The sequence below is a fragment of the Nonomuraea fuscirosea genome, assembly GCF_035917475.1.
In the GTDB taxonomy this organism is placed as follows: domain Bacteria; phylum Actinomycetota; class Actinomycetes; order Streptosporangiales; family Streptosporangiaceae; genus Nonomuraea; species Nonomuraea fuscirosea.
Genome location: NZ_CP109074.1, coordinates 9677036 through 9788550, shown reverse-complemented (window position 1 = coordinate 9788550; position 111515 = coordinate 9677036). Strand labels below are relative to the sequence as shown.

Annotated in this window: 109 protein-coding genes, 1 tRNA gene and 3 pseudogenes (1 of these 113 cut by a window edge); 50 read left to right on the top strand and 63 right to left on the bottom strand. The window is 69.3% G+C overall.

Annotated features, from left to right (window positions below):
• Positions 1 to 379: the 5' portion of a dTDP-4-dehydrorhamnose 3,5-epimerase family protein gene (locus tag OIE67_RS44825; protein WP_326631997.1), read on the bottom strand. Its footprint begins 209 nt before the window's first position; 379 of the gene's 588 nt are visible here — the first part of the coding sequence; it begins with the start codon at positions 377 to 379; its stop codon lies beyond the left edge, outside the window.
• 59 nt (positions 380 to 438) lie between these two features.
• On the opposite strand from OIE67_RS44825, the gene OIE67_RS44820 reads away from it, so the two are divergent.
• From OIE67_RS44820 to OIE67_RS44780, 9 genes are all read left to right on the top strand, one after another.
• A complete protein-coding gene (locus tag OIE67_RS44820; RefSeq protein ID WP_326645684.1) occupies positions 439 to 1641 on the top strand; it encodes a class I SAM-dependent methyltransferase in 1203 nt (400 codons plus the stop codon).
• Positions 1638 to 2414, top strand: coding sequence for a sugar phosphate nucleotidyltransferase (locus OIE67_RS44815; RefSeq protein ID WP_326631996.1), 777 nt, complete (start codon positions 1638 to 1640; stop codon positions 2412 to 2414). The genes OIE67_RS44820 and OIE67_RS44815 overlap by 4 nt, the downstream gene beginning before the upstream one ends.
• Positions 2411 to 3061, top strand: coding sequence for a PIG-L deacetylase family protein (locus OIE67_RS44810; protein ID WP_326631994.1), 651 nt, complete (start codon positions 2411 to 2413; stop codon positions 3059 to 3061). Before OIE67_RS44815 ends, OIE67_RS44810 begins: the two co-directional genes overlap by 4 nt.
• A 5-nt stretch (positions 3062 to 3066) precedes the next feature.
• The gene (locus OIE67_RS44805; RefSeq protein WP_326631993.1) at positions 3067 to 4086 is read left to right on the top strand and encodes an NAD-dependent epimerase/dehydratase family protein; all 1020 of its coding nucleotides are present in this window, start codon (positions 3067 to 3069) and stop codon (positions 4084 to 4086) included.
• Entirely contained in the window at positions 4083 to 5354 is a 1272-nt protein-coding gene (locus OIE67_RS44800; protein ID WP_326631991.1) for a DUF4910 domain-containing protein, read from the top strand. The genes OIE67_RS44805 and OIE67_RS44800 overlap by 4 nt, the downstream gene beginning before the upstream one ends.
• Entirely contained in the window at positions 5351 to 6316 is a 966-nt protein-coding gene (locus OIE67_RS44795; protein ID WP_326631989.1) for a hypothetical protein, read from the top strand. The genes OIE67_RS44800 and OIE67_RS44795 overlap by 4 nt, the downstream gene beginning before the upstream one ends.
• Positions 6313 to 7761 carry an oligosaccharide flippase family protein gene (locus OIE67_RS44790; protein WP_326631987.1) on the top strand — a complete coding sequence of 483 codons (1449 nt, stop codon included), beginning with the start codon at positions 6313 to 6315 and terminating at the stop codon, positions 7759 to 7761. Before OIE67_RS44795 ends, OIE67_RS44790 begins: the two co-directional genes overlap by 4 nt.
• On the top strand, positions 7748 to 8635 hold the full coding sequence (locus OIE67_RS44785; RefSeq protein ID WP_326631985.1) for a glycosyltransferase family 2 protein: 888 nt from the start codon (positions 7748 to 7750) through the stop codon (positions 8633 to 8635). Before OIE67_RS44790 ends, OIE67_RS44785 begins: the two co-directional genes overlap by 14 nt.
• Positions 8636 to 8743: 108 nt before the next feature.
• Entirely contained in the window at positions 8744 to 9697 is a 954-nt protein-coding gene (locus OIE67_RS44780) for a hypothetical protein (protein ID WP_326631984.1), read from the top strand.
• Here OIE67_RS44780 and OIE67_RS44775 read toward each other — a convergent pair.
• Positions 9676 to 10548, bottom strand: a complete 873-nt coding sequence (locus tag OIE67_RS44775; protein ID WP_106246282.1) for a DUF6492 family protein — start codon at positions 10546 to 10548, stop codon at positions 9676 to 9678. The two genes, OIE67_RS44780 and OIE67_RS44775, sit on opposite strands and share 22 nt — an antisense overlap.
• 263 nt (positions 10549 to 10811) lie before the next feature.
• Between OIE67_RS44775 and OIE67_RS44770 the strand changes: the two genes are divergently transcribed.
• Together OIE67_RS44770 and OIE67_RS44765 are read left to right on the top strand one after the other, a co-directional pair.
• The gene (locus OIE67_RS44770; RefSeq protein ID WP_326631981.1) at positions 10812 to 11837 is read left to right on the top strand and encodes a GumC domain-containing protein; all 1026 of its coding nucleotides are present in this window, start codon (positions 10812 to 10814) and stop codon (positions 11835 to 11837) included.
• A gap of 3 nt (positions 11838 to 11840) precedes the next feature.
• Complete coding sequence (locus OIE67_RS44765; protein WP_326631979.1) at positions 11841 to 13277, top strand: O-antigen ligase family protein; 1437 nt, start codon at positions 11841 to 11843, stop codon at positions 13275 to 13277.
• Here OIE67_RS44765 and OIE67_RS44760 read toward each other — a convergent pair.
• Complete coding sequence (locus tag OIE67_RS44760; RefSeq protein WP_326631977.1) at positions 13226 to 14119, bottom strand: hypothetical protein; 894 nt, start codon at positions 14117 to 14119, stop codon at positions 13226 to 13228. The two genes, OIE67_RS44765 and OIE67_RS44760, sit on opposite strands and share 52 nt — an antisense overlap.
• 9 nt (positions 14120 to 14128) lie before the next feature.
• Positions 14129 to 14677 (bottom strand): dTDP-4-dehydrorhamnose 3,5-epimerase family protein, encoded by a 549-nt coding sequence (locus OIE67_RS44755; RefSeq protein WP_326631975.1) that lies wholly within the window; start codon positions 14675 to 14677, stop codon positions 14129 to 14131.
• Between the two features lie 26 nt (positions 14678 to 14703).
• On the opposite strand from OIE67_RS44755, the gene OIE67_RS44750 reads away from it, so the two are divergent.
• Positions 14704 to 15546, top strand: coding sequence for a glycosyltransferase (locus OIE67_RS44750; protein WP_326631973.1), 843 nt, complete (start codon positions 14704 to 14706; stop codon positions 15544 to 15546).
• A 19-nt stretch (positions 15547 to 15565) separates the two neighbouring features.
• Here OIE67_RS44750 and OIE67_RS44745 read toward each other — a convergent pair whose 3' ends face one another.
• From OIE67_RS44745 to OIE67_RS44700, 11 genes are all read right to left on the bottom strand, one after another.
• Entirely contained in the window at positions 15566 to 16792 is a 1227-nt protein-coding gene (locus OIE67_RS44745; protein WP_326631971.1) for a glycosyltransferase family 4 protein, read from the bottom strand.
• Entirely contained in the window at positions 16782 to 18089 is a 1308-nt protein-coding gene (locus tag OIE67_RS44740) for a nucleotide sugar dehydrogenase (protein ID WP_326631969.1), read from the bottom strand. The genes OIE67_RS44745 and OIE67_RS44740 overlap by 11 nt, the downstream gene beginning before the upstream one ends.
• 90 nt (positions 18090 to 18179) lie before the next feature.
• Positions 18180 to 19184: a GNAT family N-acetyltransferase gene (locus OIE67_RS44735; RefSeq protein WP_326631967.1), complete on the bottom strand. Its 1005-nt coding sequence runs from the start codon at positions 19182 to 19184 to the stop codon at positions 18180 to 18182.
• On the bottom strand, positions 19181 to 20092 hold the full coding sequence (locus tag OIE67_RS44730; protein WP_326631965.1) for a glycosyltransferase family 2 protein: 912 nt from the start codon (positions 20090 to 20092) through the stop codon (positions 19181 to 19183). The genes OIE67_RS44735 and OIE67_RS44730 overlap by 4 nt, the downstream gene beginning before the upstream one ends.
• Positions 20092 to 20751, bottom strand: a complete 660-nt coding sequence (locus OIE67_RS44725) for a polysaccharide deacetylase family protein (RefSeq protein WP_326631963.1) — start codon at positions 20749 to 20751, stop codon at positions 20092 to 20094. The genes OIE67_RS44730 and OIE67_RS44725 overlap by 1 nt, the downstream gene beginning before the upstream one ends.
• A gap of 55 nt (positions 20752 to 20806) precedes the next feature.
• Complete coding sequence (locus OIE67_RS44720; RefSeq protein ID WP_326631961.1) at positions 20807 to 21694, bottom strand: NAD-dependent epimerase/dehydratase family protein; 888 nt, start codon at positions 21692 to 21694, stop codon at positions 20807 to 20809.
• A gap of 18 nt (positions 21695 to 21712) precedes the next feature.
• Positions 21713 to 22687, bottom strand: a complete 975-nt coding sequence (locus OIE67_RS44715; RefSeq protein WP_326631960.1) for a hypothetical protein — start codon at positions 22685 to 22687, stop codon at positions 21713 to 21715.
• A gap of 20 nt (positions 22688 to 22707) precedes the next feature.
• Entirely contained in the window at positions 22708 to 23754 is a 1047-nt protein-coding gene (locus OIE67_RS44710; RefSeq protein WP_326631957.1) for a 2-oxoacid:ferredoxin oxidoreductase subunit beta, read from the bottom strand.
• Complete coding sequence (locus OIE67_RS44705; RefSeq protein ID WP_326631955.1) at positions 23747 to 25591, bottom strand: 2-oxoacid:acceptor oxidoreductase subunit alpha; 1845 nt, start codon at positions 25589 to 25591, stop codon at positions 23747 to 23749. The genes OIE67_RS44710 and OIE67_RS44705 overlap by 8 nt, the downstream gene beginning before the upstream one ends.
• A 124-nt stretch (positions 25592 to 25715) precedes the next feature.
• Positions 25716 to 25805 carry a putative leader peptide gene (locus tag OIE67_RS55675; protein ID WP_311132193.1) on the bottom strand — a complete coding sequence of 30 codons (90 nt, stop codon included), beginning with the start codon at positions 25803 to 25805 and terminating at the stop codon, positions 25716 to 25718.
• Between the two features lie 33 nt (positions 25806 to 25838).
• Positions 25839 to 27323 carry a polysaccharide deacetylase family protein gene (locus tag OIE67_RS44700; protein ID WP_326631953.1) on the bottom strand — a complete coding sequence of 495 codons (1485 nt, stop codon included), beginning with the start codon at positions 27321 to 27323 and terminating at the stop codon, positions 25839 to 25841.
• Positions 27324 to 27429: 106 nt separating this feature from the next.
• Here OIE67_RS44700 and OIE67_RS44695 point away from each other — a divergent pair, with 106 nt between their 5' ends.
• Positions 27430 to 27801, top strand: coding sequence for an NADH-quinone oxidoreductase subunit A (locus OIE67_RS44695; protein ID WP_106246306.1), 372 nt, complete (start codon positions 27430 to 27432; stop codon positions 27799 to 27801).
• A gap of 56 nt (positions 27802 to 27857) precedes the next feature.
• On the opposite strand, the gene OIE67_RS44690 is transcribed toward OIE67_RS44695, so the two are convergent.
• Positions 27858 to 28202, bottom strand: coding sequence for a hypothetical protein (locus OIE67_RS44690; RefSeq protein ID WP_326631949.1), 345 nt, complete (start codon positions 28200 to 28202; stop codon positions 27858 to 27860).
• Between the two features lie 311 nt (positions 28203 to 28513).
• On the opposite strand from OIE67_RS44690, the gene OIE67_RS44685 reads away from it, so the two are divergent.
• The 4 genes from OIE67_RS44685 (at position 28514) to OIE67_RS44670 (ending at position 32044) form a co-directional block, all read left to right on the top strand.
• Positions 28514 to 29059: an NADH-quinone oxidoreductase subunit B gene (locus OIE67_RS44685; protein ID WP_106246453.1), complete on the top strand. Its 546-nt coding sequence runs from the start codon at positions 28514 to 28516 to the stop codon at positions 29057 to 29059.
• Positions 29056 to 29781 carry an NADH-quinone oxidoreductase subunit C gene (locus OIE67_RS44680; RefSeq protein WP_326631946.1) on the top strand — a complete coding sequence of 242 codons (726 nt, stop codon included), beginning with the start codon at positions 29056 to 29058 and terminating at the stop codon, positions 29779 to 29781. The genes OIE67_RS44685 and OIE67_RS44680 overlap by 4 nt, the downstream gene beginning before the upstream one ends.
• Positions 29774 to 30715, top strand: a complete 942-nt coding sequence (gene nuoH, locus OIE67_RS44675) for an NADH-quinone oxidoreductase subunit NuoH (protein WP_326631944.1) — start codon at positions 29774 to 29776, stop codon at positions 30713 to 30715. Before OIE67_RS44680 ends, nuoH begins: the two co-directional genes overlap by 8 nt.
• Before the next feature lie 363 nt (positions 30716 to 31078).
• Complete coding sequence (locus OIE67_RS44670; protein WP_326631943.1) at positions 31079 to 32044, top strand: hypothetical protein; 966 nt, start codon at positions 31079 to 31081, stop codon at positions 32042 to 32044.
• 1178 nt (positions 32045 to 33222) lie between these two features.
• Here the strand turns inward: OIE67_RS44670 and OIE67_RS44665 are convergent.
• Positions 33223 to 34458, bottom strand: coding sequence for a serine/threonine-protein kinase (locus tag OIE67_RS44665; protein WP_326631941.1), 1236 nt, complete (start codon positions 34456 to 34458; stop codon positions 33223 to 33225).
• 185 nt (positions 34459 to 34643) lie between these two features.
• Between OIE67_RS44665 and OIE67_RS44660 the strand changes: the two genes are divergently transcribed.
• From OIE67_RS44660 to htpX, 7 genes and pseudogenes are all read left to right on the top strand, one after another.
• The gene (locus OIE67_RS44660; protein ID WP_326631939.1) at positions 34644 to 35849 is read left to right on the top strand and encodes a NuoI/complex I 23 kDa subunit family protein; all 1206 of its coding nucleotides are present in this window, start codon (positions 34644 to 34646) and stop codon (positions 35847 to 35849) included.
• Entirely contained in the window at positions 35846 to 36514 is a 669-nt protein-coding gene (locus OIE67_RS44655; protein ID WP_326631936.1) for an NADH-quinone oxidoreductase subunit J family protein, read from the top strand. The genes OIE67_RS44660 and OIE67_RS44655 overlap by 4 nt, the downstream gene beginning before the upstream one ends.
• A pseudogene (gene nuoK, locus OIE67_RS44650) lies at positions 36514 to 36816 on the top strand (NADH-quinone oxidoreductase subunit NuoK); the annotation flags it as partial. The gene OIE67_RS44655 and the pseudogene nuoK, both read left to right, overlap by 1 nt.
• Before the next feature lie 323 nt (positions 36817 to 37139).
• Positions 37140 to 39080 carry an NADH-quinone oxidoreductase subunit 5 family protein gene (locus OIE67_RS44645; RefSeq protein WP_326631934.1) on the top strand — a complete coding sequence of 647 codons (1941 nt, stop codon included), beginning with the start codon at positions 37140 to 37142 and terminating at the stop codon, positions 39078 to 39080.
• A 46-nt stretch (positions 39081 to 39126) separates the two neighbouring features.
• Positions 39127 to 40824 carry a complex I subunit 4 family protein gene (locus OIE67_RS44640; RefSeq protein ID WP_326645681.1) on the top strand — a complete coding sequence of 566 codons (1698 nt, stop codon included), beginning with the start codon at positions 39127 to 39129 and terminating at the stop codon, positions 40822 to 40824.
• Complete coding sequence (locus OIE67_RS44635; RefSeq protein WP_326631932.1) at positions 40821 to 42362, top strand: NADH-quinone oxidoreductase subunit N; 1542 nt, start codon at positions 40821 to 40823, stop codon at positions 42360 to 42362. The genes OIE67_RS44640 and OIE67_RS44635 overlap by 4 nt, the downstream gene beginning before the upstream one ends.
• Before the next feature lie 129 nt (positions 42363 to 42491).
• Positions 42492 to 43343: a zinc metalloprotease HtpX gene (gene htpX, locus OIE67_RS44630; protein ID WP_106246322.1), complete on the top strand. Its 852-nt coding sequence runs from the start codon at positions 42492 to 42494 to the stop codon at positions 43341 to 43343.
• Here htpX and OIE67_RS44625 read toward each other — a convergent pair.
• The 3 genes from OIE67_RS44625 to OIE67_RS44615 all read right to left on the bottom strand — a co-directional run bounded on the left by OIE67_RS44625 (position 43331) and on the right by OIE67_RS44615 (position 44580).
• A complete protein-coding gene (locus OIE67_RS44625) occupies positions 43331 to 43744 on the bottom strand; it encodes an NUDIX domain-containing protein (RefSeq protein WP_326631926.1) in 414 nt (137 codons plus the stop codon). The genes htpX and OIE67_RS44625 overlap by 13 nt on opposite strands.
• Entirely contained in the window at positions 43680 to 43826 is a 147-nt protein-coding gene (locus OIE67_RS44620) for an NUDIX hydrolase (protein WP_326645830.1), read from the bottom strand. Before OIE67_RS44620 ends, OIE67_RS44625 begins: the two co-directional genes overlap by 65 nt.
• Positions 43827 to 44079: 253 nt before the next feature.
• Positions 44080 to 44580: a YajQ family cyclic di-GMP-binding protein gene (locus OIE67_RS44615; protein ID WP_326631924.1), complete on the bottom strand. Its 501-nt coding sequence runs from the start codon at positions 44578 to 44580 to the stop codon at positions 44080 to 44082.
• Positions 44581 to 45144: 564 nt separating this feature from the next.
• Between OIE67_RS44615 and OIE67_RS44610 the strand changes: the two genes are divergently transcribed.
• Positions 45145 to 45226 (top strand) — tRNA-Tyr (locus OIE67_RS44610).
• A 698-nt stretch (positions 45227 to 45924) separates the two neighbouring features.
• On the opposite strand, the gene OIE67_RS44605 is transcribed toward OIE67_RS44610, so the two are convergent.
• The 3 genes from OIE67_RS44605 to OIE67_RS44595 all read right to left on the bottom strand — a co-directional run bounded on the left by OIE67_RS44605 (position 45925) and on the right by OIE67_RS44595 (position 49122).
• Positions 45925 to 46467: an SMI1/KNR4 family protein gene (locus OIE67_RS44605; protein WP_326631922.1), complete on the bottom strand. Its 543-nt coding sequence runs from the start codon at positions 46465 to 46467 to the stop codon at positions 45925 to 45927.
• Between the two features lie 468 nt (positions 46468 to 46935).
• Positions 46936 to 47694, bottom strand: a complete 759-nt coding sequence (locus OIE67_RS44600; protein WP_326631921.1) for a neutral zinc metallopeptidase — start codon at positions 47692 to 47694, stop codon at positions 46936 to 46938.
• Between the two features lie 606 nt (positions 47695 to 48300).
• Complete coding sequence (locus OIE67_RS44595) at positions 48301 to 49122, bottom strand: tyrosine-type recombinase/integrase (protein WP_326631919.1); 822 nt, start codon at positions 49120 to 49122, stop codon at positions 48301 to 48303.
• A gap of 11 nt (positions 49123 to 49133) precedes the next feature.
• Here OIE67_RS44595 and OIE67_RS44590 point away from each other — a divergent pair, with 11 nt between their 5' ends.
• Positions 49134 to 49529, top strand: a complete 396-nt coding sequence (locus OIE67_RS44590; protein WP_326631917.1) for a hypothetical protein — start codon at positions 49134 to 49136, stop codon at positions 49527 to 49529.
• A gap of 230 nt (positions 49530 to 49759) precedes the next feature.
• Here the strand turns inward: OIE67_RS44590 and OIE67_RS44585 are convergent, their stop codons facing one another.
• From OIE67_RS44585 to OIE67_RS44570, 4 genes are all read right to left on the bottom strand, one after another.
• Complete coding sequence (locus tag OIE67_RS44585; RefSeq protein WP_326631916.1) at positions 49760 to 51061, bottom strand: DUF2716 domain-containing protein; 1302 nt, start codon at positions 51059 to 51061, stop codon at positions 49760 to 49762.
• Positions 51062 to 51462: 401 nt separating this feature from the next.
• Positions 51463 to 51831: a hypothetical protein gene (locus OIE67_RS44580; protein ID WP_326631915.1), complete on the bottom strand. Its 369-nt coding sequence runs from the start codon at positions 51829 to 51831 to the stop codon at positions 51463 to 51465.
• Between the two features lie 170 nt (positions 51832 to 52001).
• Positions 52002 to 52376, bottom strand: coding sequence for a hypothetical protein (locus tag OIE67_RS44575; protein WP_326631913.1), 375 nt, complete (start codon positions 52374 to 52376; stop codon positions 52002 to 52004).
• Positions 52377 to 52790: 414 nt separating this feature from the next.
• On the bottom strand, positions 52791 to 53192 hold the full coding sequence (locus OIE67_RS44570) for a site-specific integrase (RefSeq protein WP_326631911.1): 402 nt from the start codon (positions 53190 to 53192) through the stop codon (positions 52791 to 52793).
• Positions 53193 to 53452: 260 nt separating this feature from the next.
• Between OIE67_RS44570 and OIE67_RS44565 the strand changes: the two genes are divergently transcribed.
• A protein-coding gene (locus OIE67_RS44565) for an IS3 family transposase (protein ID WP_326631470.1) occupies positions 53453 to 54627 on the top strand; the annotation gives its coding sequence in 2 pieces (ribosomal slippage) (positions 53453 to 53713 and positions 53716 to 54627; 1173 coding nt in all).
• Positions 54628 to 55045: 418 nt separating this feature from the next.
• Here OIE67_RS44565 and OIE67_RS44560 read toward each other — a convergent pair.
• From OIE67_RS44560 to OIE67_RS44550, 3 genes are all read right to left on the bottom strand, one after another.
• Complete coding sequence (locus OIE67_RS44560; RefSeq protein WP_326631909.1) at positions 55046 to 55468, bottom strand: type II toxin-antitoxin system VapC family toxin; 423 nt, start codon at positions 55466 to 55468, stop codon at positions 55046 to 55048.
• A complete protein-coding gene (locus tag OIE67_RS44555; protein ID WP_326631907.1) occupies positions 55465 to 55701 on the bottom strand; it encodes a hypothetical protein in 237 nt (78 codons plus the stop codon). The genes OIE67_RS44560 and OIE67_RS44555 overlap by 4 nt, the downstream gene beginning before the upstream one ends.
• A gap of 690 nt (positions 55702 to 56391) precedes the next feature.
• Entirely contained in the window at positions 56392 to 57285 is an 894-nt protein-coding gene (locus OIE67_RS44550; protein ID WP_326631906.1) for a TIGR03564 family F420-dependent LLM class oxidoreductase, read from the bottom strand.
• A 91-nt stretch (positions 57286 to 57376) separates the two neighbouring features.
• Here OIE67_RS44550 and OIE67_RS44545 point away from each other — a divergent pair, with 91 nt between their 5' ends.
• The gene (locus OIE67_RS44545; RefSeq protein WP_326631904.1) at positions 57377 to 57922 is read left to right on the top strand and encodes a TetR/AcrR family transcriptional regulator; all 546 of its coding nucleotides are present in this window, start codon (positions 57377 to 57379) and stop codon (positions 57920 to 57922) included.
• A gap of 243 nt (positions 57923 to 58165) precedes the next feature.
• On the opposite strand, the gene OIE67_RS44540 is transcribed toward OIE67_RS44545, so the two are convergent.
• The 4 genes from OIE67_RS44540 to OIE67_RS44525 form a co-directional block, all read right to left on the bottom strand.
• Positions 58166 to 58603, bottom strand: a complete 438-nt coding sequence (locus OIE67_RS44540; protein ID WP_326631902.1) for an NUDIX hydrolase — start codon at positions 58601 to 58603, stop codon at positions 58166 to 58168.
• A gap of 888 nt (positions 58604 to 59491) precedes the next feature.
• Positions 59492 to 61552, bottom strand: coding sequence for an alginate lyase family protein (locus OIE67_RS44535; protein WP_326631900.1), 2061 nt, complete (start codon positions 61550 to 61552; stop codon positions 59492 to 59494).
• Positions 61553 to 61717: 165 nt separating this feature from the next.
• Positions 61718 to 62137, bottom strand: coding sequence for a hypothetical protein (locus OIE67_RS44530; protein WP_326631898.1), 420 nt, complete (start codon positions 62135 to 62137; stop codon positions 61718 to 61720).
• A 757-nt stretch (positions 62138 to 62894) separates the two neighbouring features.
• On the bottom strand, positions 62895 to 63344 hold the full coding sequence (locus OIE67_RS44525; RefSeq protein WP_326631896.1) for a hypothetical protein: 450 nt from the start codon (positions 63342 to 63344) through the stop codon (positions 62895 to 62897).
• Between the two features lie 685 nt (positions 63345 to 64029).
• Between OIE67_RS44525 and OIE67_RS44520 the strand changes: the two genes are divergently transcribed.
• On the top strand, positions 64030 to 64593 hold the full coding sequence (locus OIE67_RS44520) for a dihydrofolate reductase family protein (RefSeq protein ID WP_326631894.1): 564 nt from the start codon (positions 64030 to 64032) through the stop codon (positions 64591 to 64593).
• Between the two features lie 174 nt (positions 64594 to 64767).
• Here OIE67_RS44520 and OIE67_RS44515 read toward each other — a convergent pair whose 3' ends face one another.
• From OIE67_RS44515 to OIE67_RS44505, 3 genes are all read right to left on the bottom strand, one after another.
• A complete protein-coding gene (locus OIE67_RS44515) occupies positions 64768 to 65220 on the bottom strand; it encodes a hypothetical protein (protein ID WP_326631892.1) in 453 nt (150 codons plus the stop codon).
• A 520-nt stretch (positions 65221 to 65740) separates the two neighbouring features.
• Positions 65741 to 66133 carry a hypothetical protein gene (locus OIE67_RS44510; RefSeq protein WP_326631890.1) on the bottom strand — a complete coding sequence of 131 codons (393 nt, stop codon included), beginning with the start codon at positions 66131 to 66133 and terminating at the stop codon, positions 65741 to 65743.
• Between the two features lie 140 nt (positions 66134 to 66273).
• Positions 66274 to 66516 (bottom strand): hypothetical protein, encoded by a 243-nt coding sequence (locus OIE67_RS44505; protein ID WP_326631889.1) that lies wholly within the window; start codon positions 66514 to 66516, stop codon positions 66274 to 66276.
• Between the two features lie 51 nt (positions 66517 to 66567).
• On the opposite strand from OIE67_RS44505, the gene OIE67_RS44500 reads away from it, so the two are divergent.
• Positions 66568 to 66939, top strand: coding sequence for an Imm8 family immunity protein (locus OIE67_RS44500; RefSeq protein ID WP_326631887.1), 372 nt, complete (start codon positions 66568 to 66570; stop codon positions 66937 to 66939).
• 39 nt (positions 66940 to 66978) lie between these two features.
• On the opposite strand, the gene OIE67_RS44495 is transcribed toward OIE67_RS44500, so the two are convergent.
• Positions 66979 to 67380: a hypothetical protein gene (locus OIE67_RS44495; protein ID WP_326631886.1), complete on the bottom strand. Its 402-nt coding sequence runs from the start codon at positions 67378 to 67380 to the stop codon at positions 66979 to 66981.
• 202 nt (positions 67381 to 67582) lie between these two features.
• Here OIE67_RS44495 and OIE67_RS44490 point away from each other — a divergent pair, with 202 nt between their 5' ends.
• On the top strand, positions 67583 to 68098 hold the full coding sequence (locus OIE67_RS44490) for a GNAT family N-acetyltransferase (RefSeq protein ID WP_326631883.1): 516 nt from the start codon (positions 67583 to 67585) through the stop codon (positions 68096 to 68098).
• 76 nt (positions 68099 to 68174) lie between these two features.
• Here the strand turns inward: OIE67_RS44490 and OIE67_RS44485 are convergent, their stop codons facing one another.
• Entirely contained in the window at positions 68175 to 69371 is a 1197-nt protein-coding gene (locus tag OIE67_RS44485) for an MFS transporter (RefSeq protein WP_326631882.1), read from the bottom strand.
• Between the two features lie 67 nt (positions 69372 to 69438).
• On the opposite strand from OIE67_RS44485, the gene OIE67_RS44480 reads away from it, so the two are divergent.
• Positions 69439 to 70428 carry an ArsR/SmtB family transcription factor gene (locus tag OIE67_RS44480; protein ID WP_326631880.1) on the top strand — a complete coding sequence of 330 codons (990 nt, stop codon included), beginning with the start codon at positions 69439 to 69441 and terminating at the stop codon, positions 70426 to 70428.
• A gap of 100 nt (positions 70429 to 70528) precedes the next feature.
• On the opposite strand, the gene OIE67_RS44475 is transcribed toward OIE67_RS44480, so the two are convergent.
• A complete protein-coding gene (locus OIE67_RS44475) occupies positions 70529 to 70864 on the bottom strand; it encodes a hypothetical protein (RefSeq protein WP_326631878.1) in 336 nt (111 codons plus the stop codon).
• A gap of 385 nt (positions 70865 to 71249) precedes the next feature.
• On the opposite strand from OIE67_RS44475, the gene OIE67_RS44470 reads away from it, so the two are divergent.
• Positions 71250 to 71546 (top strand): hypothetical protein, encoded by a 297-nt coding sequence (locus OIE67_RS44470; protein ID WP_326631876.1) that lies wholly within the window; start codon positions 71250 to 71252, stop codon positions 71544 to 71546.
• Positions 71547 to 71663: 117 nt separating this feature from the next.
• On the opposite strand, the gene OIE67_RS44465 is transcribed toward OIE67_RS44470, so the two are convergent.
• Positions 71664 to 71864, bottom strand: coding sequence for a hypothetical protein (locus OIE67_RS44465; protein WP_326631873.1), 201 nt, complete (start codon positions 71862 to 71864; stop codon positions 71664 to 71666).
• Between the two features lie 547 nt (positions 71865 to 72411).
• Here OIE67_RS44465 and OIE67_RS44460 point away from each other — a divergent pair.
• Together OIE67_RS44460 and OIE67_RS44455 are read left to right on the top strand one after the other, a co-directional pair.
• Positions 72412 to 72903: a hypothetical protein gene (locus OIE67_RS44460; protein ID WP_326631871.1), complete on the top strand. Its 492-nt coding sequence runs from the start codon at positions 72412 to 72414 to the stop codon at positions 72901 to 72903.
• Positions 72904 to 73027: 124 nt separating this feature from the next.
• Entirely contained in the window at positions 73028 to 73267 is a 240-nt protein-coding gene (locus tag OIE67_RS44455) for a hypothetical protein (RefSeq protein WP_326631868.1), read from the top strand.
• Positions 73268 to 73290: 23 nt separating this feature from the next.
• Here the strand turns inward: OIE67_RS44455 and OIE67_RS44450 are convergent, their stop codons facing one another.
• Positions 73291 to 73773, bottom strand: coding sequence for a MarR family winged helix-turn-helix transcriptional regulator (locus OIE67_RS44450; protein ID WP_326631866.1), 483 nt, complete (start codon positions 73771 to 73773; stop codon positions 73291 to 73293).
• 57 nt (positions 73774 to 73830) lie between these two features.
• Between OIE67_RS44450 and OIE67_RS44445 the strand changes: the two genes are divergently transcribed.
• A complete protein-coding gene (locus tag OIE67_RS44445; protein ID WP_326631864.1) occupies positions 73831 to 74661 on the top strand; it encodes an alpha/beta fold hydrolase in 831 nt (276 codons plus the stop codon).
• Here the strand turns inward: OIE67_RS44445 and OIE67_RS44440 are convergent.
• From OIE67_RS44440 to OIE67_RS44420, 5 genes are read right to left on the bottom strand one after another with little or no spacing between them, the layout of a single operon-like run.
• Positions 74621 to 75625 (bottom strand): ABC transporter ATP-binding protein, encoded by a 1005-nt coding sequence (locus OIE67_RS44440; RefSeq protein WP_326631862.1) that lies wholly within the window; start codon positions 75623 to 75625, stop codon positions 74621 to 74623. The two genes, OIE67_RS44445 and OIE67_RS44440, sit on opposite strands and share 41 nt — an antisense overlap.
• Positions 75625 to 76638, bottom strand: coding sequence for an ABC transporter ATP-binding protein (locus OIE67_RS44435; RefSeq protein WP_326631860.1), 1014 nt, complete (start codon positions 76636 to 76638; stop codon positions 75625 to 75627). Before OIE67_RS44435 ends, OIE67_RS44440 begins: the two co-directional genes overlap by 1 nt.
• Complete coding sequence (locus tag OIE67_RS44430) at positions 76638 to 77555, bottom strand: ABC transporter permease (RefSeq protein WP_326631858.1); 918 nt, start codon at positions 77553 to 77555, stop codon at positions 76638 to 76640. The genes OIE67_RS44435 and OIE67_RS44430 overlap by 1 nt, the downstream gene beginning before the upstream one ends.
• Complete coding sequence (locus OIE67_RS44425; RefSeq protein ID WP_326631856.1) at positions 77555 to 78598, bottom strand: ABC transporter permease; 1044 nt, start codon at positions 78596 to 78598, stop codon at positions 77555 to 77557. Before OIE67_RS44425 ends, OIE67_RS44430 begins: the two co-directional genes overlap by 1 nt.
• Before the next feature lie 7 nt (positions 78599 to 78605).
• The gene (locus OIE67_RS44420; protein ID WP_326631854.1) at positions 78606 to 80195 is read right to left on the bottom strand and encodes an ABC transporter substrate-binding protein; all 1590 of its coding nucleotides are present in this window, start codon (positions 80193 to 80195) and stop codon (positions 78606 to 78608) included.
• Positions 80196 to 80508: 313 nt separating this feature from the next.
• On the opposite strand from OIE67_RS44420, the gene OIE67_RS44415 reads away from it, so the two are divergent.
• Complete coding sequence (locus tag OIE67_RS44415) at positions 80509 to 81507, top strand: LacI family DNA-binding transcriptional regulator (RefSeq protein WP_326631852.1); 999 nt, start codon at positions 80509 to 80511, stop codon at positions 81505 to 81507.
• A 67-nt stretch (positions 81508 to 81574) separates the two neighbouring features.
• On the opposite strand, the gene OIE67_RS44410 is transcribed toward OIE67_RS44415, so the two are convergent.
• The 4 genes from OIE67_RS44410 to OIE67_RS44395 all read right to left on the bottom strand — a co-directional run bounded on the left by OIE67_RS44410 (position 81575) and on the right by OIE67_RS44395 (position 86786).
• Positions 81575 to 82861, bottom strand: a complete 1287-nt coding sequence (locus tag OIE67_RS44410; protein ID WP_326631850.1) for a putative glycoside hydrolase — start codon at positions 82859 to 82861, stop codon at positions 81575 to 81577.
• Between the two features lie 33 nt (positions 82862 to 82894).
• Complete coding sequence (locus OIE67_RS44405; RefSeq protein ID WP_326631848.1) at positions 82895 to 84106, bottom strand: hypothetical protein; 1212 nt, start codon at positions 84104 to 84106, stop codon at positions 82895 to 82897.
• Between the two features lie 155 nt (positions 84107 to 84261).
• Positions 84262 to 85518, bottom strand: coding sequence for a mannitol dehydrogenase family protein (locus tag OIE67_RS44400; protein ID WP_326631846.1), 1257 nt, complete (start codon positions 85516 to 85518; stop codon positions 84262 to 84264).
• On the bottom strand, positions 85515 to 86786 hold the full coding sequence (locus OIE67_RS44395; protein WP_326631844.1) for a Gfo/Idh/MocA family protein: 1272 nt from the start codon (positions 86784 to 86786) through the stop codon (positions 85515 to 85517). Before OIE67_RS44395 ends, OIE67_RS44400 begins: the two co-directional genes overlap by 4 nt.
• A gap of 105 nt (positions 86787 to 86891) precedes the next feature.
• Between OIE67_RS44395 and OIE67_RS44390 the strand changes: the two genes are divergently transcribed.
• The gene (locus tag OIE67_RS44390) at positions 86892 to 87497 is read left to right on the top strand and encodes an SGNH/GDSL hydrolase family protein (protein ID WP_326631842.1); all 606 of its coding nucleotides are present in this window, start codon (positions 86892 to 86894) and stop codon (positions 87495 to 87497) included.
• A 94-nt stretch (positions 87498 to 87591) separates the two neighbouring features.
• On the top strand, positions 87592 to 88581 hold the full coding sequence (locus tag OIE67_RS44385) for a LacI family DNA-binding transcriptional regulator (protein WP_106243700.1): 990 nt from the start codon (positions 87592 to 87594) through the stop codon (positions 88579 to 88581).
• 72 nt (positions 88582 to 88653) lie between these two features.
• Here the strand turns inward: OIE67_RS44385 and OIE67_RS44380 are convergent, their stop codons facing one another.
• Genes OIE67_RS44380 through OIE67_RS44370 form a run of 3 tightly spaced genes read right to left on the bottom strand, consistent with a single transcriptional unit; the run spans position 88654 to position 92191 of the window.
• Positions 88654 to 90144 carry a UxaA family hydrolase gene (locus tag OIE67_RS44380; protein WP_326631839.1) on the bottom strand — a complete coding sequence of 497 codons (1491 nt, stop codon included), beginning with the start codon at positions 90142 to 90144 and terminating at the stop codon, positions 88654 to 88656.
• A complete protein-coding gene (locus OIE67_RS44375) occupies positions 90141 to 91415 on the bottom strand; it encodes an N-acetylglucosamine-6-phosphate deacetylase (RefSeq protein WP_326631837.1) in 1275 nt (424 codons plus the stop codon). Before OIE67_RS44375 ends, OIE67_RS44380 begins: the two co-directional genes overlap by 4 nt.
• On the bottom strand, positions 91412 to 92191 hold the full coding sequence (locus OIE67_RS44370; RefSeq protein WP_326631835.1) for a glucosamine-6-phosphate deaminase: 780 nt from the start codon (positions 92189 to 92191) through the stop codon (positions 91412 to 91414). Before OIE67_RS44370 ends, OIE67_RS44375 begins: the two co-directional genes overlap by 4 nt.
• Before the next feature lie 242 nt (positions 92192 to 92433).
• Here OIE67_RS44370 and OIE67_RS44365 point away from each other — a divergent pair, with 242 nt between their 5' ends.
• Positions 92434 to 93855: an endonuclease/exonuclease/phosphatase family protein gene (locus OIE67_RS44365; RefSeq protein ID WP_326631833.1), complete on the top strand. Its 1422-nt coding sequence runs from the start codon at positions 92434 to 92436 to the stop codon at positions 93853 to 93855.
• Positions 93856 to 93945: 90 nt separating this feature from the next.
• Complete coding sequence (locus tag OIE67_RS44360; protein ID WP_326631831.1) at positions 93946 to 94728, top strand: DUF899 domain-containing protein; 783 nt, start codon at positions 93946 to 93948, stop codon at positions 94726 to 94728.
• A 10-nt stretch (positions 94729 to 94738) separates the two neighbouring features.
• On the opposite strand, the gene OIE67_RS44355 is transcribed toward OIE67_RS44360, so the two are convergent.
• Entirely contained in the window at positions 94739 to 95224 is a 486-nt protein-coding gene (locus OIE67_RS44355; protein ID WP_326631829.1) for a cupin domain-containing protein, read from the bottom strand.
• A gap of 347 nt (positions 95225 to 95571) precedes the next feature.
• Between OIE67_RS44355 and OIE67_RS44350 the strand changes: the two genes are divergently transcribed.
• Positions 95572 to 96021, top strand: coding sequence for an NUDIX domain-containing protein (locus OIE67_RS44350; protein WP_326631828.1), 450 nt, complete (start codon positions 95572 to 95574; stop codon positions 96019 to 96021).
• Positions 96022 to 96368: 347 nt separating this feature from the next.
• Here OIE67_RS44350 and OIE67_RS44345 read toward each other — a convergent pair.
• The 4 genes and pseudogenes from OIE67_RS44345 to OIE67_RS44330 all read right to left on the bottom strand — a co-directional run.
• Positions 96369 to 96560: pseudogene (locus OIE67_RS44345) on the bottom strand (YnfA family protein); the annotation flags it as partial.
• Positions 96561 to 96645: 85 nt separating this feature from the next.
• The gene (locus tag OIE67_RS44340; RefSeq protein ID WP_326631827.1) at positions 96646 to 97587 is read right to left on the bottom strand and encodes a tyrosine-type recombinase/integrase; all 942 of its coding nucleotides are present in this window, start codon (positions 97585 to 97587) and stop codon (positions 96646 to 96648) included.
• A 238-nt stretch (positions 97588 to 97825) separates the two neighbouring features.
• Complete coding sequence (locus OIE67_RS44335; protein ID WP_326631825.1) at positions 97826 to 98824, bottom strand: LLM class flavin-dependent oxidoreductase; 999 nt, start codon at positions 98822 to 98824, stop codon at positions 97826 to 97828.
• An 8-nt stretch (positions 98825 to 98832) separates the two neighbouring features.
• Complete coding sequence (locus OIE67_RS44330; RefSeq protein ID WP_326631823.1) at positions 98833 to 100674, bottom strand: YcaO-like family protein; 1842 nt, start codon at positions 100672 to 100674, stop codon at positions 98833 to 98835.
• A 262-nt stretch (positions 100675 to 100936) separates the two neighbouring features.
• Here OIE67_RS44330 and OIE67_RS44325 point away from each other — a divergent pair, with 262 nt between their 5' ends.
• Positions 100937 to 102106: an MFS transporter gene (locus OIE67_RS44325; protein ID WP_326631821.1), complete on the top strand. Its 1170-nt coding sequence runs from the start codon at positions 100937 to 100939 to the stop codon at positions 102104 to 102106.
• A gap of 65 nt (positions 102107 to 102171) precedes the next feature.
• Complete coding sequence (locus OIE67_RS44320; protein WP_326631820.1) at positions 102172 to 102654, top strand: hypothetical protein; 483 nt, start codon at positions 102172 to 102174, stop codon at positions 102652 to 102654.
• A 3-nt stretch (positions 102655 to 102657) separates the two neighbouring features.
• Here the strand turns inward: OIE67_RS44320 and OIE67_RS44315 are convergent, their stop codons facing one another.
• A complete protein-coding gene (locus OIE67_RS44315) occupies positions 102658 to 103185 on the bottom strand; it encodes a GNAT family N-acetyltransferase (protein ID WP_326631817.1) in 528 nt (175 codons plus the stop codon).
• A 4-nt stretch (positions 103186 to 103189) separates the two neighbouring features.
• Positions 103190 to 103792 carry a superoxide dismutase gene (locus OIE67_RS44310; RefSeq protein WP_326631815.1) on the bottom strand — a complete coding sequence of 201 codons (603 nt, stop codon included), beginning with the start codon at positions 103790 to 103792 and terminating at the stop codon, positions 103190 to 103192.
• A gap of 151 nt (positions 103793 to 103943) precedes the next feature.
• Here OIE67_RS44310 and OIE67_RS44305 point away from each other — a divergent pair, with 151 nt between their 5' ends.
• From OIE67_RS44305 to OIE67_RS44280, 6 genes are read left to right on the top strand one after another with little or no spacing between them, the layout of a single operon-like run.
• Entirely contained in the window at positions 103944 to 104957 is a 1014-nt protein-coding gene (locus tag OIE67_RS44305) for an ABC transporter substrate-binding protein (RefSeq protein WP_326631813.1), read from the top strand.
• Complete coding sequence (locus OIE67_RS44300) at positions 104957 to 106015, top strand: FecCD family ABC transporter permease (RefSeq protein WP_326631811.1); 1059 nt, start codon at positions 104957 to 104959, stop codon at positions 106013 to 106015. Before OIE67_RS44305 ends, OIE67_RS44300 begins: the two co-directional genes overlap by 1 nt.
• Positions 106012 to 106764, top strand: coding sequence for an ABC transporter ATP-binding protein (locus OIE67_RS44295; RefSeq protein ID WP_326631809.1), 753 nt, complete (start codon positions 106012 to 106014; stop codon positions 106762 to 106764). The genes OIE67_RS44300 and OIE67_RS44295 overlap by 4 nt, the downstream gene beginning before the upstream one ends.
• On the top strand, positions 106761 to 108476 hold the full coding sequence (locus OIE67_RS44290) for an ABC transporter ATP-binding protein/permease (protein WP_326631806.1): 1716 nt from the start codon (positions 106761 to 106763) through the stop codon (positions 108474 to 108476). Before OIE67_RS44295 ends, OIE67_RS44290 begins: the two co-directional genes overlap by 4 nt.
• Complete coding sequence (locus tag OIE67_RS44285) at positions 108473 to 110212, top strand: ABC transporter ATP-binding protein (RefSeq protein ID WP_326631805.1); 1740 nt, start codon at positions 108473 to 108475, stop codon at positions 110210 to 110212. Before OIE67_RS44290 ends, OIE67_RS44285 begins: the two co-directional genes overlap by 4 nt.
• Before the next feature lies 1 nt (position 110213).
• Entirely contained in the window at positions 110214 to 110714 is a 501-nt protein-coding gene (locus OIE67_RS44280) for a Fur family transcriptional regulator (RefSeq protein ID WP_326631803.1), read from the top strand.
• 120 nt (positions 110715 to 110834) lie between these two features.
• On the opposite strand, the pseudogene OIE67_RS44275 reads toward OIE67_RS44280, so the two are convergent.
• Positions 110835 to 111059: pseudogene (locus OIE67_RS44275) on the bottom strand (Tn3 family transposase); the annotation flags it as partial.
• A gap of 65 nt (positions 111060 to 111124) precedes the next feature.
• Entirely contained in the window at positions 111125 to 111502 is a 378-nt protein-coding gene (locus OIE67_RS44270; protein ID WP_326631802.1) for a hypothetical protein, read from the bottom strand.
• Between the last annotated feature and the right edge of the window lie 13 nt (positions 111503 to 111515).

Sequence of the window (111515 nt, the reverse complement as noted above, 5' to 3'; positions counted from 1 at the left end):
GGTACGCGACCGTGGCGCTCGGGCTGAGCACCATGAACGCGTGCCCCAGCCCCTCGCCGATGAGCACCGCCGTGCGCGACTCGTCGTCGAGTGTCACGGCCTCCCACCGGCCGAACGTGGGCGAGCCCGCGCGCAGGTCCACGACGACGTCCATGACGCTGCCGGCCAGGCACATCACATATTTCGCCTGTCCCGGCGGCACGTCGGCGAAGTGCACGCCGCGCAGCACGCCCTGGGCGGAGACGGAGCAGTTGACCTGGGCCAGGTCGAACCGCCGGGGCAGGTCGGCGGCGCGGAAGGCCTCGAAGAACGCGCCGCGGGGGTCGGTGTGGACGCGCGGCGTGTGACGCCAGGCGCCATCGATGCCGAGGGGATCCATGGTCCGACAGTAACGAGATCCCCGGCCCCGGCGAAATATCAATCTCTTGGAGCGTGCGAATGATGACTTGCCGGTTATGCGGCTCGGCGGAGCTCGCCAGCGTGGTGGACCTCGGGGCCACACCTCCCTGCGAGCGCATCCTCACCGCCGAGCAGCTGGAAGAGCCAGAGACGACCTATCCGCTGCACCTGCGCGTGTGCACGTCGTGCTGGCTCGCGCAGATCCCGCCGCTGATCACCCCTGAGGACACCTTCACCGACTACGCCTACTTCTCCTCCTACTCCGCCTCCTGGGTCGAGCACGCCCGCGCCTTCGTGGCCGAGCTGGACCCGCGGCCGGACGCGTTCGTGGTGGAGGTGGCCAGCAACGACGGCTACCTGCTGCGGCACGTGGTGGACCGGGGCGTGCGCTGCCTGGGCATCGAACCGTCGGTGAACGTGGGCGAGGCGGCCAGGGAGCGCGGCGTGCCGACGGTGACGGCGTTCCTGACCCCCGAGAGCGCCCGTGCCGTCGTACGGGAGCACGGCACCGCCGATCACGTGGTGGCCAACAACGTCTACGCGCACATCCCCGACGTGATCGGCTTCACCGAGGGCCTGCGCACGCTGGTCGCCGACGACGGCGTGGTCTCGATCGAGGTGCAGCACCTGCTCACGCTGATGCGGCTGAACCAGTACGACACGATCTACCACGAGCACTTCCAGTACTACACGGTCGCCTCCGCCCGGCGCGCCCTGGCCGGCGGCGGGCTGACGCTGGTGGACGTGGAGCTGCTGACCACGCACGGCGGCTCCATCCGGCTGTGGGCCCGGCCCTCGGGCACGCCCTCGCAGCGGGTGGCCGACGTGCTGGCGATGGAGAAGGCGGCGGGGCTGCACGACATCTCGGGCTACATCGACTTCTCCGAGCGGGTGGCCAAGGTCCGGCGGGACCTGCTGACCTTCCTGGTCAACGCGGCCGAGGAGGGCAGCACCGTGGTCGGGTACGGGGCGCCGGGCAAGGGCAACACGCTGCTGAACCACTGCGGGGTTCGGCCCGACCTGCTGGCGTACACGGTGGATCGCAACCCGTACAAGCACGGCAAGTTCACCCCCGGGGCGCGCATCCCGATCTTCCCGCCCGAGCGCATCGCGGCGGACCGGCCCGACTACGTCCTCGTCCTGCCGTGGAACCTGCGGGACGAGCTGATCGAGCAGCTGTCCTTCGTCCGTGACTGGGGCGGCCGGCTGGTCTTCCCCATCCCCACACTGGAGGTCGTGTGAAGGTCGTCCTCTTCTGCGGCGGGTACGGCACGCGCATGCGTACGGGCGGCTCAGGCGACGTGCCGAAGCCGATGCAGCTCGTCGGCCCGAGGCCGCTGATCTGGCATGTCATGCGCTACTACGCGCACTTCGGGCACAAGGAGTTCGTGCTCTGCCTCGGCTACGGCGCCGAGCAGATCAAGAACTTCTTCCTCAGGTACGAGGAGACCGCCAGCAACGACTTCGTCCTGCGCCGCGGCGACGTCGAGCTGCTGGGCAACGACATCTCCGATTGGACGATCTCCTTCATCCACACGGGGGTCGAGTCGTCGATCGGGGAGCGGTTGCGCCGGGTGCGCGAGCACCTGGACGGCGAGGAGATGTTCCTGGCCAACTACGCGGACGTGCTCACGGACGCGCCGCTGCCGGAGATCATCGGCAGGTTCGCCGCGTCGGGGGCGGGTGGCACGCTCATGGCGGTGCCGCCGCCGGGCACCTTCCACTGCGTGGAGGTGGGGGAGAACGGGATGGTCGGTCAGATCACCGCGGTCACCGAAATGCCCTTATGGGTAAACGGCGGATATTTCGTCTTACGTCAGGAAATCTTCGACCACATCCCCGAGAACGGCGACCTGCTCGTGGACGGCTGCAAGGAGCTGGCCAAGCGCGGCCGCCTGATGGCCTACCCGTACCGCGGCTACTGGCGGCCCACCGACACCGTCAACCAGCGCATGGAGCTGGACCGGGCCTACACCCGCGGCGAACGGCCCTGGGCCCTGTGGGAGCGGGCGTGAACCGGCTCTTCCCGGCCGGTCTGCGCCGGATCGCGCTGCTGGCGGCCCACTGCGACGACCTGGCCATCGGCGCGGGCGGCACGCTCCTGGTCATGTGCACCGCGCACCCGGGCATCAAGGTCGACGCGCTCATCCTGTCGGGGGGCGGGACCGTACGCGAGGAGGAGGAACGCACCGCGCTGGCCGCCTTCTGCCCCGGCGCCGACCTGCGCGTCGAGGTGGGCAAACTGCCCGACGGGCGGCTGCCGGCCCACTGGGACGAGGCCAAGGCCGCGGTCGAGGGGCTGCGCCTGCGTACCGAGCCGGACCTGATCCTGGCGCCGCACGCGGGCGACGCGCACCAGGACCACCGGGGGCTGGCCCAGCTCGTCCCCACCGCCTTCCGCGACCACCTCACACTCGGGTACGAGATCGTCAAATGGGACGGCGACCTCGGCCGGCCCAACGCCTACCAGCCGCTCGACCTGGCCCTGGCCGAGCGCAAGGTCAACCTGCTGTGGGAGCACTACCCCTCGCAGCGGCACCGCCCCTGGTTCGACAGGGAGGCCTTCCTCGGGCTGGCCAGAATCCGCGGCATCGAGTGTCACGCACGCCATGCGGAGGCTTTCTACCTGCACAAACTCGCCCTAGATCTAACTGGAGGCTGATCGGCATGCGTGTGTTACTCACGGGACACCAGGGCTATCTCGGCACCGTCATGGCGCCGGTGCTCGCCCGGGCCGGCCACGAGGTGGTGGGCCTCGACTCCGGGCTGTTCGCCGAGTGCGTGCTCGGCCCGCCGCCGGACGACCCGCCGGGTCACCGGATGGACCTGCGCGACGTGCCGGCCGGGCTGCTCGAAGGCTTCGACGCGGTGATCCACCTGGCCGCGCTCTCGAACGACCCGCTGGGCGCGCTCGCGCCCGAGCTCACCTACGACATCAACCACCACGCCTCGGTCCGGCTGGCCAGGCTGGCCCGCGACGCGGGCGTGCGCCGCTTCCTGTACGCCTCCACCTGCTCGGTGTACGGCGCCTCCGGCGGCGACGACCTGCTCGGTGAGGACGCCCCGCTGCGTCCCGTCACCCCGTACGCGGAGTCGAAGGTCCGCGTCGAGGACGAGCTGATCGAGCTGGCCGACGCCGACTTCACCCCGGTGTTCCTGCGCAACGCGACCGCGTTCGGCTTCTCCCCGAGGCTGCGCGCCGACATCGTGCTGAACAACCTCGTCGGCCACGCCCACCTGACCGGGCAGGTCCGCGTGCTGTCGGACGGCACCCCGTGGCGGCCCCTCGTGCACGTGGCCGACATCGCCGACGCCTTCGCCGCCGCGCTCACCGCGCCGCGCGCGGCCGTGCACGCCAGGGCGTTCAACGTGGGCGGCGAGCAGAACAACCTGACCGTCGCCGAGATCGCCGAGCACGTCGTGGAGGCGGTGCCCGGCTCCGAGCTGCTGGTCACCGGTGAGACGGGAGCCGACCCGCGCTCGTACCGGGTCGACTTCTCCCGCATCCGCGCGGCGCTGCCCGAGCTGCACGCCCGCTGGACGGTGAAGGCGGGCGCCGTCGAGCTGGCCGACGCCTACCGGTGCCACGGGCTGACGGTCACGGACTTCCGCCAGCGCTTCACCAGGCTGGCCTGGCTGGCCGACCGCCGCGCGGCCGGCACGGTCTCCGAGGAGCTGCGGACGTGACAGGCGAGGAGATGCACGCCCTGGTGGAGCGGCTCTACCCGCTGTGCCGCTCCATCACGGGCGACGGCGTGCGCGCCACGCTCGACATCGTCGGCGAGCACCTGGAGCTGGAGGTGCACGAGGTGCCCACCGGCACCCAAGTGCTCGACTGGACCGTGCCCAGGGAGTGGAACATCCGCGACGCCTACGTCAAGGACCCGTCCGGGGTCAGGGTGGTGGATTTCCGGCGCTCGAACCTGCACGTCGTGGGCTACAGCGTGCCCGTCTCGGCCGTCATGACGCTGGACGAGCTGCGCCCCCACCTGCACACGCTGCCCGAGCAGCCCGGCCTGGTGCCCTACCGGACCTCGTACTACGCCGAGACGTGGGGGTTCTGCCTGAGCCAGGACACGCTCGACGGGATGGGGCCGGGGCCGTACGAGGTGGTGATCGACTCGACGCTGGCCGACGGGCACCTGACGTACGCCGAGCACGTCGTACGGGGGCGCACCGACGAGGAGGTGCTCATCTCCTGCCACGTCTGCCATCCGTCGCTGGCCAACGACAACCTGGCCGGCATCGCCGTGGCCACCGCGCTCGCGGGCCGGCTGCGCGAGCCCCGCCACACCTACCGGTTCCTGTTCGCCCCCGGCACGATCGGCGCCATCACCTGGCTGGCGCGCAACCGGGAGCGCACCGGGCGCGTCCGGCACGGGCTCACGCTGGCCTGCGCGGGGGACCCGGGCGCGCTGACGTACAAGCGCAGCCGGCGCGGGGACGCGCCGATCGACCGGGTGATGACGGCCGTGCTGCGCGACAGGCCGCACACGGTCGTCGACTTCGCGCCGTACGGGTACGACGAGCGGCAGTTCTGCTCGCCCGGGTTCAACCTGCCCGTCGGCAGCCTGACCAGGACGCCGTACGCGGGCTACCCCGAGTACCACACCTCGGGAGACGACGTGGGCTTCGTCTCGCCGGAGGCCATGGCCGACACCCTGGACGCGCTGTGGGCGGCGGTCCAGGTGCTGGAACGTGACGGCCGCTACCAGAACCTGAGCCCGTACGGGGAGCCGCAGCTGGGCCGGCGCGGCCTGTACGGCTCACTCGGCGGCAGAAGTGACACGAAACAGGCGCAGATGGCGATGTTATGGGTGCTGAACCTGTCCGACGGCGATCACGGCCTGCTGGACATCGCGGAGCGGGCGGGCCTGCCCTTCGGGGCGGTCGCCGAGGCGGCGGGCGCGCTGGAGGGCGCGGGCCTGCTCAAGCGGGTGGGAGAGGGCGGATGAACCTGCGGGTGGGGGACCTCGTCGAGGTGCGGAGCGAGGCGGAGATCCTGGCCACGCTGGACGAGCGGGGCGAGCTGGAGAGCCTGCCGTTCATGCCGGAGATGCTGGCCTTCTGCGGGCGGCGGATGACCGTGCACAAGGTGGCGCACAAGCTCTGCGACACGATCAGCCGCAGCGGCATGCGGCGGATGGAACGCGCCGTGCACCTCACCGGGGCGCGCTGCGACGGCGGCGGCCACGGCGGCTGCCAGACGGCCTGCTCGCTCTACTGGAAGGAGGCCTGGCTCAGACGGGTCGAACCAGACGCTCCCCAGGCCCCGGCCGTGCCCGAGGAGCGGCTGCTGAAGCTGCTGGAGGTCAACACCCGCAAGGGCGAGGACGGCTACGCCTGCCAGGCCACCGAGCTGCTCCGCGCGGCGCCCACCTGCCTGCCCTTCCGCGACCTCGGCCAGTACGTCACGGACGTGCGCACCGGCAACGCGGGCGTGCTCGCGACCGTGCGCACGTTCCTCGTCGGGCTGTTCAACCGCTTCCAGGACGTCAGCAGGAAGCTGCTGCCGCGCCGCCTGTGGATCAGGGGCGGGCTGCGCTGGGGCTTCGTCCAGGGCCGGGCCGGCCGGGTCACCCCGACGGGCAGCCTGGACCTGCGGCCGGGCGAGCTGGTCAGGATCAAGTCGAAGGACGAGATCCTGGACACGCTCAACGACGACCTGCTCAACCGCGGCCTCGGGTTCGAGGAGGAGATGGCCCGCTACTGCGGCAGGACGGCGCGCGTACGCGCCAGGGTCGAGCGCTGCCTGGATGAGAAGACCGGGCGCATGCTGCACATGAAGAGCCCCTGCATCATCCTCGACGACCTGGTCTGCGAGGGCGTCTACAACGCCAACTGCCCGCGCGAGTTCGTCCCGTTCTGGCGGGAGATCTGGCTGGAACGGGTGCCGGCCGGCGGGGAAGCCCCGTGAGCGAAGCCGGCGACATAGGCCGCAAGGCCGGGCGCGGCCTGCGCTGGAGCCTGCTCGGCAACCTGGTGATGCGGGCGGGCTCGTTCACGATGAGCCTGGTGCTGGCCAGGCTGCTGGTGCCCGAGGACTTCGGCGTGTTCGCCATCGCCCTGGCCGCCACCCAGTTCGTCATCTACATCAACGACGCCGGGGTGATCGCGGCGACCGTGCAGTGGCGCGGCCGGCTGGAGGAGGTCGCCCCGACGGCCACCGTGGTCGCCATCGCCTCCAGCCTGACCCTCTACGCCCTGTTCTGGGTGATCGCGCCGTTCTACGCGCGGCTGGCCGGCAGCGAGGACGCCACGTGGGTGATCCGCGTCCTCATGGCCACCAACGTCGTCTACGGGCTGACCGCGGTCCGCAGCGCCACGCTCATGCGCAGGTTCGAGCAGGACAAGCTGGCCTGGGCCAACCTGGCCGGTTTCGTCGTCACCGCCGCCGTCTCCATCACCCTGGCCGCGAACGGCGCCGGGGCCTACAGCTTCGCTTGGGGGCAGCTCAGCGGCGGCGTGCTCACCGGCCTGCTCGTGCTCGTCCTGGCCCGGGTCAAGATCGAGCTCGGCTTCGACCGCGTGCTGGCGGCCCGGCTGCTGCGCTTCGGGCTGCCGCTCTGCGTCAGCCTGGGCCTGGAAGGGCTGCTGCTCAACATGGACGCGGTCATCGTCGGCGACGTGCTCGGACCCGTGCTGCTGGGCTACTACCTGCTCGCGTACAACATCTCCAGCTGGGTGCCCGGCCTCATCGGCACCGCCATCCGTTACGTCGCGCTGCCCAGCTTCGCGCGCCTGGCCGAGGAGGGTGAGGAGTCGACGCGGGAGGGCGTGCGGCAGGCCGTGCCGCTGCTGGCCGGCCTGGTGCTGCCGATCGCCGCGCTGCTGAGCACGCTCGCGCCCGCGGTCGTGGAGTTCCTGTACGGCGCGTCCTGGCTGCCCGCCGCCCAGGCGCTGCGCTTCCTGGCCATGGTGATGGCCGTCCGCATGCTGAGCCTGCTCATCACCGACATCCTCGCGGCGCTCGGCCGGACGAAGGCGACCATGTGGGTGAACCTGTGCTGGGCAGCCGCGCTGCTGCCCGCGCTGCTCATCGGAGCCACGCTCGACGGCATCAGGGGCGCGGCCATGGCGCACGCCGTCATCGCGGTGCTGGTCGCGCTGCCGCTGCTCGCCGTGGCCCTGCGGCGCTCGGGCCTGCCCGTGCGGCTGGTCGCGGCGGGGCTGGCCCGGCCGCTGCTGGGCGCGGCGCTGGCCGGCGGCGTCATGACGGCGCTGGCCACGGTGATCGACGGCGCCTTCTTCGAGCTGTGCGTGGCCGGCGGGGCGGGGCTGCTGCTGTTCGTGCTCGTCGTGGTGCCGCGCGCCGTGCTGAAGCGACTCGTACGCCAAGGGAGGGTCCATGCGCGACTCTGAGCTCGTCTCGATCGCCCTGCCGGTACGCAACGGGGCGGAACGCCTCGAAGGCGTCATCCGCTCGGTGCTGGGCCAGAACCATCCGAGCATCGAGCTGGTCATCTCCGACAACGCCTCCACCGACGCCACCGAGGAGCTCTGCCGCGACCTGGCCGCGGCCGACGAGCGGATCGTCTACCACCGGCACCCGCGCAACGTCGGCCTGCTCGGCAACTTCACCCACGCGGCCAGGATCTCGCGCGGCGCGTACATCCGCTGGATCGGCGACGACGACCGCCTGGAGCCCTCCTGCGTCTCCCGCACCCTGGCCGCCTTCGCCGCCGACGAGCGGCTCGTCCTCGTCACCAACCAGGTGGCCTACACCCGCGCCGGCGGCCAGGTCACCACCATCCCCTACCCGGGCCCCGCACAGGGCGCCGGGCTGGGCTCCGACGACCCGGTCGAGCGGTTCACGGAGATGCTCAGGCTGCTCAACGAGAGCCCGTTCCTCATCGACCCGCTCTACGGGCTGCTGCGGCGCGGGCCCGCGACCGAGATCCCGCGGCGCAACATGCTGCGCGAGGACGAGGTGTACGCGGCCAAGCTGGCGCTGGCCGGGCCGTGGGCGCACGTTCCCGAGGTGCTCTCGCACCGCAACTGGCGGGCGGAACGGATCACCCGGCTGGCCGGCCGGCTCGACGTGCCGTCCTGGCAGTCGCATCTGGCCAACACGCTCCAGTGCCGGGAACTGCTGCGCTGGCTGCGCCAGGCCGAGCTCACCGAGGCGCAGCGCCGCCGGGCCCGTACGGCGGTGTTGCGCATGTTCGCGCGACGGCAGCGGCGCACCATCGCGCACAGGAGCCGCAAGCTTCTCTCCCTTGCCCGTCTCGTGTAACACGTCCGATGAACAGAGCGATTTCCCGTTTGCAGCGGGACAAAATGTGACGGGGGCGGAAAAGTGCGCTTCTGGAGGACCATCCTTGGTCTGGCCCGGAAGAAGGTCGTGGGGCCGCCTGTCGTCATCGCGGCCATCGGGCTCGCCCTGGCCGCCTACTTCCTCATGCCGAGCCGCTACGTCTCCACCGCGTCCATGGTGCTCACCGTGCCCGCCACCGGCGGCACGCTGGAGACCGAGCCGCAGAGCCGGACGGGGCTGACCAACCCGCTGCTGCAGTTCAACGACGCCCTGCGCACGACCGCGGGCATCCTCATCCTGGCCACCAACACGCGCGACGTGTACGCCGAGCTCGGCGCGCCCGAGAACGGGCCCACCGCCGTGGTCATCAACGACGGGCGGACCAACCCCGACCTGCTCGGCATCAGCACCAACGGGCCGTTCGTCTACGTCGAGGTCGAGAGCGACTCTCCCGCCACCGTGCGGGAGGTCATGCGCAAGGCCCAGCTGCGGGTACGGCTGGAGCTGGCCAAACGGCAGACCGCGCTGGACGCGCCGATCAGCACGCACATCGGGATCATGGACGTGATGCCGCCCACCACGCCCAGGGCGTCCATCGGCGACCGGCTGGCCGCCGCGGGCTTCGGCGGCGTGCTCGGCATCGTCGGCGGGCTGGGCCTGGCCTACGCGGTCCAGCGGATCCGCTCCACGCGCCGGGCCGGTGCGGACTCCTCGCCCGCACCCGAGCCCTCGGCGGAATCGACGCAGGCGGAGGCGGAGGAGGCGGAGCAGGGGGTCTGGGCCGAGGTCGTGGCCGAGCAGCCGGTGGCGGACGGCGTTCCTGCGGTCAACGGCTCCAGGTCGCGCCTGCCCATGATGTCCGGCTTCCCGCTGACGGTGGACGAGCTGGCCGAGGAGACCACCGGCCCGATCCAGGTCATCGAGACCGAGCAAGAAAAGGACGAGTCCGAGAAGGACGACGGGCCGGACGACGACGGGCCGGACGACGACGGGCCGGACGACGACGGGCCGAAGGAAGGTCAGCTCGACTCGACGACCTGAGCGCACCGCGCGATGGCGGCCGCCCTGGCCTCCGCCGGCGTGTGCGACTTGGCCGAGATCATCATCCCCACCGCCTCCTGCGGCAGCCGGTCGGCGAAGGCCACCGCCTGCGCCACGTCCCACGGCTCGTGGTTGTAGCTCAGGTGGCAGATCGTGGTGTTGATCGGCGGGTCCGCCTTCAGCACCTCGTCCACGAAGACGCCGTACAGGATGAACTCGGAGACGTGCAGCTGGGAGTTGAACGCGTCGAGCCAGTCGCGTCCGGTCACCTGGGTGATGCGCCGCTGCATGGCCCGGACGATCTCCGGGTCCCAGAAAGTCAGCGCTGTCACGTAGTCGGGCAGCGGCGGGGACGGGGCGGGCGGCAGGCCGAGCAGCTCGCGGGCGACCCGGTGCCAGATGACGTGCCGCTCCATCTCGGCCGTGACGCCGTTCTCCAGCCGGTACAGGCACAGCCGCCCGTCGACGGTGAAGGACTCGGCGCTGGTCGGGCGGACGAGCACGGTGTCGGAGTCGATGATGAGCATGGCGTCGGCGTCGAGCATCCCGGCCGAGGCGATCTTGACCGTCTGCTGCATCACCCAGCCGCGCAGCGGGGGCCAGGGGCGGCGGTAGTTGACGTACAGGTCGGTGCCGGGCAGCCGCAGGTAGCGGCGGGGCAGCAGCTCCGAGCGGACCCACACGTGGCAGCGGGGGCCTTCGAAGCGGGCGAAGGCCGCGCGGTCGCCCGGCGGGACGAAGACGTGGTGGATGGTGTCCTCGGAGGTGAACTCCAGGACGGAACGGTGCAACTCGGCGAACAGCTCGGCGTCCAGGGCGTAGGACGGGGTGATGACCGCCAGCTTGCTCACGGATGACTCCCATCGGGTCCGGTGATCCGGGAGCACCGCTCGATCGCCCCCGGCCCGGCCGCCATGGGCCCGCCCGTGTCGCGCCGCGCGATGAGCACCGCCTTCACTGCCTGCTGGGGCCACTCGGCCGCGCGGCGGTGGCCGGGTGAAAGTTAGCCTCTTGTATCCATATCGGCGGGCGATAGCTGGTGTTACACGGCTTGTGTAACGCTCCACCCTGTTTCGGGCGACATCCATGAGGCGGGACTCGCAGGGGAGGGCGCGTGGATTTCTGGGGGACTGTCCTCGTCCTGGCGCGTCGGTGGTACGTCGCCGTTCCCGCCTTCCTGGCCGCCGTCGGCGCCGCCTTCTACGCCTATTCCACGGTCCCGATCACCTACACCACGACCGCGGTCCTCCTGCTCACCGCGCCGAACAGCGGCGGCACCCTCCCGTCCGACCCCGACCTGCCCCTGCCCCGGGTCAACCCGCTGCTCAACTTCGACCACGGGCTCGAGGTGGCCGCCTCCATCCTGATCAGCGTCATGAGCACGCCGGACATGGTGGCGGAGATGGGGGTCACCAGCGAGGGCCCGACCAAGTACGCGGTGACCAACGGCACCAACAACCTGGAGTCGCTGGCCACGGGGCCGCTGGTGTTCGTGGAGGGGGAGAGCCGGTCGCCGCGGGAGGCCACGGCCATCGTGCACAAGGCCGTCGCGCGGATCAGGCAGGAACTCGACACCCGCCAGCGGCAGGTGCGGGCACCCGCGGGCACGTACATCACGATCAGCGAGGCCGTGCCGCCGACCAGTCCGGCGCCCCAGCAGGGCAGGAAGCTGCGCTCGGCCGCGGCGGCGCTCGGCCTGGGGATGATCGCCTCGCTGTGCGCCGCGTTCGCGGCCGAGAGCCTGGCGGCGCCCCTCGGCGCCCGCTTCGCCCGGCGCCGCCCCCTCCGGGCCCGCCGGCACGACGACGGCGAGACGCCCCAGACCGAGACGCCCCAGACCGAGACACACTCGGCTGAGACGCCCCGGACCGAGACGCCCTCGGCTGAGACGCCCCGGACCGAGACGCCCTCGGCTGAGACGCCCCGGACCGAGACGCCCTCGGCTGAGACGCCCCGGACCGAGACGCCCTCGGCTGAGACGCCCCGGACCGAGACGCCCTCGGCTGAGACGCCCCGGACCGAGACACCCTCGGCTGAGACGCCCCGGACCGAGACACCCTCGGCTGAGACGCCCCGGACCGAGACACCCGAGACGTCCGACATGTCCGAGACCTCCGAGGCCGGGAAGACGGGGGCGTGACCGGTGGCCGCCCCCGCCCACGCCCACGCCCGGGCTCACACGTCCGCGACCACCCGGCTTCCCGGCGCGCCGCCGCTGTCGGGGCGGGCCGACGGGGCAACCGTGGCCGCGGTGTTCGCCGCCGTGCTGCTGATCGTGCCGGCCCGGCTCGTGCTGAAGGGTCTGCCCCTGTCGCTCACCCCGGCCAACGTGGTGAGCCTCGGCGCGGCGGTGCTCTGGTTGTGCGCGCAGCTCACGCTCACGCTGGGGGCGGCCAAGGGACGCAACCCCGTGCGCACGGCCCTGTTCGCCTACTTCACCTCGATGGTGGCCACCTACGGGATGTCCACCTGGGGCTACATGGACTCCGACGAGCTCAACCTGAGCGATCACTCGTTCGTGCTCGTGATCGCGACGGTGGGGCTGGCGCTGACGGTCTGCGACGGCGTGCGCGACCGGCGCAGGCTGGATTTCGTGCTCAGGACCCTGGTCGTCTGCGGGGCGGTCATCTCGGTGATCGCGGCCCTGCAGTTCCTGCTCTCCATCGACCTGACCAGATTCCTTGAGCTGCCGATCCTGCGCTACACCAGTGAGGGCGACTCGTTCGTGCTGGAGCGGGCCGACCTGCGCCGGGTGGCCGCGACGACCGGCCATCCGATCGAGTTCGGCGTGACCTGCGCCATCCTGCTGCCGCTGGCCGCCCACTACGCCACCCGGGCCCGGCTGCGGGCCGAGCCGGCGCTGCGGTGGTGGGTGTGCACGGCGCTGATCGGTCTGGGCCTGATGTTCTCGGTGTCGCGCTCGGCCATGCTGAGCCTGCTCGTCGTGGGCGTGGTGCTGTTCGCCGGCTGGTCCTGGCGGCGGCGGTTGGCCACACTGCTGGTGGCGGCCGGGTTCCTGGTGGTGATCAGGGTGACCGTGCCGGGCCTGCTCGGGGCCATCACGGGGCTGTTCACCGACCTCGGCAACGACGAGAGCATCCAGTACCGGACGCACGACTACGCCGTGGCCGCCCAGCAGATCGGCCAACACTTCTGGCTCGGCCGGGGCCTGGGCACCTGGTACGCCCCCAAGCACCAGATCTTCGACAACCAGTACATCCTGTCCATGGTCGAGACGGGACTGCTCGGCACCGTCACCTTCGCCGCGCTGTTCGTGGTGGCCTGCTACGCGGCGCTGCGGGCCAGGCATCTCAGCACCGACCCCGGCGACCGCGACCTGTGCCTCACCGTCGCCGCCTGCCTGGTCGTGCCGCTGGTGGGCTCGCTCACGTTCGACCTGCTGTCGTTCGCGACCGTGACGGGCCTGGCGTTCGTCCTGGTCGGCTCGGCCGGAGCGCTGCTACGGGCGGCCAGAGCGGATCAGCAGGCCGATCAGCAGGCGGATCAGCAGGCGGGTCGGCAGGCGGGTCAGCTCTCTCCCGCGCAGGCCAGCGGGCCGACGATCGAGGTGATCCGATAGTTCTCGTCGATGGTGACCAGCTCGTTGCCGGACCACTCCGTCCGGCCGCACTCGGAGTCGGCGGGCCCGTACGCCCAGGACTTGTCCACCACCTTGTTGCCGCGCACCACCTGCCGGCCGCGGGCGTTGCGCACCTGGAGGCTGTAGGTGCCGCCCATGATGAGGTTGTCGGTGACGACCACGTCCTCCGACTTCTCGTCCACCAGGAAGATCGGCGCGGTGATGTCCTTGGCCTCGCGCTGGTCGACGGTGTTGTGGTGGAACAGCAGGCCCTTGCCGCCGTTGTAGGACTGGATGCCGTCGGAGTGGTCGCCCGGCCGCGAGCAGAGCTTGACGAAGGAGTCGCGGATCTCCACGTCGTCGCCGGAGACGCGGAAGCCGTCGCTGTGGCCCTGCACCAGGACGCGGGTGGCCCGGTATTTGTCGTAGCCGATCGCGGGCAGCGGCTCGCACTTGGCCGTGGTGCCCACCGTGGAGTCGGTGATCGTGAACCGGAACGACTCGGGCCCGTCGGCGTTGATCACGTCGCCGTCGATGACGCTGTTGGTGATCGTCACGTCGTTCGCGTGGATCAGCAGGTGCCCGGGGATGTGCACGCCGTCCAGCACGGTGCCGTCGGTCCGTACGCGGTAGGCGACGTTCTCCGTGTTCAGCCGGATCTCCTTCAGCTTGACGTCCCGGGGCGCGCCGGTGCAGGCGGGCGTGGGGTGGTCGGGGCAGGACGAGCCGTCCGTCCGGACGATCACGGGGGAGGGCGCCGGGGTGGGTGTCGCGGCGGGGGCCGCGTCGCAGGCGGCCGGGGCCAGCGCCGCGGCGAGGAGCAGGAGATGACGTGCGCGCATGGCCGCCTCTCAGGCGCCGAGCCGGGGCAGCAGCTCGGCCCAGGAGCCCGCGTCGAGGTCGCGCGGGCTGACCTCCGCCGGGGGCAGGGGCCAGGCGATCGCCAGGTCGGGATCGTCGTACCGGACCGCCAGATCCGCGCTCGGATCGTGCTCCCTGTCGATGCGGTAGCAGGTGTCCGCGAAGTCGGTCAGCGCCTGGAAGCCGTGCAGCAGTCCTGGAGGCACGTAGAGGGTCAGGAAGTCCTCGTCGTCCAGGCGCACCGCCATGCTGCGCCCGAACGTGGGCGAGTGCGGCCTGGCGTCCACCAGCACGTCGTGCACCGCGCCCCTCGCGCAGCGCACCAGCTTGCCCTCGCCCCTGCCGGAGCGCCCGTGCAGGCCGCGGATCGTGCCCAGGCGCGACCTGGACTGGCTGTCCTGGATGAACGCGCACGCGTCCAGGCCCGCCGCGGCAGCGGTGGCGGCGTCGAACGTCCTGGTGAACAGGCCGCGGCTGTCGCGGTGCGGCGACGGCCTGAACAGCAGCACCCCGTCGAGCTCGCCCTGCTCCACTTTCATGTCTCGTCCTTCCAGGAGGGGGTCTGATGAAGGCGTCGGTGAGCGTCGTCATTCCGGCGCACAACGAGGAGACGGTCGTCGCGGCGGGGCTCGACGCGCTGCTCGCGGGGACCGCGCCGGGGGAGTTCGACGTCGTGGTGGTGGCCAACGCCTGCTCCGACCGGACGGCGGCGGTGGCGGCGCGGCCCGGCGTGCGGGTGCTGGAGACGCCCGTGCCCGGCAAGGTCAACGCGCTGCGCCTGGGCGACGCCGCGTGCCGGGTCTTCCCCCGGGTCTACCTGGACGCCGACGTACGCCTCGACGCGGCCTCCGTGCGGGCCCTGGCCGAGGCGGCGGACCGGCCGGGCGTGCTGGCCTGCGCGCCCGTCCCCGAGTGGGACCTGAGCGGCACCGGCCCCGTGGTGCGGCGGGTGCACCGGACGCACGACCGGCTCGTCGCGCCGTCGCGGGCGCTGGCCGGCGTGGGCGTGTACGTGCTCAACGAGCGCGGCCACGAGCGCGCGTTCCCCCTGCCCGACGTGATCTCCGACGACGGCTGGGTGGACGGCTGCTTCACCGGCGCCGAGCGCGTCGTGGTCGATGCGGCCCGGTCCCTGGTACGCCCGCCGGGCACGGTCCGCGCCCACCTGCGCCGGCGGATCCGGGTCCGCAGGGGCAACCGTGAGCTGGCCGCGCTGGGCCGGCCGGGCCGCGCGCTGCGGCCGGCCGCGCTCGGCGCGCTGCTGGCCGGTCGCCAGGTCAGCCCGCTGGACGCCGCCTGCTACCTGGCGGTCCTGGCCGCGGACCGGCTGCTGGCCAGACTGCGCGGCGGCGCCACGGGCTGGGGCACCGACGCGGGCAGCCGTCAACAGGACCCCGCGCGTTCGTAGGCGGCCTTGGGGGCGGGCGTCACCGCGGCCCCTCGCGCGGTGCCCCCTCGTGCGGTGCCCCCTCGCGCGGCGCCACGGCGGCCTCGTAGGCGGCCAGCAGCGCGGTCTTCGAGTGCTCCCAGGACAGCGGCCCGGCCACCCGTTCCCGGCCGATCTCGCCCATCCGCCGCCGCTCCTCCGGGTCGTCGAGCAGCCGGGCGATCAGCTTGGCGAACTCCGACTCGTCGTTGGCGGGCGCGTACAGCGCCGCCTCGCCCGCCGACACGCGGGCCTCGCGTAACTCGAAGGAGACGATGGGCTTGGACATGGCCATGTACTCCATGACCTTGTTCATCGTCGAGACGTCGTTGAGCGGATTGAGCGGGTCGGGCGACAGGCACACGTCGGCCGTGGACAGGTAGCGCATCAGGTCCTCGTCCGGGATGCGTCCCGTGAACTCCACGCAGTCGTCCAGCCCCAGCTCGCGGGCCAGCGCGACCATCGCGTCGAACGTGTCGCCGCCGCCGACGAACACCGCGTGCCAGTCCGCGCGCCCGTGCTCGTCGCGCAGCCTGGCCAGGCTGCGCAGCGCGTAGTCGACGCCGTCCTGCGGGCCCATCACGCCGAGGTAGCACAGCAGGTACGGCTTCCCGCGCCGTACGGACGCGTCCGGCGGCACCTGGTGGAACCGCTCGACCACGGGCGCGCTGCGCACCACGAACACCTCCTCGGGCCGCTTGCCGCCCCGCGACAGCGCGACCTGCCGGTAGCTCTCGTTGGTCGCGATCACCACGTGCGCCGCCCGGTACGTCATCCGCTCCATCCACGACACCGCGCGGAAGAGCGGGTCCCGCCCCCGGCCGAAGCGCGACAGGTACAGTTCGGGCACGAGGTCGTGCTGGTCGAAGACGTACCGGGTGCCCCGGCGCCGCATGGCCAGCGCGACCAGGAAGAACAGGTCCGGCGGGTTGCACCCGTGCACGACGTCGAACCTGCCGAGCCGCCGGGCCAGGCGGAAGGTGTGCCACAGGGCGGAGCCGTACTCGCGCAGGAAGCCCACCGGGCCGCCGGTGGCGGCGCGCAGCGGATAGCGGTGGATGTGGACGCCGTCGATGACGGCCTCCGCCTCGGTGTCCTGTCTGGCCCCCTGGGGGCAGATAACGTGCACCTCCCAGCCGGCCTGGCGCAGGGCGGTGCTCTCCTGCCAGACACGCCGGTCGAGTGGTACGGAAAGGTTCTCGACGAGGATGAGCGCTCTACCACCCAATGCCTGTGTAGTCCCTTCTGCCCCGTTGGGTTTCCGCGTCCGGGATCCGGACGAGGTCGACGATCGTGCGGTCGCCGGCCTGGTCGAGGGCGGCGAGCACCCGCTCGTCCAGGCACCCGACGACGCACACCTCGGCGTGGTCGAGCACCTCCTCCGCCGAGTCGCCGAGCAGGTCGCCCAGATGCGGCAGCCGTTCGGCGATGTAGGCGCGGTTGGCGCCGACCAGCCGCGACAGGGTCACGTTGGCGTCGTAGATGCGCAGGTCGTAGCCCTTGCCGAGGAGCCGCTCGGCCAGCTCCACGAGCGGGCTCTCGCGCAGGTCGTCCGTGCCCGGCTTGAACGACAGGCCGAACATGCCGATCCGGCGCCGGCCGGAGGCGGTGATCAGCTCGAAGGCGCGCTGGAGGTGCGCGTCGTTGGCGGGCAGCACGTGCGACAGCAGCGGGATCGACACGTCGGCCTTCCTGGCCGCGTAGACCAGGCCGCGCAGGTCCTTGGGCAGGCAGGAGCCGCCGAAGGCGAAGCCGGGGCGCAGGTAGGCGGGGCTGATGTTGAGCTTGCGGTCGGCCAGGAAGACGTCCATGACCTGGTGGGAGTCGAGCCCGAGTGCCTGGCAGATGGCGCCCATCTCGTTGGCGAAACCGATCTTGACCGCGTGAAAGGCGTTGTCCGCATATTTCGTCATTTCGGCTACGGGGATGGGGACCCGGAAGACGTCGCCGGGCAGGCCCTCGTACAGGGAGGCCACCACGTTCCCCGTCCGCTCGTCCGACTCGCCGATCACCGTCTTCGGCGGCGCGAAGAAGTCGCGCACGCTGGTGCCCTCGCGCAGGAACTCGGGGTTGACCGCCACCCCGAAGCCGGCGCCCGCGCGCAGGCCCGAGGCCAGCTCCAGGATCGGCACCAGCAGCTCGGCGCAGGTGCCCGGCAGCATGGTCGAGCGGAAGACGACGACGTGCCCGGGTCGCAGCGCCCGGCCGATCTGCTCGGCCACCCGCTCCAGGTAGGTCGTGGACAGGCTGCCGTTGGGCGCCGACGGCGTGCCCACGCAGACCAGCGACAGCTCGGTGGCCGCGACCGCCTCCGCCGCGTCGGTGGTGGCGCGCAGCGCGCCCCCGGCGGTCGTCTCGGCAATCAGCTCGCCGATGCGCTCCTCGACGATGGGCGCGTGCCCGCCGTTGATGAGGTCGACCTTGGCCGGATTGACGTCCACGCCCACGACCTGATGGCCCATGGAGGCCAGGCAGGCGGCCGAGACGCACCCCACGTAGCCGAGCCCGAAGACACTGATCCGCATAGCCGCCCTCCGTGTTGGACCGTCTATGTGGAGGGCGTAATGCGTTATCCCCCGCCTCCAAGGGATATGTCGGGTATGCCGTTTGGAACGTTACCGATTTCTTCTGGCGCGGAGGGACCGCACGGCCGCCCTGGCCCGGGTGCCGGCGGCGGCGGCCCACCGGCGGGCCGGATTCCTGGTCACGATGCCCTGGCAGACCACGCTCTCGCCGGTCCTGGCCCGCCGCTTGTACTCGTCCTCGCCCCGCCCGAGGTCGATCCTGGCGATCCCGAGCGAAGGGGCCGCCGCGACCAGCTCGCGCAGCAGGATCCAGCCGGGGGACAGCTTGGCGTACGCCGGGTCGTAGACGGGGAACCACCAGTGCAGCACCCCGCCCGCCCTGAGCCCGAAGTGGGCCGCGAGCAGGTGCGGTCCGGCGCGCAGGGTGGACAGCACGCCGCCGAAGCCCGGGTCGCGGGTGCTGAGCAGCCCTTCGAGCAGCTTGATCCGGTCGGGCTCGGCGAAGTAGTCCTGGGCGCCGGTGGCGGCGTACTGGGCCCGCTTGAGCTCGATCACCCGCGCCAGCGCCCCGGCGTCCACCGAGTCCGCCTCGAACCTGACCGCGCCGAGGTCCCGCTCAGCCCTTGCGGCCCTGCGCCGCGCCTGCCCCATGTTGTCCTTGCCGCTCTTGGAGGCCCGGCCCAGATAGCCCGTCAGCCCGCCGGTGACGTCCAGGTAGGGCGACGGCCTGCGCGAGAGCACCCATCGGTCAAAGCCGGGGGCGTCCGGCACCAGATGGTCGAACGCGTAGCCGCTCGCGCCGTTCCCGAGCAGGTCGAGCGGCCGGAACCCGGCGCCGGCGGCCAGGATCGGCCCCTGGAAGTCCGCCCCGGGCCAGCCGGCCGGGCGCAGCAGCCGGCCGTCGCGGTGGTGCGGCACGAACACGTCGTCCCCGACGGCCACGTGGACGGTGCGCCCCGAGGCGTGCACGGCCGCGGAGAAGCCGGGATGGAAGTACGGGCTGTCCAGCGCCGGGTTCGCGGCCCGTACCGTCTCCCAGGCGTCCAGCTCGGCCGCGGAGAGCTCGCCGAACGTCCTGACCCGCAGGCCCGTCATTGGGGCAGGGCCGTCATGCGCCGGGAGGGGCGCAACAGCGCCACCACGCTGGCCCTGGACGTACGCCGCCCCGCCAGCGCCCGCACGGCCTCACCCGCCAGCACGGCCACGTAGTACGCCGTCCCGCGCACGGGCCCGTGCCGCCGCCGGAACAGCCGGACCTTGTTGACGACCAGCAGCGACGCCAGCACCGGATCGATCCCCGACGCGCCGCCGATGTGCTCGATCACCGAGGCGGGCTCGTACCAGGTGGCCCAGCCCAGGTCAGCGGCGCGCAGGCAGTAGTCCGTCTCCTCGCTGTAGAGCAGGAACGACTCGTCCCACGCCCCCACCTCGCGGATCATCCGCGGCGCGAGCATCAGCGCCGCCCCCGTCGCCCAGGCGAAGGCGCCCGGCCTGGCGTAGTCGCGCGGGTCGGTCACCAGCTCGCCCGCCGTGCCCATGCGCCCGGCCAGCGCCCCGCCGACCACCGCCTCGGCCACGGCCCGGCCCACCGTGGGCATCCGGCGCAGCGAGGGTTGCAGCGTGCCGTCCGGATTGACCATGTACGGCACCACGATGCCCCGGCCCGGCTGCTCCAGGCAGTCCAGCAGGGGCGCGACCGCCCCCGGGCGCAGCCGGCAGTCGGGGTTGAGCACGTAGACGCCGTCCAGCCGGTCGAGGTCGAGCGCGGCGATCCCGGCGTTGATGGCCGCCGCGTATCCGGCGTTCCTGCCCACCTGCACCACCGTGACCGGTAGGTCCGCCCGCGCGGCCGCCAGCGCCGTGGAGTCGTCCTTCGAGGCGTTGTCCGCCACCACGACCGCGGCCAGCTCCGCCCCGGCCGCGCCGGCCGGCAGCGAGTCGAGGCAGCCCTGGAGCACGTCCGCGCTGTTGTAGGTGACGATGACCACCGCGACCCTGCGCATCAGCGCACCCGCTTGTACAGCCGCATGCCGAGCTTGCCCGCCCGGCGGGCCGGCGAGGGCCCGGCGAGCACTCCGTCGATCCACGCGGCGTCCAGGTCGCGCCGCAGGCTGGTGCGCGGCTGCAGCCACGAGCCCGCCCTGGCCCGGCCGCCGTCGCTGGTGTACGCGCGGGTCACCCCCGCGCGGCGTAAGCGGCGCAGCACCCGTCTGTCGTAGGAGCCGAACGGGATCGCCACCCTGGACACGGGCGCGCCGGTCAGCTCGCCGAGCACCTCATGGGCCCGGGTCAGCTCCTCGCCCGCCTGGGCCGCGTCCAGTGTGCGCCAGTCGCGGTGCGCCCAGCCGTGCGAGCCCACCCGCATCCCCTTGCCGACCAGCTCGCGCACGCCGCCGGCGTCGAGCCGGCCCGGCTCGCCGAGCAGCCCGGCCAGCACGAAGAACTCCGCCTCCAGCCCGCGCTCCAGCAGCCGGGGGAGCGCGATCTCCACGTCGGAGGCGTTGCCGTCGTCGAACGTGAGCCGTACGTCGGGCCGCCCCGCCACCGCGTCGACCACCCGCTCGAACTGCTCGACCGACACCCACGTCTGGTCCTCGCCCCGGTCGAGCTCCCGGGTGGTGCCGCCGATGCCGTGCACGGTCAGATTCGTCACCGCACGCATCCCGCCCCCTGATCAGAGTGCCGCCGAGAGTGTTATCGCCGCCCGGGATGGACCGTTACAGGCGACTTGCGTGCCAATCGACCGTCCGGCTGAGGCCCTCCTCCAGGGAGACGACCGGCCGCCAGCCCAGGACGCGGGCGGCCGGCTCGATGTCGGAGCGCTGCGCGCGGTCCAGCGGGCGGGCGGCCACCGCGCCGTACACGGGCCTGGCGGGGCCGCCGACGATCTTCGCCAGCAGCTCCGCGGTGTCGCGGATGGAGACCGGCTCCGGGGCGCCGATGTCGAGCACGTGCCCGGCCGCGTCACCGCTGGCGCCCGCGCGGACGAACGCCTCCACCACGTCGTCCACGTACACCCAGGTGATCAGCCTGGTCCCGGACGTCAGCTCGGGCGCCTGCCCGCGCAGCAGCGACAACGTCACGTACGGCACCAGCCTGGCCAGGTTCGGCTCGCCCGGGCCGTAGACCATGGCCACCCGCAGCACCGAGACCGGCACCTGCCACAGCGCGTGGTACAGGCGCGCGTACCCGGTCGCCGCCGCCTTGGCCGCCGCGTACGGGGAGCCGGGAGCCTGACCGTCACGCGGCTCCTCCACGGACCCGGCCAGCACCACGCTGCGCACCGAAGTGCCGGTGAGCGCGGTCAGCAGGTTCACCGTGGCGCCCAGGTTGCCCGCCAGCGTGGGGCCCACGGTGGCCGGCTCGCGTACGCCGGTGACCTCGCCGGCCAGGTGGAAGACCACCTCGGGCGCGACCCGCGCGACCAGCTCCGCGGTGGCGGCGGCGTCGGTGAGGTCCACCGCGTGCCAGCTCTCGCGCCCCTGCGGGCGGCGGCTCACCGCGTGCGTCTCCGCGCCCAGCTCGGTCAGCCGCCGGACGAGGTGGGAGCCGATGAACCCGGTCGCGCCCGTTACCAGGGCCCGCGTCCCGTTCCAGACGGACATGCGGCCTCCGCGGTTCTTTCAGTCGTGTTGTTCGGGTGACGGTATGGGATCGCCCGAATCGTGCCAGACGTTTCCCGACCCCGCCCGGAGCGTCGAACGCGTGCTCAGCAGGATGGGGCAGTCGTACGCGGAGCCGCGGCCGAACCGGTTGCCGGTGACCCGCTGCCCGGTCAGCGGCCGGCCCAGCGGCGTGTGGTCGATGTTGACCACGCAGGCGCCGCCGTCGAGGTAGTTGTCCTCCACCCGCAGGTCGTCCGCCGAGGACTGGACGGCCGCGTTCGGGTCCTCGGTGGTGGAGACGTCGATCGTGTTGTGCCGCAGCGTGACGCCGCGCTGCTCGGCGAACGCCTGGACGCCGTCGTTGTGCGTGGACTCGCCGCCCTGGTCGGGATCGCTGGCGAACCAGCTCAGGTCATGGATGTAGGAGTCCTGGACCAGGGTTTCGGTATGAGCCTTGATCCCGTCCACCGTGCCGCGGAACTCGCTGCGGTAGATCTTGGTGTGCGCCGCCCAGATGCCGTCGATCGACGGCGAGGGGTGCGTGGGGTAGAACTCGGAGTCCTCGATCACGGTGTCGCGGGCGTGCTCGCTGTCGACCAGCGGGCGTGTCTCCTCGGTGGGGCCGCCGCGGAAGACGCACTTCCTGAACGTGACGCCGCGCGCGGTCACGGTGACGAAGCCGTAGAAGACCTTGCCCTCGACGACCTCGCCGTCCCTGGCGAAGACCTGGTCACCGGCGACGTCGGTGAGCGTCGTGCCCGGGGGGACGCCGGTCGAGGCGGCGTCGGGGAAGCCGGCCGGGACCGTCGCCGGGGGGCTGACCGCTTGATCTGCAGCCTTATTCGCCTGGTCTGTGGCCTTTTCGGCTGGTTCGGCCGTCTGTCCGGCTGGGCTCTCGGCCTGCCCGGCCGGCTCGGTCGGTTCACCCGCGACGGCCACGACCAGTGCCAGGGCGGCGACCGCGGCTACAACGTACGACCACGTCCTCGCCACCCCGGCATCGTCGCGAAAAATCAGCCGATGCGCCAGGTGTCGCCACCCAGCAGCAGCTCTCCCAGGTCGCCGGGCCCCTTCTGGGCCACGGCCTCTTCCAGCTGCTCGGCCATGAGCACGTCGTACGCCGGCCGGTCGACCTGACGGAAGATGCCGATCGGCACGTGCTCGAAGGCCGGCTCGTCGAGCCTGCTGAGCGCGAAGGCCACCGACGGGTCGGGGTTGTGCGCGTCGTGCACGAGGATCTCGTCCTCGCTCACGCCGTCGCGGGCCACGACCTCGATGCCGCCGTTCGCACCGCGGACGACGGCCTTCGAGGCGCTGGTGATCGGTTGCCCGTGTTCCAGCCGCAGCGTGATGTCGTCGCGGACCTCGGGGTCCTTGAGCTGCTCGAAGGCGTTGTCGTTGAAGATGTTGCAGTTCTGGTAGATCTCGACCAGCGACGTGCCGCGGTGCTCGGTCGCCTCGCGCAGCACCGACTGCAGGTGCTTGCGGTCGGAGTCGATGGTCCTGGCCACGAACGACGCCTCGGCGCCGATGGCCAGCGAGATCGGGTTGAACGGCTTGTCCAGCGAGCCCATCGGGGTCGACTTGGTGATCTTGCCGACCTCGGAGGTGGGGGAGTACTGGCCCTTCGTCAGGCCGTAGATCCTGTTGTTGAACAGCAGGATGTTCAGGTTGACGTTGCGCCGCAGCGCGTGGATCAGGTGGTTGCCGCCGATGGACAGCGCGTCGCCGTCACCGGTGATCACCCACACGCTCAGGTCGGGCCTGCTGGCCGCGAGCCCGGTCGCGATGGCCGGCGCCCGGCCGTGGATGGAGTGGAAACCGTAGGTGTCGAGGTAGTACGGGAAGCGCGAGGAGCAGCCGATGCCCGAGACGAACACGATGTTCTCCCGCTTGAGCCCCAAATCGGGCAGGAAGCTCTGCACCGCGGCCAGGATCGCGTAGTCACCGCAGCCCGGGCACCAGCGCACCTCCTGGTCGGACTTGAAGTCCTTCATGCCCTGCTTCACGTCGGTCTTCGGGATGAGCGACAGGCCCTTCCCATTAACCAGCTCAGTCACTGTCGATCACGTCCTGGATGACTCCGGCCAGCTCCTCGGCCTTGAACGGGAGCCCGCGCACACGGTTGTAGCTGATCACGTCGACGAGGAAGCGCGCCCGCAGCAGCAGCGCCAGCTGACCGAGGTTGATCTCGGGCAGCAGCACCTTGTCATAGCGCTTGAGCACGTCGCCGGTGTTGGCGGGCAGCGGGTTGAGGTGACGCAGGTGGGTCTGCGCGACCTTGCCACCGCTCCTCCTGATGCGCCGCACGGCCGCGGCGATCGGCCCGTACGTCGAACCCCAGCCGATGACCAGCACCCTCGCGTCACCGTCGGGGTCGTCGACCTCCAGGTCGGGCACGTCGATGCCGGCGATCTTGGCGGCCCTGGTGCGGACCATCAGGTCGTGGTTGTTCGGGTCGTAGGAGATGTTGCCGGTGCCGTCGGCCTTCTCGATGCCGCCGATGCGGTGTTCGAGCCCGGGGGTGCCGGGGATGGCCCACGGGCGGGCGAGGGTCTCGGTGTCGCGCTTGAACGGCAGGAACTCGCCGTCGGCGCCGTTGGGCTCGGTGGTGAACTCCTGCGAGATGTCCGGCAAGTCGGAAATCTCCGGCAGGCGCCACGGCTCCGAGCCGTTGGCCAGGTAGCCGTCCGAGAGCAACATGACCGGAGTGCGATATTTGACGGCGATCCTGGCCGCCTCGACGGCCGCGTCGAAGCAGTCGCTCGGCGACATCGGCGCCACGACCGGCACCGGCGACTCGCCGTTGCGCCCGAACAACGCCATCAGCAGGTCGGTCTGCTCGGTCTTGGTCGGCATGCCGGTGCTGGGACCGGCCCGCTGCACGTCCACGACGATCAACGGCAGCTCGGTGGTGACCGCCAGGCCGACGGTCTCCGCCTTCAGCGCCACGCCGGGGCCGCTCGTCGTGGTCACGCCCAGCGCTCCGCCGAACGCCGCGCCCAGCGCCGCGCCGACGCCCGCGATCTCGTCCTCCGCCTGGAAGGTGCGGATGCCGAACCGCTTGTGCTTGCTCAGCTCGTGCAGGATGTCGCTGGCCGGGGTGATCGGGTAGGACCCCAGGAACAGCGGCAGCTTCGACTGCACGCTCGCCGCGATCAGTCCGTACGCCAGCGCCTGGTTGCCGGAGATGTTGCGATAGACGCCCGGCGCCAGCCGCGCGGGCTTGACCTCGTAGGAGACCGAGAACGACTCGGTCGTCTCGCCGTAGTTCCAGCCGGCCTGGAAGGCCGCGATGTTGGCCTTGGCCAGATCGGGCTTCTTGGCGAACTTCTGCTCGAGGAACTTGACGGTCTGCTCGGTCGGCCGGTGGTAGAGCCAGGACAGCAGGCCGAGGGCGAACATGTTCTTCGACCGCTCGGCGTCCTTCTTGGACAGGTCGAAGTCCTCGAGCGCCTTGACGGTCAGCGAGGTCAGCGGCACCGCGTGCACCCGCCACTCGCTCAGCGACTCGTCCTCCAGCGGGTTGGCGGCGTAGCCGACCTTCTGCAGGTTGCGCTTGGTGAACTCGTCGGTGTTGGCGATGATGTCGGCGCCCCTGGGCAGGTCGCCCAGGTTGGCCTTGAGCGCGGCGGGGTTCATCGCCACGAGCACGTTCGGCGCGTCGCCGGGCGTGAGAATGTCGTGGTCGGCGAAGTGGAGCTGGAAGCTCGACACGCCGGGCAGGGTGCCTGCGGGCGCGCGGATCTCGGCGGGGAAGTTGGGCAGCGTCGACAGGTCGTTGCCGAACTCCGCCGTCCCCGCGGTGAAGCGGTCACCGGTGAGCTGCATGCCGTCGCCGGAGTCTCCAGCGAACCTGATGATCACGCGATCGAGTTGCTGGACCTGCTTTGTCACAGCTCAGTCCTCCTCGACGCGCCGATGCGCGGTTGCCTGGGCGCGTTCTCTGTATCCATGCTAGATCCTCGGAAGGTCACGCGTTTGCCAGCCGCGTTGAGCGGGTAAACGCGGTTGACATCAGTCAGGGTGAGGTGGGAGAGCGACGACACAGCCCGGACGCGAGCCTGCAGAGGTCTACATGCAGGCGGGCGAACAGGACGGTTCGGGTCACGAGCGCCAACTATACGTCCCCCTACTACGTGCGTTACGTCAGGGGCTGCTTACCCGGCAGCTCGTTTCCTGACCCGTACAGGCGTCCGGCCTGCATCCCCGCAGAGCCGTACAACTCAGGAACGGTGACGAACCTGTAACCCTTCCCGCGCAACCTTTTGAGGATGTCCGGAACCGCCACGACGGTTTCCCGATGGATGTCGTGCATAAGAATGATCGCACCTGGATGCGCCGCACGCACGGTCAGGTCCGCTATGTCGCCGGATTCGCCGGCTCGTCCCCCGATCTGGTCCTTGGTGTCGACGTCCCAGTTGACCAGAGCCAGCCCCATGTCGCGGGCGACGTCACGTACCCGCGGGCTCACCGCCCCGTACGGCGGGCGCACCAGCGTGGGCGTCTGCCCGATGACGTCCGCCACCACGCTGTTGGTCTTCCCGAGCGAGTCGGCGATCTTGCTGCTGGCCTGCTTCGACAGGTCCCTGTGCGCCCAGCTGTGGTTGCCGACCAGATGACCCTCCGCGCTCATCCGGCGCACCAGCGCCGGCTGCGCCATCGCGTTGCTCCCGACCGTGAAGAACGTCGCCCGCGCCCGCGCCCCCTTGAGCGCGTCGAGCAGCTTCCCCGTGTACGGTCCCGGCCCGTCGTCGAACGTCAGCGCCACGCACTTGACCCGCCCGCAGTCCACGCCGCCGGCCCTGCTGCTGACCGTGCCGGGGCTGGTCGTGGGCGCGAAGCGGGGCGGGCCGGCGTGCGTCGCGCTGCCGGCGCGCACGCTCTCCTGCGCCCGCCGGCCCAGATCCGACAGCAGCGGCTCCGCCTGCCAGGCCGGCACCGCCACGGCCAGCCGGCCGAGCGAGCAGGGGCCGAGTTGGCAGTCGTCGAACTCGACGACGAGGTCACCGTTCCGGTTGAAGGCCATCGAGTCGAACGTGTCACCGCCGGGCCGCAGGTCGTCCTGCTCGATCCGCGGCTTGCGCTCCTTGAACTGCTCCTTGACCAGCGCAGCCAGCGTCCTGAGCGCCGCTTTGCCCGCCAGCAGCCCGGTCGAGTCGACCGCCTTGCCGGCGCCCGGGTCGTACCAGTAGGTGCGGGTGGAGTTGCCCCATCGCGCGCCGAGATATTCGCCGGTGCGCAGCCGGACCGCGACGGCCTGGGGCGAGGCGGCGGCGAGCTGCCAGTCCACGTTCAGCTCGGGGCGGGGCGTCAGGTGCTCATCGCCTCGGGTGCGGTCGTGGAAGTCCTTCATCTGCCGCTCTGCCTGGGCGCGCAGGGCCTTGGTGAGCGCGGGGGCGCCGGGCAGTTCTGGGTAGTTGATGTGCACATATCTGCTGTCCGCGGAGTCGCCTTCGGTCAGCGTCCTGGTGGACAGACCGACGACGCCGGCGGGGTCGACGAAGTCGATCATCGTCGGCTCTGCCGGGACCATGACGTCCTTCCCGTCGCCGGCGGCGGCCATGCCGCAACCGGAGGCTGAGAGGGCCAGCAGAGCGATCCCCACACAGAACCGCGATTTATGCATGCATGTCAGGTTATGGTGCCGATCTTACCTTTTACTCCGATTTTGGGGGATAGGTCCAGAGGCTTTGACCGGTGCGGGTACCCCTCCTCGGGTTACCATCGCGTTCATGGACGGCTACTTCGGCTCGTACGCGCTGGTCGCCGCACTACTCGCCATCGGCGTCGCCATCGTGGCCGGCGCCCTGTTCGCCAACCGCCTGCTCCGCCCGAACCGCCCGACCCCGGAGAAGCTCACCACGTACGAGTGCGGGGTCGACCCCGTCGGGGAGGGGTGGGCGCAGTCACAGGTGCGCTACTACGTCTTCACGTACCTGTACGTCGTCTTCGCCGTGGACGCCGTCTTCCTGTTCCCCTGGGCCACCGTCTTCGACACGCCCGGCTACGGGCTGACGACGCTGGTGGAGATGTTCGTGTTCCTGGGGTTCATCGCGCTCGGCATCGTCTACGCCTGGCGCAAACGCGTCCTCACCTGGACCTGAGCACCCTCAGCGCGACTGGGGCCTTCAGCGTGCAAGCCGCTCGGTCCCCAAGCCGCTCAATGCACGAAGACGAGTTGGGCGAGCACGGCGAGCGCTGTCACGCCCGCCGAGACGACACTGATGACCACGAACCGATTGCCACCCACGTGGTCGACCCCGCGGACGGCTTCATGCAATACCTGAAAGCACGCGGCGACAGCGGCACACGCCCCGGTCGCCAGCACCCCGAGGACGCTCGTCCCGCCTGTCCGCTCGGCGACGAGGAAGAGGTAGAGCAGTTCGCAGGTGATCACCAGACCCGCCGTGGGCAGGCCCCAGGAGATCCAGACGTCCGACGGCTTCGAAGCCCGAGCCGCGGCCTTCCGTCCCCAATAGCGGTCATAACGCTCCTGGGGCGTCATGCGCCGGTGCGGAACCTTCGTCGAGAACGCACCCTGACGGCGGGGCCGGTCTCCCTTACGTAAACGCTTCTTACTGGAACCACTACCCACACCCGTCCAACGCCCCTGGAGATCGCGAAGTTCCACCCGCACCTCCACCCCTGATCGGCGCGCGCCCCCACCAGCCCGCCTCCGAGCGGCGCGTCCCCACCTCCGGAAGCAGCCAACCCACCACGTGATCGCGCGAGCTGAGCCGCCGACGAACCCCTATGGAACACCCCCTTTGGCGCCATTCCTTTGCCTGACCAGTGATCCGCGCAAGAATGGGCGACATGGCAGCAACGGATCTCCCGATGCCCACCGTGGGCCCGATCTCCCGGTTGGCGCCCAAACCGATGCGTTTCGTGCTCAATTGGGGCCGCCGTTATTCGCTCTGGGTGTTCAACTTCGGGCTGGCCTGCTGCGCCATCGAGTTCATCGCGACCTCCACCAGCCGCCACGACTTCATCCGCTTCGGCGTGATCCCGTTCGCGAACGGCCCCAGACAGGCCGACCTCATGATCGTCTCAGGCACGGTCACCGACAAGATGGCCCCGGCCGTCAAGCGCCTCTACGAGCAGATGCCCGACCCGAAGTACGTGATCTCGTTCGGCGCCTGCTCCAACACCGGCGGCCCGTACTGGGACTCCTACTGCGTCACCAACGGCGTGGACCAGATCATCCCCGTCGACGTGTACGTCCCCGGCTGCCCACCCCGGCCCGAAGCGCTCCTGTACGGCATCATGAAGCTCCAGGAGAAGATCGCCGGCGAGAAGCTCAGCGACCGCTACGTCTGGTCCCGCCCTCACGGCGACTCCCCGGAAGCGGACCAGTCATGACGGCCACGCCCCCGAACGGACAGAACGACCCCGACGCGACCCCGCACGGGCAGGGCGACTCAACCACGACCCCGACCGGCCAGGACGTTCCCAGCGACACCCCGACCGCGCAGGACAACTCCGACCCCGACCAGACCGACACCGAAACAGCTGAGGCCGAAACAGCCCAAGGCGGCGCAGTGACCGCCCGGATCTCGGCCCACTTCGGCGACCGCGTCCAAATCTCGGAGTCGTACGGCGACACCACCGCCGACGTGGCCCCCGCCGACTGGATCGCCCTGCTCACCTACGCCCGCGACGACCTCGGCCACGCCTTCTTCGACTGGCTGACCGGCGTGGACGACCCACCGGACGCCTTCCTCGTCGTGGCCCACGTCTACAACCCGGAGACGGGCAGCCGGCTGCTTCTGCGCACCCGCGTACCCAAGGACCACCCCCACCTGCCGACCGCCGTGGGCGTCTACCGGGGTGCGAACTGGCACGAGCGCGAGACGTACGAGATGTTCGGCGTGATCTTCGACGACCACCCCAACCTCGTGCCCCTCCTCCTGCCCGACGGCTTCGAAGGCCACCCGCTGCGCAAGGATTTCATTCTCGCCGCCCGCGTCGCCAAGCCCTGGCCGGGCGCGAAGGAACCGGGCGAATCAGGACACGGCTCCCCGAGCCGCCGCAAGACGCTTCCGCCAGGAGTACCTGCCGACTGGGGGCCGCCCGATGCTTGAAGTGGTGCTGAGCTTCGTCGTCATCCTGATCGTGTTCCTGGTGCTGCCCCTCATCATCGGGCAGACGGAGCACAAGGTCATGGCCCACATGCAGTCCCGCCTCGGCCCCATGTACGCGGGCGGGTTCCACGGCTGGGCGCAGCTCATCGCCGACGGGGTGAAGTTCGCGCAGAAGGAGGACATCATCCCGGCCGCGGCCGACCGCCGCATCTTCATGATCGCCCCAGGCGTGGCGCTCGTCCCGTACCTCGTCGTCCTGATCGTCATCCCCATCGACCGCGACCGCGTGGCCGTCGACCTCGACCTCGGCCTCTTCTTCGTCCTCGCCGTCATGGGCATCGGCGTCCTCGGCTCGATCATGGCGGGCTGGGCGTCGGCGAACAAATACTCCGTCCTCGGCGGCATGCGCTCGGCGGCCCAGCTCATGTCGTACGAACTGCCCCTCGTCCTCGCGGCCTCGTCGGTGGCCATGGCGGCCGGCACCCTGTCGCTCCCGTCGATCGTCGAAGCGTGGCAGTGGTGGTGGCTGCCCTGGCAGGCCATCGGCGGCATCGTCTTCTTCCTGGCCGGCCTGGCCGAACTCCGCCGCCCCCCGTTCGACATGCCGATCGCCGAGTCCGAGATCATCATGGGCCCGATGACCGAGTACACAGGCATGCGCTTCGCGCTCTTCATGCTCTCCGAGTACGCCGGCATCGTCGTCCTGTCCTTCCTGACCACCGTCCTGTTCCTGGGCGGCTGGCAGGGTCCTTTGCTGCCCGGGTGGCTGTGGACGCTGCTGAAGGTCTTCCTGCTGGCCTTCGTCGTGATCTGGCTCCGCGTCACCTACCCGCGACTGCGCGAGGACCAGCTCCAGAAGCTGGCCTGGGCCGTCCTCGTCCCCCTGGCCCTCGTCCAACTCGCCCTCACCGGCATCGTCAAGGTCCTCAGCTAACCCACCCAGGTCACGCCGCTCTGCTTACATGCATGGCGCCCGACCACGCCCGACCGTTCACCCCCACGCATATGCATGGCGGATGACCACTCCTGCCCACTCACCTCTACACACATGCACGGCGGATGGCCACATCCGGCCGTTGACCTACGTACACGCAGGGCTGACCATGTCCGGCCGTTGTACCTCGACGAACATGCAGGCCGACGACCACGTTCAACCATCCGCCCCTGCACACATGTACGGCGGATGGCCACGTCGGGCCATTCACCCCCACTCACCTGACGTGCCGCGCCACCGCGAAGAAACCTTGCCGCACCCCCATCCGTCGTACTCAGTAGGGGCCCACTGGAGGTACGACGCGTGACCGACAAGCTTCTCCCAAGCGCGGGCGCAACCGAGGACGCCCCATGCCCCCAGACCATCCTCACGTCGAACCATCCCCACACCCTGACGGTCACAGACCCGACCACCGGCGACTCGACCACCCTCACCCCGGCCCGGCTCTACCTCTACCGCCACACGCGACAGACGATCTCCGACGAAGAACCCCCGTCCTTCGCGGGCCTGGCCGCTCTGGACGCCGATGACCTGATACTTCTCGACCTACCGGGCGAGTGGCACATCGAGCAGTTGGAGGAGTTCGCCCGCAGGGCGGAGATCCCCCTTCAAGACATCCGCAACCACACCTCCCGCGAGACCCGCATCGCCCTCGCAGCCCGAGCTCCCGGCTGGCGTCGCATGCACGGTCTCCCCAGCCCAGCCCCGCCGCCGCGCTGGCGCAAGCCGGTGGCCATCTGCGCCGGAATCGCGGGCGCGGCACTGATGATCTATCTCGCCATGTCGGGGCTGTGGCTGGCCTGGCGCGGTCTGTCCACCTTCGGCCGGATCATCCTGGACCTCGTGGAGGGCAAGTGGCTCCTGGTGGCCTTCAGCCCCGTCCTGCTGGTCCTGCGCCCCCTCCGCGCGAAGTTCCATCGTTACCAGGTCAAGCGCGGCCGCGCCCTGGGCCCGTACACCGGCCTCCACCTCGTCCTCGGCGCCGCCAACAAGCTCCAGGTCCGCACCGGCAACGCCGTCATTGCCGAGTTCCGCCTCGGAGAGCTCCATGGCCAAGCGTTCAGCCTCCTCCTCTACCGCCACGAGAACCTGACCGGCCTCCTCATCCGCGACCGCTACGACCGCCCCCTCCACCACCTCCCAGGCCCGTGGTCCCCCCACCACGCGGAACACTTCGCCAGACGCCACGACCTCGCCCTGGCCATCCACCAGATAGACCGCGACGAATACACAACCTTGACCAAGCGAACCCGAGAAGCCACCCCCTGACCCCACCCGTGCGTACGGGCGTCGGCACCGACTCCGTCCACGGGACGACAACGAAGAAAGTGCGGCCGACCACGCGCCCGAGTTCCAGGATGACCAGGCCAGGCCGACGACATAGGCGTCCAGCGGTCTCCTCCCGCGCGGTTGACGGCCTACGAGCAGACGCCATCACGCCGCCACAGGCATCCGGCCGGTACCTCACGCCTGGCGCCGACCTGACGAGCGCGGCGGGGCCACGCAGCATCTCGCGAGCCGGGCCACACAACCGCGCTGGAGGCAGCGCCGACCTGCACACCACCGAGACCACCGAGCGCTACGGCTAGGTCAACCGGGCCATCCCCCAGACAAGCCACCCCGGAACAGCCATCTCCGACCACACACCCCAACCGCAACACCGGACCGGACGGAAGCGCCTCTACATACACACACTTCGATTCGGACAGGGCCGGAGGGAAGTCACCTTCATGCACATCCCGATCGAGCGAGCCGAACTGCAACGGCGCCTTCTGCATACCCGAACCCGGGGAGCCGGAGTGGGAGCGGTCCCTCCTGCACATCCCGGATCGTGCCGAGCGGCAGGGGACCCGAGCTCCTACACCCCTCGATCGGTCCGAGCGGGACGGGAACGGCGCCTTCTGCATACGCGAATCCAGGGGAGCAGGGGGAAACAGCGCTCCTTGCATACCTCGCCTCAGACGGGGCGGACGGGAACAGCTCCTCCTACACACCCGGACCCAGACAATGCCGAGGGGAACCCCCTCCTGCACAATCCGATCGAGCGATCCGAACGGGAAGGGCGCCCTCCTGCATACCCGAACCCGAGCGAGCCGGATGGGAACAGTCCACCCTGCATACCCTTCCAGCACACCTGAAGCCCCCGCGCCGGCTGAACGAGAGCCGACTTCCTATCTACGTCGACTTCCACCCGTGAGACCAGCACACGCCCACCCACTCAGCCCAGGATCGGACCCCCCACTCACCGCCGCGGAAGCTGCCCCGCCGACAACACCAGCCACCCACCACCGACCACCACCGAACCCAGTGACCACCAATCACCGACCACTGAACCCCGCGACCACCAACAACCGAACCCAGCGGCCACCAACCGACCCCGCACCCTCAAACCCGCAGATGCCCGAACCCTCAAACGCCCGAAACCCTCGAACGCCCAGAAGCCCAGCTCAGCGCACGATCGCCAACATCACGTCCGAAGCCGACGGACGTTCGTCAGGCCGCTTGTTGAGGCAGGCCCCCACAATCCCCCGCAACCCAGGCGGCAACGGCGACAGGTCCGGATGGAAGGTGAGCACCCGGTTGAACACCGCCGGCACCGTGTCCTCCCCGAACGCCGGCCGTCCCGTCGCCGCGAACATGATCGTCACAGCCCAGCTGAACACATCCGAAGCCGGCCCCACGGTCTCGCCGGACAGCTGCTCAGGCGACATGTACGGCGGCGTCCCGACCATTTTGCCCGACGTCATCGTCACCTGATCAAGCGCACGAGCGATGCCGAAGTCGATCACCCGCGGCCCATCGTTCCCGATCAGCACGTTGCTCGGCTTGAAGTCACGATGAACCACTCCAGCCTTGTGGATGGCCGCCAGCGCCCCGGCTGTGGATAACGCCAGCCGCGTCAGGCTGTCCTCGTCGCGCGGACCGCGCTTCTTGACGAGCTGCTCCAGCGACGGCCCCTCCACGTACTCGCTGACGATGTACGCCTGCTGCCCGGTGATGCTCACGTCGAGCACCCGAGCTGTGGAAAACGTCGCGACCCGCCGCGCCGCCTCGACCTCCCGCGCGAAGCGCGTTCTGGCCGTCTCGTCCACCAGATCATGGAGCACCTTCACGGCGACCCGCGTCCCGTTGGGCGCCACGGCGAGGTAGACCGCGCCCTGCCCGCCCCGCCCGAGCGGTTGCAGCACGCGATAGTGCCCCACCCACTGCGGCTCGCTGCTCGACCGGTGATGCGTGGGCGCGGTCGTCCGTTGCCGCAGGTCGACCGGCGGACGCGACGTCCCGCCATGCCGGGCCTGCGCCATCCCTCCGTGCCGCCGCCCGTGCGCCGTACCGTCCAACCCTGTGCGCGCGGGCCCTTGCGGCCGCCCGTACGCCGGGCCCTCCAACCGCGCGCGAGCCATGAACGGCACCAGGATCGCCGAGTGGATGAGCCCACCGATCCAGCTGACCAGCAGCCCCATCGTCGCCAGCACGGACACCCCCGGCGGCCACTCCTCGTATTCGGTGTACGCCAAGGTCGCGATCGCGAAGGTGCCGATGCCGACCAGGTAGACGGACGCGGCGGCGGCGTGCCAGAAGTTGCGCAGCCAGAACGCGGCGATCCCGATGGTGAACGGAGTCGCCAGACCGCACGTGAACAGGGGCAGGCAGGCCCAAGCAACGGCGGCCGTCCACCTCATGCCACTGGGGCGGATCGGATGGCTGTGTTGCATGGCGGAGAGACTATCGCCATGCCGTGGTTCATATCGGGCATGCGCACAGGTTGTGGATAACCACCCGTCAACCTGTGGACAGCTGTGGAAAAACTGGGGACAACGGCCTCACTCATTCACCTGCGCGGCCAAGTACGTCATGATGTTGAACCATGGCGCGGATTCCGGGAGTCGGACTGGCGAAAGGGTTGTCCATCACCCTTCGCCACATGCTGCGCAAATCCGTCACCCAGCAATATCCCGAGGTCAGGCCCGCCCTCCCGCCCCGCAGCCGAGGCGTCATCGCCCTGGTTGAGGAAAACTGCACCTCTTGCATGCTCTGCGCCCGAGAGTGTCCCGACTGGTGCATCTATATCGATTCCCACAAGGAGACGATCCCGGCCCCCGAGGGCGGCCGCGCCCGCCAGCGCAACGTGCTCGACCGCTTCGCCATCGACTTCTCGCTGTGCATGTACTGCGGCATCTGCATCGAGGTCTGCCCCTTCGACGCGCTCTTCTGGTCCCCGGAGTTCGAGTACGCGGAAGGCGACATCCGCAACCTCCTCCATGAGAAGGACAAACTGGCCGCCTGGACCCAGACCGTTCCTCCACCCCCGGCCCATGACCCCGGCGCCGAACCTCCCAAGGAGCTGACGGCCGCCCCCCGCCGCCCGGCCCGCACCGCCGCGGCAGCAGACCGCCCACCCCGCACCCCGGCCGCCGACCGCCCAACCAGGCCTTCGTCCAGCGACGACTCAGCACGTACGCCGACAGAAGGCCAGGCGACCGACCCCCCGAGAGCCGACACCGCAAGACCGGGCGTTCCGGCACCCGACACCGAGGCAACGGACGTCTCACCCGCCGGACGCTCCCGTACCCCAGACGAACCGGCCACCCCACAGACACGTTCGGACGAGCCGTCCGCTCCAAGCGGACGTCCCCGCCGCTCGATGGCGAACGTACGAGGAATCCGTCCTCCAGGCGCCCTGCCCACCCCTCCCAAGGGCGACGCCCCCACCACGCCCGCGGAAGAGGCCACGCGTCCGTCAGCCCAGACAGGCGAAGACGAGAGCCGGCCCCAGACCGGCGAGAACACGTCATCCAGCCAGACCCAGGCGACCCCCGAGCCTCCACCCGAAGGACCGAGCGAGGCCGAGCCTCCAACCGAGAGCCAGGCTGAGACCGAGCCTTCATCCACAGGGCGGCCGCCTCCAGAAAAGTTGTCCACAGCCTCGGGCGAGGCGCAACCAAGCCCCGATCCCGAGGAGCAGACTTCTGCCGCGAGCCCTCGCCGGCGCAAGATGGCCGATCCACGGTCCATCCGCCCGCCGGGTGGGCTCGGTCCTGGCGAGACAAGGGAGTCCGAGGAGGAGTCGTGACCGAGGCGGTGCCCTCCTACCTGTCACCCACCGGGCAAGAGATCGTCTTCTTGCTCCTGGGCGCGGTAGCGGTTGGATCGGCGCTGCTCGTCGTCACGACCAGACAACTCGTCCACGCCGCCCTCTGGCTGGTGCTCTGCTTCGGCGCGCTGGCGGGCGGCTATCTCGTCCTGACCGCGGAGTTCGTGGCGTGGGTGCAGGTGCTCATCTACGTGGGCGCGGTGGTCGTGCTCATGCTGTTCGGCATCATGCTCACCCGCGCCCCCATCGGCCGCTCCGCCGACCTCGACAGCAACAACAGAGTGGTCTCCGCCGTGGTGGCGCTCGCGACGGCCGCGCTCCTCGTCACGGTGGTGATCGACGGTTTCCGTACGGCCTACGCCCCGCTCACCCCGGGCCCCGGCGCCGCGAAGGAACTGGGCGCCAGCGTGTTCGCCACCTGGGTGCTGCCGTTCGAGGCACTGTCGGTGCTGTTGCTGGCCGCGCTGATCGGCGCCATCGTCCTGTCCCGCACCGACATCCCGGGAGGCTCGCCCGAGCCGGGCACCGCCCATCTAGCCGCAAATCCTGACACCTCCGGCGGCTCACCAGACGAAACCCGGAGCACCGGATCACCCGACCGGACAGTGGACGGCTCACCACCCGATCAGACCGGGGGTCATTAGTGCACATCGTCTACCCGGCGGTCGTCTCCGCGCTCCTGTTCTCCATCGGCGTCTACGGCGTGCTCGCCCGCCGCAACACGATCCTCGTGCTGATGTCGGTGGAGCTGATGCTCAACGCGGTCAACCTCAACCTGGTCGCGTTCGACGTGTGGCTGGGCGACCGCCTCCACAGCGGCCAGGTGCTCACCCTCTTCGTCATCGTCATCGCGGCGGCCGAGGTGGGCCTGGGCCTGGCGATCGTGCTGGCCCTCTACCGCAACCGCCGCACCGTCGACATCGACCACCTCCGCGACCTGGCCGAACCCACCGACGAACGTCTCACCCCAGCCCAGGCAGCCGCCGTCCTCCCACCCACAGACGGCCACACGCCCCAGCCACAAACGCTGACCTCGCCTCAAACGTCGGCCTCACCACAGACCTCTCCCTCGCCCCGAACGCCGACGTCGCCCCGAACCCCGGTCCCGGCCCCGGCCGCGAAGCCCGAGCCAAAACCCCAGCCGACCACCGACGCGGACGACGCACCGGCCACCGGCGGACCCGCGTCCCCCGACGACCCCTCTCACCGAACCACCCCCGAGGCAACCGGCGAACCCGAAGCGCCCGTCAAGCGAGGCGGTGGCCCACGATGACGACCTTCCCGCTGCTGGCCATCCTCCTGCCCTTCGTCGCAGCCTTCGCCGGCCTCCTGCTGTCCCGCTGGCCCCACCACGGCGGCCGAACGCCCGCCGCCGGGCTCGGCCAGAAGGACGAGGCAGCAGGCGAACGAGCCAACACCCGAGCCGCCTGGATCGCGATCCTCCCCACCGCAGCCGCGACCATCCTGGCGACCTGGCTGGCCTGGACCCCAGGCCTGTCCTACTTCACCGGCTCCACCACCCCACCCACCGGCGAAACGTACGGCACGATCGTCACCGGGGCCGTTCCGATCTCGCTGACCCTCCAGGCCGACGCCCTGTCCGGAGTCCTCGGCGTCCTGGTGACCGTGGTGGCCCTGGCCGTACAGGTCTACTCGGTCGGCTACCTCAAATCCGACCCCCGCTACCCCTCCTACAGCGCGTTCATCAGCCTGTTCACCAGCGCCATGCTGCTGGTCGTCTACGCGGGCGACCTCCTGGTCCTCTACGTGGGCTGGGAGATCATGGGCCTGTGCTCCTACCTCCTCATCGGCCACTGGTGGGAAGACCGGGGCAATTCGCGCGCCGCGGTGAAGGCGTTCCTCGTGACCCGCCTGGGCGACGTCGGGTTCCTGTTCGGCATCTTCGTCCTGGGCATCGGCGCGGGCAGCTTCCGCATCGCCGACGTACTGGCGAAGGTGCCGGAGATGTCCGCGGCCACGCTGGTGACGGCCACGATGCTGCTGCTGGCGGGGGTGGCGGGCAAGAGCGCGCAGGTGCCGCTGCACACCTGGCTCCCCGACGCGATGGCGGGCCCGACGCCGATCAGCGCCCTGATCCACGCCGCCACCATGGTCGCGGCCGGCATCTTCATCGTGGCCAGGCTCTACCCGGCGTTCCTCGCCGCCCGTCCGACACTCGACGTACTGGCCGTCGTCTCCGCGCTCGGCATGCTCGGCGCCGCCCTGGCCGCGCTCGCCCAAGACGACCTGAAACGCGTTCTCGCCTACTCCACCGTCAGCCAGCTCGCGTACATGGCGGGCGGCCTGGCCGCCGGCTCCGACACCGCGGCGATCTTCCACCTGCTGACCCACGGCGCGTTCAAGGCGCTGCTGTTCCTGTGCGCGGGCGCGGTGATCCACCACGTCGGCTCCAACCTGATGAGCCAGATGGGCGGCCTGCGCCGCGAGCTGCCGGTCACGTTCGTGACGATGACGATCGGCTTCGCCGCCCTGGTGGGCATCCCGCCGGCCAGCGGCTTCTTCAGCAAGGACGGCCTGCTGCTGGCCATGGACGACGCGCTGACCGGCGGTCCGGTGAGCGGAGGCGGCCTGACCGACGCGGCCGCCCTCCTCCTGTACGGGTGCGCGCTCGCCACCGTGGCCGTGACCGGCGCCTACGCCGCCAGAGCCTGGCTACGCACGTTCTTCGGCGTGGCGAAGGCCGTGGCGCTGCCCGAGCCGGAGCCCGGCACCGCTCACGTCGTGGACGTCAGGGAGGCCCCCCGGACGATGCTCGTGCCGCTCGTCGTCCTCGCCGTCCCCGCCCTGCTGCTGGGCTTCGCCGGCGAACCGCATCTCGACCTCGGCGTGGCGGCCATCAGCGTGGTGCTCGCGGCGCTGGGCGCGGGGGCGACGTACGCGTTCTGGCGCAGCGACCCCCTCGCCGACCCGGCCCGCCTGCTGGGCCCGCTGCGGGCGCCGTGCGAGCGGGCGTTCTACGTGGACGCCCTGTACGCCGCGCTGTTCGTCCGCCCGGTGCTGGCCCTGGCCAGGCTCGTCGTCAGGACGGACGACGCGGTCGTCGACGGGGCGGTGCGCGGCTCCGGCAGATCGGCACGCGGGCTCTCGGGCGTGCTGCGCCTGGCGCAGAACGGCAACGTCCAGCTCTACGTCAGCGGCGTCCTGGCCGGCGTCCTGTTGATCGCGGTGGGGGCGGTGGTGTTCACGTGACGACTGGGACGGGACGCGGGACCACGGAGGAAGGGGTGCCCGCATGATGGCCTGGATCCCCGTGGCGCTCCTCGCCGTGCCGCTGCTGGGCGCGCTCCTGCTCCTCCTCGCCCCGCGACTGCTCCGCCCCAGGCTCCGTACGTACGGGCTGATCTTCTCCGGCCTCACGCTGGCGCTGAGCCTGCTGCTGGTCGCCACGTTCGACTACGGCCGGCCCGCCGACGTGCAGTTCGAGCTCGACCAGCCCTGGATCCCCGGCCTCGGCCTGCGCTTCCACCTCGGCATCGACGGCATCTCACTGCCGCTGATCACCCTCACGGCCCTGCTGACGTTCCTGTGCTTCGTCTACCTGTGCTGGGGCAACGCACGGGGATCCGGCCAACTCCTGACCACCAAGCCGCCCGCGGAAGCCGAGGCGGCCACAGCAGCCGAGCCGATCACAAGAGCCAGACCAAGAGCACTGGTCTTCACCCTGCTCGTCCTCGAAGTAGGCATGATCGGCACCTTCCTCGCCCTGGACCTCCTCCTCTTCTTCGTCTTCTTCGAGATCGTGCTCATCCCGATGTACTTCCTGATCGGCATCTGGGGCGGCGAAGGACGCAGGGCGGCCTCGATCAAGTTCATCCTCTACACGCTGCTCGGCTCGGTCGTCATGCTGCTCGGCCTGCTCCTGATCTGGGCCCAGACCGGCACCCTCGACATCGTGGCGCTGAGCACGTCCCACGGTGCGGGGATGTCCGGGTCCATCCAGATCCTGGCGTTCGTGGCGATCGGCATCGGCCTGGCGGTGAAAACCCCCATGTGGCCACTGCACACCTGGCTCCCCGACGCCCACACCGAGGCTCCCACCGTCGGCTCGGTGCTGCTCGCGGGCGTGCTGCTGAAGATGGGCACGTACGGCTTCGCCAGGATCGCCATCCCCGTCCTGCCCGAGGGCGCGGTCGCGGTGGCGCCCTGGCTGGGCGCCCTGGCCGTGGTCGGCATCGTGTACGGCGCCCTGGCCTGCCTCGCCCAGCGCGACCTGAAACGCATGATCGCCTACTCCTCTGTCGGGCACATGGGGTTCGTCCTGCTCGGCTTCGCCACGCTCACTCCCGTGGGCGTCAACGGCGCCCTCTTCGCCAACGTCGCCCACGGCCTGATCACCGGCCTGCTGTTCTTCCTGGCCGGAGCGATCAAAGAACGCCACCACACCGCCGACATGCCCACTCTGGGCGGCGGCCTGCTGGCGACGCTGCCGCGGCTGGGCGCTCTGCTCACGTTCGCGGCGATCGCCTCGCTCGGGCTGCCGGGCCTGGCCGGGTTCTGGGGGGAGATGCTGGCCCTGTACGGGGCGTTCCAGCCGGCCGCGGGGCTTCCGCGCGGGCTGTTCCTCACGTACATGGTGATCGGCGGGCTGGGCGCGGTCCTGACGGCGGCGTACTTCCTCGTCATGCTCTCCCGCCTCACCCACGGCCGCCCCCAGCCGCCCGCCCGCACGAGCCCGTCCGGGACGAACATCGTGGGCCCGCCCCCGGAAACCCCCGACGAGCAGCCCGTCGTCCCGCTCGGCGCGCCCGCGCGAACCACCACGACCACCCTCGAACCACCCCCAGCCGACGGCGCCATCGAGGACATCAACCAGCACGAGCTCCTGGCCTGGACCCCGCTGGTGGCCCTGACCCTTCTGTTCGGCCTCTGGCCCGGCCTGCTGCTGTCGCTGACCACGCCGCCCGTCCAAGCCCTGCTGGGAGCCATCTCATGATCCAGCAGATCGACTACTTCGTGATCGCGCCCGCGCTGGCGCTCGCCCTGGCGGCCGGCCTGGTGCTGCTGCTGGACGCGTTCCTGCCGGCCCGCCCGCGCACGCGAACCGGCCTGGGCCTGGTCACGCTCGCGGGCGTCCTGCTCTCCCTGGGCTTCGTGGTCGCCCAGGCGGTCAGTGGTGGCTCGCCGCGGTCGACGTTCTGCGTCCCGCCGAACCTCGCCGAGGGCGAGCAGCTGTGCTCGTACGTCACCGACGGGTTCACCCTGGTCTTCGCCGGCCTGATGCTCGTGGCCGCCGTGGTGATCGTGCTGCTGTCGATGACGGAGCTGGCGGGCGGCGCGATCCCCGTCGGCGAGTGGTACTTCCTGCTCCTCTGCACCCTCGTGGGCGCGGTCACCCTGCCCGCCTCCCGCGATCTGATCATGCTCGTGGTGGCGCTCGAACTGGTCTCGCTCCCGGTCTTCGCACTCACCGCGATGAAGCGCTACGACGGCCGCGCGTCCGAGGCCGCCGTGAAGCTCTTCGTCGTGTCGGTCGTCTCGACGGCGGTCATGCTGTTCGGCGTCTCCCTGCTGTACGGCATCTCGGGCACGGTCTTCCTGTCGCGCCTGGCGGCGGTCTTCAGCGGTCAGGCGCCGGCTCCAGGTGTGCTGCCCCCCTCCCAGGAACTGCCCGCCGTCGTCACGGTCGGCGTGGTCCTCGTCGTCGCCGGCTTCGCCTTCAAGATCGCCGCGGTGCCGTTCCACTCCTGGGCGGCCGACGTCTACCAGGGCGCCCCCGTACCGGTAGCGGCATTGCTCTCGGTCATCTCGAAAGCGGCCGGTTTCGCCGGACTGATCCTCATCCTGGTCACCGGCCTGGCCGGGCAGGCGGCCACGTGGGCCCCCATCGTCGCGATCGTGGCCGCGCTGACCATGACCGCGGGCAACCTGCTCGCCATGCGCCAGCGCTCGGCCGTACGGCTGCTGGCCTGGTCCTCGGTGGCGCAGTCCGGCTACATCCTCGCTCCGCTGGCGCTGGCGGCGACGACCGCCCGCCCCGATCCCGCCCCGGCCGGGGGAGCGATCAGCGCGTCCATCGCCTACCTGGTCATCTACGCCGCCATGAACCTCGGCGCGTTCACCGTCGTCATGCTCGTGTCCAGGTGGTCCGCCCGCAACGAGCTCGACGACTACCGCGGCCTGGTGTTCCGCCGCCCGGCCGCGGGCATCGCGCTCGCGTTCTGCCTGATCTGCCTGGCCGGTCTTCCGCCCGGGCTGGCGGGCCTGTTCGCCAAGGTCTTCGTCTTCCGCGAGATCGTCGGCGGCGGGTACGGCTGGCTGGCCGTGGTCATGGCCGTCAACACGGTGATCGGCCTGTACTACTACGCCATCTGGACGGCCCGCCTCTTCGCCCCCGCCACGACCCCCGTCCCGCGGCGCGCGACGGGCACGTGGCTGGCCATGGCCATGGGCCTGGCCGTGGCCGCCGCCGTCCTCTTCTCGATCGCCCCCCAACTCGTCCTGGACCTGACCACCTTGTCTCCCTCCGGGTGAAAAATCCCCGCCCCGACCAGCACGGGGCTATGGACAAGTCGCGCTCCGCCCTCGGCTGAGCACAACGGGGAACGAAGGACCGGGTCATCGTCGTTGGACGTATGGACTCGAACCACGAAGGGGGGAACCTTGCACCATAACGGTCTGCGCACCGCCGTTCTGCTCGGCGGGCTGTCGGCGCTGATTGTCGCGGTGGGCGCGTGGTTGGGTGGCGGCACCGGCGCGCAGTTCGCGTTCGTTCTCGCCCTGGTGAGCAACGGTGTCGCCTACTTCTTCTCCGACCGCATCGCCCTGTCGGCCATGCGAGCCAGACCGGTCAGCGAGGTCGAACAGCCCACCCTCTACCGCATCGTCCGCGAGCTCTCCACGGAGGCCCGCCAGCCGATGCCGCGCCTGTACATCTCGCCGACGGTGCAGCCGAACGCGTTCGCGACCGGCCGAAGCCCCCGCCGAGCTGCGGTCTGCGTCACGTACGGACTGACCAAACTGCTCGACGAGGCCGAGCTGCGCGGCGTGATCGGCCATGAGCTGTCCCACGTCTACAACCGCGACATCCTCATCTCCTCCGTCGCCGGCGCGCTGGCCACGATGATCACCTGGCTCAGCTACGTGGCCGTCTTCTTCGGCGGCTCCGACGACGACGAGGGCCCCGGCTTCCTGGGCGCCCTGCTGATGATGCTCCTCGGCCCCGTCGCCGCCACCATGGTGCAGATGGCCATCACCCGCACGAGAGAGTTCCAGGCGGACGAATCGGGCGCCAGACTCACGGGTGACCCGCTCGCGCTGGCCTCCGCCCTCCGCAAGATCGAGCTGGGCGCCCGCCGCCTCCCGCTCCCGGAGAACAGCCGCCTGACCTCGGCCTCCCATATGATGATCGCCAACCCGTTCAGCGGCTCCGGCCTCGCCCGCCTCTTCTCCACCCACCCGCCCACCTCGGAGCGAGTCGCCCGCCTGGAGCGGATGGCCGGCTACCGCCGCTGATCGCCACCGCTGCCGGCCGCCGCGACCCTTTTCAGAATCACCGGCAGATCTTCCGGATGAACGACCTCCTCGGTGGCCTCCAGCTCCGCGACACTCCACCACCGATACCCGGTCGTCGTGTCCTTCTCGATCTGCTCCATGTGCTCGAACGACACCGCCCCCGCCCCCGCCTCGCCATTCACCCGAATAGCGAAGAAGACCTGATCCTGGGTGAAGGCGTACTCACTCCACTCGAACTCGACCAGCGCCTCGGCATGCGGCCCGCTGAACTCCTCCACGGAGGCCCGAATCCCGACCTCCTCGTACAGTTCCCGCGCCGCCGCCTCCTGGGGCGTCTCATCGCCTTCTACGGCGCCCCCCGATCGTGAACCAGAACCGCCGTTCAGGCTGGGCCGGATCAAAGCCGTGCAGCAGCAGTACGCGGTCGTTCTCGTCAACGGGCAGCACACGAGCCGTGAACCGGCGCAGGGGGATCTTCGTCACGCCTACCGAGCATACGATCGAAACCCACTCAAAAGCAGCACATTACGGCCCCACGAACATCACCCGGAAGCCCGCGGCATGGGAGAGGACGACAGCCCCGGGACACAGGGGAGGCAGAGAGAAGAAGCCCGCCACGCATCTACACCGATAGATGCCGACATATAACGACGAAGTCCTCTTCGCTCCCCGTGCCCCGGATGCGCTCTCCGCGACGCTCGTGCCAGTTCGGAGCCGTACTGCATGCCCTGGCTGGCTAGCGGTAGTTCACGAACTGGAGGGCGATGTCCAGGTCCTTGCCCTTCAACAGCGAGATGACGTCCTGCAGATCGTCCTTCTTCTTGGAGCTCACCCGAAGCTCCTCGCCCTGAATCTGAGCCTTGACCCCCTTCGGCCCCTCATCGCGGATCATCTTGGAGATCTTCTTCGCATGCTCCTGATCGATCCCCTCCTTCAGGGCGACCGCCATGCGGTATTCCTTCCCCGAAAGCTTGGGCTCGCCCGCATCGAGCGTCTTCAGCGAAAGACCCCGCTTGACCACCTTGTCCTTGAACACGTCGAGCGCGGCGTTAGCCCGCTCCTCACTGTTCGCCTTGATCTCGATGTTGTTCTGCCCGGACCACTCGATGCTCGCCCCGGTGCCCTTGAAGTCGAATCGATGTCCGAGCTCCTTGACCGTCTGATTGAGAGCGTTGTCGACCTCCTGGCGGTCGATCTTGCTGACGATGTCGAACGATGAATCGGCCAAAGCACTCATCCTCTCAGCTGCGATGAATTCGGCCCGGCCCCGATACGCCCGGACCCAGCGAACGAGCCTAGCCAGCATCGGCCCCCAGTGCAGGACCCCAACCCCACACCAAGCCCTCCGGCTCCCCGTTTCACCACGATTCGCCCCACCCCCAACCCCCATTCACACCCCCCACAACCACAACATCCCCACCCCCACCCACCCCCTCCCGCAGACACGTCCAAGCCTCGAAGCGGCGCGCGCCGGCAACCCGCAGGCCCACGGCCACCCACCCCCCGTGCGCGCCCACCCCCACCGACTCGCCCAACCCCCTCACACCAAATCCATCGCCCACAGACCTCTCATGAACCGCCACTCACACGGACCTCACGACCACCCCGCCCCACCCGAACCCGAAGATCAACCGCTGGCCACAACGGATCACCTCTTCGGGACGAAGGCCGCGCGAGAGCCCTCCAACCCCTCCCTCCCCAAGACACGAAGCGATCAGGATCCGGCTCGGGACAAACCGGTGTCACGTGCACCCCCGAAGTCCGCTATTCTTCTGTCTGTCGCCGCGAGAGCGGATGGCACGGCAGGTTGCCCGAGTGGCCAAAGGGAGCGGTCTGTAAAACCGTCGGCTCAGCCTACGCAAGTTCGAACCTTGCACCTGCCACACGCAGTAAGCGCAGCTCAGAGGCCCTACGGGGCCTCTTCTGCTTTTCAGGGGTATGCAGCCGGATGCCGCTGTGAGCGGCCGTTTGTCGGTGGTCACGGGATATACGCGGGATGGATCCGGGGACGTTTCCCCAGGTCGAGGGCCATGATCCGGAGCATGCGCGGGATGACGAGGCCCCTGCAACGCCGAAAGGCCCCGGGGAAACCGGAGCCCTTCGAGTGGTGCCGTCCGTGATCTCATGCAGTGAGTACGTCCGCGATCCGCTGGTTGACGATCTCCTCCTGGCCGTCGATCAAGCGGCGGCGCGGCGCGCCGCCGTACCCCCGGCCCTCCGCCCGCCCGCCGTCCGGGCGTGCGGCCTGGGGGCCGGTCCCGGACGGCGGCGAGACACCGGGCCGGTCACCGCACGCCAGCCCCGCCGTACCAACCGAACGCCCCGGCCGGGGTTGCCGCGCCGCCACACAGATGCAGCCCTACGATCGCCACTGCATGGCCGGTCGTCATACGTGGTCGGGGGCGATCGACGATCCAGGGTTCGTTCCTCACCCTGGCTCACCGAGCAACGTGGTTGATCTCGGATGCCAAACTCCGCCGAAGCACCTCTGCGTGCCGCGCTCGCCGGGTTTACATCGGCGCCTGTGGAGAGGTGCAGCCGGGTGGAGATGGACGCCATCCTTCCCTGCCGCCGGAGGGCGTCAAGGGGTACAAATGTCTTTCATCAGGTCCCAGAAGGACCTGTGACGATTGGCGCCGGCCTTCCAGCCCGCGAGCAGCCACGCCTCCCACTCGCCATCGGAGGTCATAACGTGGGGGTTGAGGAGTAGGAGTCCGTCCCACAGCCCGACCAGAAGGGTGTCAGGCACATATTCGTTTCTGATGTTGTCGCTGCTCTGCTCCTTTCCGTAGACGAAGTAGAGGTCATCGGGCACGCTCGGGCGCTCTTCACTCATGGGCGAGGTCCAGGCTTCGACCGCTGAGGGCCAGACGTCACGGAGCCAGCCGACTTCCGCGACCGGTGCCACGGAGTACTCCTCGATGCCCCAGCCGTTGGAGAACAGGAGGAACTGCCGATAGCTCGGCGGCAGTCTCACACCCAACCGCTCTTCGAGTTGACTGACTTCAAATTCACTGGCCGGGGGGTGGAGACCGTGACCCGGCGGCAACGGCGGATGGTCAGGGCCTTCGGCCACCGGTTCATCCTCCGGCAAGAGATCAGACCATGGGTACGCGGCACTCATGGAGGGCGACGGTATCGGCCACGACTGACCTTTTGCGTGACGCTCCTGGGAGCCAAGCTGGGAGCCATCGGGCCGGACGACCTTGCACCGGGCCGGACTGATACGGACAGACGCCACGTGCGCGACCTGCGTGGCGAACGCGCCTGAACGCCCTCGCACATCGTTTGGGGACCTTGTGAACAGAAGGTCAGACCGTACCCGCTCGCGGCTGTCAGCGGGCCGCCAGGGTTGCAGTTTGAGTTGCAATACGAGGTCGTTCGGAGCCGTTCAGAATGGACCCCACATAGCCGCTGGCCTGCATTGAACGATGTGGAACGGCTGAAACTGGATCTTTCAATCCTTAGGTTCGGGTTCGAGCCGCCGACCATGCGGCCTGCGCGAGGCTGCGGTCACCAGCCTGGCGGCTCGCCGGAGCTATGGGAGAGTTCCGGGCCGTGTGCGGTGGTCGTACGGGATCGCCCTGCTGCTTTAGGCGACCTGCTTCGAGGAGGCCGTCCATGTGTTGCAGGAACCGGGATCACCAGTGGCGAAGCCTCGCTTGACCCAGTAGGCGATGCTCTTCTTCTTGCCGTAGATGACGGAGTCGGAGAACTGGCCGTAGAGCTCGGACACCTTCTTGGCGGACCGGCCCTTCAGCGGCCAGACGCTCCCGAGGAAAACTCCGGACAGGCAATCTCCCTGCAGGGCCTGACGCCGCAGTTGCTCCGTCCACTCCTCGTAGGAGTAGTAGCGGAGTCCTTCTTTCGCCTTCTGGATGCCGACCAGGCGCTGCACGTGGTGGCCATAGGCCCTTGCCGCTGTGTAGGACAGCCACAGATTGTCAGGCTCCCCGAGCCAGCTTCTGCCGAGCTGGTAGGTGATGCCGTCGGTCGCAGGGCAGTACCAGGACTGCGAGTCGTCGGCCGAAATCCTCATCCCACACCACCTCTTGGGAAGCCTCTTGACGAAGGTGACCTTGGCCTTCTCGAAGGGCACCTCGTTGGCGGTGAGGTGCTTGCCCCAGGTGGCGTCGAGGCAACGGAAGATCGCCAGGATGTAGGCCTTCGCGGAGACGGAGTCATTCGCCTTGATCGACTTCTCGGCGCACTTCGACGCGGGCAGCTTGCCGTAGCCGTAAAGGGCGTTTTCTGTGAGCTGAGGCTCGTTCTCGATTGGATACGCCGCAGCGGGGGTGCTTAACGCCAGCACTGAGACGCAGCTCAGGCTGGCGATGACGAGGAGTCTCACGGAGCGTGACAATACGGTCTAGACCATCCCGGGAGCAACAGTCAGCGATTACTATCAAGCGCCGATTTCTGTACTCATCCTCCTCGGAGGCCCGTCGGCGACCTGCGACGCCGCTACCCCACCGCACTGCGCAACGTCCGGCCTCCGAATCCGAGGTAGAAACCGCTGGTCCTCTGCAAGTGGGAGGCCTCTCTCCCCGAGAGATCCGCGGTTCCGGGGATGATCGTGACTGGCTCTGCCTCGCGGGATATGTGCGGGATGATCTTCCCTGGTAAGGGACGGGTGAGAGCTGTACCCCGAGGTCAGAGGCCTGATGAGGTCGGGAATGTCAGCCCGCTGTAAAACCGTCGGCTCAGCCTACGCAAGTTCGAACCTTGCACCTGCCACCAGCAGTAAGTGCAGCTCAGAGGCCCTACGGGGCTCTTCTGCGTTTCAGGGGTGTGCAGCCGGATGCCGCTCTGAGCGGCCCGTTGTCGCTGGTCCACCAATATACGTGCAATGATCTTGAGCGCGTTTCCGCAGGTCGGGCTACGGATTCGGCCAATACGCGGCCAAGACGAAGAGCCCCGGTGGTAGGCCGGGGCTCTGGATGCGGTTGGTACGTGGTCATGCGGCGAGGGCGTCGCCGATCCGCTTGTTGGCGATCTCCTGTTGGCCGTCGATGCACTTGGCGTAGACCCTCAGCAGGACATCGACGCTGTGGCCCGCTCGTTCGGCCACATCCGGGGCTGACACGCCCGCGTTGAGCCAGAGGGACACCGCCGCGTGCCGGAGATCATAGGGACGCTTGGCGAGCGGAGAGGCGACCTGGGCGGGCGTGAAGGCCAGGAGCCGAGCGGCCTGCCAGACCTCGGTGTACGCCGTTGAGGCGACGACCCCGCCTCGCTCACTGCGGAAGATCCGGCCGTCCTTGGCCGTTCCGTATTCGGCGATGTGCTCGCGGAGGATCTTGACCAGTTCGGGAGGGACAGGCACCGGTCGGACGTTTTGTCTGCCCCGGTGTTTGAGGCCGCGTTCCTCGTGTGCGTCCCTTGTGTCGGTCCACTGCGTGTTGACCTCGGGTCTAGACACGTCGATCGTCAGCCGTTCCCAACCTGAGGCGGGCAGGTGGCAGTCCTGAATGCGGAGGCCCACTGCTTCGGCCGGTCGAAGGGCGGCGTAGTACATGCAGGCGAAGAGAGCCATGAGCCGTCGGCCTCTGCCGCGTCGGCCCACGTAGGTCACTGCGGTCAGCAGTTCTTGCGCCTGGCGCGGGTTCACCACGACGCGAGGATTCACCGTCTCCGTGGTCTTGGGCGGCTTCCACTTGATCTTGTGCAGCGGATTTGCCGAAAGTTGTTCCAGCTCTACCGCGTACTCCAGGAGGGCGTGGAAGACGGCACGCTTGCGGCGATCGTCGTGGATGCTGCCGCCTTGCCATCGAGGCACAGCGTCAGGGCATGCAGGGCGAGCCGTACGGTCTTGGCTTCCTCCAAGCTGGCCAGGTCGAGCGAGGCCGCCTTCATCCAGCCCACGGCAGCAGTGTGCTGCTGTGGGACGGTCGGGCGCTTGTCTTCTGGCAGGAGGAGGAGCTTATGGAGAGCCGTGCGCAGCTCGCGAGCATCTGGGCGGCCCGCTCGATCCTTGGTCAGGGCGGGCAGGACCGTCGCCAAGGCATCGGACATGCTGTCCCGGCTCTTGGCCGTTGCATGTGGCCACTTCATCTCTATGAACGCCTGGGCGAACTCAAGCGGCGGCGCGCCGCGCCGCCGTACCTCCGGCCCTCCGCCCGCTCTGCCGTACCGACCGAACGCCCCGACCAGGGTTGCCGCACCGCCGCACAGATGCAGCCCTGACGATCGCCACTGCATGGCCGGTCGCCATACGGGGTCGGGGGCGATCGATGAGCCAGGGTTCGTTCCTCACCCTGGCTCATCGAGCAACGTGGCTGATCATCGAATTCGACCCCTGAACCGGCGGATTGCAGGGTGACGAGCCATGAAGCGGTAGGAGGTGCTCCGTTCCAGGCGAGGGTTTGCGAGGTGGCCAGTCGGTGGTGCGGCTGACGTGCCGACGTGGCATGTCGTCAGGGACCAAAGCTCCAGACGTTGCCGACGGGGCGCCCGCCGCGCCGCAGCACAGTGCCGAGAAGGCCAGTGAGGTCATCATCCACGTGGGCGAGAAGCTCGTCGCCGAAGACGCATAAGGATGCTTCCCGCCAGTTGCCGAACGTGCCCATCCGGAGGTCCTCGGTGACTTGGATGACGTGTTCATCGATGAGGTAGGCGTAGCTCATCCACGGGGGCTGCCCCGGCCCACCGACGCGGGTTGGGTCGATGCGAGAGCCGCTGATGTACCACTTGAGGCGGTAGAGCCGGTCGCCGGGCCGAGCGCTGGCGCGCAATCCGCGCGCGACGATCGCCTCCACCTCGGCAAGCAGCGAGTCGTCCGCGCGGTCGACGGCGTCGAGGTGCCAGGTGGCGGAGGCCGGAGGTTCGGCGAGTCCCCGATCGGCGGTCTCGTAGGTCACCTCGAACCGAGTCTCGAACCGCTTCCAGATCTCGTCATGCTCAGGATCGGACAGGAGCTGTTTCGCGGGGCGCTCCCGGGCTGGCTCACCGACGGGGGCCCAGCGGTAGGTGCTCACCCGGCCGATCTCATGGAAGCCTGCCGCGAGGTAGGCGGGGACCAAGGCGCCGACCGCTTCGGCGACAAGGTGACACGGTGTCCGAGGCCGATACACGTGCCGAATATCGCGCCATTCCGCCCAGGCGGCCGCGGCGTTGAGCAGTTCGGGGCGTGGGCCGGTGATTCCACCGATGGCCGCGAAGTCGGTGTCGGCCACTCGTTCGATCCAGAGTGCGTCCAAAATCCGCCCGTCGTACTCCAACACCAGGATCTGCATCTCTGATCCTGTTCCGCGGGCTGTCCCGTCGGCCTCCAACTCCGTGAGCGGCCTTCGCTGCTCTTGCGCGGCCGCGGCCATGCATCGTAGCCGCTCCCGTTCCCCATGGAGATAGGGCCGTATGCGCATGCCAGATTGCAGGACGTCGGGTGACGGGATGTCGGCGATGTCGACCGCCAGGAGGGTACGTTCCGATCCCGGGATGAATCCTGCATCTCGCAGCGCTTCGGCGAGCAGGGGTGAGTCGTGGGAATGGACTTTCCACTCGATCGGTTCGCAGCGTACGGCGAAGATCTCCTGTTGCCGGCGGATCAGCCCTGCCAGATCGTCGCAGACGAGACTGGTGAGATCGACGGTCCCGTGGGTGCCGTAGTGGGTTCGTACCAGTGGTCCATCCCGCTCGATCACGGCTCCCCACAGCAACTCCTGCGGCACCCTGCCCCGCAACTGGTTGTCGTACGCAGTCAGCAGCGCCTCAGCCACTCCATTCACGCGATCCACCCCTGATCAGTCTCGGCGACCATGTGCCACAGCTTGATCATCCCAACTGGCCTTGTGCGTTCGCACGTACATGGCCCTGCGCATTCATCAGTACACCGGCAGCGGCAAGATCTGGAATATATGCGGAACGATCTTTCTCTCTCGGCTCGCGCCAACTTGATCGTCCGGGCCATTAGCGGGCCATCAAAGGGGGTGACGAAGGGTAAGCCACGGTCACTCAAGAACGGCTTTTGCCTTGCTCAGCGCCCCTGTAGAGCTGTGATCGATCCAGTTCCCAAGCTGACAGCGCGAGTTCACATCCAAGCGAACAGGCGAATAGTTGACTTGAGAGGGCTTGCGGTGAGCTAGACAGCAGCGGTCTAGGCAGGGGCCGGCAAGTCAGGCTAAAGAGAGGCTGACTCGGCGAGCGTTGCTGCCTTGCCTTCCTCGAAGTCGGCTATCGCTCCCGGGTTTCGGTCGAAGTAGTCGTTCCAGAAACCAACTCGATGCCAACTCGAAGGTGCCACGCGAAGGCGGCCATCTTCGAGTGTCATCGTCCAGCGCGTGGGGATCCGCGGATCTACGGTTTCGAACATCGACGGGTTCCAGAGAGTGCCGGGGCTCTCGTCGCTATCGCCAAGGATACGGATGTAGTAGACCTCTGCGTCCGAATATGTTTCCAGGACGACGTATTGCCCGCCCACGTGCACGCCCGGATACGCATCCGTGGGTTCGCCCTGCGGGCTGATGATTCGAACGCAGCGTATGATCACTCGCCGATCGTATAAGTAGGTGCACCGAGGAGAGCAAGGCCCGGAACCGGCTCGGGAGTGAGCGTGTCACGGCCGAGAGGGGCGATCACCCGCAAGTCAGCGCGTCTTGGGGCCGAGGAACAGCGATCCACGTCTAATCCGTGGTTGCAGGCTTCACCCTGGAGCGCCTGCTAGCTCGGAAAGTCGGTGTCCCAAGGGTAGGTGAACCCTTCGGGCGCTACGCCCCAATGCTGGAGTAGGGCTTGGAGGTCAGCTTCGTCGGTGGCGACTGTGCGCTTGATCTCGTTGCTTCCGATGTCGTAGTCCCAGCCGTCGAGGCGCTCGATGACGTATTCGCAGTGTGTCAACCGGAAACTGCGTCTCTCGTCGTTACGTGTCCAGCCTTGTTGTTGGGCGGCATCGTCGGCGTCGGTTCGCAGCGGGCGGATCTCGATCCATGCTCGATACTCCGGCCGGCCCGCCTCGACTTCGGCGACGAGGGGTCTGCCAAGGCGAAGCGCGCTCAGTTTGTCCGTCGGGAAGCCTGCCTCAGAGCGTTGAGCCACAGGAGTCAGCCTCTCACGGGGGTGTCCGGGGGTTCGTGCAATGATCTTGCTGCTCTTGACGGGATGACAAGATGGCACCGCAGGTCAGAAGCATGGGAGTGATAGGAACGGTCACGCGCTGTAAAACCGTCGGCTCAGCCTACGTAAGTTCAAACCTTGCACCTGCCACACGCAGTAAGTGCAGCTCAGAGGCCCTACGGGGCTCTTATGCATTTCAGGGGTATGCGGCCGGATGCCGCTCTGAGCGGCGCGTTGTCGCAGGTCCCGGAATATGTCCGGAATGGATCATGGAGCGTTTCCCCTGGTCGGAGGCCATGATCCGGAGGATTCACAGAACGCGCGGGCATGGGACGCATTGGGAACGGCGAAGGGTTCCGGTGGCGTTCCGGGACCCTTCGGGGTGGTGCTGGTTGATCACGCGGGGAGGGCGTCCTCAATCCGCTTGTTGGCGATCTCCTGTTGGCCGTCGAGGCACTTGGCATAGACCCTGAGGAGCACGTCCACACCGTGCCCGGCTCGTTCGGCCACGTCCGGAGCGGGCACGCCTACGTTCAGCCAAAGGGGCACTGCCGCGTGCCTCAGGTCGTACGGACGACGAGCGAGCGGTGAGGCGAACTGAGCGGGCGTCAGGGCCAGCTTCCGGGCCTCTTGCCAGACCTCCGTGTAGGCCGTCAAGCGGCGGCGCGCCGCGCCGCCGTACGCCCCGCGCCGGCGTTCCTGCGCCGCGCTGCGGCCTGGGGGCCGGTCGCGGCGCAGACGCCGCGCGGGGCATCGCCATACGGCTACCTCGCCGTACTCGACATACCCGCCGACCATCGCCGCACCGCCGCTACAGCCCGTCTTGCTCTGTCCATGGCTTCGCGCTGCGTTGCTCGGTCAGCCGGTCCATGCGTGTCTGGTGGGCAGTCCCCCGCAGCCGACTTCGCCGACCGTGCTTCAGCGCCAGGCGGATAGCACTGTAGACGAGCAGGAACAACGCCAGCGCGGCGAGCGCCCAGCCCAGCAGGATTGAGGTGCCCAACAGATTCCGGACAGTCGGCTACATAAGCTGACAGAAGTCTGGAAGAGGTGGGTACGTGGCAAGGCGTCGCAGGCAGTTCTCGCCGGAGTTCAAGGAAGAAGCCGTCCGCATGGTGCTGGAGGGTGAGCGGACGGTCGCGTCGGTGGCGCGTGAGTTCGACATCAACGCCAGCACCCTGGGCAGCTGGGTGAACCGGCATCGGATCGTGAGCGCGCAGGACGAGCAGCCGCCGGTCTCTGGGCCGGAGCGGGCCAGGATCCGGGAGTTGGAGCGGGAGAACGCCGAGCTGCGCGAGAAGTTGATCTTCCTGAAAAAAGCAGCCGCCTTCTTCGCGGCCGAAACTCGATGACGCTCGCCAAGTACGAGCTCATCGACGCGGAGAAGGCCAGCCACAAGATCGCGCGGATGTGCGCCTGGCTGGGCGTGTCCCGCTCGGGCTACTACGAATGGCGCGAGCGGCCCGCCTCGGCCACCGCGCAACGCCGCACGCTGCTCAGTACGCTGGTTGCCGAGATCTTCGCCGGCTCGCACGAGACCTACGGCTACCGGCGGGTGCACGCCGCCCTGGCCCGCCGCGGTGAGCACTGCTCGGCCGAACTGGTGCGCACTCTGATGCGCGAGCAGGGCCTGGTTCCGGCGCAGGTGCGGGCGTTCCGGCCGGCCACCACCATCCAGGGTGACTACCGCGGCATCCCCGATCTGGTCGGCCGTGACTTCACGGCTGAGCGTCCGGGCGTCAAGCTGGTCGGTGACGTCACCTACGTCCGCACCTGGGAGGGCTTCCTGTATCTGGCCACGGTGATCGACTGCCACAGCAAGGCGGTGCTGGGCTGGGCGATGGCCGACCACTACCGCACCGAGCTGGTCACCGACGCGATCCGGATGGCCGCCGGCACCGGCCTGCTCCAGAGCGGCGCCGTGTTCCACAGCGACCGCGGCTCGAACTACACCAGTGACGAGTTCGGCCGCTTCCTGACCGGCCAGGGCATCCGTCGCTCGGTCGGCCGCACCGGGGTCTGCTGGGACAACGCGATGGCCGAATCGTTCTTCAGCGCGATCAAGAACGAATGGCTGCACCGCTTCGTCTTCACCACCCGAGCCAAAGCACGACGGCAGGTCATCCGCTACATCGAAGGCTTCTACAACCACCGGCGCCTGCACTCAGCCCTCGGCTACCGGCCACCCCTGGAAGTCCTCAACGAGTCCCTCTCACAACAAGCAGCCGCATAGGCTCTACGACCATAAGACGGCTGTCCGGAATCTTCGAGGCCCCTCAGATGGATAACCCGATTTCCATGGTGTAAAGCCTGCCGGATCTTGAGACCGTGGTCTATGCCTCCAGCGGAGACCTCAGGCCGGAGAGGCGCCGTGCCGTACATGTGGATAGTGGGTGGTTGGGTGAGTGTTTGATCATCTCTATTCGGAAACGCACGAGCTAATCGAGCGCCCCGACGGATCTTGCCACGCCGCCGCACGGATGCAGCCCTACGATCGCCACTGCATGGCTGGCCACCGTAGATTGCTGGGGGCGATCGACGATCCGTGCTTCGTTCCTCAGCCCGGCTCATTGGGCAAGGTGGTTGAGGTCCGATTCCGAGATGAGAGGCACGAACTGAAGGCTGACTCGTAGCAGCGCACCGTGAATGGGCTATCTGGGGAACAGATTCAGCGCGGGAGCGTGGGCCGGGCGGACCACGGAAAAATCGCGAACGTCGATCGTCATCACGTCGGTGACGCGCATCCGTTCCGCCACGGCCACCACCGAGGCATCGGCGGCGCCCAAAGGTAGGTCGTGGTACCGCTCAACGAGGACCGCGATCCTCGCGAGATCCGCGTCTGTGAGATCGACGAGCCGGAACCAGCCGGACTCGAGTAGCCGGAGAAACGCCGCTTCCGCTTTGGCCCCACCAAGCTTGCCGATCATGTAGCTGCTCTCGCCGGCCACGAAGCTGGGAACGAGGAGTGGCCGGGCGGCGTTGCGGAACCGCGTGAGCTCCTGTAGGCAGCGCTCGTGGTGCTTGTCATCCCGGAAGGTCGCGGCCACGATCGGGCCGGTGTCGACTACGATCACGCTTCGTGACCGTAGCCCTCCCTGAGGATTTCTTCCACCTGTTCCGAAGCGTCGCTCCGTCCCGCTTCGAAAGCGCCGAAGAGGGTCGGCACGCCGCTGGGGCCGAGCTCCGGTTCCCCAGGCTGTGAGTGGACTAGCCGGAGGAGCCGCGCGCGCTCTTCACGCACCTGATCTGGCCGGAGCTGGTCAACCAGCCGGTGAAGATCGTCGTACTCTTCCTGTGGCGCCGTCATACTGTCGAGTTTACGACGCGACCGGTGCAGGAGTCGCGCGCCGATCGCGTCGCGTCGCGAGGATGGGCACGTGCAAGATCCGGAATATGCACGGAAGGATCATCGCCGAGGGGTCAGCGTGCACCGGGCGAACGCCCAGGTCGGACAGTCAGCCACGGCGAGAACGTCGATGCCCTGTAAAAACGTCGGCTCAGCCTACGCGAGTTCGAACCTTGCACCTGCCACGCCAGCGGAAAGAGGCCCGTCACCAGCGGAAACGCGGTGACAGGCCTCTTTCGATGTGTCCGGCCGTCGACGGCTGACACCGGCGCTCTAAGGTTGATCGTTTCCTATACGTTCTAAGCGATCATGGCTGGTGGGCCGCGGCCTTGGATGCCTGCGGGCGTCGCCTTGCTCAGCGTGAGGTCTGTGGCGGCGTGGGGCAGCGGCGTACTCGCTCTTCGTTCCACACGAGTTCAGCGCCGGGTGAGGGGCGCGTGGCGATTCTCTTCCAGGTCTGTGTGCCCTGGTAAGGGTCGTGGAGCTGGACTTCGGCGGCGGACAGCCTGGGCGAGGCGGTCACGATGAACTGGCAGCACCAGGCGACAGGACGCCCGGGATCACGCGGGCCGGGGCGGCCGCCTCCCAGGTGCTGTGGCGGCGGACGCCGGGTGCTGCCATGAGGCAAGCTTGCGGCCGCGCGGACGGGGCTCAGCGGCTGAAGAACGCGAAGGTGCGGGCCTTCTCCTCCGGGGTGCCCATCGGGATGATCGCCAGGTCAGTGGCGCCGGCCGACGCGAACCTCTCGACGCCCTTCTCGACCTCGTTCTCGTCACCGGCGATGAGCAGCTCGTGCACGCCCGACAGGCCCTGGCGGTCGAGCACGGCGCGGTAGGCGGCGAGGTCGCCGGCGATGCCCATCTGCGCGTCGAGCTCGCCGCGCACCCGGTCGGGGTCCGAGGTGATGCAGACCATGGCGGGGGCGAACACGCGCGGCGCGGGTCGTCCGGCCGCCTCGGCGGCGGCGGTGATGCGGGGCAGGACGAAGTCGCCGATGAATGGGGCGCCCACCCAGGTGAGGATCGTGCCGTCCGCCAGCTCGCCGGCGATGCGCAGCATCACGGGGCCGAGCGCGGAGATCAGCACGGGCGGGGGCTCGGCGCCGGGCGCGGAGATCTGGCCGGTGACCGACAGCGTCTCGCCTTGGAAGTCGACGGGCTCGCCGCGCAGCAGCGGGCGCAGGGCGGTGAGGTATTCGCGGACGTGGACGGCCGGGCGGTCGTACGGCACCCCGTACATGGCCTCCACGAAGTGCTTGTGGCTCGGGCCCAGGCCGAGGGTGAAGGTGCCGCCGCTGATGGCGTTCGCGGCGAGGGCCTGCTCGGCCATCGCGTACGGGTGCCTGGCGTAGGTGATGGCCACACTGGTGCCCACCTCCATGCCGGGGTTCAGCCGGCCGGCCAGGCCCGCCACGCTGATCGCGTCAAGCGAGGCATATTGATTGAAGAAGGCGCTCTCGAACCCGGCCTTGCGGGCGGTGCCCACCTGCTCCAGCAGGGTTTCCAGGTTCGCGCCGCCGGTGGCCACGGCGATGCCCAGTTTCATGTTGGCGTCCTAAGGTGAAGGGGAGATTCCGGTTCCGCTCCTGCACGGTACACTAACCTGAATCCAAGATTCATGTTAAGGAGATGAACAGATGATGCGGGCCGATGCGCGGCGCAATCGCGAGCGCATCCTGATGACGGCGCTAGAGCTGTTCACCGAGCGCGGGCCCGGCGTCTCGATGGAGGAGATCGCCCAGACCGCCGGCCTGGGCGTCGGCACCCTCTACCGCCACTTCCCCGATCGCAGGGCCATGGTGGAGGAGCTGGCGGAGATCACGCTGGAGGGGCTGCGGACGCACATCCGCGGCCGGCTGGAGGAGCGGCCGGAGACGTACTGGGCGCTGCTGCTCGACGTGATGAACTACTGCGCCTGGCAACCGCTGACGCTGATCGCGTCGCTCGCCGGGTCGGCGGCGGTGCCGCCGTCCTGCGCGAAGCTCTGGGACGAGGTCGGCGAGCTGCTGGCGGAGATCGCCGGGCGGGCGCAGCAGGAGGGCTCGATGCGCCGCGACCTCACCCCCGAGCAGGCCGTGGGCGTGCTGTACGCCACCGTCTGCCGTCCCGCCTCGCGCTTCGACGGCCCGCTGACCACGGTCGTCCTCGACGGCCTGCGCGCCACGGCTCACCAGGAGCCATAGCCGCCCACCGGCCGGAAGCCTTGAAGGGTGCCGCCGGCGGAGCGGCGCCCGGCTCCGCACGAGCCGAGCCGCTCGCGGGCGGTCAGCCCCCTGCTTCACATCCGGCTGTCTACGGCCGAAGCCAGCCAACTGCGGCTGATCGTCCCCAGCGCGTTCCCATGAGATCTTGTCCTGAAGCGCTGGATTCACCCCCACGGGCATGGGACTGCCCCATGGCCGAGCGACCTCAGGGCTCTCGTGGGCTCATAGGCCGATGTTGGACTTGGCGCCCATGTAGGAGCCGGCCCCGGGCCAGCCGTTCTGCGCCAGTTCGACGAACCGCGGGGAGAACCCGAGGGCCGGCAGCTCGGTCACCGGGACGAACCGGACGCCGCGGATCGGGGTGGTGTCGGCACCGTCGGCGACGGCCGCCACGCTCCCGCCGACTCTGGTGGCCTTGAACGTCATGTGGATGACATGGGTGCCGTTGCCAGGGAGGTGGTCGCATACGTACAGCAGGTGGTCCACCCGGATGTCGAGACCTGTCTCCTCGCGCATCTCGCGCAGCAGCGCGCCTGCGATGGACTCGCCCGGCTCGACCTTTCCGCCGGGCAGCGACCATGAGCGGCCGGTGTCGGTGTCCTGGTCCAGCAGCAAGATCTGACCCTCTTCGATGACCACGCCGGTGACGCGCACCTTCATGGGAGCAACGTATCCCAGCAGGTCACGGCCGAGGAGGGAATCGGGCCGATGCAGGTGTGATCGCCGTCGGCGGGCTGGGCACCCAGGTCCATGAGTGGGTGCGCCATTTGCCGAAGGGTGGCTGCCCGCCGCAGAGCGGTCGGGCGCCGTCCATCTGCTGCAGGAGATCGCCGCGCTCGGTCCGGCCCGAGCGGTGATCGTGTGGCACCCCGTAGGGCTTCGGCCAGGCGGCCCAGCTTCGAGGGCTATGCGGGGAGCAGGGTGAAGGCGCCGCCGTGAGCTGGTCGGACCGCGGAAAAGTCGCGTCCATCTACCGTGAACACCTCGTTGACCTTGAGACGCTCTGCTGTAGCGAGACTGAGGTGTCAATTGCACCGAGTGGAAGTCCGCATGCTGCTTGACCAGCGCAGCAGCTCTGGAGAGGTCACGCTTGGTCAGCTCGACGAGTGTGAAGACGTCCGACTCAAGAGCGCGGAGAAACGCAGCCTCCGGCGCGGCGCCGCCGAACCGAGAGATCATGTAGCACACTTCCGCTGTGACGAGGCTGAGGACGAGGACCTCGTGACGCGCGTCGTGCAGGCGCTGGAACTCGCGGACACAGCGTTCATGATGGGCATCGTCAGCAAGCGCGGCGGCCACGAGCGGGCCGGTGCCGACGACGATCACTCCTCGCGCCCGAAGCCCTCAGCAAGGATTTCCTCGGTACGGGCGGATACGTCCGAGCGGCCGGCATGGACGGAGCCGAAGAACGCCGGAGGCCACCCCCACGGCGGGTTCGCCACCAAGCTCCGCCTGTCGGCCGACGGTCGCTGCCGGATGTTGTCGCTGGTGCTGACACCGGGTCAGTACGGCGAGAGTCTGCAGTTTCGTCGGCTGTCGGTTGTTCGGTCAGCTGACGGTGGCGGGTTGGGCGGACAGGAGGGTTTGCGTCCAGCCTGTGGTGTCGACGGCACCCTGGCCGCGGAGGTCGTCGCCCCGGCCGTCGTAGGGGTTCTCGTCGTCGTAGCGGAAGAGGGAGCCCTCGTTCCGGTGGCCGTAGTACATGCCCCCGCCGGGCGACAGGAGATGCTCGATGAGCTGCCAGGTGGTGTCGCGAAGCTGGTACCTCTGCCAGGAGCCGGCGCCGTTGATCCGGTAAGAGATCAGCCTGCCGTCAGTCGTTGTGCCGAGAATCCAGCCAGGGCCGGTGGCGGTCAGGGTCTTGAGGGTGAAACCGTCACCGATCTTGATGTTGCCGCTGATATCGCTGATCGTGGGCTTGGCCGCGTTGATGGTGTAGCGGCGCAAAGTGCCGCCGGCGATGCCGAACAGGTGGCCGCTGCCATCGTAGGCGAGGAGGTCGTGGGTGTAACCGGGGCCGAGATAGACCGGCCGATCGAAGGTGAGGCTGCCGCTGTCGCTCTGGATGTCGACCCGGTAGAGCCGGCCTTCCCGCCCGTCCTCGGTGACCAGGATGGTGTCGGAGTCCAGCGTCGCCATCGCCTTGGGGGTGAACCCCAGAGTGGCTGTGGACACCACAGCGCCATGCGTGCGCTGTCCGGTGGCGGCATCGACGGCGGTGTAGGTCAACTTGCCGTCTGGCAACGCCCCGTAGATCGAAGCGGTCTCCTTGGAGGAGGAGGCGGGGTTCTGCGCATGGGTGAGGGTTTCCCAGCCCAGGAAGTGCGACGTCGCCATGGGGCGCTTCCGCTCGACCCACTTGGCGGCGTAGGGGAAGTCGTCGTAGCCGAGCCGGTTGTGCAGCGCGTTGTAGCCGACCTCGTAGTGGTTGCCGAGGTCGGCCTTGACCTTGCCGCCGCACAGCCAACTGGGGACTGAGCCGCCGAGTTGTATCTTGGCGTGCAGGTCCATCGCGCGGCGCAGCCGGTGCTTGGCCGTCGCATACAGGTCTATGTCCTGGTGGTGGGCCGTCTCAGCCACATGGGAGATGGCCGCGAGGCCCCAGCCGGTGTGCCAGAAGTCGCGGCAGGTCTCCTGGGTCAGGCCGTCCACGAACTTGGTCTGGCCGTGCCAGTATTCGATGATCTCGGCCTTGGTGTTGTACCTGCTGCCCGGCGGAGCTTTGGGAATCGACCCGTCGGTGGTGAGGTAGATGTAGGCGGGCAGCCTGCCGCGCCAGGTCGCGACCGCCTTGTTGAAGGAAGTCCGGTCATCGAGATGTACGGCAATGCCGATGGCGGCATCGGTCATGATCAATTCCCAGTTGCCGTTGTTGTCGGGCCGTCCGGCGAGCAGCGTCGGGAGGTACACGGTGCGAAGCTTGCTCGCTAACCGGCCGGCCTGGCTCCAGCCGCCGCCGTAAGTGTGCTTGATGAGCTCGGCCGCCCGGGAGAAGTTGGCGCCCGCCCAGCCGGTCTGCAGCGGCGCGTTGCTTCCGGTGTGCTTGGTGATCACGGCCGACCAGGCGTCCATGATCTGGATCGCCTTCTTGGCGTAGCGGGCGTCCTTGCTGAGGTACCACCGCAGGGCATGCGTGTAAGCCGCCATCGCGTCCTCACGCTCGTCCGAGCAGCCGTTGTCGGGAATGGAACTCGCGCCGCAGTTCACGTCGGCGCGGGGTTTGGCCGGGTAGGACAGCGAGGCGAAGGAGCTTTTCTGCAGGGCGTCCCAGGCTGACTTCCAAGGCTCCTTGTCGAGGTTGGCCCTGACGAAGTCGAGCTGGGCACGGCTGACCAGGACACCGGGGTGCTTGAACCCGGCAGCCTGTGCGGGCTGCGGAACAGCCAGGGCGGCGGCCATGAGCATGACGGCGGCAACAGGACGAGCGAGACGCACGGGTTCCTTTCCGAAGGGGCTGGATGGACGGAGCGCGGCGTAGCTAGGGCTTCGGGTGGTCGGAGTCAGAGGGCGCATGGAGGTGACGAAGGCGCGCGGGGCGGGGCCTTCCAGCGGGTGGCCGACGTTCGCGGGCCCTGACTCCTGGGCCGAGCTCATGAGCGCCTTGGCCATGGCTGGGGTACGGCGCGCCAGCACCGCGCATGGAGCAGACGCACCACCTGACCCGCAACCACGGCTTGCCGCCAGAACATCTGCTCGGCCAGGCTCGCTACGAAGATCACAACGTGCGCCGAACGACGATCCCGGAATCCGGCCATCCAGCTCAGGAGCCGTCTACTAGTTCGTCCACTTGGCCTTGCAGCGGTACTTGCCGTCGAAGAAGGACGCCTCGTAGGTGTACCCCTTCTGCAACGTCATGCCCCGGCTGTAGTGCGTCTCCCCTGAACCCAGGTTGACGTTCAGCTGGCCCATGCCGACACCGTTCTTCAGCGACTTGAACGTGCCGGTGCGCCCCTTGGTCATACGGCCCCAGACATAGGACGTGCCCTTGTATGTGCCTGTGCGCACCTGGCACTTCAAGCCCACCGGCCCCGACCAGACGGTGTCGGTGTCCCGGGTCTTGACGTTGCTCGCCTTGCTCGGGTCGTCGAGGCCGCTGGAGGCCTGGGCGCCGGGCGCGTAGACGGTGAGTCCGACGGCCGCGGCGGCCAGGCCGCTCACGACGGCGGTGATCCAGCGGGTACGCTTGGTCGTCATTGGTCTCCCCAAGAGTCGATTCTTACGAACGGGTTGACCCTAGGGATCGCCGGTATGTCTGCGGTATATCAAGCCTCAGAGCTCGATCGCGTTCTTGACACGGTCGACCGTGCTCTCGGCGCAAGGACCCACAGCACTGCCATATGCACTCAGCCCGCAGCATGAGGACCGCACCGCAGCCGGCTCAGCCGGCGTTGTCTCCGAAGTATGGACGGCGGCGCTGTCGCCACCATGGCCAGTCAGGTGATGCGCGAGCGTCAGGAGTCGTTCGAGCGATAAAACTCCTGTCGATCGGAAGCACCAAGCCGTAAAGGGACGGCTTGGCCCAATCGGGGAGTGCGGCGAGTATCCGCTCAAGGTCTCCGCGTGGATCGATTTCCCAAGAGCATCCAGGACACGAGCACGTGGGCGGGAGCTGGGTCGTAGTGCCAGGAATGACATCCTGGATCCAGGCCAAGAGGGTCGCCGCCACCTCGCCCGGTTGCAGGATCGTGTGTTCAAGGGTGATGACCGCGGCCATAGGCCGGGCTGTGAGGCCGGGGACTTGATGGAGAGAGGGTCGGTGGGTTCCGCACCGCAACCGTCGTGCGCGAACCACGGAAGGGCGCCTACGCGGCATGGCCCTTTCTGATCATCGTCATGATGCCGATGATTCCATGCATTGAACGACACAGTGCGAGCATCGGTCATGGCCGGCAAGCCTACGGTCACGAACTGACGTTTTCGCCGACCGGCTGAAAGCCCGAATGCCGGCGGCTCAGGTGTACTGGTTGTCGCGGATCGGGCTGATGTCGTAAACCCACTGGCCTGGTCGGAAGTTGACGGCCACCTGCAGGTAGAGCTTCGATATGGACTTCGAGCCGCTGCGGATGATGGTTCCGAAGTTGCTGCCGTTGTCGGCGCAGCCGTTGCGGTCCCACTTCCAGGCGCTGTGCCCGGTGGTTCCGTCGGTGTGTTTCCACCAGATCCGGGCCCGTACCGGAAGGTTGTCGCCGGGGCAGATGTCGCGCACCGTGAAGTTCCGAAAGACGACCTTCTTCCGGTTGACGAAGTCGACGGTCGCCCGGACGGAGCCGCCGCCGTGGCCGCGCACGGGGTTCACGCGTGCGGAGGACACTCCGTCCTTCGCCTGTGCCGGGCTTGGCACCAGCAGCCCGCTCAATGCTGCGATTCCCAGTACGGCGCCCAGAATGCGTGTCTTTTTCAACAGTCCTCCAGCAAGGGTTGGTTCGGTTGGCCTTGGGGCGTGAACTTGAGTCCTCCGCGTAGCCGGCGGGGGAGATGTCCGTGGTGTCGCCTCGTGGCGGATCGCGACGAGAGACGGCGATCGATGGTGCGGGGCTCTGTCTGAGCGTCAGGTCCCGAAGGTGAACGGCCCGCGCAGGTCGGTGTCTCGCCCGCTCCAGTAGCTCTCGTGGACGGCCCGGCGGCCGGTCGCGCGAGAATGGCGTCCGCCAACGCGACAGCGACGCCGACGGTGACTGTTTCTGTGCGGGTCGATCGTTCTTCCTTTTCTCACACGGACATCAGTCCTCGAGGCTTCGTCATGCTCGGACTCCTCGGACATGAGGAATCCCGGCGGCCCGAGGTTCGCTGGAGTGATCGTTGCACGCGTCGGTAGCACTGTGGAATACGACGGGAATACGCCTGGTCGGCCGGCATCAAGAGATGACTCGCCCGCCATCTCGCGCTCCACTGCGGCAACGACACGAAGGGACAAGCTCTCGTTCCGGGATTCGGCCGAGGCTTACCGCACCGATCGGCGGATCGCGGCACCAGCACCCACCGGAAGAAGCGCATCGCCCTTTGGCAGATCGGTGCGGCCTGAGCGATGATTTTTGCGCGCGGTGCTGGTCTGTACGCCGAGTACCGTCTCACGGGAGGCTGACGCCATGCGGAAATTGACCTTCGCCATGAACGTGAGCTTGGACGGCTACGTCGCCGCGCCTGGCGACGATCTCGGCTGGGGTGTACCGAGTGACGAGTTGTTCCAGTGGTGGTCCGACCGGGTGGGGTCGACCGGTCTGGCGCTGTACGGGCGCAGGTTGTGGGAGGGGATGAGCTCTCACTGGCCGACGGCCGACCAGCAGCCTGGCGCCACGCCGGCGGTGATCGAGTACGCCGGCCGCTGGCGGGACATGCCGAAGGTGGTGTTCTCCTCGACGACCCGTACGGTCGACTGGAACGCCCGTCTGGTGACCGGTGACGCGGTCGCCGAGATCACCCGGTTGAAGGCCGAGGACGGTGGGTCCATGGACATCGCCGGTGCCACACTCGCCGCGGCGGCCATGCGGGCGGGGCTGATCGACGAGTACGTGCTGGTCACCGCGCCGGTCTTGGTGGGTAGCGGTACGCCGTTCTTCACGGCCTTGGACAACTGGGTGAACCTGACCCTGATGGAGACTCGGACGTTCCCCGGCGGGGTGCTTATGACCAGGTACAAGACCAAACGCTGAATACTCGGCCTCGGATCGGCCCGTCCTTGATCGTGAGGCCGGGCACGGAGGAGCAGGTGCCGTGCATGATCTCGGTCTATCACCTCGTGTGATGAGAAAGCCCGGCCCCGGATTCGTCGGCAACGCCATCAAGTCCTGGTACGTCGACCGGCTGAAAACCTGAGTGTCAGCGGCTCAGGCGTACTGGTTGTATCGGTCCGCGCTGAACGCGAAACCCCTGATTCCGCCTGATCGGGCGTAGACCTGCAGGTGCAGGTAGACCTTCTTTATGGGCTTGGTGTCGGTGCGGATGATGGTTCCGAAGTTGGTGCCGTGGTCGCCGCAGCCGTTGCTGTCCTTCATCCAGGCGCTGTGCCCGGTGGTTCCGTCGGTGTGAATCCAGACAACCCGGGCCCTCACCGGAGCGTTGTCGCCGGGACAGAGGTCGCGCACCGTGAAGTTCCGAAAGATGACCTTCTTCCGGTTGACGAAGTCGACGTTCGCCCGGACGGACCCTCCACCGTGCTTGCCCCAGCCATTCAGGCGGGCGGAGGACACTCCGTCGGCCGCCGCCTGCGCCGGGCTTGGCACCAGCAGCCCGCTCAATGCTGCGATTCCCAGTACGGCGCCCAGAATGCGTGTCTTCAACAGTCCTCCAGCAAGGGATGTTTCGGTTGGCCTTGGGGCATGAAATTCAGCCCTCCGCGTGGCCGGCGAGGGGAAGAGAATGTGCGAGGTGGCGGATCGCGATGAGAACGGCGATCGATGCTGCGGCTGGGCTCTGTCTAAGCGTCAGGTCCCGAAGGAGAACGTCCCGCGCAGGTCGGTGTCTCGCCCGCTCCAGTAGTTCTCGTGAACGGCTCGGCGGCCGGTCGGGCGAGAATGGCGCTCGCCACCGCGGCTGCGACGCCGACGGTGACCGTTTCTGTGCGGGGGTCGATCGTTCTTCCTTTTCTCACGCGGCCATCAGTCCTCGGGGCTTCGTCATGCTCGGACTCCTCTGACACGAGAGAATCCGGCGGGCCCGAGGTTCGCTGGAATGATCGTGGCACGCGTCGGTAGCAGCGTGGAATACGCCGGGAACACGCCTGGTCAGCCGGCGTCGAGAGATGACTTCAGGCGCCCCCTTTGCCGGGGGCGCCTGTCATCGAGCGGATCGGGCGCGGGCTCAGTCGATGCGGCGGCAGACGGTCACCGGCAGGCGGGCCGACCACCTCTTGGTGGCGGCGTCGTACGCCTCGGCGTAGCCGTTGTTGCTGCCCGAGCAGGGAGAGGCGAGCGTGGTGTCCACGTAGACGGCCCCGCCCGGCGTGACGGGGTGCGTGCGGGCCGTCGTCCACTTGTGGAACGCGGTGACGCCGTTGCTGTGCTTGACGCTCACGTACACCCGGCCGCCGACCGTGAAATGACCGCCGGCCACCTTGAGGTGACCGTCGAAGGTGTACGTGAACAGGAAGGGACGCTCGGCCTGGGACGTGGCGGCGTTCGCCGGGGCGGCGACGGTCGTGGCGATCACGGCGGCGGATGTGAGGCCGAGCAGGGCACTCAGAGGGCGGTTCATCGGCTCTCCCGGTGACGGTTCGTGTGCTCGTCACCATTGAGCGTCACCGCGCTTGCGGCCTGCCTGCGGGTCGCTGACTGGGGGTGGCGGTGTGCGGGCCGTACCAGAGCGACGACGGGCTCACCCGGCGATGCGCATGTTCACGCCGATCGCAGTCGTTCCTCTATCCACTGGTGGCCGGCATCCCAGTTCGTGAACTCCTCCAGGTGTTCTCCGCTCTGGGCGTCGAAGACGTGATAGCGACGCTTGCCCTCCTTGCCGGTACGGATCAGGTCATAAGTGCCCTCGTGCGAGCGGTACCAGATGCACTCCCGGCCGTCTGCGCGGCGCGGGGTGGGTGATGCGTAGGTGTACGCGTACTCGCTAACCGTTCGATCCGACATGGGCTGGATCGTAACTCCGCGTTTCTCCCGAGGGGAGTGCATCGACTCTGCTTGCCACGCGATCATGGGATGGTGAGAGCACGAGTCGGAGAGTTCCGTTGGGTCGATCTGGAGGCGGGGCCGGGGATCGACGATCCGGCCCATGCCTGCGAACTCCTGGAAATGTATGTCGGTCCTCAAGGTGAGCTGGGCGAGGAATGTTTCCAACTCACCGTCTGCACTCCGTCGGCCCTCGCGGAGCAACTCGGACAGCATCCTTTTCTCATCGGCCGGCACTGGCTCTTCGTCGCCGAACTTCGTCCCGACAAGGTGACCGAGTGGCTGAGCGATCGGATCGCCGTACTGGAGGCTCCCACCTGGGGTGAGCTGGCCGAGAAGATCGGCCGGATCGGGCAGTGGGAGTTCGAGGATTACCCGGGCTGAGGCTTGGCGGCCGTGAGCCGACAGGGGCCTGACCGGTCTTTAGTAGATGCGGTACTTCTTGCCGCAGTTGTCGAACTTCCCGGCCCAGCAGGTGAAGGTGTAGACCTTCTTGACACCCTTGCCGCTCCAGGCGCCGACGACCTCGCCGTCCCAGGACTTGTTGAACCGCTTCCAGTGACCACCCTGGTACACCTCGAACCAGACCCAGCCCTTCTCACCACCGACCTTGTCCACCCCGTACCACTTCGTGAACACCTTGCCGTGCGACTCCCACGTCTTACCGAACGTGTACGCCTTGTGATCACTGGAGAAGAACTTCCCCCAGCTCGTCCCCGTATGAGCGGTCGTGGCGGTGCTCGCCTGAGCCGCCGCCGGGCTCAACGCCAGACCGGCCAGAGCCATCGAACCAGCCAGCGCCGCGATCGCGAAGGTCTTACGCATCTCGGGTTCCTCCCCTTGTCCGTTCCGCCGGGGGCTCCGGCAAGACAGACACTACGGAGACGCCACCCGATCATCTGTGGACGAATCCACACACCGAATGTGATCGCCGCCACACAGCTGAGAGTCCCGGTCAGCCCGGCCCTGACCGCGGACGGCGGCCGGGTGACACGGGCACAATCGGCTTGTGATGCCATCGGTTGCGTTGCGCAGGATCGAACTCGCGGACTGGCGGGCTGTCCATTCCTGGGCTTCTCTGGCCGAGGTCTGCCGGTTCCAGACCTGGGGTCCGGATACTGAGGAGCAGACTCGCACGTTTGTGACGACCGCGGTTGAGGCGTGGTCGCAGGCACCCCAGCTGCGCTTTCCGTATGCGGCGCGGATCGGCGGTGACGTGGTCGGCATGGGTGAGCTGCACATAAGGAGTCGAGAACAACGCCAAGGCGAGATCACCTACGTTGTCCACCCGAATAAGTGGGGCCAAGGGGTGGGAACGGCGATCGGTAATGAGCTTCTCAGCCGAGGATTCGAGGAGAACGGCCTGCACCGGATCTATGCCACCTGTGACCCGCGAAATGCCGGATCGGCTCGGGTGCTCAGGAAGCTCGGCATGACCTGGGAGGGACGGCATCGCCACACCGCGCTGATTCGTGACGGCTGGCGAGACTCTGAGCTGTTCAGCATTCTCGAAGATGAATGGCGCGCGACCTCGCGGCGGTAGTCGATGCTCGTTCAGGTGCCTCCGGTCATCATGATGAGGTGCGCGGCCCAGGGGCAATACGCGTACGACGGAGTGTTCAGCGGCGTACGGCGCGGATCAGTACGGGCAGGGCGGCCAGCAACGCGATCCCTCGCAGCACCCCCGCCACGGGGTACGGCGCGCGCAGCCCGAAGGTGTGCGCCACCAGCCCGCCGGCCAGCGCTCCGAGTGGGATGAGGCCCCAGCCGAGCATCCGGTAGACGCTGTTCACCCGGCCGAGCAGTTCGGACGGCACGATGCGCTGGCGCAGGCTGACGGTCACGATGCTCCACAGGGTGGTGACGAAGCCGTTGGCGGCCAGCAGGGCGCCGAGCACGATCGCGTCCGGGCTGAGTCCGATGCCGACGAAGACGATGACGTTCGTGACGAGCGCGGCGAGAAGGGTGGGGAGCTCTCCCGTCGTTGCGACGAGGCGCGCGCTGACCAGCCCGCTGAGCAGGCTGCCGATCGCGGCACCGGCGAGCAGCAGCCCGTAGCCGCGGGTGTCGAGGCGCAGCGTCTGGGTCGCCAGGAGGACCAGGGAGACGTTGCCGAGGTGGAAGCAGAAGGTGTTGACGCCGAGCAGGACGGCGAGGGTGCGCAGCAGTTGGTGCCGGATCAGCCGGCGCAGGCCGTCCGCGATGGCCGTTCGCATCGGCGGCGGCTTGGTTCGCTCGCGCCCGCGTCTGGGCAACGTCGCCAGCAGCGCGGCTGACAGGGCGAACGAGGCGGCGTCCACCCCGAAGGGCAACGCCACGGCGACCGCGAACAGCAGACTGCCGAGCGGTGGCCCCGCGAACTGCGCGCCCGCCGTGGTGATGGCCTGCTGGTAGCCGTTCGCCTGGTGCAGCAGCGGTTCGGGGACGATGTCCGGCAGCACCGCCTGCGCCGCGTTGCCGAAGACGACCGCGCACGCGCCCAGCCCGAACGCGGTGATCGCGAGCACCGGGATGCCGATCCGGCCGAACGCGGCGAGGATCGCGATGCCGGCGACGATCAACGCTTGGATCGCCTGCGCGCGCCACATGAGAGCGACGCGGTCGTGCCGGTCGACGAGTGCGCCGGCGGGCAGCGACAGCAGCAGCCAGGGCAGGTACGTGGCCGCGGACACGAGCGACACGAGCCGAGGGTCGCGGGTGACCGTGACGGCCAGCAGGGGAACGGCCACGGCGAACGCCCCGTCGCCGACGCCGTTGACGCCGGTCGCCCACCACAACCGCCAGTAGCTCCTGGACAAACGCTGCTCAGCTGACATGGGGCGATCTTCAGGTGGTAACCGGTCGTCACGACAGCATTTAGGCCGGTGCTACATAATCGGACCCGTGGCGCTGACGATCGATCTCGGGGTGACCGAGTTGGCGGCGACCCGGTTCGCGATCTCGCCGCTGTCGGAAACCGTGTCCGGCCTGCAGCAGCTGGGCGGCCTTGATCGGAACCCGGTCAACCTGCGCTGGCTGCGGTGGGCGGCCGACGAGCTCGCCAGACGGCCACTGGATCTCTCGCGTACGTGGCCGCTGATCGTCAACGACAGGCTGAGCTGGCCGGAGTTCCTCGTCCCTGCCCCGTCCGGCTCGGGAGCCTCCATCGACGATGACCTCGCCGCGTTGCGCAAGACGCCCGCCTCTCAAGTGCGGGTCAGCCTCCGGCGCGTCTTCGGCGACGACCTGCCTGGCCCGGCCGCCGTACTCGCTGAACGGCCTGCGGCAGGACTACGGGCAATTGCCGCGGAACTGCGCGCGGCACATGACCGGCTCATCGCGCCGCACTGGCCACGGATCCGGGCCGTACTCGACGCGGACATCATCCACCGGGCCAGGCAGCTGGCCGCGGGCGGGGCCGAGCGGCTGTTTACCGACCTTCATCCGGATCTGCGCTGGCGTGGTGGTCGGCTGGAGCTGGGGGAGACGCGCTGGCGGGTCGAGCGGGTCGTGGAGCGCGGTCCGGGTGGGCTGGTGCTCATGCCGGTCGCGCTCGGGTCGCCGTACGTGCTGATCAAGAAGCGAACGTCCACGCAGACCACCGTGCGCTACCCGGCACGAGGCGTCGGGACGCTGTGGACCGCCGGCACGCGGGCACCCGCCGGCAGCACGGTCCGGCTGCTCGGCCGGGCGCGTGCCGAACTGCTGGAGGCCCTGCGGTCTCCCGCGACGACGACGGACCTGGCCCGGGCGCTCGGCATCACGCCCAGCGCGGTCTCGCAGCACCTGCGGGTGCTGAGGGAAAGCGGGCTGGTCGCGCGTGAACGGTCGGGGCGCAGCGTGTTGTACATGACGACTCCTCTCGGGGCGTCTCTGACCGGAACGGCTACCTGAGTTCCGCTGCGATGGCGCGCGTGAGACCAGCCCGTCGGCCGCGTTCGCCCTGGTGGGGCGAACGCGGTCCGGCCTTGGGCGGGTCGCTCCGGTCGAGCGTTCAGCAGGTCTTGGTCTTCTGGTACGGCTCGCGGTCGTGGGTCGTCGTGATGGACTCGGATGCCGTGCGGCCCTTGGAGATGTGGCGGCAGTTCGAGTCAGGGGCCCACGACCAGGCCACCTTGACCTTCACGGCGTTCTTGCAGTTGTTGGTGAGCTTGACGGTGGTCTTCACCAGCACCTCGCCGAGGCTGTTCCGCTTGCCCGTGTACGAGGCGGTCACCTTGCGGTCGACGCAGGACGGGGCGTTGCCGAGGATCTGGACCGCACTGACGGCCTGGGTGGTGGTGGCGGCCTGGGCGGTGCCGGCGTAGGCGGGAGCAGCGAACGCGGTCATTACGGCGGCGCACGCGAAGGCAGTGCTCAGAAAGCGCATCGACATTCTCCGGTTTCTTTGGTGCCAGAAATGAGTGGTGCTGTGCTTCGGGTGATCGTGGGTCCGGTTCAGTCGCTCGAACCGGCATCGGGTCCACTGGTTCCGAGCCAGGTCCACATGTTTAGTGGGCAGCGGTATATGGCGGGTATGTTGTGCGCCCGCACTGCTGTAGCCGCGAATCGTGCTCATGCCGAACCGGCTCTGGCCGGGCGCGGTACCAGTCCACGACGCGGTACGTGCCGCGGTCGAAGGGTGCGTCATGGGGGAGAGAGCGTCCGATGCCGACCAGGCGATTCAGGTAGCGGGCAATCGTGCTCGGGCCGTACGGGCGTGAGATCGTGAAGCCGTGACGGCTCCGCCAACTCGCGCAGACATCGAAGCGCACTTTGAGTGCCTCATCAGCGGCGCCATGACCCGGGATGAAGTCGACCGCTGGGCGGCCCGATGGGTAGCTGACGAGGCCGCCGAAGTAGACGATGACCTTGTGTGGTGGGCGCTGGAGCGCCTATGCGGCATCGACCTGCGTATCGGGCCGGAAGGCGAGTATTTGCATGACGAGGATCAGATAGCCGGCTGGCTCCGCGAATTCCGTAGGCAGGTCAAGGCGAGCGCCGCCGGCGAGGGCGCTGAAGCTCTGATGTGATGCTTCAGTGCGCTGTCGACGGCTTCAAGCGCACCGTGAACGGCTATCTGGGGAGCAGATTCAGGGCGAAGGTATGAGCTGGGCGGACCACAGAGAAATGGCGAATGTCGATCGTCATCACGTCGGTGACGTGCATCCGTTCTGCCACGACCACCACTGAGGCATCGGCGGCACCCAGGGAAGGTCGTGGTGTCGCTCGACGAGGACGGCGATCCTCGCGAGATCCTCGGCCGTGAGATCGACGAGCCGGAACCAGTCGGACTCGAATAGCCGGAGAAACGCCGCCTCCGCCCTCGCCCCACCGAGTCTGCCGATCATGTAGCAGCTCTCGCCGGCTACGAAACTGGGGACGAGAAGCGGCCGACCGGCGTTGCGGAAGCGTGTGAGTTCCTGTGCGCAGCGCTCGTGGTGCTTGTCGTCCGGAAGGTTGCGGCCTCGATGCGGAGGCCGATGCCTATCAGGGCTACCCCGATGAAGATGGTCACCCATAAGGGCGAACTGCTCGATCTTGTATTCGCCTGGACCATGGCGAGCAGCACGCCCAGGACGATGGCGACGAGGTCGGCCGTGCGATGACTTCGGAGCTGCGCCAGTCGGTTTCGGATCTGTCTTTCGGTTCGGTCACGGGCGGGAGCATCCCGTGGGGACATCAGGATCCGGTAGTGGTCAGGAGTCGCCGCTTTCGGCGCCTCAGAGTCCTTGGCCTCGAACGTCTTGGTGTAGCCAGTGCTTGATCAGGCCGGGATGATGGTGGCGGGATCGGGTTGAGGATCGACAGTTCGCGGCGGGGCCGGGCGCCTTTCTCGCATAGGTACGCGTCTGTCGTGGGCATGGAAGTCAGGCGATCAAGGCCGGAGGGGTTCGGATGGGGGTCTTCTACGACTATTACCGGGCGGCGAACAGACAGGCGGCCGTGGAGAAACCGGATTACCCCCGCGTGGTCGGGATGCCTGGCAGGCCGGCCTTCGATACCGTAGAGAGCAAGTGGTTCAACCCGTGGGATTCGCTGTCGGGACTGATCGCGGTGATCAGGAACGTGCCCTACAGCAGTGATCTCGTGCGGACGGTTGAGCTCTATCCTCCTCCGGAGAACGCGCCCAAGACCGATCAGGAATTGGAGGCCCTTCCGGAGAATTCGCCGTACTTGGTGGGCCCGGGGATCGAGGAACTGCCGGTGGACGTTCGTGACACGCTCGCGGACGTTTCCGACGGGAGACTCGGCGAGCTCGGCGAGCGATGGGCGGCGGAGAACGGCTCTGATCCCGACTCGTTAGCCGGTCTGATCGCGGAGCTGCGAGACTTGGCTCGCCGCGCTCGTGACGAAGATCAGTTGCTTTATTGCTGGAGTTTCGGTTAGCGGGGTCAGTGCGAGCCGGTCAGGGGTTGTGGCGGGGCGTGACCTGCCTGATGATCTGTGGTTCTAACGTCTTGCGAGCTCGTCGGAGTGAACGATGATCTTCGGGAGGAGCCGGGCTTGGCTGATGGTGCTCATGAGCGTCGCTTCGGTGCTCGTGGTCGGGGTTCGGGTGATGGATCGCGGTGAACAGGAGCCGGCCCGTCGATCCGTTCCGGCGCCTGCCGTGAGTGTCAGTGCGCCGAACGCGAAGATCATCGACAAGGACCAGCGGATCGATCTCGACACCTTCGATCAGAAGGACAGCCCTCTGTGGCCGTTCGTCGAGGAGCTTCAGAGGGCCGCCACGACGCGGCCAGGTGGGTGATGCGCGTCGTTTATCCGCGCGGATCAGTCCACGTCGACGTGGTCGAGGAAGTGCAGGAGGCGGGTGAGGACTCGGATGCAGGCGGTGACGTCGGCCTCGGTCAGGTCGCCGCCGGCCTGCCGGAGCACCGCGCGTTCGCGGTCGATCACGGCGGTGATGGCGGTTCTGCCCTCCTCCGTGAGGCGGATGAGTGAGGAGCGTTTGTGGGCCGGGTTGGGCATGGACTCGACCAGGTCGCGTGCCGCCGCGTCGTTGATCATGCGCTGGACGAACTGGCGGCTCAGCGCCTGCGCCCTGCCCAGCTGGGGGACGGTCATGGGGCCGTGTTCGTGTAGCAGGACGAGGACGGCGCGTACGCCGACCGACAGGCCCTCGATGGGCGCGTCCTGCTCCACCTTGCGGTGGGCGCGCCGGTAGAGCGGGCCCACCAGGTCGAACACCTCGGCGAGGCGGTCGGGGAGTTCGGACGGCGACGGGGGTGGCTGGGGCCGGTCGGGTTCGCGCACCGTTTCATGATGACACCTGAGTTGTCATATTCGAGCCAAGATGACACCTTGGTTGTCATGAATGATGTGTTCTGGCTCGACGTCGGCAGTGGCCGGCCCCTGGTCCTGTTGCACGGCGGCTTCGTGGATCACGGCATGTGGGAGGCGCAAATTGCGGAGTTCGCCGGGCGCTACCGTGTCATCGCGCCCGATGCTCGCGGTCACGGCCGGTCCGCCAACGCCACCGAGCCGTACCGGCTCACCGACGACCTCGCCGTCCTGCTGCGTCATCTCCGTACGGGCCCGGCCGTGCTCGTGGGTGTCTCCATGGGCGCGAGCGTCGCGGTGGAGACCGCGCTGGAGCATCCCGAACTGGTCAGCGCCCTGGTCATCACCGGCGCCGGCACCGGTGAGCCGTACTTCACCGACCCCTGGACCGTCCAGCGCATGACCACCTGGCACGCGGCCATGGCGGCAGGCGACCTGGAGGGGTCGGTCGAGGGGTTCATGGCGTTCGTGGCCGGCCCGCACCGCAGCCTCGACGACTGCGATCCCGAGGTCGTGCGCCGGCTGCGGCACATGGCCAGGCGGACCATGGCCAAGCACACCGCCGATGAACCTGATCTGCTCGTTCCCGTACGCGACACCTGGGAGCGCGTCGCCAGAATCGACGTACCCGTGCTGGCCGTCCACGGCGCCCTCGACTCGCCCGATCACATCGGCATGGCGGAGCGGGTCGCCTGCGCCGTCGCCGACGGCCGCACCGTCACCGTCGACGGTGCGGCCCACTATCCGAACATGGAGCGTCCGGACGTCTACCACCAGATCGTCATGGACTTTCTGGAGCGTGTCTCCGCAAAAGGCACGGTCAGGGGTACAGCCAGCAGCGGGTCCAGTGACCGGTGGTGAACGTGTGCGCCGGTGGCGCCTCGGTGGAGCAGGTCGGGGTCGCGTGGGGGCAGCGGTGGGCGAAGGGGCAGCCGGTCGGTTCGGCGAGCAGGTCCGGGGGTTCGGCCAGGTCCTCCTCGTCGAGATCGTCGGGATCGTCGGGATCGTCCAGGTCGTCCGTTCCCGAGGAGGCGGTCGGCCGGTCGGGGTCGGGGGAGGCGGCTAGCAGGAGTTTCGTGTACGGGTGCTTCGGGTCCTGGGTGACCTGCTCCACGGGCCCCGTCTCCACGATGTGACCGGCGTACATGACGCTGATCTCGTCGGCGAAGTAGCGGGCGCTGGCGATGTCGTGGGTGATGTAGAGCATGGCGAGCCCGTCGCGGTTGCGCAGCTCGGCGAGCAGGTTGAGGATGTCGAGGCGGATCGAGACGTCCAGCATCGACACGGGTTCGTCGCCGAGCAGGACGGCCGGTTCGGCGGCCAGGGCCCGGGCGATGGCGATGCGCTGCCGCTGGCCGCCGGACAGCTCGTGCGGGTACTTGTCGATGAAGTCGTCGGTGGGGGTGAGGTTCACCCGTTCCAGCAGGTCCAGGACGCGTCGCTCCAGGTCGGCGGCCGGCGTACGGCCGAAGTTGCGCAGCGGTCTGGACAGGATGTAGCGCACCCGGTGCAGGTTGTTCAGCGACGAGAACGGGTCCTGCAGCACCATCTGGACCCGCCCGAAGTGGGCACGGCGGTCCGCGCGCCGGATCGGTTTCCCGGCGAAGCGGATCTCGCCGCCGGTGGGCAGGTCGCCGAGCGCCAGCAGCCGGGCCAGGGTGCTCTTGCCGGAGCCGCTCTCGCCCACGAGCGCCAGGATCTGCCCCCGCCGCAGGGTCAGGTCGACCCCGTTCAGCGCGTGCACGACGCGGCCGCGGTCGCGGCCGTGCAGCGGGATGCGCTTGGTCACGGCGACCGCCTCAAGGATCGCCTCTGTCGATGACATCAACGCACCGCCTTGCTTCCGGGGAGGCCGGCCGGCTGCTGCAGCAGGCAGGCGGCGCCGTGCTCGGCCGCCGGCGGCAGTTGCGGCCGGGTGGTCGTGCACTCCGGCTGCCGTTTCGGGCAGCGCGGCTGGAAGGCGCAGCCGGGCGGCAGCGCGCGCAGGTCGGGGGGCGAGCCGGGGATGCCGCGCAGCTCGCGCAGCGGCCCGTGCAGCGGCGGGAACGAGTCGCGCAGCCCCTGGCTGTACGGGTGCCGCGGGTCGTGGTAGAGGTCCGCGGCGGTGCCGAGCTCGACGATGCGGCCGGCGTACATGACCATGATCCGGTCGGCGAGCTCGACCAGCAGCGACAGGTCGTGCGTGACGAACACGATGGCGAAGCCGAACTGCCGGCGCAGCCGCATGAGGCGGCGGACGATCTGCCGCTGCATGACGACGTCGACCGCGGTGGTCGGCTCGTCCATCACGATGATCTCGGGCTCGCAGGCGAGCGCGAGGGCGATCGTGGCGCGCTGCCGCATGCCGCCGGAGAGTTCGTGCGGATAGCCGCGGACCCGGTTGGCCGGGATGCCGACGAGTTCGAGCAGTTCCTCGGCGCGGGCCCAGGCTTCCTTCCTGCCGACCTGGCGGTGGGCTCTGATCACGTCGACGAACTGGGCGCCGAGGCGCATGACGGGGTTCAGCGCGGCCATCGCGCTCTGGAACACCACCGCCAGCGAGTCCCAGCGCAGCTCCCGCAGCCGGGCCGGGGACGCGGCGAGCAGGTCGATGCCAGGATCCGAGCTGCCGGGGTGGTAGGTCACCGCGCCGCCGGCGATCCTGGCCGGCGGGCGTTGCAGCCGGGTCAGCGCGGTCATCAGCGTCGACTTGCCGCTGCCGCTCTCGCCGGCCACGCCGAGGATCTCGCCGCGGCGCAGCCGGAAGCTGACGTCGTCGACCGCGCGGACCGCGCCGGGGCCGGAACCGTACTCGACGGTGAGGCCCGCCACGTCGAGCAGAACGGGGGAATCCTTCATCAGCTCGCCTCCGCGATCGCCGCCGTCGCCCGGCCCGCCTTACGGGACGTCTTCTGGCCGCGGGCGCGCAGCCGGGGGTCGGACAGTTCGTCCACGCCGAAGTTGATCAGGCCGGCGGCGGTGCCGATCAGCGCGATGCACAGGCCGGGCGGCGCGAACCACCACCAGGCGCCGCTGAGCAGGGCGCCCTGGGACTGCGCCCAGAAGAGCATGGTGCCCCAGCTGACCGTGTTCGGGTTGCCGGCGCCGATGAAGTTCAGCCCGGCCTCGGCCGCGATCGAGCTGACCACGGCGAACAGGAACGTGGAGGCGATCAGCGGCGCCAGGTGCGGCGCCACCTCCAGCAGCACGATCCGTACCTTCGACTCGCCGGCGTAGCGCGCGGCCTGGACGAAGTCGCGGTTGCGCAGCGACAGCGTCTGGGCCCGTTTGACCCGGGCGCCGCCCGGCCAGCTCGTCAGCCCGATGATCAGCGCGACCATGATCCAGCCGCCGCGGCCCTGGGTGTAGCTCGCGATGATGATCAGCAGCGGCAGCCCGGGGATGACCAGGAAGATGTTCACGAACGCGGTCAGCAGCGCGCCGGCCTTGCCGGTGCTGTAGCCGCTGATCACGCCGAGCAGGACGGCGAGCGTGGTCGAGATCGCGCCGCCGGTCAGCCCGACCAGCAGTGAGGTACGGGTGCCGGTGACGAGCTGGGCCAGCACGTCCTCGCCCGCGGTGGTCGTGCCCAGCCAGTGCCGGCCCGACGGCGGCTCCAGCGGCCCGCCCGCGTGCAGCCGCTCCGCGCTCTGACCGAGCAGCGCCGACACCAGCACGGGCCCGACGATCGCGATGACGACCAGCGCGACCAGGATCACCAGCCCGACCGCGACCTTGCGGTTGCGCGGCCGGCGGAGTTTGCGGCGCAGCCGCATCAGGAGACCTCCCGGGTCCGTGGGTCGAGCAGGACGTAGATCGAGTCGGCGATGAAGTTGATCACCAGCACCGTCAGGGAGATGACCAGGAACAGGCCCTGCATCAGCGGATAGTCGAGATTGAGGATGGCCTGGTTGAGCAGGCTCCCGAGCCCTGGATAGTTGAACACCAGCTCGGTCAGCAGCGAGCCGCCGACGACCATGCCGATCGAGACGGCGAAGCCGGAGATGCTGGGCAGGATCGCGTTCCTGGCGGCGTAACCCGAGACCACCCGGGCGGTGTGCAGGCCCTTGGCCCAGGCCAGCAGCACGTAGTCCTCGTTGATCACCGAGGCGGTCATGTTGCGCATGTGGATCAGCCAGCCGCTGATCGAGGTCAGCACGATGGTCGCGGCCGGCAGGATCGCGTGTTCGAGCGCGCTGCCGATGAACTCGGCGGTGAATCCCGGCTCGACGTTGCGCCCGGCGCCGCCGGCCAGCGGCAGCCAGCCCCACTGGAAGGCGAAGACGAAGGCGAGGATCAGGGCGATCCAGAAGTACGGCACCGAGTGCACGAAGATGGACAGCGGGCTGGCGATGGAGTCGAACCGCCGCCCCGGCCGCCAGCCGGCGATCGCGCCCAGGACCGTGCCGATCACGAACGAGATCACCGTCGCGGTGCCGACCAGGACCACCGTCCACCAGAAGCCGGAGCTGACCACGTCGGTGACCGGCGTCGGGTAGAAGGCGATCGACAGCCCGAAGTCGCCGCGGAACAGCCCGCCGAGGTAGGACACGTACTGGTCCCAGAGCGGGCCGCCGTTCGCGCCGCCGAAGAGCCGGTGCACGACCGCCTCCCGCTGCGGCGACACCGGCCCCAGCTCGGTCATCTTGAGCAGGATCGCCGAGGCCGGGTCGCCCGGCATCAGCCGGGGCAGCAGGAAGTTGAGGGTGATCGCGGCCCAGCCGGCGACCAGGTAGAACGCGATCCGCTTGACCAGCACGCTGCCGGCCAGCGCCCGCAGGGGACCGCTGAGGGGAAGGGCCGTCGCCTGGGCTGCCATGACGCTCCTAGAGGGCCGGCTTGAGCGACAGCACCAGCTTGGCCGCGTAGACGCCGCTGATCGCGCCGGGATCGGGCGTGGTGTACGGGTTCCGCTCGCTCGGCCAGCCGGTCCAGTTCATCGTGGAGTACATGTACGGCGTGCCCTTGACCAGCAGCGGGACCACCGGCACCTGCTCCACCATGATCTTCTCCAGCGGCAGCGTCGCCTCCTTCTGCTGCTCGGGCGAGGCTTTGGCGAGCGCGGCCAGCGCCTTGTTCGTGGCGGGGTCGTCCCAGCCGACGAAGTTGTGCTTGCTGTCGGGCGCGAGCATCGAGGAGTAGAAGTTGTACGGGTTCGCGCCATAGGTGAAGGCGTCACCGTAGATCGCGTCGAAGTCGCCCTTGCCCTCGCGCGTCGTGTACGCCGTCGGCGGGACGCCCTCGACCGCGGCCTTGACGCCGATCTGGGTGAGCTGCGAGACCAGCTCCTGCGTGTAGGCCATGCCGTCGGCGAAGGTCGAGACCGTGAGCACGCCCATCGTGAGCTGCTTGCCGTCGGGGCCGACGAGCTGGTCGCCGTTCTTGTGGTAGCCGGCCTTGGCGAACTCCGCCAGCGCCTCCTGCTGGTTCTGGGCCAGCGGCGCCCGGTCGGCGTCGGGGATCCAGTCGGTCCAGTCCTCCTGGTAGAGGCCGGTCGCGGACACCGGCGCGTACACGCCCGGGTTGTAGGCGTTCGCGATCTGCTCGCGGTTCAGTGCCAGCGCGAACCCCTTGCGTACGTGCAGATCCTGGAACGGCTTGCGCTTGAGGTTCAGCAGCAGCGGCTTCATGCTGGCGTGCACCGGCCACAGGTGGTTGTTCGCCGGGTCCTTGGCGACGAACTGCTGCATGTCGGGAATGCCGGCGTAGGCCAAATCGACCTCGTGCCGGACGAGCTGCTGGGCCAGCAGGCTGGTGCTGCTGGTCGTGATGTAGTTGATCTGGCCGACCGGCACCTTCTGCTTCCAGTAGTCGTCGCGGGCCTCGAAACCGGCCTGCTGCCCGGTGACCCGGCCCAGTTTGTACGGCCCGCTGCCGACCGGGACGGTGTTGAGCTCGGTGTCGGGGTTCTTGCCCTGCCAGAGCTTGGCGGGCACGATCGCGGTGCGGCCGATGTCCTGGACGATCGCGTACGCCGGTTCGGAGAACTCCAGCCGGACGCCCTTGTCCGTCTTCGACGCCTTGGTCAGCGGCAGGGCGAGCAGCTCGTGCTCTTTCATGTACTCGAACGTGAAGACCACGTCGTCGCTGGTCAGCGGGCTGCCGTCGGACCACTTGGCCCGGGTGTCCAGGGTGACGTCCAGGGTCTTGCCGGCGTCGGCCCAGGCGATCTCGGTCGCCAGGCTGGGCATGAACTCGAACTTGCCGGCCGTGTTGAAGTCGTACAGCTGCTCGTAGATCAGCCCCATCGTGCCGCGCAGCGCGTTCGGCGAGAACGGGTTGAAGTTGGGCTGCAGCGTCGGCTGCGAGTAGGCGGCGACGGTCAGCGGCGCGCCGCCACCCGCGGCACCGCCTCCGCCGCCGTTCGCGCCGCCGCCGGAACAGGCCGCGAGCGAGGCCGCCAGCACCGCCGACACGACACCTGAAGCGATTCTTTTCGACTTCGTCACAGTCAACCCCTCTCGGCCGCACAGGGCCGGCTTCGTCGCCATGGCTCGCCACAGGCGCAGAGTCACGGGCAATCGCGACCGGGAGTCTTCAGCGGTACTGGAGCAGGGTCGCGGCACGATGCTGCCAACGCTTGCAGCAATTGTCAATGAATTGTCGGTTATGATCCGGTCGCGAGGCTTGTTTCCGCGCATACAGTGAGGCTGTGGCACTGGCGGCTCGCTGCAAAACGCTTGCGGTGAGGTGCCAGTCATTGCAGCGACGACATGAAGGGGGCCGGGGATGACGGTGACGCTCGCGGACGTGGCCGCGGTCTGCGGGCTGTCCATGTCGACGGTCTCGCGGGCGCTGTCGCACCCCGAGCGGGTGAACGCGAAGACCCGCTCCCGGATCGAACGGACCGCCAAGGAGCTGGGGTACGTGTCCAGCCGGGTGACGCGCCCGCAGTTGTCCCGGCGGACGGCGACCATCGGGCTGATCGTCCCCGACATCGCCAACCCGTTCTTCGCCGTGCTGGCCAAGGCCGTCCAGGACCGGGCCTGGAAGAAGGGGTATCCGGTGCTGCTCGCCGACACGGGCGAGCGGGCGGCCGACGAGCTGGACCGCGCCCGTACGCTCGGCGAACGGGCCGACGGGCTCATCCTCGCCGCGCCGCGGACGGACGACGCGCGGCTGCGTGAGATCGCCGGGAGCCTGCCCGTCGCCCTCGCCGGCCGGGAGGTCGAGGGCGTGGCCGGCGTGGCGATCGACGAGTTCACCGGCATGAACGAGGCGGTGCAGTACCTCGTCTCGCTCGGGCACCGCGGCATCTGCTACCTGTCGGGGCCGAGCCGGTCCTGGTCCGATCGGCGGCGGCGGGCGGCGATCGGCGCGGCCTGCCGGGCGCACGGGGCCGAGCTGATCGAGCTCGGGCCGTTCGAGCCGCAGGTCCAGGCCGGGATGCGGGCCGCGGACATGATCCGGTTCCGGGGCGCCAGCGCCGCCGTCGCGTACGACGACATGATCGCGCTCGGCGTGATCGCCCGGCTGGCGGAGCGGCGCGTGCAGGTGGGGCGGGAGATCAGCGTGATCGGCGTGGACTGCGGGGCGCTGCCGGGGGCCGCGTACCCGACGCTGACCACGGTGCATCTGCCCGCGGCCGAGGTCGGCGCGCTGGCCGTGGACCTGCTGCTCGACCAGCTCGATCCGGTCGCCCGCGGCACGGCGGACGGACAGGCGGCGCGGCTGCGGCTGGAGAGCCGGCTGGTGATCCGCGGCTCCACCGGCCTGCGGATGCCGTGACACGCCCGTCCCCCAGCGTGGATGCCGTGACACGCCCGTCCCCCGACATGGGGGACGGGCGCTCCGGTCAGGACTCGCTGAGCACGAGACCGGAGTTCGGCGAGAGCGTCACCGAACGGGTGTAGGTCCGGCCCTGCAGGTCGGTGTAGGTGCCCCGGGGCAGGTGCAGCACGCCCGACTTGGTGGAGGAGGGGTTCACCACGGTCAGGCCGTGTTCGTAGCGCCGCTGCCACAGCGTCGGGCCGTGCTTGACCGGCGGCGCGACCGGCCGGCCGATGTCGGCGCGCTGCTCGGGGACGTCGTTGAAGCCGGCGTAGTCCTTGAGCCCGGTGCTGGCCATCATCGTCGGCTGCTCGCGGACCAGGAAGTAGTTGGCGACCACCCATTCACGCTGCTCGGGCGTGGACTCGTACCAGTAGTCGGTGGGCAGCTTGCTGTCCACCACGATCGGCTTGCAGCGGTACTTCCTGAACAGCTCGAACGTGCCGAGCCACTCGTCGTCGTTGACGTTCTCCACCCGGTGCACGGTGAAGCCCTGCTCGTTCAGCCAGATGTCGGAGATGTCGATCGCCCGGCTGATCGCGGCCAGATACTCGGGCGAGCTGTCCTGGTACTGGTCGTGCAGCCCGCCGTGATAGGTGACGTTGAACGCGGCCGTGGTGCCCCGCGCGTGCAGCCCGTCGCGCAGGTACGTCAGCCAGTCGGTCAGATAGTCGATGTAGGCCGGGTCCTTGGGGTCGTCGGTGAACTGCTGCACCCAGTTGCCCTGCTCGTCGTAGTGCCCAGCGCGCTTGAAGTCGTTGCGCACCTGCACGTTGTCGACCGCGATCACCTTGAAGCCCTCGGCGATCTTCGGATCGATCATGTTCTCGAACATCCACTGCCGCACCTCGGGATTGCCCACGTCGAGCGGCGTGTAGACGTGGTTGTTGAACTCCCAGGCCGGGGTGACCCGGTCGGCCGTGTAGGCGATCCAGGTCGGGTGGTTCTCCTTGAACCACTCGAAGGTGTACTGCCGTAGCGGGGCATTTCTGAACATCGTGATGTACGTGCTCGCGACGACGCCGGGCGGCTGGTTCGGGCTGAGCGCGGCCCAGACGAACTGGACCCGACCGTCGTACACGGAGGGGTCGGGGACCTGGCGGTCGAAGACCTGTGCCTGGGAGACGCCGTGGTCGGGCGACTGGGGGAGGGTCAGGTCCGGGTTCAGCGGCGGGCACGGCGTGTTGGAGCTCGGCGCGGCGGCGCTCGTCGCCGCGCCGGCCGGCAGCGCGACCGCCGTGGTGGTGAGGAGGGCGGCGAGCCCGGCGGCGACGCCGGCGCGCCGGGCGAGGGTGGCAACGGGGGGTTTCATCGCGTTCCTTTGCTGGTTCTGGCTGGTTGGGACTCAGGTGCTGAGCACGGTGCCGGAGTTCGGGGGCAGGGTGATGTGGCCGCTGTGGGTCGCGCCGTGCAGGTCGGTCCAGGTCCCGGCGGGCAGCACCATCGTCACGGCCTGCGTGGAGCTCGGATTGACCAGGACGCGTCCGCCGGTGTAGCCGCGCTTCCAGCCGCCGGTGGTGTCCTGGACGGGCGCGCTCGACGGGGTGCCGATGTCGGTGTGCAGCTCCGGGCGGTCGACGAAGACGTGATACTGGCCCACCCCGCAGAGCGTCATCATGCTGAGCCGCTCGCGGTAGAGGAAGTAGTTCGCGATCGCCCAGTCGACCTGGGCCTGCGAGGCGTCGGCCAGGTCCTCGGCCGTGGTCTGGTTGATGGCCAGGTAGAGCTTGCCCGGCGCGACCGACCTGGCGAAGTCGAACTTGTCCCGCCAGGCCTGGTCGTTGTAGTTGGAGTCGCGGTGGACGGTGAACCCCTGCTCGTCCACGTAGATGTCGACGAGGCCCACCGCCTGCTGGATGTCGGACAGGACCACCGAGGCGTTCCAGGTGATGTTGGCCGCCATGGCGACGTCGCGGGTGTGCAGCTGACCAGCCAGGTAGCCGAGCCAGCCGAGCACCGCCGCCGGCCACGCGCGGTCGTCGCGGCCGTCGTACTGCTGGACCCAGGCGCCGTCCGCGTCGTAGTGCCCGGCGCTGTTGTAGACGTTGGGGGTGGCGACGTTGTCGAAGCCGATGATCGGGTAGCCCTGGTCGATCAGCGGCTGCACGAACGTGCTGAAGTAGTACGTCCGCACGGCCGCGTTGGTGATGTCGATCGGCACGTAGAGCGTGTTGCCGAACTCCCACGCAGGCGTGACCCGGTCGGCCTGGTAGACCACCCAGTCGGGATGGTTGGCCTGGTACCAGGCCAGGGTGTGGGTGCGGTCGAAGTCACGGAAGGCCGGCAGGTAGCCGGAGGGCACCGTGCCGGCGGGCTGCGCCAAGGTGGAGGCTCCCCAGACGAAGTCCACCAGCCCGGTGTAGACCGATCTGTCGGGGATCTGGTTGTCGAAGATCTGGCCGCGGGCGATGCCGTTGGCGGACGGGTCGGGCAGGAGCAGCGACGCGGCGTTGGCCGGACGTGCCCCCGGCCACAGAGCGCCTGCCGTCAGTGCCGCCGCGCCGGCCAGGATCTGCCGGCGGCTCGGGTGAGATTCGATCCGCGAGCTGCTGTCCATGATCAACTCCTTCGTCGAGGGCGTCCCGACGCCACGGCCGATGACATCGAACCTAGTGACCGCAAACGATTGCCGCAATACTGCAAATGCAATCATTCACTTTGCAAGGCTTGAGTAGCAGCACGATCTGAGATCGTTTGCCGCAACGCGGTCGTTCAGGCTCCGCTGAGGCAGTCGCGAACGCCGTACGCGGCGAAATCGGCCAGGTCGGCTCTGATGCGGCCGGCGACCTCCGCGTGGTCGGCCAGATCGGGAGCCACCGCGGCGAGCAGCCCTCGCGGGTCGTGCGCCAGCCGTCGCAGCTCGTCGGCGCGCGGATCGCTGACCTCGACCGGACGCCCGGCGTCGTCGGCCGAGACGGTGACGTGCCTGAGCCAGGCGGCCACCGCGAGGCAGGCCCAGCGCGGCATCCCCCCGGCGGCCAGCCGGTCCCGCACCGTGCCGAGCAGGCGGATCGGCACCTTGAGCGACCCGTCCATGGCGATCTGCGCGCACCGGTGGCGCAGCGCCCGGTTCCGCATCCGGGCCAGCACCCGCTCGCCGTACTCGCGCAGGTCCACGCCGGGCGGCGCGGTCAGCGTGGGCAGCACGTCCTCACGGATCAGCCGCCCGGCCAGGCGGGCGAGCACCGGGTCGCCGAGCGCGTCGGCGACGTGCTCGGCGCCGGTCAGCGCGCCGGTGTAGGCGAGCGTGCTGTGCGCGCCGTTGAGGATGCGCAGCTTGGCCCGCTCGTACGGCTCCACGTCGGCGACGAACCGCGCGCCCGCCCGCTCCCACGCCGGCCGGCCGCCGGGGAAGTCGTCCTGGAGCACCCACTGGCTGTACGGCTCGGCCACCACGGCCGCCAGGTCCTCCCGCCCGGTCAGTTTCGCGGCGGTCGCCAGGTCCTCCCGGGTGGTGGCGGGCACCATCCGGTCCACCACCGTGGCCGGGAACGACACCCCCTCCGGCACGCTGCCGCAGGCGTTCCGCACGGCCTCGCGCAGCCGCCGGCCGTTGGCGAGCAGGTTGTCGCAGCTGACCACCGCCACCGGGCCGCCTCCGTCCACGCCCCTGCGTGTCAGGCCGGCCGCCAGCAGGCCGATCGCACTGCCCGGCCGGGTGTCGGCGTAGGCCTTCTCGGTGATCGTCAGCGTGATCACCCGGGTCGCGGGGTCGGCCACCTGCCGGACGACCTGCTCGGTCTCGGTGGGCGCGTGCAGGACTCGCCGTACCGAGGAGATCTCGGTGGCGGAGACGTCGTCGCCGTCGCGTACCAGCAGCGTGTAGCGGTGGTCCTGGGCGCGCAGCGCGCGGACGACGTCGGGGGAGCGCGGCGCCACCGCGCAGATCGCCCAGCCGTCGCCCGCCTCCTGCGTGTGCACGGCCTGGTGGGCACGGTGGAAGGCGCCGAGCCCGAAGTGCACGATCATGACTCGGCGAGGAGTTCGGCGATGTCGATCGGGCGCGCCTCCACCGCCGAGCGCCAGATCGCCTCGCCCGTCGCCACCGCCAGCGCCCCCTGGCGGGCGTCGGCGAGCAGGTTGTCGCGCAGCGACTCCGGCGCGGGCTCGCCGAACAGGTCGCTTCGCTGCAGCGGGTCCGCGCCCTCGTGCCCGCCCTCGCGGACGATCACCTCGATCGTCTCCGGCTCGCCGAACAGAGGTGAGAACGTGAACGTGTCCGAGCCCGGGAGCGGTGTCCCGTCCGGGGTCCTGCCGTGGCGGGACTCGATCTGGCCGTGCGTGCCGCTGATCAGCACCCGGTAACCCTCCCAGGGGGAGGAGAAGTCGAGGCTGTAGGCCAGGCTCGCGCCGCTGTCGTAGCGGACCAGTGCGGAGTAGGTGTCCTCGATGTCGATCTCGTCGTCGTAGAGGTAGGTGTCGTCGGGGTACTGGTGCTCGTAGGCCAGGCCGTACAGGCCGGTGCGGACGCCGCCGGGCTCGGCGAAGGCGCCGCTGCCCGCCTGTGCCCGGTAGTAGGGGTCGCGCTCGTACAGGTCGGCTCCCGTGTACGGCAGGCCGGCGGCGTCGCGGGGGCGGTGCGGGCTGCCGGGGCCGTAGTAGTTGAGCGCGCCGTAGGCGAAGACCTGCTCGGGAGCGGCGTCGATCCACCAGGAGACCAGGTCGAGGTGGTGGCAGCCCTTGTGCACCGACAGGCCGCCGGACAGCGCGCGCACCCGGTTCCAGCGCTGGAAGTAGCTGCCGCCGTGCCGTACGTCCACGTGGTAGTCGAGGGCGACGTGGGTGATGCGGCCGAGCCGGCCGTCCTGGATCAGCCGCTTGATCTGGCGGTGCCGCGGGATGTAGCGCATGTTGTGCGTGACCAGCACCGATCCCTTGCTGTCACGCTCGGCGTCGAGGACGCGGACGGCGTCGGCGGCGGTGGTGACCATGGGCTTCTCGGAGATGACGTCCAGGTCGCGGGCGAGCGCGGCCACGATGTAGCCGGCGTGGGTGTGGTCGGGGGAGGCGACGATCACCGTGTCGGGCGCCAGCTCGTCCACCATCCGGTCGAAGTCGTCTGGCGCGTACCAGGGCAGGCGCTCGTGCCCCTCGGGCAGCACCGAGTCGTTGAACGACTCCACCCGCGCCCGGTCGGGATCCACCACGCCCGCGACGGTGTCACCGTGGTCGAGCAGGGGCAGCACGAAACTCGCCAGCCCCCGGTTGGACAGCCCGCATACGACGTACCGCTTCATACGTGTCAGCCTCCTGCAAACGCAGTCATGTGATCCTCGTCGGGTTCCGTGCCATAATGCCGAGACTGCTCATGAAATTGCAACAAACGCTTGCAGGAGGAGTTCGTGGACGACCTGACGGCGATCGGCGATCTGCTGGCGGGCGAGACCCCCGTCACCTGGGTCTTCGCGGGCGACAGCATCGTGCAGGCGGCCCGGTGGACGGCCGGGGCGCGCGGCTACGCCGAGCTGTTCTCGGAGCGGGTCAGGTACGAGTGCGGGCGGTCCATGGACGCGGTGATCAACACGGGGGTCAGCGGCTGGCGGGGCGCCGACCTGGCCGCTCACCTGGACCACGCCGTCCTGCGGCACGCGCCCGACGTGACGGTGATCGGGGTCGGCACGAACGACGCCAAGGACCTCTCCGTCGCGGAGTTCCGCGCCGTGATCACGCCGGTCCTCGATCGGGTACGGGAGGCGGGGTCGCGCGTCGTCCTGCAGACCCCCGTTCCCGGGACGGTCGCGGCCATCCCCGCCTACGCCGAGGCGATCAGGGAGCTGGCCGCCGAGCGGGGCGCGGCGCTCGTCGATCACCACGCTCGCTGGCAGGAGGCCGATTCCCGCTGGTACGGGGATCCGGTGCATCCCAACGCCGAGGGGCACCGGGTGATGGCGGGCACGCTTATCGACGCGCTCGGCGTACCAGGGCGTCCGATTGCAAGCGGTAGCTGAAATAGCAGCATCGACCTGCAACGAGAGAACGCTTACTCAGCTCCGCCCGTGCGATATCGTCGCTTCGTTGCAGCAAACCAGGAGGGTCAGGCTCATGCCAGTCACGCTTGCGGACGTCGCCCAGGCCACGGGGCTGTCCGCGTCGACCGTGTCACGGGCGTTGTCCGACCCCGACAAGGTCAACGTGCACACGCGCGAGCGCGTCCGCCGCGCGGCCCGCGAGCTCGGCTACGTGCCCAACCAGACGGCCCGCTCGCTGATCTCCGGCCATCACGACATCTTCGGGCTTATCGTGCCCGACATCGCCAACCCGTTCTTCCCGCCGATCATCAAGGCGATCCAGGCGCGGGCGGGGCTCAAGGGCAAGACCGTGATCATCACGGACGTGGACGAGCACCCGGGCGACGAGGTCGAGCGGGCGCAGATCCTCCGTAAGCGGGTCGACGGGCTGATCATGGTCTCCCCGCGTACCGGCGACGATCGGCTGCACGAGCTGGCCCGGCTCAAGCCCATCGTGTTCGTCAACCGGCGGGTCCCCGGCGCGGCCAACGTGCTGGTCGACAACGACGACGGCATGATCGAGGCCGTCGAGCACCTGACCGCGCTCGGCCACAGGAAGCTCGCCTACCTCAGCGGCCCGCGGCGCTCGTGGTCCAACGCGCAGCGGCGCGAGGCGGTCGTCGCCGCCTGCCAGGCGCAGGGGGTCGAACTGGTCGAGTACGGGCCGTTCGAGCCGCAGGTGCAGGCCGGCGTGCGCGCGGCCGACCTGGTGCACGCCGGCGACGTCACCGCGGTCATCGCCTACGACGACCTGATCGCGCTCGGCCTGATGACCCGGCTGGCCGAGCGCGGGGTGCGCGTCGGCCAGGACCTCAGCGTGATCGGCATCGACGACAGCCCGATGTCCGGCATGGCCTACCCGACGCTGACCTCGATCCACGTGCCGGGGACCGAGGCCGGGGTGGTCGCGGTCGATCTGCTGCTGGACATGATCAACAATCCGGGGGAGGAGGAGCCGCCGGTGGTCCAGCTGGAGACGCGGCTGGTGGTCCGCGGCTCCACCACCCTGGCACCGTCCAGGTGACGGCAGTCCCGGGTGGCCGGGCCGCGTGAAGCGGCCCTCCGGGGCTCCCGGGCTCGCGGCGGCGGTGCAGGACTACATGACGGCGCCGAGCTGCCAGGGGGCGAACTCCTCGTCGCCGAACCCGAGCAGCTCGCTGGCGGTCCGCAGCCCCGACGCCGTGGCCAGGATCAGGTCGTAGACGGCCCGGCCGATCTCCTCGATCGTGCGTTCGCCGGTCGCGATCGGCCCGCAGTCCAGGTCCATGTCGTCGCGCATCCGCCGGTAGACGTCGCTGTTGGTGGCCAGCTTCAGGCTCGGCACCGGCTTGCACCCGTAGACGGAGCCGCGCCCGGTGGTGAAGCAGACGATGTTCGCGCCACCCGCCACCATGCCGGTGACCGAGACGGGGTCGTAGCCGGGCGTGTCCATGAAGGCGAGGCCCGGCCGGCGCACCGGCTCGGCGAAGGAGTGGACGCCGGTCAGCGGCGAGCTGCCCGCCTTGGCCACCGCGCCCAGCGACTTCTCCAGAATCGTGGTGATCCCGCCGTCCTTGTTGCCCGGTGAGGGGTTGTTGTCGAGCGAGCCGCCGTGCCGCGCGGTGTAGTCGCGCCACCAGTCGATCCGGTCCAGCAGGGCCCGCGCCACCTTCTCGTCCACCGCCCTGGCCGCCAGCAGCCGCTCGGCGCCGTAGATCTCCGGCGTCTCGGCCAGGATGGCGGTGCCGCCCTGCGCGACCAGCAGGTCCGCGGCCACGCCCAGCGCCGGGTTCGCGGTGATGCCCGAGTAGCCGTCGGAGCCGCCGCACTTGAGCCCGAGCACCAGGCGCGAGGCGGGAACCTCCGTCCGCGTCACGTCGAGCGCGGGCAGCAGCTCGCGGATGGCCTTGACGCCCTTGCGTACGGCCGCCGCCGTGCCGCCCGCCTCCTGGATGGTCATCGTCGCGATCGGGGTGCCGGCGGGCAGGTCGAGCTCGGCGATCTGGTTCACCTCGCAGCCCAGCCCCAGCACCAGCAGCGCGCCGAAGTTGGGGTGGGCGGCGTAGCCGGACAGCGTACGGCGCAGCAGCTCCAGCCCTTCGCCGTCGGAGGCCAGGCCGCAGCCGCTGCCGTGCGTGATGGCCACCACACCGTCCACTCCCGGCGTCGCGTCCAGCATCCCCGAACGGCGGGCCTGGTCGGCGATGAGCTTGGCGACGGTCGCCGAGCAGTTGACGGAGGTGATGATGCCGACGTAGTTGCGGGTGGCGACCCGGCCGTCGGGGCGCACGATGCCCTGGAACGTCTCGGGCTCCTGCCGGGTGACCGTCCCCGGTGTGGGGACGACCTCGGTCCGGGCGGTGTCGTGGAAGCCGAGGTTGTGCGTGTGCACGTGCTCGCCCGGCGCGATGGGGGCGGTGGCGTGGCCGATGACCTGGCCGTACTTGACGACCTCCGCGCCGGGTCCGACCGTCGCGAGGCTGACCTTGTGGCCGGGCGGGACGTCCTGGGCGGCGGTGAGTCCGTACCCGAAGGAGTCGCCGGTGGCGAGCCCGTCGAGCGTGACGGCCACCGTGTCGCCCTCCCGCAACCGGATGACTCTGCTCATGCGCTGATCCCTTCTGGGCCGATCCACCTGCCGCGCAGGACGGTCGCCCACGGATGGAAGCCTTCGTCGAAGACGGCGAGGTCGGCGTCGGCGCCGGCCGCGATCGTGCCCTTGCGGCCGGTCAGGCCGAGCACCCGCGCCGGGGTGCTGGTGGCCGCGGCCACGGCCTCGGGGACGGGCCAGCCGAGGTCGCTGGTCAGGTGGCGGAGCATGTCCGGCAGCGCCGAGGTGGAGCCGCCGAACGCGTCCGCGCCCACCACCAGCCCGACGCCGTCGCCGACCTCGCAGGTCACGGTGCCGAGCCGGTAGCGGGAGCCGCGCGGCAGGCCGGTGCCCGGCGTGCCGTCGGACACCACGCACAGCCGCTCGCCCACGCAGCGGCGGGCGATCTCCAGCAGCGCGGGCGGCAGGTGGCGGCCGTCGGCGATCACCTCGGCGGTGAGGTGATCGGCGGCCAGCGACTCCTCCAGCAGGCCGGGGACCCGCCACGGGCCCTGGCGTACCGTGCCGGACTGGCCGCTCCACAGGTGCGTGATGTGCGTGAGCCCGGCGTCGACCGCCGCGCGCAGGTCGTCGCCGCGGGCGTCACTGTGCCCCGCCGCGACGACGACCCCGGCGCCGGCGAGCAGACCGGTGGCCTCGACGGCGCCGGGGAGTTCGGGGGCGAGCGTGATCATGCTGAGCACGTCGCGGTGCCGGAGCAGCAGGCCGACGTCGGCGGAGGTCGGCGGGCGGAGCACGGCCGGGTCGTGCGCGCCGCACTGCGCGGGCGCCAGGAAGGGGCCCTCCAGGTGCAGGCCGAGCAGCTCCGCGCCGTCGTCGGCGGTACGGTCCACGGCGGCGAACGCGGCCAGCAGCTCGGCCAGCCGCTCCACGGACGCGGACACCAGCGACGCCTGCACACTGGTGACCCCCTGCCGGGCCAGGCCCCGCAGCACCTCGGCGGCCTGGCCGGGGCCCGCGTCGAAACAGGCGCCCGCGAACCCGTGCACATGCAGATCCACCAGCCCGGCCGTGACCAGCCGCCCACCCACGTCGATCACCCCGTCGGGGTGGCCGGTCGTATGGGGTCGGGGCGGCGTACCCACCTCGCCGGTCGTGCGGGGCGGCGGTGACGGGTCGCGGTCGTCCGTCTCCTGCGGCGGCGGTGACGTACCCACGTGGGCGGTCGTGCGGGGTGGCAGTGACGTGATCCGGCCGTCGGTGATCATCACGTCCACGTCGTCACGGATGCCCTCAGGGAGCAGCACCCGTCCGCCGGTGAGGATCACCGCAGAGAGTCGATCTTGCTGGCGGAGTCCGTGTCGAGGAACAGCGTGGCGTGGGGGGAGCGGCGCAGGATCGTGGCGGGGCAGGCGGTCGAGACGGGATCGTTCAGCGTGGCGGCGATGGCCGCCGCCTTGCGCTGCTCGGGGACGCACACCTGGACCGCCTCGGCCGCCAGCAGCGCCGGCACGGTGAGCGAGATCGCGGTGGCGGGCACGTCCTCGACGGTCGCGAAGTGCCCCTCGCCGACCTGCTGCTCACGCGAGCGCGGGGTCAGCGTGATCACCCGCGCCCACCGGTCGTCGTCGAACCTCGCCTGGTACGGCTCGTTGAAGGCCAGGTGACCGTTCTCCCCGACGCCCATGCACACCAGGTCCAGCGGCAGCTCACACAGCTCGGCCTCGTAGCGGGCGCACTCCGCCTCCGGGTCGGCGGCGTTGCCGTCGATGTAGTGGACCGCGGCGGGGGCGAAGGGGACCTCGATCCGCTCCCTGATCCAGCGCCGGAACGAGGCCGGGTGGTCGGCCGCGATGCTCACGTACTCGTCCATGTGGAAGACCGTCACCCGACCCCACGGGATCTCCTGCTCGCGCAGCGCGTCGGTGAACGCGTACTGGGAGTTTCCGGTGGCGACGACGACCCGGGCGGCGCCGCGCCGCCGGACCGCGTCCCGGATGATCGCGGCGGCGCGCAGGGCCGCGGCGCGGCCCAGGTCCGCCTCGCTCGCGTACACCTCGACGGGCAGGCTGTCCGCCGTGAATCGGGAAAGTGGGGTGGACAAGTGATCCTCCTCGGACTAGGCGAACACCACCATACTGCAAACGTATGCAGCACTTGCAAGAAGCTTTGGCGGCCGTTCCGGTGAAAGCTGCCCAGACTTCGGTGACAGCGCTTGCTACGACCCAGCCATCGCCGCGCACGCCTGCTCCTGCCCACGGCCGGCCGCGGTGTGCGTATTGCCGCCGAATCACCACCTGATCCATGATCATCGGATAGTCCCTACCCGCGGAAAGCGAGGGCCACGTGCGCCGACTCCTGTCCAGGATCACCGCCCTGTGCTGTTTATCGCTGGGCCTCACCCTCGCGGCGCCCTTTCCCGCCCGGGCGGCGGATGCCGACCCCATGGCCGATCACCTGGCCAAGTCGTCGATCTCCCCGTTCACGCTGCGGAACGTGGCGACGGGCAAGTACGTCACCACCGAGGTGAACGGCGAATCCGGTCGATGGGCGCTGCTGCGGGCACGCGGCGACAGCGCCGGCTCATGGGAGAAGTTCGTCCGGCTCTCCGATGACAACGGCGCCACCTGGTCCGTACGCAGTATCGCCAGTGGCCGCTATGTCACCGCCGAGATCGGCGATTCCGGCACCGACAAGGGACGGCTACGGGCGCGCGGTCACAACACCGGCTCCTGGGAGAAGTTCCGCTTCGTCCGGCGCCAGGTCGGGGCCGACGTCTATTTCGCCGTGCAGTCGGTGGCGAACGGCCTCTACGTCTCCGCCGAGAACAACTTCACCGGCGCGAACGCGGGCATGTTGCGGGCACGGACACCCGCCGACCAGATCGGCTCGTGGGAACTCTTCACCATGGGCTTTCCCGAGCCCTACCCCGGCCAGGGCGAACCCGAGGCGCCGTCGCCCACGCCACGGAGACAGGCCCAGGTCATGTCCTGGAACGTCTGCGCCAACAACAACTCCGCCTGCGGCGATTACCGCGACGACGGCGACGCCGTCGCGACGGCGCTGGCCCAGCACCTGAACGCGACGCTGGGCAGCGCCTACCACCCGGACGTGCTCCTCCTCCAGGAGATCTGCGAACGGCACACCAGGACGATCGAGTCGTCCCTGGAGAGCCGTACCGGGAGAGGCTGGGACGTGCGATTCGCCCCGATCAAGGTCGAGTCGGAATACCCCGATCTCACTTTGGAAAAGCGCTGCAGGGACGACCAGAGCGGAAACGACCGGGGCCTTTACGGGGTGGCGGTGGCGGTCCCGGAGGAGAACACGAAGTACTTCTCCCGCGAATTGCGAGCCACGTGGGGAACGGTTTCGGAACAGCGCGTCGCCCTGTGCGCGTACGTCCCGTCGCACGCGGCCGCGTACTGCTCGGCCCACCTCAGCACTCCCGGCGAGGACCCCTCAGGCGAAACCCGGCGAGACCAGGTGAACGCCCTGCTGCGAATCGCCGGCGACATCGAGAAAGACGGATACGCCCCCGTCATCGGCGGCGACCTCAACACCACACCTGCCACGGGCGGCATCCTGGACCCGCTCTACACGAAATTCCAGGAATGCTGGTCCGCCCCCGGAACGACGGGCACGGGCGCCACGTACGGCACCGCCAAACTCGACTACATCTTCGCCCGAGGACACACGTCCTGCACCGTCTCCAGCGACAACGCCCATTCCGATCACCGATCCCTTCATTCCACGGTGACCCTGCCTTGAGGTGAAGTCCTCCCGCCCGACCGATGAGTTTCGCCGCCGTATCGGGTCTGCAGCACATACGGACGACTGTCAGACCCCACGGAGGACGCCATGACGACCACGCCGAGTGACCCGACCACCGCCCTGCCCGGGCGCCCGCCCGTCGTCGACCTGGCCACCTGGCAGGCCGCGCGGGACGAGCTGCTGGTGCGGGAGAAGGCGCACACCCGGGAGGGCGACGCGCTGGCCGCGGCCCGCCGGCGGCTGCCGATGGTGGAGATCGACGGGACGGTCGAGGTCGTCGGGCCCGACGGCCCCGTCCCGTTCGTCGAGCTGTTCGAGGGGCGCGACGAGCTCGTGGTCTACCAGCACATGTGGTACGACGGCGCGCCGCACCAGGGGCAGTGCGAGGGCTGCACCACCACGGCCTGGCACCTGAAGGACGCCGTCTACCTCAACGCGCGCGGCGTCTCGTTCGCCGTCCTGACCACGGGCCCGTGGGAGGAGGTGGCCGCCTACGTCGAGTTCATGGGCTACACCCAGCCCTGGTACTCCGTACGCGGCCTGGACGAGCCGGTCGGCGGGGAGATGGGATACCTCGCCTGTTTCCTGCGCGACGGCGACCGCGTGTTCCTCACCTACTCCACGACCGGCCGGGGCAACGAGCGGGTCAACGGGTCGATGGGCCTGCTCGACATGACCCCGTACGGCCGCGGCGAGTCGTGGGAGGACAACCCCGACGGCTGGCCCGAGGGGCGTCACGGCTCCTGGTCGTGGCGTACGGACGCGGACGGGAACGCCACCTGGGACGGGACCAGCCGCCCCGTACCGCAGTGGAGCCGCCCCGGCGCGACCCTCGTGCGGACCCTCGGCCGCCGCGGCCGCCACCACTGAGGAGATCCGGTCAGGCCTCGTAGTTGTCGTGACGCAGGAAGAACTCGGCCGCCTCCCGCTCGCCCAGCACCTTGCCGGCGGCGAACTCGGCCAGCGTCTCGAAGTACTCCTCGCGGGGTGCGCCGGGAGTGAAGAGCAGCAACATCGACGCCGGCGCCCCCGTCACGTTGCGGAAGCCGTGCACGCCTCCCGGCGGCACGTGCAGGAAGTCCCCGGGGCGGCCCTCGCGCCAGTTCTCACCGTCGTACAGGCGGACCGTGCCCTCCAGGACGAAGAACGACTCGGACATGGTGCGGTGGAAGTGCGGTCCCGGGCCGCTCTCGTCGGGCCCGAAGTTCCAGCGGTAGAGGCCGAACGCGCCCCCGGTGGAGGCTCCCGTGGCGAGGTAGTGGATGTGGCGGCCGCCGTAGGAGAGGTCGGCGGCCTGGTCGCTCGGCCGGAAGACGGCGCTCGCCTGGCCGGTCTCTCCGTGGTAGCGCGGCGGCGGGTACGACATGGTGCCCCTTTCGCGATATGGATCATCAGATCCACCATCCTGGTGGATCTTTCGCTCATCCGACAGGGCGGCCACCGGCGGAGGTCCTTCCCCATCCGCCGTGGCCGCCCCGGTCGCTCTCCTCGTACAGGTAGGCCACCCGCACGCAGCCGGTGCCGGGCGCGCCCAGGCCGCCCTTGAACTCCCATGACTGGCTGGGGGTCGATCAGTTTTGCGCCCGTGGTCAGGCACTGCGTGGTGTCGCCCGGGAAGGTGATCGTGTGGGTGCCGGGTGGTACGTCGTCGAGCGCGCCGCCGCTCACTCGCGGGCCGGTTCCTGTCGGTCGTGGGCGGTACGGTCGGTTCTCATGAAGGAGCCGGGTGGTGCGGTCGTGGTCGAGCGGGACGACGCACGGGAGCGGCTGGCGCGGCAGTTCGCCGGCATCACCCCCTGGGACGAGCAGGAAGCCGCCCATGTGGCCGAAGGGCTCGACTGGATCTCCAGCGGAGCGCCGCTCTACCGGACGGACGCGCCCGACGTGCCGGATCCGCACCTCGTGGCCTACACCGTGGTCGTCAGCCCGAGTGAGGAGATCCTGCTCGTCGACCATCGCAAGGCGCGGCTCTGGCTGCCGAGCGGCGGGCATGTCGAGCCCGGCGAGGACACCTGGGAGACCGTCGAACGCGAGTGCCGGGAGGAGCTGGGCGTAGCGGCCCGACCGACCAGGACGGCCGGGAAGAGTCCGTTCTTCGTCACCGCGACGCGGACGCGCGGTGCGCGCTCCCACACCGACGTGTCGCTGTTTGTCGCGGCATAGGCCGTGTCCGATTAGTTGAGTGTCCAGCTCAACGATGCGCGTGGAGAAAACCCTTCCTCCCGTGAAGGTCCCGCCTGTGTCCTGATTCTTTTCTTCGCCATGTGACAAAGATCATGTGGCTGTCGGGCATGAGGCCGTCGCTGAAGTCCGGGTGAACGCTCGGGCGATCTGGAGTTGTTCCTGCAGTTCGCATACGATCGTACCTCGGGGGCTTCGCCGTCGTTGACGTGGTCGCCGGGTGAAGCGCGCGAGTTCGCGGAATGCTGGCCGTCGTACACAACGAACCCGCGCCGGGAAGCATCGTTTTGTGAGGTGTCCGGAGCGGGTTCGTGCCGTGGATCAGGTGCGGGGGCGTACATGATGACGAGCACGCCGACGAGGCAGATGAGTGCTCCGGCGATGTCCCACCGGTCGGGCTTGAACCCGTCCATGACCATTCCCCAGGCGAGCGATCCGGCGACGAACACGCCGCCGTAGGCGGCCAGGATGCGTCCGAAGTTGGGGTGTCGGTAAGACTGCTGCCACCCGGTACATGCGATTGGGGTTAGCGGAGGTCAGCCTCCCTTTGCTTCGCGTCGAAACGGCCCGAAGCACCTGGCTGCGGCGAGCCGCCATCGGAGTTGATCAGTGGGTACGGCGGCGGGGTGCCAGGACCTCGGTGACCTTGGCGATGGCTTCGGCGCCGGGTTTGACGTAGCGCATGGCGGTGCGGGGGTTCTTGTGGCGGGTCTTGCCCATGATGAGCTGGAGCGGGACTTCGGCGTCGCCGAGGTGGGTGGCGGCGCTGTGGCGCAGTTGGTGCAGGTCGAGGCCGGTGTGCTTGTCCAGTAGGACGCGGGCGCGGTCGTAGCCGAGGCGGGCGCGGCCGGTGTGCGGGCAGATGTCGGCGGCGGCCGGTCGGCGGGCGGGGACGGGGCGGCGTTCGGACAGGAACAGCGGGCCGTGCGTGCGGGTGCTGCCGTCCGGGAGCCGGAGTAGGCGGGGTAGCAGGTGGGCGGTGCCGCTGTCCCAGTACACCCACTCGATCGCGCCGCCCTTGGAGCGGACGGGGGCACGCCGGTGCTCCAGGTCGAGATCCTCGACATTCAGCGCCAGGATCTCCGCGGCTCTGGCCGCCGTTTCGTAGAGCATCCTCCAGAGCGCTCGCTCGCGCAGCGGGATATCCCGGCGGGACAGCAGCCGGTGGATCGTGGTCTTGGCGACCGCGCGGGTCTCGTCGGCGTTCTCCTTGCGGCGTTCGGCGTCGGCCGGCACCATCGGGGCGGCCCAGTGTTTCTTGGTCTGGCACCAGGTCAGCCAGGAGGTGATGGCGGCGCGGTTGCGGTTCCAGGTCGCCGGCGCGCATCGCCCCCACAGTTCGATGAGCGCGGTGCCGATCTCGGTGTCGGTGACGTCGGCGAGTGGCCGGTCGCGGCCGAGCAGAGTAGTAACGCGGTCGATGGCCGAGGCGTAGGCGCGGTGGGTGTTGGGGTTGGCCGTGCGCGGGGTGGCGAGGAAGGCGTCGGCGGCCGCGGCGAGGCTGACGCCTTCACCGCGAAGGGCGGTGATCTTCGGCGCGGCGCTCATGCCGACCGCCGGGCGGCGGCCGCTGCACCGGTCTCGGCGATGTACCGGATAACGTGCTGGAGTCGTGCACCGCCCCTGAGAGAGGTTGTCCTGGTCGCCGAGCCGCCATGATCGCTCATGTACGTGATAATAGACCATTATCGCGTACATCGCGGTTGGTCGAGGCGCCCAAGGAGGTCCGCCTCGTCCGCAGCGATCGTCCTGCGAGGGAGTTCCCATAAGAAGGCTTGGTTAGGCACTATGCGCTCGATAGGCAGGCTTCCAAGATCTTGGGATCCCTGGTGATGAGCGCCAGTGTTCCTACCCGGGACTCCCGCCAGGCCGCCAACCGGTCGACGATCTGAGGCAGCGGCCCGAACAGCGCCACCTCATCTAGCAGCGCGTCCGGAACGGCTGCGATCGCCTCCGCTCGGCGCCCCTCGCGATGATGCTCGCGGATGATCTCTGCTTCTTTCTCGAACCCGATTTCCCTGGCCAGCTCGTAGTAGGTGTTCTTGCCGCGTGATGGTCCGATGTAGGCGGCATACAGCGGGCGGAGCTCGTCACGGGCTTTGGCCGGGTCGTCGGTTCTGATGGCATGGGTGATGATGGTGATGTCCACGTCGGCGGCGTTTCGCCCGGCCTGCTTGATGCCTTGATCCAGCGGTGCGGTGATGACCGCCTCGCGCTCGGGTGAGTAGAAACCGGGCAGCCACCCGTCGGCGATCTGTCCGGCCAAGCGGACCATGCCTTGTCCGATCCCCGCCACATAGATCGGAATCTCGGTTCTGACCGGATCGAGTAGCGCCTTGACCGGCCGGTTCTGGCCGTACGGCAGCGTGTAGTACTCGCCGTGGTGGGTGACGCGCTCGTCGCAGCGGATGGCCTTGCGCAGGATCTCGACGTACTCACGCATGCGCCCCAGCGGCTTGCCGTACGGCACGCCGTGCCAGCCCTCGACGATCCACGGCACCGAGACGCCCAGTCCGAGCAGGAGCCGGCCTTCGGACAGGATGTCCAGGGTGAGCGCGGTCATCGCGGTGTTGGCGGGGGTGCGGCCGGCCAGTTGCAGGATCCCGGTGCCGAGCTTGATGCGCTCGGTCCTGGCGGCGAGGTAGGCCAGCACGCTCACCCCGTCGGCGCCGTATTCCTCGACGCTCCACACCGAGTCGACGCCGATCCGGTCGGCCAGTTCGACGAGCGGGAGTATCTGCGACATCGGCTCGCCGTGGTAGCCGAGTGCCAGGCCAATCCGCATGCTGCTCCTTACGCGAAGGGAAGGGGGTCGAGCACCGCGACCTCGCCGAGCCGGGTGCCGCCGAGGAAGGGGAAGGCCGCGGGGGCGTTGCTGTACATGCCGGGCACGATCACGCGCACCACGTGCAGCCCTGCCGCGCGGACCTCCGGCAGAGTCAGGTCCACCGAGATCGCGCCGGCCACATTCGGCTCGCCGGGAGGCGGAGGCGCGCTCGGCGGCGGGTTCCTGAGCCGATCCAGCAGCGGCCCCTGCATGCGCGGGTCGAGGAAAAGCTGGAGATTGAGCTCCAGGTCGGTGAGGTCCTGCCAGTCGGGGCGGAAGTCGTCGCGGTAGGCCCGGTCGGGGCGGAAGGGCCGGTAGGGATGGTCGACGGCGTTCCAGGTGGCGGGGTCGAGCAGGCCGAGGCTCATCGTGTAGGAGACGACGGCCTCGGTGAACGCCTTGGCTGCGGCCGCTTCGGCGGTGGTACGGCAGGCCGTGCCGAAGGCCACGATGCCGTCGTGCTCGACGAAGGCGCCGATGACCGGCACCTGGCTGGGGATGCTGAGGAAGGTGACTCGCCATCCCAGGGCCGTGGCCTCGGCCAGCGCCCGGGTGAGGGCGTCGTCAGGCGGAGGCTCGATGCCGGCCGCCGGCTCCCCGCTCATCCACCAGCGGGTCACCGCGTCCCGCTCCAGGACCTCCAGCAGCGCCGACCGCTCGGCCTGCGCACGGCTTCGTCCCGCGGCGACGCCGGCGTTGACGTGAAAGTTGGTGTGCGGTGGCCTGCGGTAGTTCAAATACACCAGCGAAGCGGGAACGAGCACGTCCTGGCCGGTCGCGAGATCCTGCCCGGCCGTCCACTCGATCTCCTGCTCCCGGGTCATGGGCACGAAGGGGAATCCCTTCGCGGCGTACTGCTGCGCCGAATAGAGGGCGAACCGCAGGGGATCCACCGCCGGATCTTCCAACTCTCGATACGCGGAGCGCAGCAGAGTCTCCGGTACGGCATTGCCGCAGTACCGCTCCATCGCCTCACCGATGGCCGCCTGGCGGGCGCGGTCATGATCGAACAGCGCGGCGCCACCGGCGACTCGATCGGCCCGCCAGGAGGCGAAGTGCCGGGTGTCGGCGACGTAGGCCCGGTGGACCACGCATGCGCGCAAGGCGCTCGGCTGCTCCTCTACGCGGGTGATCAGTCCCAGCCGGCGGTCGACGAGTCCGGCGACGGGATGGCGGGTGATCTCGGCGCCCGCCACTGCCAGCTGGCAGTCGCCGCTGGGCACCGGCTGGCCGGACAGGTGAGCGAGCACGTCATCGACCAGCAGCCCGGCGATGACGGCCACGCCACCGGGAGAGGGCCACGGGACGGGCGGCAGTTCGTCAGCGGTCTCGAGATGGCGCCAATGGGCGAGGGTCTCCTCAGGCAGCCGGGCCGCCGCCAGACGGCGTGCCCGCACCTCGGCGTAGCTCTTCGTGCACGGCCCCAGGAAGAAGCGGGTGCCCTCGGCGTGGCAGCGGTGCCACGGCACCTCGCCGCAGATCCGATCGAGGTCTAGCCAGCGCGCGTCGGGCAGCCATCCGGCGCAGGCGATGACCAGGTCCACGCCCGCCGCGGATTGGAGTACGCCGCGGATCACCTTGACGTGCGGCTGCAACAGTTCCACGACCTGATCGGCCACTGGGTTGTCGCCCTCGACATGGACGACGCGATCGCCGAGCGGGACAGGATCGTGTTCCTCGGCGAGCAGCCCGAGCTCTTCGGGCGTGGGCGGCTGCTCGGAGCGGATGCGCAGGACCCGGTCATCGGGACCGTAGCAGCGCCAGAATCCGTCCGGCCCCCGGTAGAGGTGGTAACCCGGTGCGAGCATGCGGCAAGCCTTCACTGCGGAGAGGGGCGGTGGTGCGGGAGGCCGGAGAGGCCTCCCGCGAGGGGACCTACTCGCCGTCGTCCTCGTTCCAGGCGAACTCGGCGTCCACGGCGGGGGTGTGCGCCCGCACGCAGACCTGCAGGTCCTCGATCTCTTCGAACGAGACGTGCCTCATGCCGTTCTCCTTCTGCGAGTAACTCTTTGTTGCAAACACTTCGCAACATAAGCTGCTCCCGGATGACGGTCAACAGTGAGGATCTCGATGGGCGCCTACCAGCGCGTTGTCGCAGCCGCGACCCTGGCCAACCTCGGGGACGGCATACGGATCGTCGCGCTGCCCCTCCTCGCCGCCTCCATCACCCGCGATCCCGCCCAGGTGGCCGGCCTGACCGTGGCCGCCTACCTGCCGTGGGTGCTGTTCGCGCTGCCGATCGGCGCGCTGATTGATCGCGGGCGTCCGGAGAGCTTCATGGCGATCGCCAATCTCGGACGGGCTGTCCTGCTGACGGGCATGGCGCTGGCCGGCGCGGATTCGATCGTGATGCTGTACGGCATCGCTTTCCTGGTGGGCGTCGGCGAGGCCACCTATGACACCGCGGCCCAGTCCCTCATCCCCAAGATCGTCACCGACACGGAGCTGGAGAAAGCCAACAGCGCCCTGATCACCGCCGAGCGCCTGGGCCAGGACCTCGTCGGGCCGGCGGTCGGCGGCGCGCTGTTCGCCGCCTCGACGATGCTGCCCTTCGGCCTCAACGCCGCCGGTCTGGCGGTGGCAGGGGTGTTGCTGATCGGCATCAGAACCTCCCGCGGCACGCCGGTGTCTCGCTGGCTGCTGTCCGACGCGTTGGACGGCCTGCGCTGGCTCATCCGCCCTCACCTGGTGCGCACCGTGATCCTCACCGGCGCGGCCATGAACTTCTTCACCCTGGCCTGGGAGTCCGTCCTGGTCTTGCTGGCCACCGGCCCGATCGGGATGTCGGAGACCGGATACGGCATCATGCTCGGTGCCGGAGCCGTCGGCGGCGTGGGCGGGGCCATGGCCACACCGGCTCTGGTCCGCCGCTTCGAAACGCGCCACCTTCAGATCTGCGTGCTCGCCGTCTGCGCGGTCATCGATCTGGCCCTGGCCGCCGTCCCGTCCGCGGCCACCGCCGCCCTCGCCTGGGGCGGCACGGGCGGAGCGTTCGCCATTTGGAGCGTCGTCTCTGTCACCCTGCGCCAGCGCCTGGTGCCCGCGCAGATGCTGGGCCGGGTCAACAGCGCCAACCGCATCTTCGGCATGACCGCCTGCCCGCTGGGCGCACTCGCCGGCGGGCTCCTCGCCTCCGTCGCCGGCCTGCGCGCGCCCGTGTGGGCCGCCGGCGTCGCGATGGCGGCCTTGGCCGTCCTGTTCGCTGTTCGCACCCGCTCCGCTGCGCTGCAGCCCGTGTGATGAGTCTGCGATGAACTCGCTTCTGCATATGATGTGCAGTCTCTGGGAAGCGAGTGGAGGATGGGGTGACCGCATACGCGCGGGTCTGCGTCGAGGTGCTGATGCTGCTGGCCGATCCCGACAGCCAGTGGTCCTACCGGCGGATCTGTGTGGAGCCGGGGCCGGGGATGAGTCCAGACGAGGCCGCGCGCCGGGCCGGCGGCGTCCGTCCCGACGCTGCCGCCTATGTCGTCCACTCGACCAGCTGGCGCTATCTCCCGACCGGCACGATCGTCCTCACATACGCAGTGTGCCCGGACCCGCAGCCGCAGGCGCGCCGCGTCACGTTGGCGAGCTTCGACCTCGCCAGAGGCTCGACGCCCGCCGCTCCGACCCCGGAGAACATCGAGATCGACAACGTCGTGGCGCACGCCATCGGACACCTCGCGTTCCTGATGAGCACCGATCCCGTGGTGCGGCAGGCACTCAGGCAGTGGCCGGCGATCGCGATGGCCCTGGAGAGCCGCGCGCCCTTGGCCGCGGGCGAACTCGATGGCGTCGACGCGTAACGCTCAACTCTTGTGCATGATCACTCGTGTGCGCCCGTGCACGGCGACGGCACGCCACCCGCGGCTGCGATAGAGCCCGATCGCGGCCGTCGCCGCCGGATGAGTCGACAACCACCGCGGCCCGCCCTCGGCCGCGGCGAGCACGGTGTCATGCAGGGCCAGGCCCAGCTTCATCCCGCACAGTTCCGGCACGACGGCGAGTTCCTTGAAGGTGAAGTCCCCGCCGGGAGGGCGCGCAGCCAGCAGGGCCAGCGCCGAACAGCGGTGACCGTAGGCGAAGCCGTACACCTCCTCGCCCGATAGCGCGAGCGCGAGGACGAAGCCGGCTCGCTGGCTGTCGGCGAGCATGCGTGAGGCGACGCTCCTGGCCGCCGGGTACGGCTCGCGCCACGGCGAGCGGGTGAAGCACCGCCCGCCCACCTCGGCGACCGACGGCAGGTAGCGCGCCACGTCGTGCGGGGTGATGAGGTGGATTTCGGCGCCCGCCCGGCCTTGGCGACCAAGCTGATGGCGGGCGGGCGCCGAGGTCATGGGGTCAGGCGCCCTTGGCCGCGTTGTAGCGGGCGATGACGTCGTTCCAGTTGATCAGGCCCCAGAGCTTTTCGACGTAGTCAGGACGCACGTTGCGGTACTGCAGGTAGTAGGCGTGTTCCCAGGCGTCGAAGACCAGCAGCGGGGTGGTGTTCATGCCGACGTTGCCGTGGTGGTCGTACACCTGCTCGACGATCAGGCGGCGGCCGAGCGGCTCCCAGGCCAGCACGCCCCAGCCGGAGCCCTGCACCGTGGCGGTGGCGGTGGTGAGCTGCTTGGCGAAGGCCTCAAAGGAGCCGAAGTGCTCGACGATGGCGTCACCCAGTTCGCCGTCGGGGCGGTCGCCGCCGTCCGGGGCCAGGTTCTGCCAGAAGATCGTGTGCAGCACGTGCCCGGACAGGTTGAACGCGTAGGTCTTCTCCAGCCCTACAAGGCCGCCGAACTCGCCCTTGTCGCGGGCCTCGGCCAGCTTCTCCAGGGTGTCGTTGGCGCCCTTGACGTAGGCGGCGTGGTGCTTGGCGTGGTGCAGCTCCAGGATCTCGCCGGTGATGGCGGGCTCCAGAGCCGCGTAGTCGTATGGCATGTCAGGCAGCGAGTACTGACCCATCGGTCTATCCCCTCTTGCGCAGTAGTTGCAAGCTATGCGCAATAACACTACTACCGCAATAAGAACGAAGATGCTCTTGACCCCGCATCCAAGTGCGCCCTAATTTGCGAATGGTTTGCATCTGAGACGAACTTGCAAGGAGTCGGTGCCCATGAGGCTGCTCGCCCTAATGCTGTCCGCGGTCGCCCTGGCGGGCTGCGGCGCGCAGCCCGTGGCCCCCCAAGCCGCCACCACCCAACCCTCGGCGGCGCAGCAGACCGGCTTCCCCGTCACCGTCGAGAACTGCGGCCGGAAGCTGACCTTCGACAAGCCTCCGGCCAAGGTGGTCACCGGCTACCAGCCCGCCCTGGAGACCCTACTCGCCCTCGGCCTGGGCGACCGCGTCGCCGGCCGCACCAACTTCTCCGAGAGCGCCTTCCTGCCCGGGCAGAAGGAGCTCTACGACAAGATCCCGGAGATCTCGCCGACGATCATGCTGCCGCAGAAGGAAGTCATGCTCTCCCAGGGCGCCGACTTCGTCGTCGACAACTCCTCCGCCAGCTTCGACGCCGCCGGCGGGTACGCCACCGTCGAGGAACTGGGCGCCGCCGGAGCGCCGGTCTACCTGCTGGGCGGCTGGTGCAGCCCGGAGAAGCAGCTCGAGTTCAAGATCGAGCAGACCTTCACCGACCTGCGCAACCTCGGCGCCATCTTCGGTGTGCCCGACCATGCCGACAAGCTGATCAGCGAGCTGCGCGCCACGCTGGACGACGCTACCAAGCGGGTCGCCGACCGGCCCAAGGTCAGGGTACTGGCCACCGACGGCGGCAAGGGACCGGTCAACGCCTACGGCGGAGCCGGGCTGACCAACCAGATGATCACCCTCGCGGGCGGCGAGAACGTCCTGGGCGAGGTCAAGGCCGACTACACCGAGGTGAACGCCGAAAAGATCGCCGCCACCGACCCCGAAGCGCTGCTCGTCACCGAATACGCCACGCTGATGGGCAAGCAGATGCCCACCGCGCCCGCCAAGGCGGCCGACGCCTTCGCCATCGCCAAGAACAGCGTCGCCGCCAAAGACGGGCGCTACCTGGCCCTGCCCGCCGCGGCCCAGCACCCCGGCTACCGCAACATCCTGGCCGTCGTGGAGATCGCCAAGTTCCTGCACCCCGAAGCCTTCGCCTGATGGGCCAGACGACGGCGCTGCGGCGCGGGTATGTGGCACAAGTGTCCGGCCGGCTGTGGCTGGTCCTCGCCGTGCTCGTCCTGGCCGCCATCGCATCCACGCTGTTCGCGGTGAGCATCGGCGCGGTCCAGGTCGGCCCAGCGCAGGTCTGGGGCATCGTCGCCGACCGCCTCGCGCCCGGCTCCATCACGCCCACCTGGACAGCCGCCCAGGCGCAGATCGTCTGGGAGTTCCGCCTGCCCCGAGCCCTGCTGGCCCTGCTCGTCGGGGCCGGGCTGGCTGTGGTCGGCGCAGTGCTGCAAGCCTTGGTGCGCAACCCGCTGGCCGACCCGTTCCTGCTCGGCGTCTCCTCCGGCGCGTCGCTCGGCGCGGTGCTGGTCTTCATCCTCGGCTCATCGGTGCTCGGCGGACTGTCGCTGTCGGTGGCCGCCTTCCTCGGCGCACTGCTCGCCCTGGTGCTGGTGTATGTCCTGGCCCAGCGCTCGGGCCGGATCACACCGGCGCGCCTCGTGCTCGCCGGCGTGGCGCTGGCCTACCTCTTCCAAGCCGTCTACAGCTACGTCCTGCAGCAGGCCCAAAGCGGCCGCGCCGCCCAGCAGGTGCTGTTCTGGCTGATGGGCAGCCTCGGCGGCGCCCGCTGGGAGATGCTGCCGATCCCCACCGCCGTCCTGCTCGCCGGCCTCGCCTACCTGCTCGTCCAGCACCGGCCGCTCAACGCGCTGAGCTCCGGCGAGGAGAGCGCGATCTCCCTCGGCATCAACGTGACCGCCCTGCGGGTGCGGCTGTTCGTGCTGACCTCCCTGCTGGTCGGCGTCCTGGTCGCCACCAGCGGCGCCATCGCCTTCGTCGGCCTGATCGTCCCGCACACCGCTCGGATGCTCATCGGCGCCGACCACCGCCGGGTGCTGCCAGTCTCCGCCCTGCTCGGCGCGGTCTTCCTCCAACTCGTCGACGTGGCCGCCAGGACCGTCGCCGCTCCGCAGGAGCTGGCCCTGAGCATTGTCACCGCCGTCTTCGGCGTCCCGTTCTTCCTGTGGCTGCTGCGGAGGCGCGGATGACCCTGACCCTGAACGGCGTCTGTCTCCGGATCGACGGCCGTCCGATCGTGCACGAGGCCGACCTGGAGGTCGGTCCCGGCGAGTTCGTCGGCCTTCTCGGCCCCAACGGCTGCGGCAAGTCGACCCTGCTGCGCAGCGCCTACCGCGCCCTGCGCCCTGCCGCCGGCCTCATCACCGTCGAAGGCGACGACCTGGCACGGCTGACGCCACGCGAGTCCGCCCGGCGCACCGCGGTCGTCGCCCAGGAAGCCCCGGCAGAGCTGGACTTCACCGTGGTCGAGATGGTCGCCATGGGCCGCACCCCGCACAAGCGCCCACTCGACCGCACCACCGCGGCCGACGAGCTCATCTGCGCCCAAGCACTGGAACGGGTGGCGGCGAGCCACCTGGGTGAGCGCAACTACGCCACATTGTCGGGCGGAGAGAAACAGCGCGTGCTCATCGCCCGCGCCCTGGCCCAGCAGAGCCGCCTGCTCCTGCTGGACGAGCCCACCAACCACCTCGACATACGCCACCAGTTGGAGATCCTCCGCCTGGTTCGCGGGCTGGGCATCAGTACCCTGGCCGCGCTGCACGATCTCAATCAGGCCGCCACCTACTGCGATCGCCTCTACCTGATGGACAGCGGTCGCATCGTGGCCGGCGGGCCACCGGACGAGGTGCTGACCGCCGAGCGGATCTCCCAGGTGTACGGCGTGCGTGCCGTACAGCGCACCCAGCTCGTCTTCGAGCTCAAGGAGGATCAGTGATCACCCGACTGCTGAGCCTGTCACCGGCCGTCCGCTGGCGCCTGGCCGGCCTCGTCGGCCTGCTGCTGGCCATCACCGCGACCTACGTCGGCCAAGGCGTGCTGGTCGCCCAGTCCCTCGCACGGATCTTCTCCGGCCAGCCGGTGACCGCGATCGCCTGGCCCATTGCGGGGATTGCCATGCTGCAGCTCGTGCGCAGCCTGGCGCTGGCCGTACGGGAAAGCGTCGCCCTGCGCGCCTCGGGCGGCGTCAAAAAGGAGCTGCGGCGGCAGCTGACCGCCAAGCTGCTCCTGCTCGGGCCCGCCTGGGCGCAGCGCGGGCGTACCGGCTCCACGCAGACCTCGCTGGTCGACGGGGTCGAGACCGTGGACGCCTACGTCGGCAAGTTCCTGCCGCAGACGGTCGCCGCCCTGATCGGCGCCGTCGGCGTGACCGCGTTCCTGTTCGTGCTCGACCCGATCATCGGCGTGGTCGTGCTGGTGTGCGCGGTGCTGATGCCGGTGCTGCCCCTGGTGTCGAACCGGGTGCTGCGGGGACGTAACGCCGCCTGGTTCCGCGGCTACAAGGGCCTGTACGCCGAAAACCTCGACGCGCTGCAGGGCATGGCCACGCTCAAGGCGTTCAACGCCAGCGAGCGCCGCGGCGCCGAGCTGGCCAAGCTGGCGGAGGCATTCTGCCGCGACTCCATCCGGCTGATGGCCATCGTCGTGGCCTACCTGGGCGGGGTGGCGTTCGTCATCGGGCTGGGCACGGCGGTGGCGCTGGGCGTGGGGGCGATGCGGCTGGCTGCGGGTGAGCTGACCGGGACCGAGCTGCTGCTGATCCTCATGCTGACCGCCGAGTGCTTCCGGCCCTTGCGCGAGCTGGAGTCCGCCTACCACTCCAGCTACAACGCCGTCCCCTCGCTGACCGCCATCTTCGAGGTGCTGGACGCCCCGGTGCAGCCGCAAGGTACACGCATCCCCGAGCTGTCAGGCCCACCGGCCATTTCCTTCGAAGGGGTTACCTTCACCTACCGCGAGCGTTCCAAGCCGGCCCTCGACGGTTTCACGCTGGACATCGTCCCCGGCGAGCGCGTCGCCCTGGTCGGCCGCTCGGGCGCGGGCAAGACCACCGTTGCGGCCCTGCTACTGCGCTTCTTTGATGCGACCGACGGCCGGATCTCCATCGACGGCGCCGACATCCGGGACCTGCCGCTGGAGGAGCTGCGCTCGCTCATCGCCGTGGTCTCCCAAGACACCTACCTCTTCCACGGCACCGTCCGGCACAACCTCACCCTGGGCAGACCTGAGGCGAGCGACGCCGAGATCGACGCCGCCATCCGGGCAGCGCGCGCCGACTTCGTCCACGACCTGCCCGACGGCCTGGCCACGGTCGTCGGCGAACGCGGGCTGAAGCTGTCCGGCGGTGAACGCCAACGCATCGCCATCGCCCGCGCCCTGCTCAAGGACGCCCCGATCCTCGTGCTGGACGAGGCCACCTCCAGCGTGGATGCCGCCAACGAGTCCGGCATCCAGCAGGCCCTCGACGCGCTGACCGGCGGCCGGACCACCCTGATGATCGCCCACCGGCTGTCCACGGTCCGCGACGCCGACCGCGTCATCGTCATGGCTGAGGGCCGGATCGTCGAAGAAGGCAACCACGCGAACCTTGTCAACCAGCGGGGAGCATACGCCCGCCTGGTCGCCGCCCAGGAAGGAGCCGCCCGATGATCGGCCGTCTGCTGCCGCTGGCCCGGCTGCTCGGACCCCACCGCCGGCTACTGATCGCCGCGATCGGCAGCGGCATCGCCCACCACCTGGTCGTCCTGGCCTCAGCAGGCGTCGGCGCCTGGGTGGTCAGCCGCGCCATCACCGGCGCCTCACCCGACGACCTGCGCGGCGGGCTCATCGTCCTCGGTCTGCTGCTGCCGCTGCTCGCCATCACGCCCTGGCTGGAGTCCTACCTCGCCCACGTGGCCGCCTTCCGCGTCCTGGCCGACGTACGCGGCCGGGTCTACCGCGCCTTCGGCCGCCTCGCACCCGGCTACCTGCTGGAGCGCCGCTCGGGCGACCTCGGCGCCGCCGCCATCTCCGACGTCGAGCAACTCGAGCTGTGGTTCGCCCACACGCTCAGCCCACTGGTCAGCGCGGCCACCGTCCCCGTCGCGGCGCTCACCGCGCTCGGCATCTTCCACCCGACTCTGGCCCTCGCGCTGGCACCTGCCCTGATCTTGCTGGCCCTGGTGCCCGCCTGGCTGCGCCGCCGCGCCGAAGCCCACGGCGCCGAGCTACGCGCCCGCGTCGGCGAGCTCAACGCCGAAGCCGTCGACACCCTCCAGGGCCTGCGCGAGCTGATCACCTCCGGCGCCGGCGACCGGCAGCTGGACCGCCTCGCCGAACAGGACGACCGGCTGCTCGCGGCCAAGCTCGCCCACGGCCGCCGCTCCAGCCTCGAGCACTCCGTCACCAACGCGCTCACCACCTTCGGCCTGCTCGCCGTCCTGCTCACCGCCGCCCTCCTCGTCACCGGCCAGATGCTGGACGCCACCCTCTTCCCGGTGGCGGTCGTGCTGGCCGCGACCACCTTCGCGCCCGTCATCGCCGTCACCGACGTCGCCCGCGACCTCAACCTCGTCATCGCCGCCGGCGACCGCATCATGACGATCCTGAACACCCCCGCCCCCGTGACGGACCGCGTCAGCGAGCCGCCGCCCGGCCCCATCACGCCGCACGTCGCCTTCTCCGGCGTGCGTTTCCAGTACGGCCCCGCCCTACCCGACGCGGTCAGCGACATCTCCTTCGACATCGCGCCCAGCGAGACCGTGGCCCTGGTCGGCCACTCCGGCGCGGGCAAATCCACCTGCGCCAGCCTGCTCATGCGGATGTGGGACGTGAACGCCGGGTCGATCACCATCGGCGGCCACGACATCCGCGACTTCCCCCAAGATGACCTGCGCCGGCTCATCACCCTGGTGCCGCAGGACGTCTACCTGTTCAACATCCCGCTGATCGACAACATCCGCCTCGGCAGGCCCCAGGCCAGCCGCGACGACGTGATCGCCGCCGCCCGGGCAGCCCAGGCCGACGAGTTCATCACCGGCCTGCCCGACGGCTACGACACCCTGCCCGGCGAACTCGGCGCCCGCCTGTCGGGCGGCCAGCGCCAGCGCATCGCCATCGCCCGGGCCATCTTGAAAGACGCCCCGATCCTCATCATGGACGAGGCCGTCTCCAACCTCGACACCGAAAGCGAACAGGAGGTCGCCGCCGCCATGACCAGCGTGCGCCGCAACCGCACCACCCTGGTCATCGCCCACCGGCTCTCGACCATCCTCACCGCCGACCGGATCGTGGTCCTGGAGGGCGGGCGCGTGGCCGACGCGGGCACCCACCAGGAACTGATCGAACGGCCCAGCGCCTACACCACGCTCATGGCCGCCCAGCTCAGCGGATCCGGACGGGCCTAGCGTGGCGGACATCAAGGAACTGCTCGTCCGCAGCGGCCTGCGGCGCACCGGTCCCCGCATGACGCTCCTGACCATCCTCCAGCAGTCCGCGACCCATCTGAGCGTCCCGGAACTCTACCGGCGCGCGGCCGACATCCAGCCAACCATCAATACCTCCACGGTCTACCGGAACGTGGCGGCCATGACGGAATCCGGCATCCTGCACAGCATCGACTACGCCGGGGAAGTGCTCTTCGGCCTGGACGCGACACCGCACAACCACCTCATCTGCGAACAGTGCGGGCTGCTGGTCGAGGTGCCCGCCAACGAGCTCGATCCCATCACGGTCCACCTGGGTGGCCAGCTCGATTTCGACCCCGACCCGGCCGGTCAGGTATTGCGCGGACGCTGCCGAGAATGCGCCCAACAGCCGGCAGAAACCTCGGGCGCCGAGGCCGTATCGCTGTCGATGATCAAATCTAGATGGATATCCATATCCTCCACCCGACCGTCCAGGTCGTAGACAAGTCGCCGAAGCGGTGGATGTTGTCTTGCTGACAGGGCGACCTGGAGGCCACGGTGGTGGACTGGATGACCTTCGGCTGTATGGATTTGATCACCACGACCGCGGCGCGCCCGGCGATCAAGCAGCCAGCTCGACGTCGGTGAAGTCGACCTCTTTCAGCAGCGGATCGAACGGATCCGGCCGGTGACGTAGCTCGTCGGTGGCGTACGCGCCGAAGCGGCTGATGTGGGCCCGCAGGTACGGGGCGATCTGGCCGAGCTGGTCGGCGGTGATGCTCCAGCCCTCGGCGACCAGCTGCCGCACGACGTCGGAGATGTCCAGCGCGTTGTGGAAGACGACCAGTTCTCTGAACTAAGGGCTGTCCCGTAACCGCGGGAGCGTGAGGAACGGCCCCGGCTTCGCGAACATCAGAGGAAGAGAAGTTCGACGTCCTTCGCGACGCACAGCCGCAGAACGACCGTCAGCTGTTGGGCCGCATCGAGGTGTGCCCGAGGGACGTCGACCTCGTTCCGCCACTGGTCGACGATCGCCTCCAGTCGGGGCAGGAGCGCGGCACACTCGGTGGGCGAGAGCTCGCCTCCGCCGTCATCGGGGCGATCGAGGAGTGGTTCGAGCGAGGTGGAGACATCACTCCAGGGGCGCTCTCCGCCGAAGCCCCACATCTCGGAGAGAGCGAACTCCTCAGCTTGCGCCAGCTGTCGCCGGAACGCGGCGAAGCCGCTGTATGACCAGGCGACGTCGGGACTGCTGGTGTCTCCGTCTCCCGGAAACAGAGTCAGCCCCACGTTGTTCTCCCTC

What these genes read in the sequence shown, in the direction of transcription:
- OIE67_RS44820 (WP_326645684.1), top strand. Translation starts at nt 439, where the DNA reads ATGATGACTTGCCGGTTATGCGGCTCGGCGGAGCTCGCCAGCGTGGTG.
- OIE67_RS44805 (WP_326631993.1), top strand. Translation starts at nt 3,067, where the DNA reads ATGCGTGTGTTACTCACGGGACACCAGGGCTATCTCGGCACCGTCATG.
- OIE67_RS44795 (WP_326631989.1), top strand. Translation starts at nt 5,351, where the DNA reads ATGAACCTGCGGGTGGGGGACCTCGTCGAGGTGCGGAGCGAGGCGGAG.
- OIE67_RS44785 (WP_326631985.1), top strand. Translation starts at nt 7,748, where the DNA reads ATGCGCGACTCTGAGCTCGTCTCGATCGCCCTGCCGGTACGCAACGGG.
- OIE67_RS44760 (WP_326631977.1), bottom strand. Translation starts at nt 14,119, where the DNA reads ATGCGCGCACGTCATCTCCTGCTCCTCGCCGCGGCGCTGGCCCCGGCC.
- OIE67_RS44755 (WP_326631975.1), bottom strand. Translation starts at nt 14,677, where the DNA reads ATGAAAGTGGAGCAGGGCGAGCTCGACGGGGTGCTGCTGTTCAGGCCG.
- OIE67_RS44750 (WP_326631973.1), top strand. Translation starts at nt 14,704, where the DNA reads ATGAAGGCGTCGGTGAGCGTCGTCATTCCGGCGCACAACGAGGAGACG.
- OIE67_RS44740 (WP_326631969.1), bottom strand. Translation starts at nt 18,089, where the DNA reads ATGCGGATCAGTGTCTTCGGGCTCGGCTACGTGGGGTGCGTCTCGGCC.
- OIE67_RS44735 (WP_326631967.1), bottom strand. Translation starts at nt 19,184, where the DNA reads ATGACGGGCCTGCGGGTCAGGACGTTCGGCGAGCTCTCCGCGGCCGAG.
- OIE67_RS44730 (WP_326631965.1), bottom strand. Translation starts at nt 20,092, where the DNA reads ATGCGCAGGGTCGCGGTGGTCATCGTCACCTACAACAGCGCGGACGTG.
- OIE67_RS44725 (WP_326631963.1), bottom strand. Translation starts at nt 20,751, where the DNA reads ATGCGTGCGGTGACGAATCTGACCGTGCACGGCATCGGCGGCACCACC.
- OIE67_RS44720 (WP_326631961.1), bottom strand. Translation starts at nt 21,694, where the DNA reads ATGTCCGTCTGGAACGGGACGCGGGCCCTGGTAACGGGCGCGACCGGG.
- OIE67_RS44700 (WP_326631953.1), bottom strand. Translation starts at nt 27,323, where the DNA reads ATGCATAAATCGCGGTTCTGTGTGGGGATCGCTCTGCTGGCCCTCTCA.
- OIE67_RS44695 (WP_106246306.1), top strand. Translation starts at nt 27,430, where the DNA reads ATGGACGGCTACTTCGGCTCGTACGCGCTGGTCGCCGCACTACTCGCC.
- OIE67_RS44690 (WP_326631949.1), bottom strand. Translation starts at nt 28,202, where the DNA reads ATGACGCCCCAGGAGCGTTATGACCGCTATTGGGGACGGAAGGCCGCG.
- OIE67_RS44685 (WP_106246453.1), top strand. Translation starts at nt 28,514, where the DNA reads ATGGCAGCAACGGATCTCCCGATGCCCACCGTGGGCCCGATCTCCCGG.
- OIE67_RS44680 (WP_326631946.1), top strand. Translation starts at nt 29,056, where the DNA reads ATGACGGCCACGCCCCCGAACGGACAGAACGACCCCGACGCGACCCCG.
- nuoH (WP_326631944.1), top strand. Translation starts at nt 29,774, where the DNA reads ATGCTTGAAGTGGTGCTGAGCTTCGTCGTCATCCTGATCGTGTTCCTG.
- OIE67_RS44665 (WP_326631941.1), bottom strand. Translation starts at nt 34,458, where the DNA reads ATGAGGTGGACGGCCGCCGTTGCTTGGGCCTGCCTGCCCCTGTTCACG.
- OIE67_RS44660 (WP_326631939.1), top strand. Translation starts at nt 34,644, where the DNA reads ATGGCGCGGATTCCGGGAGTCGGACTGGCGAAAGGGTTGTCCATCACC.
- OIE67_RS44645 (WP_326631934.1), top strand. Translation starts at nt 37,140, where the DNA reads ATGACGACCTTCCCGCTGCTGGCCATCCTCCTGCCCTTCGTCGCAGCC.
- OIE67_RS44640 (WP_326645681.1), top strand. Translation starts at nt 39,127, where the DNA reads ATGGCCTGGATCCCCGTGGCGCTCCTCGCCGTGCCGCTGCTGGGCGCG.
- OIE67_RS44635 (WP_326631932.1), top strand. Translation starts at nt 40,821, where the DNA reads ATGATCCAGCAGATCGACTACTTCGTGATCGCGCCCGCGCTGGCGCTC.
- OIE67_RS44615 (WP_326631924.1), bottom strand. Translation starts at nt 44,580, where the DNA reads ATGAGTGCTTTGGCCGATTCATCGTTCGACATCGTCAGCAAGATCGAC.
- OIE67_RS44605 (WP_326631922.1), bottom strand. Translation starts at nt 46,467, where the DNA reads ATGAGTGCCGCGTACCCATGGTCTGATCTCTTGCCGGAGGATGAACCG.
- OIE67_RS44590 (WP_326631917.1), top strand. Translation starts at nt 49,134, where the DNA reads ATGCAGGGCGAGCCGTACGGTCTTGGCTTCCTCCAAGCTGGCCAGGTC.
- OIE67_RS44570 (WP_326631911.1), bottom strand. Translation starts at nt 53,192, where the DNA reads ATGGTCGGCGGGTATGTCGAGTACGGCGAGGTAGCCGTATGGCGATGC.
- OIE67_RS44555 (WP_326631907.1), bottom strand. Translation starts at nt 55,701, where the DNA reads ATGACGGCGCCACAGGAAGAGTACGACGATCTTCACCGGCTGGTTGAC.
- OIE67_RS44550 (WP_326631906.1), bottom strand. Translation starts at nt 57,285, where the DNA reads ATGAAACTGGGCATCGCCGTGGCCACCGGCGGCGCGAACCTGGAAACC.
- OIE67_RS44545 (WP_326631904.1), top strand. Translation starts at nt 57,377, where the DNA reads ATGATGCGGGCCGATGCGCGGCGCAATCGCGAGCGCATCCTGATGACG.
- OIE67_RS44540 (WP_326631902.1), bottom strand. Translation starts at nt 58,603, where the DNA reads ATGAAGGTGCGCGTCACCGGCGTGGTCATCGAAGAGGGTCAGATCTTG.
- OIE67_RS44535 (WP_326631900.1), bottom strand. Translation starts at nt 61,552, where the DNA reads ATGGCCAAGGCGCTCATGAGCTCGGCCCAGGAGTCAGGGCCCGCGAAC.
- OIE67_RS44530 (WP_326631898.1), bottom strand. Translation starts at nt 62,137, where the DNA reads ATGACGACCAAGCGTACCCGCTGGATCACCGCCGTCGTGAGCGGCCTG.
- OIE67_RS44520 (WP_326631894.1), top strand. Translation starts at nt 64,030, where the DNA reads ATGCGGAAATTGACCTTCGCCATGAACGTGAGCTTGGACGGCTACGTC.
- OIE67_RS44510 (WP_326631890.1), bottom strand. Translation starts at nt 66,133, where the DNA reads ATGAACCGCCCTCTGAGTGCCCTGCTCGGCCTCACATCCGCCGCCGTG.
- OIE67_RS44505 (WP_326631889.1), bottom strand. Translation starts at nt 66,516, where the DNA reads ATGTCGGATCGAACGGTTAGCGAGTACGCGTACACCTACGCATCACCC.
- OIE67_RS44495 (WP_326631886.1), bottom strand. Translation starts at nt 67,380, where the DNA reads ATGCGTAAGACCTTCGCGATCGCGGCGCTGGCTGGTTCGATGGCTCTG.
- OIE67_RS44485 (WP_326631882.1), bottom strand. Translation starts at nt 69,371, where the DNA reads ATGTCAGCTGAGCAGCGTTTGTCCAGGAGCTACTGGCGGTTGTGGTGG.
- OIE67_RS44475 (WP_326631878.1), bottom strand. Translation starts at nt 70,864, where the DNA reads ATGACCGCGTTCGCTGCTCCCGCCTACGCCGGCACCGCCCAGGCCGCC.
- OIE67_RS44465 (WP_326631873.1), bottom strand. Translation starts at nt 71,864, where the DNA reads ATGATCGGCAGACTCGGTGGGGCGAGGGCGGAGGCGGCGTTTCTCCGG.
- OIE67_RS44460 (WP_326631871.1), top strand. Translation starts at nt 72,412, where the DNA reads ATGGGGGTCTTCTACGACTATTACCGGGCGGCGAACAGACAGGCGGCC.
- OIE67_RS44455 (WP_326631868.1), top strand. Translation starts at nt 73,028, where the DNA reads ATGGTGCTCATGAGCGTCGCTTCGGTGCTCGTGGTCGGGGTTCGGGTG.
- OIE67_RS44445 (WP_326631864.1), top strand. Translation starts at nt 73,831, where the DNA reads ATGAATGATGTGTTCTGGCTCGACGTCGGCAGTGGCCGGCCCCTGGTC.
- OIE67_RS44440 (WP_326631862.1), bottom strand. Translation starts at nt 75,625, where the DNA reads ATGTCATCGACAGAGGCGATCCTTGAGGCGGTCGCCGTGACCAAGCGC.
- OIE67_RS44435 (WP_326631860.1), bottom strand. Translation starts at nt 76,638, where the DNA reads ATGAAGGATTCCCCCGTTCTGCTCGACGTGGCGGGCCTCACCGTCGAG.
- OIE67_RS44430 (WP_326631858.1), bottom strand. Translation starts at nt 77,555, where the DNA reads ATGCGGCTGCGCCGCAAACTCCGCCGGCCGCGCAACCGCAAGGTCGCG.
- OIE67_RS44425 (WP_326631856.1), bottom strand. Translation starts at nt 78,598, where the DNA reads ATGGCAGCCCAGGCGACGGCCCTTCCCCTCAGCGGTCCCCTGCGGGCG.
- OIE67_RS44415 (WP_326631852.1), top strand. Translation starts at nt 80,509, where the DNA reads ATGACGGTGACGCTCGCGGACGTGGCCGCGGTCTGCGGGCTGTCCATG.
- OIE67_RS44410 (WP_326631850.1), bottom strand. Translation starts at nt 82,861, where the DNA reads ATGAAACCCCCCGTTGCCACCCTCGCCCGGCGCGCCGGCGTCGCCGCC.
- OIE67_RS44405 (WP_326631848.1), bottom strand. Translation starts at nt 84,106, where the DNA reads ATGGACAGCAGCTCGCGGATCGAATCTCACCCGAGCCGCCGGCAGATC.
- OIE67_RS44400 (WP_326631846.1), bottom strand. Translation starts at nt 85,518, where the DNA reads ATGATCGTGCACTTCGGGCTCGGCGCCTTCCACCGTGCCCACCAGGCC.
- OIE67_RS44395 (WP_326631844.1), bottom strand. Translation starts at nt 86,786, where the DNA reads ATGAAGCGGTACGTCGTATGCGGGCTGTCCAACCGGGGGCTGGCGAGT.
- OIE67_RS44385 (WP_106243700.1), top strand. Translation starts at nt 87,592, where the DNA reads ATGCCAGTCACGCTTGCGGACGTCGCCCAGGCCACGGGGCTGTCCGCG.
- OIE67_RS44380 (WP_326631839.1), bottom strand. Translation starts at nt 90,144, where the DNA reads ATGAGCAGAGTCATCCGGTTGCGGGAGGGCGACACGGTGGCCGTCACG.
- OIE67_RS44360 (WP_326631831.1), top strand. Translation starts at nt 93,946, where the DNA reads ATGACGACCACGCCGAGTGACCCGACCACCGCCCTGCCCGGGCGCCCG.
- OIE67_RS44355 (WP_326631829.1), bottom strand. Translation starts at nt 95,224, where the DNA reads ATGTCGTACCCGCCGCCGCGCTACCACGGAGAGACCGGCCAGGCGAGC.
- OIE67_RS44350 (WP_326631828.1), top strand. Translation starts at nt 95,572, where the DNA reads ATGAAGGAGCCGGGTGGTGCGGTCGTGGTCGAGCGGGACGACGCACGG.
- OIE67_RS44340 (WP_326631827.1), bottom strand. Translation starts at nt 97,587, where the DNA reads ATGAGCGCCGCGCCGAAGATCACCGCCCTTCGCGGTGAAGGCGTCAGC.
- OIE67_RS44335 (WP_326631825.1), bottom strand. Translation starts at nt 98,824, where the DNA reads ATGCGGATTGGCCTGGCACTCGGCTACCACGGCGAGCCGATGTCGCAG.
- OIE67_RS44330 (WP_326631823.1), bottom strand. Translation starts at nt 100,674, where the DNA reads ATGCTCGCACCGGGTTACCACCTCTACCGGGGGCCGGACGGATTCTGG.
- OIE67_RS44325 (WP_326631821.1), top strand. Translation starts at nt 100,937, where the DNA reads ATGGGCGCCTACCAGCGCGTTGTCGCAGCCGCGACCCTGGCCAACCTC.
- OIE67_RS44315 (WP_326631817.1), bottom strand. Translation starts at nt 103,185, where the DNA reads ATGACCTCGGCGCCCGCCCGCCATCAGCTTGGTCGCCAAGGCCGGGCG.
- OIE67_RS44310 (WP_326631815.1), bottom strand. Translation starts at nt 103,792, where the DNA reads ATGGGTCAGTACTCGCTGCCTGACATGCCATACGACTACGCGGCTCTG.
- OIE67_RS44305 (WP_326631813.1), top strand. Translation starts at nt 103,944, where the DNA reads ATGAGGCTGCTCGCCCTAATGCTGTCCGCGGTCGCCCTGGCGGGCTGC.
- OIE67_RS44300 (WP_326631811.1), top strand. Translation starts at nt 104,957, where the DNA reads ATGGGCCAGACGACGGCGCTGCGGCGCGGGTATGTGGCACAAGTGTCC.
- OIE67_RS44295 (WP_326631809.1), top strand. Translation starts at nt 106,012, where the DNA reads ATGACCCTGACCCTGAACGGCGTCTGTCTCCGGATCGACGGCCGTCCG.
- OIE67_RS44285 (WP_326631805.1), top strand. Translation starts at nt 108,473, where the DNA reads ATGATCGGCCGTCTGCTGCCGCTGGCCCGGCTGCTCGGACCCCACCGC.